Here is a 104446-nt window from a genome sequence, read left to right as displayed (position 1 = left end):
GCGGCCGGGTCCGCTCCCACGAGGAAGCGGATGGTATCTGTGGGAGCGGCCCTGGCCGCGACGCCGTTGGGGCCGTGAGCCACAGGGCCTGCTGCCTTTCGCGAGAAGTCCGGTCCCACGGGCGGCTCTCTACGGCGTCAACGCCGCGAGGGTCGCCTCGACTTCCACCCGGAAACGACCGAGCGCATCCGGCGCGATGCCGTGGCCGTCCTCGATGTGGGCCTGCAAGGCTTTCGCCTGCATGCCGAGCCGGGTGGCGCCGCAGAATCCGCAGGCGGAACGCAGCCGATGGAGCGCTTCGACGAGGTCGGCGGGCGTGCGCGCGCGTTGGTCGAGCGTCGCGAGCAGCTCGACCAGTTCGCCGCGCAGCAGGCCGCGCAGGGCGGCCATCGTCCCCGCGTCGCCCGTGGCCTTGAGGCTGGCGTCGTCGTCGAGCACTCGGAGGTCCCGATCGACGCCGAGGGTCGCCGCGAGCGTCTCCAGCAGCGAGGCGATGCGGCACGGCTTCTCCACCACGCCGGCGAAGCCCGCGTCGGCGAGCGCCACGCGCAGCGTCGCAGGCATCTCCGCGCTGGTGGCAAGGGCGACCGCGTCGCGCGACGCCGCCGAGGGGTCGCCACGCAGCGCGGCGAGCACCTCGACCGCGCCCCCTCGCGGCATGCGGCAGTCCAGCAGGAGCGCGTCGAAGCGCTCCGACCGCGCGAGCGCGCTTGCCTCGGCGCCGTCCTGCGCCACGGAGGCGACGTAACCCTGCGTCCGCAGCGCGGCGCTTAAGAATTGTCGTGTCGACGCATCGTCGTCGGCGACGAGGACGCGCGCCCGTACGACGGGATCGATGACGGAAAGGGCTTCCTCGGGCATGTAACGTTCCGTGTCGTTCATCTGGATTTGGCAGAATGGCCGAGCATGCTTTCCGTATCAACCCGCACGATCCCCCTGATCCTCGTCGCCCTGGCCGTTCTGGCGTGGAGCGGCGGCGCGTGGGCGGGGCTTTCGGTCGGGGCCGACGCGCTGACCGTGCCGGGCATGGAACTGCGCGGCATGCATGCGGACATCGACCCCGTGGCCGACGGCCAGGGCCTGACCCTGAAGCTGGCGGCGGATCGCGCCGACCTCCCCGCCCTGGGCTGGCGCAAGACGGGACTCGCGATGGACGGCACGCTGGACCGCGACGAGCTCGGCCGCTGGGTGTTCGACGGTTCGGTGCGTCTTCGCGGGGCGCCGGGCGGCGCCCTCGGCGACGCCCGGCTGCACATGGTGGCCGACGACGCGGCGAACACCCTCGCGATCTCCATCACGCAGGACAAGGCGCTGGCCGAGGTCGCCATGCCCATCGATCAGCCGTCGCATGCCCAGATCACGCTCAAGGGCCTGCCGGCCGGGTGGCTGCAGGGCCTGCTGTCCACCGTCTGGTCGGGCAAGACCACGACGGGCCGGGTCGACGCCGATCTCGCGCTCGACCTGCTGGATGGGGGCGTACAGGCCGCCGGGCAGTTCGCGCTCGACGGCGTCGGGTTCGACACGCCGGGCGGAAAGATGGCGGGACAGGCCATTTCCGGCTCGGGCCGCCTCGGATTCGACAGCCGCGCGGATGGGAGCTCGATCGACCTCGACGCGACCCTGCGCGGTGGCGACGTCCTGCTCGGTGCCCTGTACGCCGATCTCCCGGCGCATGCCGTCCAGCTCTCGCTGGCCGCGCGCTCGCAGAAAGGGGCGCTGGCGATCCGGCGCCTGCGCCTTACCGATCCCGATGCGCTGCAGCTCGAAGGCGAGATGGCCTTCGCCGCCAATGGCGACCTCTCCACCCTCAAGCTCGACCGCTTCAACGCCCGCTTCCCGGCGGCGTCCACGCGCTACGGGAAGGGGATCCTGCGGGACGCGGGGCTGGGCGACCTGCGCATGACCGGCGAGGTGGCGGGCCACCTCGCGATGGACGGTGGCGCGATCAAGGCATTCGCCATGCAGACGCAGGGCCTGGACCTCGCGCTCTCGGAGGGGCGCCTGGGCATCGACGGCGTCCACGGCGCGCTCGACTGGAGCGCCGTCGACGACCGGCCGCAGACGCGCCTGGGCTGGCGCGCGTTGCGGGTCTACCGCATCCCCAACGGCGCGGCCGAGGCGACATGGCGCAGCACGGGCGGCGTGCTTCGTCTGGAGAAGCCGCTGGCGATCCCGGTGCTCGACGGGCATCTTCGCGTGCTGGGTCTCTCGTTGCGGCCCGCCGCCGCGACCGGCGAACGCCTGCAGACCTCGCTGGCGCTGACGCAGATCGACATGGCCGCGTTTTGCCGTGCGCTGGGCTGGCCCGAATTCCAGGGCAAGCTCGGCGGTGCCGTGCCATCGCTGCGCTACGTGGACGACCGCGTGGAGCTGGACGGCGGTCTGTCGATCAACGCCTTCGACGGCTTCATCGACGTGACCGGCATGACGCTCTCGCGTCCCTTCGGCGACGCGCCGGTACTCACCGGCGACATCGCACTGCGTCAGCTCGACCTCAGCCTGCTCACGTCGGTGTTCGATTTCGGCAGCATCACGGGCAGGTTGCGCGGTAGCGTGGAGAACCTGCGCCTCGTCGGCTGGACGCCCGCGGCGTTCAGGGCGAATTTCGTGGCGGACGAAGGCGGACGCATCAGCCAGAAAGCCGTGAACAACCTCACCTCGGTGGGTGGCGGCGGCATCGCCGGCGGGCTGCAGGGCGCGGTAATGAAGCTCTTCAAGACCTTCGGCTACAAGCGCATCGGCCTGTCCTGCACACTCAAGGGAGACATCTGCAGCATGGGCGGGCTGGGTCCGGCGAAGGATGGCTACACTATCGTCGAAGGCAGCGGATTGCCGCGTCTGACGGTCGTCGGCCACCAGCGCGACGTGGATTGGCCGACGCTCGTCCGCCGGCTGCAGGCCGCGACCCAGGGTGACGGACCCGTCGTACGATAGGTCGACCCGATCTAGAAACGGAGCAAGGAATCATGCGTAAACCGTTCATTTTCATGCTGCTGACGGCGCTCGTCGCGCTCGTGGGCTGCGTCACGATCAACGTCTATTTCCCCGAGGCGGCGGCCCAGAAGGCGGCCGACCAGTTCATCGGCACGGTGCTCGACGAGAGCGGCGCGACGAAGCCCGCACCGAAGGATCCGGCGCCGGCGAAGCCGCCGGCCGGCAAGCAGCCCTCGGCGTCGATCCTCGACCTCGTCGTCCCGGCCGCCCATGCGGCCGATTCGCCGGACATCCAGATTCGCACGCCCACGACCGATGCCATCCGGGAACGCATGAAAGGGCGCTTCGCCGGTCAGCTCAAGGGCCTGTTCGACAGTGGTGCCGTCGGCTTCACCGCGAACGGCGACGTGGCCGTCCGCGACGCGGGTGCGCTGCCGCTCGACCAGCGTTCGCAGGCCAATGCCCTGGTCGCGCAGGAGAACGCGGACCGTGCCGCCCTCTACCGCGAGATCGCGAGCGCCAACGGCCACCCGGAGTGGGAGCCGCAGATCCGCAAGACCTTCGCGGACGGCTGGATCCAGAAGGCGCCACCGGGCTGGTATTATCGTGACGCCTCCGGCGCCTGGAAACGCAAATAGGCGCCTTCGCCAGGAACGCTCGCGCCACCGTGTGGCGCGTCCTCCCAGCCAGCCCGGGCCATCGGCGGTCCGGGCTTTCACGTTTTTGAGCGCATGACCGAATTCGAAGCCACCATCACCGACCTCAGCCATGACGGCCGGGGCGTCGCCCGTATCGACAACAAGGCCACGTTCGTTTCCGGCGCGCTGCCGGGCGAACGCGTGCTGCTGAAATACCGCAAGCGGCACCGCAACTACGACGACGCCGAAGTCGTCGAGATCGTCGAACCCTCGCCCGACCGTGTCGTGCCGCGTTGCCGTCACTTCGGCCAGTGCAGCGGCTGCTCGTTGCAGCACATGGCGCCCGCGGCGCAGATCGCGGCCAAGCAGCACGTGCTCGCCGAGAATTTCGAGCGCCTGGGCAAGGTCACGCCCGAGGCGTGGCTGCCACCGCTGGTCGACCAGCCGTGGGCCTACCGTCGCAAGGGTCGCTTCTCCGTGCGCTACGTCGCCAAGAAGGAGCGCGTGCTGGTGGGATTCCGTGAGGAATCCAATCCGCGTTTCGTGGCCGACATCGAGACCTGCGAGGTGATCCATCCCGCACTGGGACCCAAGGTCGGCCTGCTCGCCACGCTGATCGGTGGACTCGACGCGGCGCGCGACATCCCGCAGATCGAATTCGCCGCCGGTGACGACACCGTCGCCCTGGTGTTCCGTCACCTCGCGCCGCTTTCGGACCGCGACCGCGACGCGCTCGTCGCCTTCGGCAAGGCGCACGGCTTCGCGATCTTCCTGCAGCCGGGCAACCACAGCACCGTGCATCCGATCTGGCCCGACGCGCCTCGCCTCGCGTTCGCGGTGCCGGCCGACGACGTCGAGCTGGAATTCCAGCCGCTGGATTTCGTGCAGGTCAACGCGGGGATGAACCAGCGGATGCTGGCGCGCACGCTCGAGCTGCTCGACCTGCGTCCGGGCGATCGCGTGCTCGACCTCTTCTGCGGCCTCGGCAACTTCACGCTGCCCATCGCGCGCCACGTCGCCGAGGTCGTGGGCGTGGAGGGCGAGCATGGCCTGGTGGAGCGGGCGGCCGCCAACGCCGCGCGCAACGGACTGGCCAACGCGTCCTTTCGCGTCGCCAACCTGTTCGAGGATCAGCGTGACGAGCCCTGGGCGAAGCAGGCGTGGGACAAGATCCTCCTCGACCCGCCGCGCGCCGGTGCGGACAAGGTGCTGGAGTATCTCCCGCGCAAGGGCACCGACCGGATCGTTTACGTGTCGTGCCACCCGGGTTCGCTGGCCCGCGATGCGGGTATCCTCGTGCAGAAGCACGGCTTCAGGCTCGTGTCCGCGGGCGTGATGGACATGTTCCCTCACACCGCGCACGTGGAGTCGATCGCGCTGTTCGAGCGCGGCTGAAGAGACGGAGCACGCATGGGCGTCGAAATCGAGCGCAAGTTCCTCCTCGCCGGCGACGGCTGGCGCGTCCTCGTGGAGCGGAGCGAACGCATGGCGCAGGGTTACCTCGTCGGCGCGGCCGCCATCGCGGGCGGCATGGCGAAAGCGTCGGTGCGCGTGCGTCTCGCCGACGGGCGTGCCTGGCTCAACATCAAGTCGGCCACGCTGGGCATCGAGCGCCACGAATTCGAATACCCGGTGCCGCCGGACGACGCGGAGCAGCTGCTGCGCGAACTGTGCGACGGCGTCGTGGAGAAGGTCCGCCATCACGTCATGATCGAAGGCGCGCACTTCGAGATCGACGAGTTCCTGGGCGAGAACACGGGGCTCGTCGTGGCCGAGGTGGAACTGCCGTCGGTCGACGCGCGTTTTCCGCGGCCGGCGTGGCTGGGCGCGGAAGTGAGCGAACAGGCCCGCTACTACAACGTCAACCTGATCGATCGGCCGTACGCGGCATGGTCGGTCGCCGAACGGGAAGGGAAGGGAGACACCGCATGCTGATCATCGGTCTTGCCGGCACCGAACTCGCGCCGCACGAGCACGGCCAGCTGCTCGCGCCCGGCGTCGTCGGGGCGATCCTCTTCTCGCGCAATTTCGCGTCGCGCGAGCAGGTCACCGCGCTCATCGAGGCCATCCGCGACATCGCCGGCGAGGACTTCCTCGTCTGCGTCGATCAGGAAGGCGGCCGCGTCCAGCGGTTCCGCGAAGGATTCACCCGGCTTCCGCCGCTGGCCGCGATCGGCGCGCTGTACGACACCGATCCGGTCGAAGCGGTGAACCGCGCCGAGGAACATGCCTGGATCATGGCGAGCGAAATGCGGGCCATCGGCGTGGATTTCAGCTTCGCTCCCGTGGCCGACGTCGGGCACGGGAACCGCGCGATCGGCAATCGGGCGTTCCATGCCGATCCCGACGTCGCCGCCGAACTCGTGCAGGCCTACGTGCGCGGCATGCACCTCGGCGGCATGGCCGCCGTGCTCAAGCATTTCCCCGGCCACGGGTTCGTTCGCGAGGACACCCACGAGGCCGCCGCGATCGACACCCGCAGCAAGGCCGACATCCTCGGTGGCGACCTCAAGCCGTTCGTCGCGGGCATCGAGGCACGTGCCGAAGCCGTCATGGCGGCGCACGTCACGTACACCGCGGTCGACGACCAGCCGGCCGGTTACTCCCACGTGTGGATCGAGGAGATCCTGCGCGGCGAACTCGGCTTCCGCGGCTGCGTGTTCGGCGACGACATCAGCATGGCCGCCGCCGGCAGCGTCGGCGGTGTCGCGGCACGCGCTGCGGCGAACCTCGACGCCGGCTGCGACCTCGTGCTGGCCTGTTTCCCCGACGTGGTGCCCGAAGCGATCGAGGCGGTGAAGGACCGCCGACCGTCGCCGGTCGAGCGCATCGCGCCCCTGCGCGGCGCGATCGGCTCGACCTGGGAAGGCCTCGTCGACAATCCCCAACGCGACCGCTTCATCGCGCGCGTGACCGCCCTGGAGTCCTGATCCGCCCATGACCGCCGCTTCGCTCGATACCGCGCTTCAGAACGCCGACATCCTGTTCACCCGTGAGCAGCTCGACGTCGAAATCGCCCGCATGGGGCAGGAGATCGACGCCGCCCTCGCGGGCGAGCGCCCGGTGTTCCTCACCGTCATGCACGGTGCCCTGATCTTCGCCGGTCAGCTCGCGCTGCGGATCGGAACGGACCTCGAGTTCGACTACGTGCACGCCACGCGCTACCGCGGGCAGACCAGCGGCAGCGAACTGCACTGGTTGCGCCGTCCGGAGGTGCCGCTGAACGGACGTACCGTGCTGCTCGTCGACGACATCCTCGACGAAGGCCACACGCTGAAAGCCGTGCGCGACGCCTGCCTCGACATGGGCGCGGCGCGGGTGCTGCTCGCCGTGCTCTGCACCAAACTTCATGGCCGCCGCGCCGAAGGCATCGAGGCCGACTTCAGCGGCGTCGACCTGCCGGACCGCTACGTGTTCGGCTACGGCATGGATTACCACGAGCAGGCGCGCAACCTGCCCGCCATCTACGCGCTGAAGGACTGACCCCGATGAGCATCGATCTCGCCGTCATCGGCGGCAGTGGCCTCTACGCCTTCGACGGTCTGGAGAACCCCGAGCGGCACGCGGTGGACACGCCGTTCGGGCCGGCCTCCGGCGATGTCGTCACGGGAACCTTCCGTGGCAAGCGGCTCGCGTTCCTCGCGCGGCACGGCGAGAGCCACACCGTGCCCCCGCACCGCGTGAACTACCGGGCCAATCTCTGGGCCCTGCATGAGCTCGGGGCGCGCCGGGTCGTCGCGATCAACGCCGTCGGCGGCATTCGCGACGACATGGGGCCGCGCACCCTCGTGGTGCCCGACCAGATCATCGACTACACCCACGGCCGCTACACCAGCTTCAACGACGTCGACGGCGCCGAAGTCCGCCACATCGATTTCAGCGAGCCGTATACGGCGAGCCTGCGCGCGGCGATCGTCGCGGCCGCCCGCGCCGAGGGGCTCGCGGTGATCGACGGCGGCGTCCACGGCGTGACCCAGGGTCCGCGCCTGGAGACCCGTGCCGAGATCGCGCGGATGAAGCGCGACGGCTGCGACCTGGTCGGCATGACGGGCATGCCGGAGGCGGCGCTGGCGAGGGAACTGGATCTGGAATTCGCCTGCCTGGCGCTGGTGGCCAACTTCGCCGCGGGCGCCGGCGACGACGAGGAAATCAGCATCGAGGAGATCTTCGCGCACCTGGCGGCGGCCACCGCCAACGTGCCGCCGATCCTGGGACGCCTGCTGGCGCAGGGGTAACCGGAAAGAATCGCAGTTGCGCTTTGGTCTGAAACATGTTGATACTTCCGTCGCGCCGCGGGGGCAGGCCAAGGGGATCCATGGGGAACGCCTCGCCATCCGGGAGCGCTTCCAGTCCATGTCCAGAGGTTTCCGCAATGCGTTTCGGTACGGTCAAGTGGTTCAACGATGCCAAGGGTTTCGGTTTCATCGCGCCCGAGGACGGTGGGGAGGACGTGTTCGTCCACTTTTCTGCGATCAATTCGAAGGGGTTCCGTAGTCTCCAGGAAGGCCAGCGCGTGAAGTTCGAAGTGACCCAGGGCCCGAAGGGTGCCCAGGCGTCGGGCGTCGAAGTCGCCGCTTAATCGCCGGCGCATCGCCGAAAAAAGACCCCGCCGGTGACGGCGGGGTTTTTTTTCGGCTGGCTGTTGTGGGAGCCCGCTTGCGGGCGAAGGGTGCTCGCGACGACACGTCGGCATGGCAGGTTTCCACCTGTGCACAGGCACGCGGCCGGCTTCGCCGCCGCCCGCGGCCCCGCACGCTCGCACGCATGCATCGCACCGCCGGCTCGTCCCTCATCGAAGCCCTCGTCGCGCTCGCCGTCTTCGCGATCGGCGCGGCGGCCAACGCGACCTGGATGGCGCACGCGCTGGCGACACATGCGCGCGCATCCCGGCTCGTCGCCGCCGCGTCGATCGCATCCGGACTCGAGGCACGGATGCGCGTCAACGGCGGGGCGGCATGGGCCGGCGAGTATGCGCGTCTCGCGAAGCCAACCATCGACTGCCGCACCCGATGCGACGGCGCGCAGATCGCGGCCGGCGACATCGCCGCCTTCCGCGCCGCGCTGCGCGACCACCTCGGGCCCGCCGCGTCGGGTGATGTGTCGTGCGACCGTTCCGCATGCACGATTCGCATCGCGTGGCAGCGCGGCGAATTGCTCGCCTGGCCCGTCGTTCCATGACGCGCGCCGCACGGGGCAGCACGCTGATCGAACTGCTCGTCGGGCTTGCCGTCGCCACGCTCGTCGCGGCCATCGCCATGACATCCCTGTCGTTGGCCGGCGTCGCGGCGGCGCGCAGGCTCGCGACGGCACGCGCGGACGACGCGGCATGGCTGGCGCTCGCAGCGATCGCCCGGGACCTCCGGTCGTCGGACACGTGGCACGGTTGCGTGGGTTCGATCGCCTGTGCGGGGCACGAGGGCCACGAGGGGCCCGCGGCCCTCGTGCTGGCGGTGGACGGCAGGCAGGTCGCCTGGTTCACGGAGCGCGGACTGATGCGTTGCGAGCTTACCTGCGAGACCTACCTCGACGGCATCGCGCGCGTCGCCTTCCGGGCCGACGTGCCCGGCCCGAACGGATCGATCCGGCGCGTGCCGCTGGCGGAAGGACACGGCGACGACGCACTGGCGATCGGCGTCGCACTGTGGACGACCGATGGCCGTCGTTTCGAACGCACCGTATGGCGACCGCATGCGCGCTGAGCGCGGCGCCATCCTCGTCGTGGTGCTGGCGATGCTCGCCATGCTCTCGATCGTCGCGGCCGCGCTGGCCGAATCGGCGCGGGCACGCCTGCTCGCCGCGCACGCGTTCGTTCGCGCCGAGCGCTGCGCGGCTGGCCGTCCGGGCGACGGGCATGCGACCATCGGGAACGACGCGACAGGCGCGTCGTCGATTGAGGGTACCCATGGATCGCAGACGTTTCCTCCAGGGGGCGACGATCGCCTCCGGCATGGCGCTGACCGCGCAGGGCATCGGCAGGGGCGCGGCGCCGGTTGCGACGGCTAGCGGCGGCATGCTTCCGCGCGTGTGTTCGACGTGGGACTTCGGCGTCGCCGCCAACCAGGCGGCGTGGAAAGTGCTCTCGACGGGCGGACGTTCGCTCGACGCGGTGGAGCAGGGCGTGCGCGTGCCCGAGGCCGACCTGCGCAACCACAGCGTGGGCAAAGGCGGCTATCCCGACCGCGACGGCAAGGTCACCCTCGACGCCAGCATCATGGACGAGCACGGCAACTGCGGTGCCGTCGCGGCGATGGAGCACATCGCCCATCCGATCTCGGTGGCGCGCCGCGTGATGGAGCGCACGCCGCACGTGCTGCTGGCGGGCGACGGCGCCCTCCAGTTCGCGCTCGAGCAGGGATTCCCGCGCGAGGAACTGCTGACGCCGGATTCGGAGAAGGCCTGGCACGAGTGGCTGAAGACGGCGAAGTACAAGCCGGTCGCCAACAGCGAAGTGAAGACGTACAACGCGGGCCCCGGTGGCACGCCCGGCGATGCGAGCAACCACGACACCATCGGCATGATCGCCATCGACGCGAAGGGCAACCTGTCCGGCGCCTGCACGACGAGTGGCATGGCGTGGAAGCTCCACGGCCGCGTCGGCGACAGCCCGATCATCGGCGCCGGCCTCTACGTCGACAACGAGGTCGGCGGCGCGACGTCGACGGGCGTGGGCGAGGAAGTGATCCGCAACGTCGGCAGCTTCCTCGTCGTGGAACTGATGCGTCAGGGCCGTTCGCCGGAAGACGCCTGCCGCGAAGCGGTGGAGCGCATCCTGCGCCGCAAGCCGGAGGCGAAAGACCTTCAGGTCGGCTTCCTCGCGATGGACAAGAAGGGCAACGTCGGCGCGTGGGCGATCCAGAAGGGGTTCTCGTACGCGGTGTGCGACTCGACCCGCCAGGACACGCTCATCCCCGGCAAGAGCACGTACTGAGATGGTGCTGCTCGAAGTCGCGGCCAACTCGGTGGCTTCCGCGTTCGCCGCGCAGGAGGGTGGGGCGGGACGCGTGGAGCTTTGCGCGAGCCTGGACGAGGGCGGCGTGACGCCGTCGCACGGCACGATCGCGCTGGCTCGTGAAGGGCTGGACATTCCGTTGTACGTGCTCGTCCGGCCGCGTGCCGGCGACTTCGTCTACGAGAACGCCGAGGTCGAGGCGATGCTCGACGACATCGCGCACTGCCGCGCGCTCGGGTGCGATGGCGTGGTCATCGGCGCGCTCACCGCGGAAGGCGAGGTCGACGCGGATAGCTGCGCGTTGTTCGTGCGCGCCGCGGAAGGGATGGGCGTCACGTTCCATCGCGCGTTCGATCTGATCGCGGACAAGCGCGCCGCGCTCGAGACCATCGTCGGGCTGGGATTCGAACGCGTGCTCACGTCGGGCGGGATGGCGACCGCGGTCGCGGGCGCGTCGACGATCGCGCAGCTCGTGACGCAGGCGGGCGACCGCATCGTCGTGATGCCCGGTGCCGGCATCGAGCCCGCCAACGTCGCGGATCTTCGCGACGCGACGCGCGCGCGGGAATTCCACGCGTCGGCGAAGCGTCGCCTGCCCTCGGCGATGCGGCGCGTGGCGGGCGACGCGCTCGGCATGGGCGCAGGCGAAACCCGCACGGACGTCGCGACGGTGCGCGCACTGGTCGCGGCGCTCGCCGAAAGGCCCGCCCGATAGCTGTTGGAGCGCACCTGGTCGCGATCGGGTGCTTGCCGCAAGCATCCGATCGCGCCCAGGTGCGCTCCAACAACGGTCGCGTCAGGAGCGCTCGAGCGGCGTGGTCAGCTTCAGCCCCGTGTTGACCAGGAAGAGCGAACCGTCCGGTACCGCGTCGCTCGCGGCGGGGGATGCCTCGGCCCAGGGTGCTTGCTCCTTCGGGCCCGGCACGTAGGCTTGCCAGGTGCCGTATCGATCGGCATTCGCCGGGTCGCGGTTGATCCGGAAGATCACCGGCGCACGGACGATGTAGAAAGGATCGTTCGCATGCGGCCCCTTCGTCGGCGGCTGGAAGGTCCACGTCTTCGCGGCCTGGACGGCCGGATTGGCGAGCGCCTTGCGCCAGACGCGCAGTTCCGAATCCGATCCGACCACGCCCATGTTCACCTGCTCGGCGAAGGCATCGGTGACCTTGCCGTCGTGGTCGACGCGCAGCAGGAGGTATACCGTGCCCTCGACGCGTGCCGCGACGGCGGCCGAAGGGTACGACGGTGGATGCCGGTCGAGGTAGGTGATCTCCTCGCCGCCCTTGCCGTCGTCGCCGAAGCTGGCGCCCACGATGTGCGCGGTGAATTCCTTCTTCGTCGGATCGTCGCGACGCGCCACGATGCGCAGTGCCATGTGCGCCTTCGCGCTCACGGCCTGCCCGTCGCGCAGCACGGGCTCGAAGCGCCATGCCGTCGTGGCCGACCGGACGAGTTCCACGATCTCGGGCGGGATCTTGTCCTGCTTGTCGAGTTCGTAACCGGTGACGTTCCCGTCGGGTGCCACCACGATCGAGCCCGTGACAAGCATGCTCGCCTCGATCCTCTGCCTCACCGCGAGCGGGCCGGCGGCGAACGCCGCACTGGCCATCGCGGCCGCGAATAGCCCCACCAACAGACGCTTCATGCGATCCCTCCTTGTCGTGGGCGCGATTATGCCAGCCTCCGACGAAGGCTACAGGCGCATCGGGATGAGCCCTGCCGGCGTCGCGGCGACGATGCGGCGGCCGGGCTCGACGCGCACGTCGTGCAGTCCCGTCAGCGTGCCGAAGGCGGGCAACATGCCGACGTCGCGGTCGAAGACGAACGCGGGCAGGCGATGCTTGCGCCAGCCGTCGCGGACGGCCACGCCGGGATGGACGTGGCCGGCGAGCGTGTAGCCGCCCTCGTGCCGTTCGGGATGGTGCGCCAGGACGAACGGGGCGACGTGGAGGTGTCCCGGGCGCACGTCGATGCCCAGGGACGCCACGTCGAAGTGACGATCGTGGTTTCCGGCGATCAGCAGCATGTCGGTGGCATGGTGACGGCGGCGCCAGGCACGCACGTCGTCGACCCACGCGCTGCGTTCGGTGGCGTTGCCGTGGACAAGGTCGCCAAGCACCGCGAGCGTCGCGGGCGCGAAGGTGTCGATCAGGCCGTCGAGCCGCGCGAGATCGTCCTCGGTATCGCCGCTGGGCACCGCGATGCCCGCGCGGCGGAATACCGCGCCCTTGCCGAAATGGACGTCCGCCACCATCAGCATGCGACGGGCGGGCCAGTAGAGCGCCCGGTGCGCGTGCAGCGTCAGCCGCTCGCCGGCGACTTCGATGTCGTGCGTCATCATGCGTCCGCCCCCGCTTCCAGCGAGGCGAGCATCCGCTCGACGCGCGTCTTCCAGTCGTCCGCCGCGATGCCGCCGCGCAGGCGTTCCACCCACAGCGGGAACGCGAGGGGGCTCAGCCGCTTCGTCTCGTGCCAGACGAGCCGCGACCGGGCGACGCGAAGCAGGCAGGCGCGGAGGCGCGAGTAGTCGAGCTGCTGGTCGAGCACCTCGCGCTCGGCCTGCCAGAGCAACGGATGGGCGGGGTCGTGGCGGCGCAACACGTCGAACAGCAACCCGCTCGACGCCTGCAACTGGCGTAGCGTCTTGCCCTGCGCGGGATAGCCGTTGAACACGAGCCCGGCCACGCGGGCGATCTCGCGGAACTGGCGCCGGGCGAGCTCGGAAAGGTTGATGCTGGCGCGGATGTCGGTACGCAGGCCCCACGGATGCAGCAGCCGGCGCATCGTTTCCGCGTCGAGGGCCGGCATGCGCGCGGCGGTGATCGTCAGGCCGTAGTCGTTGACGGCGTAGCCGTAATCGCCCGGACGCATCTGCGCGAGGCGATAGGCGAGCACGGCCGCGAGTCCCTCGTGCGCCAGGCGTCCCGCGAACGGAAACACGAACAGGTAATCGCCTTCGCGGGTGCGCGTGGCTTCGCACAGGGTTTCGTCGATGGCCGGGATCGACGACTGGTTGTCCTGGACGGCGAGCAGCGGACGCAGCGCGCGCATCTCCGCCGTCCCGCCGCTGCCTCCGGCGAGGGTGAGGCGAAGCTCGTCGGAGAGTTCACCGGAGAGCGGCATGCGTCCCCCCATCCAGCGCGGCACGCCGCCGCGGCGATGCGTCGACGCTCGCACGTACGCCGTCATGTCGCGGACGCGGACCAGTTCCAGATGCCGTCCGGCGAACAGGAACTTGTCGCCCGGCCGCAGGCGGGACACGAAGCTCTCCTCCACGCTGCCTAGGCGCGCGCCCTTCATGTAGCGCACCTGCAGCGTGCCGTCCGAGGTGATGGTGCCGATCGACAGGCGATGCATGCGCGCGATGCGTCCGCTGTCGACGTGATAGCGGCCGTCGGTCTGCACCAGTTTCTGGTATTCCGGATAGCTGGCGAGTGCGGAGCCGCCCGTCTGCAGGTAGGCGAGCACGGCGTCGAACTGTTCGCGCGGCAGGTTGGCATACGCGAGCGACGACGTGATTTCGGCGTACGCGGCGTCGGCGTCGAATCCTCCGCCGAGCGCCATCGTCAGCAGGTGCTGGGCGAGGACGTCCAGGCAGCCACGCATCGGCCGCCGCGGTTCGAGGTGACCGGTCTCGAGCGCATGCCGCGCGGCAGCTATCTCGGCCAGTTCGAGCAGATGGGTGGGCACGCAGAGGATGCGCGACGGCATGCCGGGCTGATGCCCGCTGCGCCCCGCGCGCTGGAGAAGACGGGCGACGCTCTTCGGACTGCCGATCTGCACGACGCGTTCCACGCTCGCGAAGTCCACGCCGAGATCGAGGCTCGACGTGGCGACGACGCAGCGTAGTGCGCCGACGCGCAGCGCTTCCTCCGTCGCGAAGCGGAGCTTCGGATCGATGGAACCATGATGCAGGGCGAGCGTCTCCGGCGCCTCCGGCCAGACCGACGACAGCGCCTCGTGCCAGAGTTCCGCCTGCGAGCGCGTATTCGCGAACACCAGGCTCGTGCGCGCGCCGAGCACGGCATCGAGCACGCGCGGCAGTTGCGACAGGCCCAGGTGTCCCGCCCAGGGGAAGCGCTCGCCGGCCTCCGGCAGGGCGGTTTCGATGATCGTCTTCTTCTTCGTGGCGGCGCCGATGAGCACGCCGTCGCCCGCCAGCGCGTGCAGCGCCTCGTCGAGATTGCCGAGCGTGGCGGACAGGCCCCAGGTGCGCAGTTCGGGGAGCCACTGGCGAAGACGCGCGAGGCCGAGCTGGAGGAGCGTGCCGCGCTTGTTGCCGATGAGCTCGTGCCATTCGTCCACGACGATCCCGCGCAGGCGCGTGAAGCGCTCGCGGGCGTCCGGATAACTGAGCAGCAGCGCGAGGCTTTCCGGTGTGGTGACGAGCAGTTCGCACGCACCGCGGCGCAGCTTCGCGCGCTCCGCGCTGCCACTGTCGCCGGTACGCCGCAGCACGCGCCACGGCAACTCCATCGCCTCCACCGCGGCGGCGAGGTGTTGCGCGGTGTCCGTGGCGAGCGAGCGCAACGGCGTGATCCACAGCAGCTGCAGCCCCGTCTGCGGGCTGAGCACGGCGTCGATCAACGGCCCGCCCGCCGCCGCGAGTGTCTTTCCGGTGCCGGTCGGCGCATGGATGAGCCCATTCCGGCCGTCCCGCCACGCGCGCCACGCCGCGCGCTGGAACGGCGCGGGACGTCGCTCCTGCGTCGCGAACCACGCGACGAGGCGCGCCTCAGCCCGACGCCAGGCGGCGGAGGTCATCGAGCTTGTCGGCATCGCGGATCGCGAGGTCGGTGCGCCAGCGGAGGATGCGCGGGAATCGCACGGCCACGCCGGCCTTGTGGCGGCCGGAGGCCTGGATGGCTTCGAAAGCGAGTTCGAAGACGTGGGTCGCCTCGACCGAGCGCACGGGACCGAAGCGGTCGATCGTGTGGGCACGGATCCAGCGGTCGAGACGGCCGATCTCGGCATCGTCCAGGCCCGAATAGGCCTTTGCGACGGGAACCAGCGCATCGCCGTCCCACACGCCGAAGGTGTAATCGGTGAAGAGTCCCGAACGGCGGCCATGGCCGGGCTGCGCGTAGAGCAGCACCGCGTCGATCGTGTACGGGTCGACCTTCCACTTCCACCAGTCGCCGCGCTTGCGACCGACGCGGTAAGGGGAGTCGAGGCGCTTGAGCATCAGGCCCTCGGTGCGGCGCTCCCGCGATTCGACGCGAACGGTGGCCAGCGCCTCCCAGTCCGGCGCGTCGACCGCGGGGGAAAGCATCAGCGTCGGGCCGCGGTCCTCGATCAGCGTGGCGAGCAACGCCCGGCGCTCGGCGAGGGGGCGCTCGCGCAGATCGTCGCCGCCGAGCTCGAGCAGGTCGTAGGCCATGAGCCGCACGGGGGTGTCGGCCAGGAGTTTCGCGCCTGGCTTGAGCTTGCCGATGCGTTTCTGCAGGGCGGCGAAAGGCATTGGATGCGCCTCGTCGAGCGTCCAGGCGAGGATCTCGCCGTCGAGCACGCATCCCACGGGAAGATCGGCCGCCGCGAGTTCGATCTCCGGGAAACGGCCATCGAGTCGTTCTTCGCCGCGCGACCAGACGAGGGCATGGTCGTCCCGGCGCATCAGCTGCGCACGGATGCCATCCCACTTCCATTCCGCGAGCCAGTCGCCGACCTCGCCGAGCGACGCGACGTCCTGTTCCAGCGGCGACGCGAGGAAGAACGGATAGGGCCGCTCGCCCGCATGTTCGTCCGCGCGCTCGGGACCGGCCAGCGCGGCGAAGGCGTCCGCGCCCGGCTTCCACGTGCCGCTGAGCCGGTGGGCGATCAGATCCGTCGGCAGGTCGGCCCATTGCGCCAGCGCCTGCACGACGAGACGATGCGACACGCCCACGCGCAGCGAACCGGTGAGCAGCTTGTTGACGAGGAAGACCTGCTCGCGCGGCAGGCCGCGCCACCATTCGCGCAACAGCTCGATGCGTTCGGGCGATTCCAGGCGCCCGAGGGACGGCAGGCGCGCTTCCATCCACACATGGAGCGGCGTGTCTTCGTGCGCCTGCTCTTCGCGGGGAAGCATGAGCGCGATCGTCTCGGCGAGGTCGCCCACGTGCTGGTAGCAGTCGTCGATCAGCCAGTCGGCGTAGCCGGTCTCGCGGGCGAGGGCCGTGCGCAGTTCAGTGGACGACGCGGTGCGTTTCAGCTTGCCACCGCCCAGCACGTACACCGCCCACGCCGCGTCCTGCGCGGGCGCGTCGGCGAAATACGCCGCCATGGCGTCACGCTTGGCCGACGTCGACGACGTGCGGTCGAGGATCTCGAACAACGCGGCGAAGCGGCGCATCAGTCGCCTTCCTCGCTGCTGCGCAGATCGGGCATCGTGCCGCCGAGCGAACGCAGCGGAAACGCCTCATGGCCGGTATCGCGCAGATGGCGGATGAGCGCCTCGCCGTCGCCATGCGTGACGTAGATGCGCTTCGCGCCGCAATCGTCGACGCTGCGCAGCAGGCCCGGCCAGTCGGCGTGGTCGGAGACGACGAAGCCGCGGTCGTAGCCGCGCCGCCGCCGCGCGCCGCGCACCTGCATCCAGCCCGACGCGAAACCGGTGGAGGCCTTACCGAAGCGGCGCATCCACGTCGAACCCGCGGCCGACGGTGGCGCCATGATGAGTTCGCCCGCGAAATCCTTGCCGCGCGCCGATTCGCTCACGGGAACCGTCGGCAGCATGCGCACGCCGGCCTCGCGGTAGGCTTCGACGAGCCGCAGCATCGCCCCGTGCAGGTGGACCGTGCGGTCGGTGCGTGCAGCCATCTCGGCGAGCACGCGCTGCGCCTTGCCGAGCGCGTAGCAGAACAGCACCGCGGCCACGCCGCGCTCGCGGCACTCGTCGAGCCAGCCGAGGATGTCGCTGACGACGTCGTGCATGGGTGGCCAGCGATAAATGGGCAGGCCGAACGTCGATTCGGTGACGAAGATGTCGCACGGCACCGGCTCGAACGGCTCGCAGGTCGGATCCGGATCGCGCTTGTAGTCGCCGGAGACCACGGCCACCTTGCCGCGGCCTTCGATGCGCACCTGCGCCGCGCCGAGGATGTGTCCGGACGGATGCAGCGAGATCGTCGTGTCGCCCAGGGTGAAGCGTTCGGACCAGTCGTGTTCGTGGATGACCGAGCCGGCGCCGAGGCGTTCGCGCATCAGCGCGCCACCGGCGCGCGCGACGTGGTAGAGCGCGCTGCCGGATCGCGCGTGATCGCCGTGCGCATGCGTGACGACCGCACGCGCCACGGGTTGCATGGGATCGATGAAGAAGTCGCCCGCGGGGCAGTACAGCCCTTCGGGACGGGGTAGCAGCAGGTCGCTGTCCATGTCCGCGAAGGTAGGGGCGGGATCGTCAACGGGGCGAAAAGATGCTCCGCTTCAGGCCACGAACTGCAACCGCGCGAGCTCCGCGTACAGGCCGCCTTCGGCCAGGAGGCTTTCGTGCGTGCCTTGCGCCACGATCCGGCCGTGCTCCATGACCACGATGCGATCGGCGCGCTGGACGGTGGCCAGGCGGTGGGCGATGACGAGTGTCGTGCGCCCTTTCTCCAGCCGTTCCAGCGCGTGCTGGATCGCGGCTTCGGACTGGGCGTCCAGTGCCGAGGTGGCTTCGTCGAGCAGGAGCAGGGGAGCGTCGCGCAGGATGGCCCGCGCGATGGCGATGCGTTGCTTCTGGCCGCCCGACAACCGCACGCCACGCTCGCCGAGCGCGGCCTCGTAGCCTTCGGGCAGCGCGGCGATGAAGCCGTCGGCCTCCGCGAGCCGGGCGGCTTCGCGCACCTCGTCGTCCGTGGCGTCGGCGCGGCCGAAGCGGATGTTGTCGGCCGCCGTACCGCCGAAGATAACGGTTTCCTGGGGCACGAGCGCGATCGCGCCGCGCAGCTCGGGCAGGGCGAGCGCGCGGAGGTCCACGCCGTCGAAGCGGATCGTCCCGGAGCGCGGATCGTGGAAACGCAGCAGCAGGCTGAACACGGTGCTCTTGCCCGCGCCCGACGGACCGACCAGCGCGACGGTTTCCCCCGGCGCGATGTCGAGATCGAAGTCGACGAGCGCGGGAACGTCGGGACGCGACGGGTAGCGGAATTCCACATGATCGAAACGCAGCGCGCCGGTCACCGGACGCGGCAGCGGTTCCGGTGCTTCCGGCGTGCGGATCGCGGGCTGCTCGGCGAACAGTTCCCCGATGCGCTCCATCGCGCCGGCGGCGCGCAACACGTCGCCCCAGACCTCGGACAGGCCGGCCACCGAGCCCGCCGCGAAGATCGCGTAGAGCACGAACTGGCTCAGCACACCGGGCGCGAGATCGCCCGCGATGACGTCGCGCGCACCAGCCCAGAGCACGAGCGTGATGGCACCGAAGATCAGGACGATGACCGCGGCGGTCAGCAGCGAACGCATGCCGATGCGACGGCGCGCGGTGGCGAGCGCGAGGGCGATGGCGCCGGCGTAACGACGGCTTTCGATCGGCTCGCGCGCATACGCCTTGACCGCCTGCGCGGCGTTGAGCGTTTCGTTGGCGACGGCGGCCGCGTCGGCGATGCGGTCCTGGCTGTGCCGCGAGAGTTTCTGCACGCGGCGGCCGAAGACGAGGATCGGCAGCATCACGGCCGGGATCACGAGCGCCGTCAGGCCGGCGAGGCGCGGGCTCGTCCAGGCCATCGCCACGGCGGCACCGATGAGCATGACGGCGCTGCGCAGCGCGACGGAAATGCCGGAGCCGACGAGGGTCTGCACCACTTCCGTATCGGTGCCGAGTCGCGAGGTCAGCTCACCGACACGCGTGCTTTCGTAGAACCCCACGTCGAGGTCGATCACGTGCGAGTACAGCGCCGTACGCAGCGACGCGAGCGAACGTTCGCCAAGCAGGGCGATGCAGTAATAGCGGGCGGCGGTCGCGAGCGCGAGGACGACCGCGACGCCGAACAACCCGAGGAACGTGCCGTTGATCGTCGCCAGATCCGAGGCGAGGAAGCCATGGTCGATGATGTGCCGCACGGCCACCGGCAGCAGCAGCGAGGCACCCGAGGAGAGGCCGAGGAAGACGAGCCAGCCGATCGCCAGGCCCTTGTGCGGCTTGAGGAAGGGCCAGAGGTTGCGGAGCGCCCCGATCCTGCGTGAAGTCTCCCTGCGCTCTTGCGTCATGCCTGCCTTGCCCTTGTGCGGATTTCTGCACGGATGGGGTCCGCGAGGTCGTTATTCAACACGAGCCCCGAGTTCAGGCATCGAGGCGGCGGGGAACGACGCGACCCCGCGTCAGGTCGCGAACCCGGTCGGCGATCGCGTCGAGCCGATCGTGCGGGGCCCGCGCGATCAGCGTGACGCCGTCGGCGTGGAAGGTCTCCTCCTCGATCGTCGCCTCCATCTCCCGCAGGCGAGCGGCGATCAGCGCCAGTTCGCCGAAGTCGCAGCGCAGCGACAGGCGGCCCGTCGCGACGATCGGGACGCGGGGTGCGAGTCGCAGGCACTCGGCGGCGGAACCACCGTACGCGCGCGCGAGGCCGCCCGCGCCGAGTTTGATGCCGCCGTACCAGCGTGTGACCACCACCGCGACGCGGTCGCACCCCTGGCCGTCGATCGCCTGCAGGATCGGCCGGCCCGCGGTGCCGCCTGGCTCGCCGTCGTCGTTGAAGCGATAGGCGTCGCCGATGCGGTACGCCCAGCAGTTATGCGTCGCCGCCGGATCGCCCGCCGCCGCGAACCAGTCCAGCGCTTCGGCCGGCGTGGCGACGGGCGACGCCTGGGCGACGAAACGGCTCTTCCGGATGTCCTCCTCGTGACGCCATGCGGCCACGAGCGTTTCCAGTGGCCGACTCAAGGCGTGAGGTCGCGCAGGTCCTGGGGCAGCTCGTAGCGCGGGTAGCGCTCGCGCAGTTCGCGAAGCCGCCGCAGGGCCTCGTCGCGCTGTCCTCGCCCCAGCAGTCGACGAATCTCGCCGACGCGATCGTCCGGGCCGAGTGCCGGATTCGCCGCGAAGCCCTGTGCCGCGGCGGGGGCGGGCGCGCGTATCGCCTGCACACGAAGCCGGGGCGGTTCATCGGCGATGTCCGCGGGCGGCGCCGGTGGAGGCGGGGGAGCGGGTGGCGCAGGGGCGACCGGCGGTGCCGGAGGCGCCATCGGTGCGGCCGGCATGGGTGCGGCCATCGGCGGTGCCGGCACGTGCTTCATAGGCCGTCGCGCCATCGTGTCGGCAGCCTTGCTTCGTGCGACCGGGGACGATGTCGGCGTCACGGAGGATGCATCGGCGTTCGCTGGGCTGGCCGCTTCCGGCACGGCGATCGGCACCTGCTCGCGCAAGACGGCGGTCGGCGCCGACGAGGCCGCCGGCGGGTGGGCGTCGCGCAGCCGCCACGCGACGCCGGCCGCCAGCACGAGCACCGCCGCCGAGCCGAGGGCGACGGGCCAGCGCGAACGCAGGCGAGGCGCCGGGTAGCTCGTCGCGGCGTGGCGGACCCGCGCGTCGAGCGCGGCGTCCGGCTCCGCCTTCGGCAGGCGCGCGTACATCGCCGCGAGCTCGCGCTCGTCGGGCAGGTCGTCGTCGTTCGGCGGAGGCGTGTTCGGGTTCATGGCTGTGCCGTCATCTGTTCACGGACCCGGGCCATCGCATAGCGCAGGCGCGATTTCGCCGTTTCCTTACCCACGCCCGTGATGCTGGCGATGTCCTCGATGGACAGTTCGTTCTCCATGCGCAGGACGAAGGCCGTGCGCTGCTCGTCGGGCAGGCTTTCGATCGCCTGCTGCATGCGCCGTCGTAGCTCGAAGTCGGAAAGGGCGTGCTCGGGCTGCTCCCGCTCGGGCGCGGCTTGCGCGGCGAAGACCGCTTCGGTCTCCTCGGCGCCCGCCTGCGGGCGTCGCTTCCGGAAAGTGTCGATCGCGAGGTTGTGGGCGATCTGCAGGAGCCACGTGGTGAACTTCGCCTCGGGCCGATAACGCGCGCGCGCCGCCACCACGCGACTCCAGGTTTCCTGGAACAGCTCGTCCGCCGTGCCACGGTCCTTCACCGTGCGCAATAGGAAGCGGTAGAGCGGCCCCTTGTGACGCGCATAGAGCTCGTCGAAGGCGGCCGCGCTCCCGCTCGCCCAGGCGAGCATCAGTACGCCATCGTCGGCCGAGCGTGCATCCATGGCGCGGAAGGTTACGGCATCGCCCCCGCCATTTCGACCAGGTGCACGAACTGCGCGCGATAGCCGTGCTCGTCCGTGCCGCGTGCGCCGCGTGCCAGATCGGCGACCTTCTCGTAGCCGAAGCCGTCGCTGTACTTGCCACCGCGCAGGTGGTCCGCGAAGGCCGCCACCGCGGCGGCGAAGCGCAGGCGTTCGCTCGGCGCGGTCGCCGCGTCGGCGGACAGCGGCCGTTCGATCAGGCGGCTCGGGCCGCCGTCGGGCGACCTGTAGCGCAGTCGCAGGAAGCCCAGTTCGCCCGACGGCCGCGACGCGTCGACGGCGCGCGGCGCATCCGCGGCGTAGCGCAACGGATCGACGTGTGCTCCCTTGGACCCCCGCAGCGTGATTTCGTAGAGCGCCGTGACGTTGGCGCCCGCGCCGATGTCGCCGGCGTCCACGGCGTCGTTGTTGAAGTCCTCGCGCGCGAGCGCGCGCTTTTCGTAGCCGATGAGACGGTACTCGGTCACGACCGCCGGATTGAACTCCACCTGCACCTTCACGTCCTTCGCGATGGTCATCATTGTCGCGGACATCTCGTCGACGAGCACGCGGCGGCCTTCCTCGAGGCTGTCGATGTAGTGGTGACTGCCGTTGCCCGCGTCGGCGAGCGTGACCGCCATCGCGTCGTTGTAGTTGCCCTCGCCGAAGCCGAGCGTGGTCAGGGCGACCCCGCCGCGGCGTTTCTGCGTGATACGGTCCTTCAGCGCCTCGATGCCGGTCGTGCCGACGTTGAAGTCGCCGTCGGTGGCGAGGATGACACGGTTCACGCCGTGGGGGATGAATCCTTTCGCCGCCTGCGCGTAGGCGAGGTCGATGCCCGCCGCGCCGTTGGTCGAGCCGCCGGCGCCGAGCGCGTCGATCGCCGCGAGGATCGTCGCGTGACGATCGCCGGGCGTGGACGGCAGGGCGACGCAGGTCGCGCCGGCGTACGTGACCAGCGAGATCCGGTCCCGTGCGCGCAGCTTCGGCACGATCTGTTTCAGCGACGCCTTGAGCAACGGCAGCTTGTCGGGCGAATCCATCGAGCCGGAGACGTCGACGAGGAAGACGAGGTTGCTCGCCGGGATGTCCGCCGCGGGCACGTCGTAGCCCTGCACGCCGACCAGCAGCAACTGGCGTTCCGCGTTCCACGGGGCCGGGGCGAGTTCGGTCGTCACCGAGAATGGCTGCTCGCGCGACGCGGGCTTCGCGTACCCGTAGTCGAAGTAATTGATGAACTCCTCGCTACGCACCGCATCCGCGGGCGGCAGTCGCCCTTCGGAGAGCATGTGCCGCACGTTGGTGTACGAGCCCGTGTCGACGTCGAGGCCGAAGGTCGACACCGGATCGGTGGCCGCGAGGTGCACGGCGTTCTGGTCGCGATGCGTGTAGTTGTCGCGGTCGACCGGGGCGTAGGGCGCGGGCAGCGACATTTTCCCGCGCGGTGCCACGGGAGGCGAGGCCATGTCGCGAGACGCTGGCGCCGCCAGGGCCGCGACCATCGGAGCCTGCTCGACGATCGCCGCCGGCGGCGAGGGTGGCGGTGGCGGCGCGGCCAGTGCGCGTATCGGCAGCGGATGCGGATGCGGGTAACGGCCGTCGGGCATGCAATCGACCGACGCATCGGGTTCTCGCGGCGCGACGGCGCGTTGCGACGCGGCGGCGGGATCGGGCGCGGTCATGCCGGCGGCGGCGACCAGGCCGGCGAAGAGCAAGGGGAGGGTGACGCGGAGCGTGTTCATCGTGCATGACCTCGTGGGGGACATGACGGTGAAACGGCGCAGGGGACGAAACGGGGTTAACTCATGCGCCGGGTGTCGGCGCGGGCGGCGCCGAGCCGCGGGCCGTCGGGTGCGCCGACCCGGTTCCGACCCGACTGCTTGGCCCGGTACAGGGCCCGGTCCGCGGCATTGAGCAGGTCCAGGGGGCCGCCGTCGGAGCTTGGATGCGCCAGGCCGACCCCGATGCTGATCGTCAGGCGCTGGAATGGACTCGCCGGGTGCGCGATCTGCAACGACTCGACGTGCGCGCGCAGGGACTCGGCCAGCGCGAGCGCCTCCCCGGGACGCGTACCGGGCGCCACGACGGCGAACTCCTCGCCGCCGAAACGCGCGATGAAATCGCCGGCTCGCGTGCCATGCGCCAGCATGCCCGCGGCGAGGGCGCGCAGGCATTCGTCGCCGGCGAGGTGGCCGAAGCGGTCGTTGTATTCCTTGAAGAAGTCGACGTCGATCATGAGCAGCGAGATCGGCTCCTGCTGGCCCTGGCGGTGCCATTCGCGCAAGAGGCGCTCGTCGAGCGCCCGACGGTTGGCGAGCCCGGTGAGGCTGTCGACGAAGACGAGGCCCTGCAACTCGTCGCGACTCCGCGAAAGGCGGAATTCCTCCTCGACGAGGTCGACCTGGGCGAGCGTGCCGCGCAGGCCGATCCCGATCACCGCGGCGATCGCGCCGACGATGCCCAGCGTGGGATAGCCGGGGATCACCATCAGGCCGAAGCCGAGCACGCTCATCGCGAGGAACGTGGGGCTGGCGCTCTGCACGAAGCGCACGAGGTAGACGGGCGGGTGCCAGTGGCGTTGCGGCTGGCGCGTGACCGCGGCGATGAACAGCGCGAGGAAGGGCAGGTCGAGCAGGGCGTCGAAGGGCGATGTGCCGAACTCCGGGTGACCGGCGAGCGCGACGTGGTGGTTGTAGACGTAACCGCAGATCGCATACGTCACGAAGAACGCCGTGACGCCGCGGAAGAAGAAGTGATCGTCCTTGCGATCGGTGGCGACGTATCGCAGCAGCGCCGCCATGGCGAGGCACGCGTTCTCGAAATCGAGCATGTAGGCGACGTCGGTCGCCTGCTGGGTGCCCATGGCGCCCTGCACGGAGACGATGGAGAACGTGCGTACGTAGAACAGCACGCCCAGGAGCGTTGCCAGCACGAGGTCGATCGACATCGCCCAGCGCTTTCGCGCGGCCACCGGCGCGGACGAAACGGAAACCAGCACCGGCAGCACGTACAGGATGTAGAAGAACATGCTGTCGCCGGGCGCGGGATTCGAGTTGTCCAGCACGTAGTTCTGTCGCGCCGACAACGCCATGCCGGTCATCCACAGCGCGAGGCTGGCCAGCAGCAGCCACCAGCGCCTGTCCCGTGGGGTGCCGGAGCGCGTCCAGGCGTACACGACGCTGCCCATCGCGAGGGCGGCGACGCCGAAGAAGAAGACATACGAAATCGCCATGCCGGAGACCGGCACGGTGAGCAACGCCAACGCATGAGCCGCGACGAGAGCGACCGCGGCGACCCGGGCTTTCATGGCGAGCCTCCCGCCATCTGCAACCTGATAGTCATATCGGCCGGCTCGTCGGGATGTTTAGGCACGCGGGCTCATCCGCCTCCCCCCGGAGGACGCAGCGCCATGGTAAAGGCGCGGGGTGGCCATGTGTGAAGAAGTCCGGCAAGCATGCCGCGGAAACGGCGAAAACCGTACAAGATCGCGATTCATGCGAATCGGTAATCTCACCTGTTCCGGGCAGTCGGCTTGGATTCGCCGCCCACGGGTCGCAGGATGGGAAAACCGCTTGAGGAAAGAGGAACGCGCCATGTCCGAACGTCCCCGCAGGATCCCCGGTCCCGATCATCCCATCACCGTCGAACCGGCCGGTGGCCGTGTCGTCGTCCGCTACGGCGACGAGGTCATCGTCGAGACCCGCGCCGCCCTCGTGTTGCGGGAGGCGAGCTATCGCCCCGTCTTCTACCTGCCGCGCGACGACGCGCGAATGGAGGCGCTGCGCCGCAGCGACACCCACACCTATTGCCCGTACAAGGGCGAGGCATCGTATTTCAGCCTCCCGGGCGACGCGCCCGGCGCCACCGACGCCATCTGGACCTACGAGGCCCCCTACGACGCCGTGGCGCCGATCCGGGGCCACCTCGCCTTCTACGCGGACCGCGTCAGCATCGAGCACACGCCGGACTGATGCCCCGCCGCACCACGGAGTTCCCCATGCAAGTCATGCTCGATACCACCGCGCCGTCCGGCGCCGCCGCCGCGCGGCCGGGATTCGCCGCCGCCTCGCCGGCCGACCGCTTCGACGCGGTCAGGGCCCGCACGCTCGCCCTCGTCGCCTCGCTGGGGGCGGAAGACATGGTGGTGCAGTCGATGCCCGATGCCAGTCCGGCGAAGTGGCATCTCGCGCACACGACGTGGTTCTTCGAAACCTTCCTGCTCGGTCCGAACCTTCCGGGTTACGGCGTCTTCGATCCGGACTTCGGCTACCTCTTCAACTCGTACTACGACGCGGTGGGCCCCCGCCACCCGCGGCCCATGCGCGGGCTGCTCACGCGTCCGGCGACGCAGCACGTGCTGGCGTATCGCGAGCATGTCGACGCCCACATGCGCGTGCTTCTGGCACAGGGCTTGTCCGCGGACCTCGCGGCGCTTTTCGAGCTGGGTCTCGCACACGAGGAGCAGCATCAGGAGCTCCTGGTGATGGACGTGCAGCACCTGTTCGCGCAATCGCCGCTGAAACCGGCGTTCGATCCGGCGTGGCCGGGGCTTCCCTCGGCAGGTGCCGCGCGCTTCCGTCCGGTGGGCGGTGGACCGGTGCCGATCGGCGTGAAGACCGGGACCTTCGCCTTCGACAACGAGGGCCCCGCGCATACGGTCTGGCTCGAGCCGTTCGAGATCGCCGACCGCCTGGTGACGAACGGTCAGTGGCTGGCCTTCATGGCGCAGGGCGGCTACCGGCGTCCGGAACTGTGGCTGTCCGATGGTTGGGCGCAATGCCGGGAGGAAGGCTGGGACGCGCCGCTCTACTGGCAGCACGACGGCACTTCCTGGTCGCACATGACCCCCGGCGGCTGGCGTCCGGTGGATCCGGATGCCCCCGTCATGCACGTCAGCTACTACGAGGCCGACGCGTTCGCCCGCTGGGCCGCCGCACGGCTGCCGACCGAAGCCGAATGGGAGCACGCCGTCCGCACGCGCGACGATCTGCGCCAGATCGACGACGTGGCCTGGCAGTGGACCGCGAGCGCGTACGCGCCGTACCCCGGCTTCAGGGCGGCGGACGACGCCGTGGGCGAGTACAACGGCAAGTTCATGAGCGGCCAGATGGTGCTGCGCGGTGGTGCCTGCGTGACGCCGGCCGGCCACGCGCGTCCGACATACCGGAACTTCTACCGCCCGGCGCAGCGCTGGATGTTCTCCGGCGTGCGGCTCGCACGCGACGGCGGCACCTCGCCGGATGGCGATCGCCTGGCCTTCCTGCGCGACACGCTCGCCGGTCTTTCCTCGGCGCCGAAGACGTTCTCGCCGAAATACTTCTACGACGCGACGGGCTCCGAACTCTTCGAAGCGATCTGTCGGACCGCCGAGTACTACCCGACCCGCACAGAGACCTCGCTCCTGCGCGACATCGCACCGGCGCTCGCGGCGTCGATCCCCGAAGACGCCGTGTTGCTGGAACTGGGCAGCGGCGCGAGCGACAAGACGCGCATGCTGCTGGACGCCGCGCCCTGGATATCCGCTTACGTGCCGGTGGACATCAGCCCCGACGCGCTCGATGGCGCGGCGAAGCGCCTTCGCGCCGCGTATCCGTCGCTGACCGTGCATCCGCTGGTCGCCGATTTCACCCGCGACATCGAGGTCCCCAGGGCGTTCGCCGGCCGGCCCGTGGTCGCGTTCTTCCCGGGCTCGACGATCGGCAACTTCACGCACGACGAGGCGGCCGATCTGCTGCGCTCGGTGCGCGAGCGACTCGGTGCGGGAGCGCGGTTCATCGTGGGCGCGGACCAGGTCAAGGACATCGACGTGCTGCTGGCGGCGTACGACGATGCCGAAGGCGTCACCGCGGCGTTCAATCGCAACGTCCTCGTGCGGGTCAACCGCGAGCTTGGCGGCGACTTCGACGTCGACGCGTTCGAGCACCGCGCGCTATGGAGTGCGGAACGCGAACGCATCGAGATGCATCTCGTCAGCCGCGTCGACCAGCATGTGACGATCGCCGGGCGAACGTTCCCTCTCGCAGCGGGCGAATCCATCCACACCGAGAACTCGCACAAGTTCACGCCCGCCTCGTTCGCGCGGCTCGCGGCTCGCGGCGGGTGGCGTATCGGGCGCGAGTGGATCTCGGCGGATCCGGCGTTCGGGGTCTACCTGCTGGAAGCGATCGACTGACTCGATGCCTTGTGGGAGCGGACCCGGCCGCGACAGCTTTTCGCGAGGCGCGGAGGCCCTGCCGCTCTCCGCGAAAAGCTGTCGCGGCCAGGGCCGCTCCCACAGGGCACGCAGCCAGCCCGTCTGGATCAGCGCACGTCGTCGACCGAGAGGAAACCGGCTTCGGAAACGCTGATCACCGCGCGGCGGTGATGCAGGAGGCGGGTGGCGTCTTCCGTCGTCGCTCCGATGGCGGCGGCGGTTTCCACCACGCCGACCGGCTTGTTGCCGCGGCGCTTCTGCTTGCCCGAGAACCGCGCCCGGTTGTAGTTCGACCAGCCGGTGAACACGACGGCACAGACGATCGCCACGATGAGGATGACGTTGATGTCGCCCCCGTCGCTGATCGGTGAGAGCACGTGCAACTGCACGTAGGCGTTGCGCAGGCCGAAGGCCCAGGCGCCCAGCGTCACCAGCGGCAGCCAGAGGAACGCCCAGAAGAGCCACGCGAACACGGTGATGGCGGCGAAGGCGGCTTTCTGCGCCTTCGACTGGCGCTCGGGCCGCTGGATGAGGATGGCTTCGGCTTTCATCGCAGGCCCCGGTCCGGGCTCACCCATACCGCACGCGTTCCCTTGCGCTTCATCAGCGCCTTGGGCATCGCGACGATCGAGGTCGCCGTGTTGAGTACCCAGTAGACCAGCGGGTACCAGATCATCCAGTAGTAGTTGCGCCCGATGCGCGTTTCGTAGCGGCGATCGACGAGCAGGCTGATGAGGAACTGCAGCAGGCAGATCGCGCCGAGCACCACGCCGTGCCACTGGGGAAGCAGCGTGTCGATGTACAGCGACGGCGGCAGGGGCATGAGCCGGCCCAGCACCCAGAGCGTCACGATGGTCGCCATCGTGTACGACCACAGCAGGCTCATCACGTACTCGAACGCCACGGGCCACATGCGGCGCTGGCGCCATTTGAAGAGCTTCGTCGTGTAGCGCAACAGCACCTCCGAGCCACCCTGGGCCCACCGCAGGCGCTGTTTCCACAGGCCACGGAGCGTCTCGGGCATCAGGATCCAGCACAGCGCGTTGGGCTCGTAGCGGATCTCCCAGTGGCGCATCTGCAGCCGCCAGCTCACGTCGATGTCTTCCGTGACCATGTCGGTATTCCAGTAGCCGACATCGTGCAACGCGCTCTTGCGGAAGCAGGCGATGACGCCCGAGACGGTGAAGATGCGGCCGTAGACGCGCTGCGCGCGCTTGATCAGGCCGATGATCGACGAGAACTCGCCGACCTGGAGCTTGCCCAGGAGCGTCGACCGGTTGCGGATGCGTGGGTTGCCCGTGACCGCGGCGACGCGCGGGCTCTCGAGCATGTGCATCATCATCCAGTGCGTGGCGTAGTCGTCGAGCAACGCGTCGCCGTCCACGCACACCAGGAAGTCGGCACGCGAGGCCAGCGCGGCGGCGCGCAGCCCCATCGCCTTGCCCTGGTTGCTGGACATGTGGATCACGCGCAGTGCCGGGTACTGCTCCATCAGCTGGTCGAGCTGTGCGCCCGTGTCGTCGGTGGAGCCATCGTTGATGGCGATGATCTCGAAGTTCGGATACTGCTGCGAGGCGAGGTGCGCGATCGTCTCGCGCACCTGCTCGCCCTCGTTGTGGCAGGGCACGACGAGGCTGACCATCGGGTATTCGCCGAGCATCCGCGGACGCACGCGCGAGGGTTCCCGGCGCTCCCAGCGGATGAAGTAGATGACGCCGCCGCTCATCCAGATCAGCGACATCACCAGCGGGTAATAGAACGCGAATTCGAGCAACGCGTGGACAAGGCCGCCGTTCATCGCGCGGGCTCCGGATAGGGATAGTCGGACGCCGAAATGGTCGGCCGTATGGCTTCGAGGGCAGGGTGGTCGCGAATGAAGTCGTCGGGGTAGTAGCCGATGTGACGGGCGCCCTTCGCCTGCACGGCGCGCATGCGCTCGGCGAGCGCCGCGTCGGGGATCGGTTGCTTCGTGCGCCAGTCCTGCGTGGCGAACTCGAAGAGCGTGTGTTCCAGCGCGTCGGGCGTCGCGGCCACGGCGTCGACGAGCTTCCGATACCAGCCGAGCGTGTCGGCCTGCTTGTCCAGCTGCGGCATCGCCATCACCGCGGTCATGTCGTACGCCTTGTTGAACGCCGGGAGGCTCTGCGCGAACCAGGCCTCCGCCTTCGGCTGCACGATCGGACGGGTGAAGAGGTTGCGGGCGGTCAGCAACTGCGGACGCCACCGCTTCATCCGCGTGGCGAGTTCGAGCGTGAAGTCGATCAGCGCCTGCGTGTTCTGCGCGGCCGTGTTCTTCGCCCACGGGCCGAGGCGGTCCGTGTCGCGGATGTACGCGTCGTCGGAGAAGAGGACGCCGGCTTCGTCGGCATGCATGGCGAGGTCTTCGTAGACGTCGCCGATCATCGCGCGGACCTTCGGATCGTAAGGCGCGAGGCGGAAGTGGTCGCCGCCGGCTTTCGGCTCGCCGCCGAGCGACGGCAGGTCCCGACCTTGCGGAAAGCGGAAGGCGAGCACCGGCATCCAGGCGTACACGCGGACGCCCGCGCGGGTGCGCAGCTGCCAGGAGACGCGCGAGAAGAGATCGGCGCGCACCGGCAGGTGGCGGTTCGGGAAGTACACGGCATCGGCCACGCCGTCGCCGTCCGGATCCGAATACGCCTGCAGCCAGACCTGGCTGGGGTGGAGGCGCTTGATGCGGTCGAGCAGCTTCGACAGGTTGCGGTCCTGCTGTGCCGGGTCCGGGTCGTAGACGTAGTCGAGGTCGATCTGGACGGCACGCGTCGGATCGATACGCGACGAATGGCGCATCAGCCAGCCGAGGCGGTTCGCGGTGACGTTGTCGCTGACCAGGATGCGGGGGATCGTCTTGCCGGGAACGAGCGTGGGCAGTTTGTCGCCGAGGCTGAAGGTCACCGGCATGCCCACGTCGCGCGCGACATCGCGGCCGATCTGCGTGTACGCGCCGTACGGCCAGGCGACGGCGCGCGGCCGCACGCCCGTGTGCTTCTCGATCTCATCGGCACTGCGCGAAAGATCGGCGCGGATGCGCGCCTTGTACTCGTCGACCGTTTCGTAGCGCTGTTTCGTGGCGTCGTAGGCGAGCGCGGCGGCCGTCGGCAGCAGGTTGCCCTGCGGGTTCGCGTTCATGCCCTGGTGCATCTGCCACGAGTGCGAGGCGAACTCGACCAGCCCCGACTTCTGCATTTCCTCGACCTGTTCCCAGCTGAGGAAGCACGAGCGGTCGCAGTCGGCACCGTTGTACGGCATGCGCTGGCCGGCGGGCATGTCCATCCACGAGCCGACCAGCGCCTGCACGGCGGGATAGTGGTAGGCGCGCAGCAGGGGATAGACGCGGGTGTAGAAGCTGACGAGGCCGTCGTCGAAGGTGAGCAGCACCGCGTCGCGCGGCAGCGGCGCGCCGCCGTTGGTCGCATCGACGACCTGCTGGAGGCTGACGACGTTGTAACCGTTCGCCTTGAGCCAGTCGAAATGCGCGATGAGGTGGTCGGTGCTCAGGGCGTCCGGATCGCGATCGATGCCGGTACGCACGTCGTCGCGGATGTCGTGGTAACCGAGCACGATCAGGGCCGGGCGCGCCGGCGCCTCCGGCGACGACTGCGCGAACGCGGGAAGCGCGAGCCCCAGGAGGGCAAGCAGGATCAACAGCGGGCGCATCGTACTCATTCTCCCCAGTGCAGCGTCAGGTCGAGGACGACACGGTGTTCGCGCCTGCCATCGTAAGGTTGGTTGTGCCAGCCCAGGCCCCAGCCGAGGCGGAAGCCGGGCGCGGTCTGGATGGTCTGGCCGTAGCGCACGGTCGCCATCCAGTCGGTGGCGAAGCCTTTCTCGGCGTACTGGCCGACGGCGACGTCGACGCGCTGGGTCACGTTGCGCTCGTAGAACTGGCCGAGCAGGTTCTCGAGGCGGCCGGTCAGCGCGTAGCTGTAGTCGCGGCGCGGGTTGAAGTACGGGCGCTCGGTGCGCGTGTTCATCGAACCGCCCAGTTCCACGCCGCCGTCGATCGTGAGGTTGGGCGCGGTGTGCAGCCGCTGGATCACGTTGGCGAGCCAGCCGGTGCGCGTGTTGCCGTCGGTGAAGCGGTCACGCGACAGGCCGACGCGGGCCTGGGTCAGCTCGCTCGCGCGCCACGTCACAGCCGTGTCGAGCGTCTTCGCCGAGATGCCGTAGTACTGCGCGCGCAGCGGGGTGTCTTCGCCCGCCGTGCTGAAGTCGGCGGCCCAGGCCCAGTGATCGGTGATGGACCAGTCGAAGCCGGCTTCGAGCGCGGTCTTGCCGACGTAGCGGTCGGTGGCGGGCAGCGCCTGAACGTACGCTTCGAGTCCGCGCGCGTAGCCACGGACGCCGAGGCCCACGCGACTGCGGCGGACGTCGCCTTCGGGAAGGTCGGCGGTCGAGTAGCGACCGAGCGCGAGCACGCGCCAGTGATCGTCGATCAGCGGGCTGGCGATGGTGGCCTGCGTGGTGCCGTCGCGGTCGCCGAAATCCGGACTCGAGCCCTTGCCCTGCTCGGTGGCGAGGTCGAACTGCCAGCCGCGCTCGCGGTCCCACGCCTTCACGGCTCGGTCGACGCGGCCGTTGCGGTCGCCAAGGGTCTGCGCCATGGCGAGGTTCTCGTCGACGCCTTCGTAGTCGTTGAGCACACGCGCCGCATCGGCCTCGCCGATGTACGCGCCGAGGTCGCGGCGATCCAGCGTCGCCGCGATGTTGAAATCGTCCTGCGCGCGACGCGGCCAGCCGCGGGCGAGTTCCACCATGCCCAGCTCGCGGCGGATCTGCGCGTTCGCCGGCGCTTCGCGACGCATCGGCTCGAGGCGGGCATAGGCCTCCGCCGGCATGTCCACGTACTCGCGCAGCGTCGCCGCGTTGAGGTCGGCGTCGACCTTGCGCGGGTTCTGCAGGGGTAGCCGGATACCCGGGATACGCCTCCAGGTCGGTTCCCGGGCGGCCAGCTCGTCGATCGTCTGGATCGCCTTCCGTGTCTGGCCGGACTCGAGGTACGCGTACATGAGGCCGATGCGCGGTTCGCTTTCGGTTACGTCGTAGGGGCCCGGATCCTTCGCGATGCTGTCTTCGTACAGACGCGCGGCCTCGGCCGGGCGACGCCTGACCAGCAGCGCGTCGGCGACCGCGCGCTCGACGTACGGCGGAAGGGCGACGCCCTTCGCCTTCAGGGCGTCGTAACGGGCGACGGCCTCCTCGGCCCTGCCGGCGCGGTCGAGCGCCACGAGCAGGTCGAATTCGGCGCGCTGCCGCAGGTCGGCCGGTAGCAGCGGATCGTCGACCAGCTGGCGCGCGTCGGCGACGGCGCGGTCCGCTTCCGCGTAAGGGTGCTTCGGATCGGCGGGTTCTCCCTCTGCCCAGCGGATCTCCTGGGCGACATGGTCGGCATCCAGGTGGAAGCGTTCCGCGACGCCAGGTGCCGGCCGGAGCGCGGAGGCCAGTTCTCCGGCGCGCGTCGACGCGCCCAATTCCGTCAATAAAGTGACGTTGAGCGCCTGTGCCTCCGTATCGTCCGGCCAGCGGTCGAGCAGGGCCTGGCAATGGGCAAGGGCGTCGACGCGCCGCCCCGCATCGCGTTCCTGCCGGATCTGCGCCATCAGGGCGTCGCGGCCGACCGGGACATCGACGGCGTGGGCCAGCGGACCCTGCAGGGCCAGCAGCAGGGCAAGGCAGAGCCTCCCTCGGGGCGAGCGCGCGGCGCGCGGCGGTATCAACGACATTAGTCCCATCCTGCCAACTTCACCCTTGGCGGCCACCGGACGCGCACGACCGGCAGCGGCATTGAAAAGTCAGGCCGTCTTCATCGCGAAGTCTCGGCCAAGCCTGATATTGTCGCAGCAAACACCATGCCAAGGCGACATGACAGGCCATCGGCCATGGGGCCTAGGCCGGATGATATAGCGTCAACCGCCCACGGACGCCTGCAGGGCGGCGGCGAGGCCGGCGTCGCCGTTGAGAATGTCCTTCCAGGCCAACGCCACGCCGTTCCGTTTTCCTTTCGGCACCAGCTTCAACCCCTCCGGGTCGATGGATAGCGTGTACACCTCGCCGTCGACGACGAGTTCGCGCTTGAGGGGTTTGTCGAGTGGCGTCATGGCGGTGCTCCGGTCGTTGGCACGAGGAGCCTGCCGCCGTGGGGGTCGTTCCTGTGTCGATGGGCCAGATTGGCCTTTATGGGTATAATGGCCTCAAGTCACGCGGAGGCCGCCATGGCACTGACGCTCAAACTCGATGCGATCGAAGATCTGCCCCGTACGCCCGCTTCGGACGTCAAGAAGCTGGGATGGCGTGGCGTCATGCGCGCCATCGCACGGAAGGGCAAGGTGGTGGTCACCAACCACAGTGAACCCGAGGCCGTGATCCTTTCGGCCGACGAATACAGCCAGATTCTCCACGCCCTCGAGGATGCCGGTGTCCGTCAGGCGTCCGCGCTCGACACGCTGCGTCTGCGCTTCGACGAACGGCTGGCGTCGTTGCAGGCCGCCGACGCGAGCGATCGCCTGCGCGCCCTGATGGATGGCGTCACGACACTGGATGGCCAGGTGAAGGCGGGGGATAGCCATTGACCGGACGTCCGGCGCTTTACGTGTTGGCGGGGGTCAACGGCGCAGGCAAGAGTTCCATCGGCGGATACCGGCTGCGGCAGGCCGGCCTCGACTGGTTCAACCCCGACACGTTCGCGCGCGAACTGCTGTCGCTGGGCGGGTACGATCAGGTTCGCGCCAACGCCGAAGCGTGGCAGGAAGGCATGCGACGGCTCGATCACGCGGTGGCGACGGGAAGCGCCTACGCCTTCGAGACGACGTTGGGCGGCAATACGGTCCCGCGTCGCATCGCCGCAGCCGCGCGGACGCACGATATCCTCATGTGGTTTTGTGGCCTTTCTTCGCCGGAACAGCACATCGCACGCGTGCGGGCGCGCGTCGCGGCGGGCGGACACGACATTCCCGAGGCGAAGATCCGCGAGCGGTACCTCACCGCGATGGAGAACCTGATCGCCCTCATGCCGTCGATCGCCTCGTTGCAGATCTACGACAACAGCGTCGATGTTCCGCACGGCGCCGCGGTTCCCGATCCGCTCCTGCTGGCTCGGGTAAGGCACGGGAAACTTCAATGGCCCAAGGACGTGGCGACGCTCGGACGCACGCCGGTCTGGGCCCGTCCCCTGCTCGAAGCCGCTTTGTCCTGACCGATACCTGTCGGGGCAGGTGATTGACGGCGCGCGTGGGGCCGCCGCACACTCCGGTCGTCATTGTCGGGGGGCAATCATGGAAACGATCTATCCGGCCGGGCCGGCCGAGGTGCCGGCGGCCTTCACGCATCCTGGCGCGTCGTATCGACGCCACGCCTGGATCGCCGTGGGCAGCCTGGTGCTGTTCATCGCGGTGTATCTCGCGCTCACGGCGTGGTTCGTTCTGATCGGCGTCAACGAGCTGAGTCGCATCGGCGGCGGAAACGGACTGCTCCGTTTCGGCGTGGGAGCGTCGAGCCTCTTCCTCGCCTTCTTCATGATCAAGGGGCTCTTCTTCGTCAGGAAGGGCGGCTCGGGAAACAACGGTATCGAACTGACGCGCGCGGAGGAGCCGCGCCTGTTCGCCTTCCTCGACCGGATCGCGGACGACGCGGGTGCGCCACGTGCGCATCGCGTGTTCGCGTCGGGCAGGGTGAACGCGGCGGTCTTCTACGATCTGTCGCTGCTCAACCTCCTGTTTCCCTCGCGCAAGAATCTCGAGATCGGCCTGGCGCTCGTGAACATGCTCAACATGAGCGAGTTCAAGGCGGTGCTCGCGCACGAGTTCGGTCACTTCGCGCAGCGCTCCATGGCGGTCGGTCGCTGGGTGTACACGACGCAGCAGATCGCGGCGCACATCGTCGGCCGGCGAGACGCGCTCGATACGTTCCTGCGTCAGCTGTCCCGGTTCGACTTCCGCATCGCCTGGATCGGCTGGGTGCTCGGTACCGTGATCTGGGCGTTGCGCGCGGTCGTCGACATCGCCTTCCGGCTCGTCGTCGTGGCCCAGCGCGCGCTCTCCCGCGAGATGGAGATGCAGGCGGACCTCGTGGCCGTGTCGCTGACGGGAAGCGATGCGCTGATCAGCGCGTTGCATCGTCTGCAGGTGGCCGACGACGCCTGGGATCGCGCCGTGAACTTCGCGCGGGGCGAAGCCGCCGCGAAGTTGCCGCCCGCCGATCTCTTCGCCGTGCACCACGCCATCGCCGAGCGGCTGGGCCGGATCTACAACGATCCCGCCTACGGCACGCGTCCCGTCGTCCCGGTGGACGGCGCCGCCGCGTTCCGCGTGTTCGAAGGCGAACTGGCGCAGCCGCCGCGCATGTGGTCGACGCATCCGATGAACCACGAGCGCGAGCACAATGCGAAGCGCGTCTACCTGCACGCGCCGGTCGACGACCGTAGCGCGTGGACGGTGTTCGATGACGCGCCCGGCCTGCGCGAACGCATGACCCGCGAGCTGGTCGGCGAAGCGGAATCGGCGGTCGAGTCGCAGGTCACGGTCGATCGCCTCGATTCGCAATTCGAGCGCGAACATCTCAAGGCCCACTACCGGGGGATCTACCTCGGGTTCCCCGTCACGCGGCATGTGACCCGGGTGGACGAGCTGCACGCGGAAGTGCCCGTGTCGCGTCCCCTGCAACGCGACGAACTCTATCCCTCGGCGATCGGTGACGATCTGGAGCGCCTGCGCTCCGTCGACCGCGAGCACGCGCTGCTGTGTTCCCTGCGCGATCGCGTCTACGACGCGCCCGATGGCGTGATCCGTCATCGCGGCAGGATCCTTCGGCGCAACGAGCTTCCGGACGCGATCGCCGCGGTGGATGCGGAGCGCAAGGCACTCCGCGCCCGTCTGGAAGACGCGATGAAGTCGGTGCGCAGCCTGCATGTCTCGGCGGCGGGGCGAATCTCCGCGGCGTGGCGCGATTACCTGCTGGGCGTGCTCGGCATCCTGCTCTACGCGGAACACGCGGAAGCGAACCTGCGCGATGCGCAGGCGGGCCTCGCACAGGCCTGGCGACGGGCGACCGTGCGTGGCGCCATCGACGAGAAGGGCGCGCGCATCATCATGGCGGCGTCCAACGATGTCTGGCGCGCGCTTTATGGAGCGTACGACATCGCCGCGCAGGTGCGGCCGGGGGAGGCGATCCTTCGCGAGCTCGATGCCGAGAGCTGGTCGGCCGCGCTCGGCGAGCTGGGCCTCAACGCACCGAGCCGCGAGAACATCAACGACTGGTTGCGTCACGTCGACGGCTGGGTCGGCCATGTGGCCGGAACGATCGGCGCCCTGCGCCGCGCGGCGCTCGACGAACTGCTGCGCGCCGAAGCCGTCGTCGCCGATGCGACGCGCGGCGTCGCGCCACCGGCCGCGCCGGACGTCGTTCCTTCCGCGCCACCGGCGTACGACACGCTGCGCGTCGGCACCGAGCGCGGACAGCGCGTCGACAAGCCAGGCTTCTGGGACCGCTTTCTCGGCGCGAGCGGCTTCGTGCCGGCGCTCGCCCGCACCGTCGTCGCCGTGGCGATCGTCGGTTCCGTGCTCGTCTTCGGCTGGATGGTCGACCGCGCGAAAATCACCGTCTACAACGGTCTGGCCCGAACGGTCGTGACCACGATCGACGGACACCGCGCGGAGCTTCAGCCAGGTGCGCATGCGGTGGTGACGGTGCGCGGCGGTGGCGACGTGCAGGTCGAGACGCACGCGCTCGACGGACAGCCGATCGAATCGTTCACCGCGACGGTCGACCGCTCCGCCGAGCAGGTCGTCTACAACGTCGCCCAGGCGGGCATGCTGCGGGCGTGGACCGCCGTCTATGGCAATGTCGCCCCGGTGCCTCCGGCCCTTCCCACGCCGCAGCGCTGGATGCCGACGTCGGCGGAGGTGCTGTTCGAAGCCCCTCCGCAGCGCATCGAATCGAAGTCCGGCGGCGGCAGCCGCAGCGTGCTTGACGCCGCGAGCGATCTCACGCCCGAGACGTACGCCGACCAGGTCGTGAACAAGAGCGAGCTGGCGACGCTCGTCCTGGCGCACGTGCGCCACGACACGCCGGATTCGACGTACCTGCTCGACTGGCTTGCGCTGGGTGCTGAGCTGCCCGGTTTCGGCGATGCCTTCGCCGCGCGCCGGACGCGGTTTCCGATGGACATCGTGGCGATGCGCGCCGAGCAGAACCTCGCGAAGGGTGCCGCGCGCGATGCCGTGTGCGCGAAGCATCGTGCGCTCGCCGACGCGTCGCCGGACGTCGCCGACCTGTCCTACCTCGCCACGCGCTGCCTGCCCGATGGCGACGCGCGGGATATCGCGTTCGAAGCGGGCTTCACTCGTTGGCCGGCGTCGCCGTGGTACGCCAACGCGGCGGCTACCAGCTTCAGCCAGCACGGGAAGTACACCGAGTCCCTCGCGGCGTACCGGGTCGCCCTCGCCGGGAGCCCGGCCTTGCGCCAGGCCATCGCACCGGAGGCATTCCGCGTCGAACGCCTGGTGGAACCGGCGGCCGCCGCGCGGGACGGAGAGGCGTTCGCGCGCATGTCGCCGTGGATCGGCACCATGCTGCGACTCGAAGACACCGTCCATGTGCCCGATGGCGATTATCGTTCGCTGGTGCTTCTCGCCGGGGGCCGCCTCGACGACGCGGTAACGGCCGCCAGGGGGACGCCGATCGAGGCCCATGTGCTGCGAATGGCCGCCGCGTCCCGTGGCGCGCCGGCGGCGCTGCGCGAACGCGTCGCGAAGCTGGCGCCCGCCGATGGCCTCGACGAGCAGACGGTATGGCTGGCGCTGGCCGATGGGGTGAGCGCGGCCGACCCCGCGGTGGCCAAGGTCCTGGAGGGTGTCGAGAAAGGCTTCGATACGCCGGGCGCCGTCGGCAAGGTGCAGCGTTTCATCGCCGCGGTGCGCAAGGGAGGCGCGACCTCGGCGGAGGCGGAACTGGACGGCGTGCCGATGCAGTTGCGCGCGCGTGCGTACCTCGCCGGCCTCTCCGTGCTCGGCGAGCGGGCGCCACAGGCGTGGCGCACGTTCGCCAGCCGCGTTTTGTTCGCGGCGGAGCGTCCTTACCTGGGGTGATTCCGGCCCACTTTATCCGTGACACGGCTGTCCCAATGTCGACCGGTGGTGGCGGCCGTTCCGGCCGTTCCTCCCGAACCCATCCGAGAAGGATCAGCATGAACACATCGCAGAAGATCGCGCTCGTCACGGGCGCCACGCGCGGCATCGGCCGCGAGACGGTGAAGCAGCTCGCCGAAGCCGGGGTGCTGACGTTGCTTGCCGGACGCGATCCGGGACGCACGAAGGAAGCCGTCGCGGCGCTGGCCTCGACGGGCCTTCCCGTGGAGGCGCTGGTGCTCGACGTCGCGGATCCGAAGAGCATCGCAAAGGCCGTCGCGGACGTCGAGGCCCGGTTCGGACGGCTGGACATTCTCGTCAACAACGCGGGCATCTTCCTCGACGACATCGGCAAGGCGCCCTCGGAACAGTCGCTGGCCACGTGGCGGGAGACGTTCGACACGAACCTCTTCGCGGTGGTCGGCGTCACCCAGGCCTTCCTGCCGCTGCTGAAGAAGTCACCGTCGGCACGTATCGTGAACGTGTCGAGCGTGCTGGGCTCGCTGGCCATGCACGTCGACCCCGCGTCGCCGGTCTATGGCTTCAAGGTGCCGGCGTACGACGCCTCCAAGAGCGCCCTGAACGCGTGGACGATCCATCTCGCCTACGAACTGCGCGACACGCCGATCAAGGTCAACGCCATCCACCCGGGCTACGTGCAGACCGACATGAACGGCGGTCAGGGCGAGATCGACGTGCCGACCGGCGCGAAGAGCAGCGTCGGCATGGCGTTGCTGGCCGACGATGGCCCGACCGGCACGTTCACCCACCTGGGCAAGACGCTGCCCTGGTGAGCGGTTCGCGACTCACACGCGACCGGGCAGCCGGTCGGTGACTTCCTGCACGATCCACTCGTTGCCATCGGGGTCGTGGAAGGAAAGGAACGAGCCGTAGCTCTTGCGACCCTCGGCGGGACCGCTGACGCGGTTCTCGCCGGCGGGTCGGTGGAACACGCCATAGGCGTCGTGGAAGATGTCGCTCACGTCGACGCCGCGGCGAGTGAACTCGTCGTGCGCACGCACGATGTCCGGAACGACCAGATGCAGGCCCTGCACGGAGCCCGGTGTCGCGGTCGTCATCTTCTCACCGAACATCAGCGAGCAGCCCGAACCCGGCGGCGTGTACTGGATCACGCGAAAGCCGTGCTCGTCCTGGTAATCGATGTCGAATCGCCAGCCCAGCCGCGCGTAGAAGTCCTTCGCACGGTCGACGTCCGCGACCGGGATCACGACGATCTCGAAGGTGACGGGAAAGGGCAGGGGTCCGAACTTCTCCCCTTCCGCGCTTGCTGGCAGCAATGTGCTCATGGCTGGCTCCGTGTGATCAATCGACGCCCTGGACGAGGATGGAGCGGTACGTCGCGCCTTTGAAGCGGTGCTGCGCGACGGCCTGGTACGCCGGGCTGTGGTACCACGCGCGGGCCTCGTCCATCGTCGGGAACGACACGATCACCACGCCCTCGACCGGTGGGCCTTCGAGCACCTCGTAATCGCCATAGAGCGCGTGGAACGCGATCGGGTGGCCTTCGAAGCTCGGCTTCACCGTGGCGTTGTACGCGGCGAGTTCGTCCGGATCCTGGGTGCTCTCGCGAATGAAGACGACGTACGCGGTCATGGGGCGGCTCGGCAGTGGGGGTGGCGCGAGTCTCGCGCCGCGCCGCTGGGCGGTATTGGACGAACCGGGCGCCCGAGGGCGTTCCTTCGGCCCGAAAGCAAGAAAGCGCGCTACGCGACGACGCGGAGCACGCTTTCCTGGCGGGATGATTGGTGGAGCGGAGGAGGATCGAACTCCCGACCTTCGCATTGCGAACGCGACGCTCTCCCAGCTGAGCTACCGCCCCACGAAGCGCGAACTATATCAGCGGCGAACGCGTCTGCCAACGGGTCGGATGCATCAGTCCGGCAGCAGCGGCGACAGCCGGTCGAACAGCACCTCGCGGCGCCAGCCGTCGAGCGCCTCGGGCCATGTCTTCGTCATCACGAACTCTTCCATGGAGCGACGGGCGCAGAGCAGGCCGGGCGGGAGATCGAGCTGGGTGGCCAGGGTATCGACGGCGCTGCGCATCTCGTTGATGGCGCGTTTGGCGTCGCCCAGCGGGTGACCGACGATCGGCGCCGTGGCGGCGACTTCGTCCGGCTCGACCGGACGGTGCAGGAGATCGAACAGCTCCTGTCGCTGCGGCGAGCGCAGGGCGCGCGTGCCGCGCGTCCGTTCGTCGAGGCTGGCCGGCGTCTCGGGAAGGCGGCCCACGAGATCCACCGCCTGCGCGTCCTCGAGCAACCAGGAGCGCGGCTTGTCGAGCTCGCGCGCGGTGGTCTCGCGCCAGCGCAGCACCCGGCGCAGCAGCGCCTGGCGTTCCATCGGCCACTCGGCGGCCGGCTTCACGCCGCGCTGCGGCTGAGGATCGCCTTCGCGGTGGCTCGCCCGGCGCTTCATGCGCGCGCAATCCTCCGCATGCCAGCCGGTGCGCCCACGTTCGGCGAGGCGCTCGGCGAGGATGGCGTGCACGGGGTGCAGGTGGACGACGTCCAGCGTGGCGTACAGCTTCTGCGATTCGGTGAGCGGACGCTGAAGCCAGTCGCTGCGCGTCTCGCCCTTGTCGAGTTCCGCGCCGACGAGCTCCGCGACCAGCGCGCGATAGCTGATGCCCAGCCCCATGCCGACGAAGGCGGCGGCGATCTGGGTGTCGAACAGGGTATGCGGACCATCGGGAAGAAAAGGCGACATCGCCTCGAGATCCTCGCCCGCGCTGTGCATCACGGTGACCACCGGCTGCGCCGCGAACGTCGGCGCCAGCGCGTCGCCGAGCGGCACGGCCAGCGGGTCGATCAGCGCGTAGCGCCCGTCGTGCGCGAGCTGGAGCAGGGCGAGCTGTGGATAGAACGTGTTGCGACGCATGAACTCGGTGTCGAGACCGACGACGGTACCCGGACCGATCGGTGCCAGCCATGCGTCCAGCGCTTCGCGGCTGTCGATCCAGGGAGCGTGGGGAGCGAGGTCGCTCGATGTCATGCAGGGTCCTTGTGAGGCTCGGGCCGCGCCGATGGTGCGTGTTGCCCTGTCGCGCGCGATTCCCTAAGGTGGCACCGCACGATAGCAGGCCCGCACGGAACCGCCCACCATGCCGAATACCGAGACCGTCCGCCGACAGCGCGCCATTGGCGGCGCGCTGGGCGTCGCCGTGCTCGCGTTCGGGCTCTTCTATCACTTCTTCCCGCAGGCGCTGCACGTCCAGCCCACCCAGCGCACTGCGCGCACGCCCCTGCGCGGCCAACCGACGGTGATGGGCTTCGACCAGCGTCCGCAGGCCGCGCCGCCGTCGCAGGTTTCCGAAATCGACGCCGGGCCGCCGATCATGCTGGCGCCGGCCTCGGTGATCGCGGCACGGCGCAGGGAGAAGACGCAGGATGTCGAGCTGCCGGCGCAGAAGACCCCGGATTCGCCGGAGCTCACCGCCTTGCTCGACCGCGGCGACAAGGCGCTGGCGGGCGATCGGCTGGTGGGCGGCAAGGACAGCGCCGCCGCGCTTTTCGAACTCGCCCTGAAAGAGAAATCGGATAGCCAGCGGGCGCTCGCCGGCCTGAGCGAGGTTCGCGCGCGACTCGCGGCGGAAATCGAGCAGGACATCGCGCTGGGCGATGCCGACGCCGCGCGCGAATCCCTCGGCGCGCTCAAGGCGCTGCCGTCTTCGTCCACCGATGCGGCACCCCTGCAGCAGAAGCTCGCGGTGCTCGACAAGGTGCGGCCGATGCTCGGCAAGGCCGCGTCGCAACTGCAGGAAGGCAAGGCCACGCAGCCGCGCGGCGACAGCGCGCTCGACACGTATCGCGAGGTGCTCGAGATCGATCCGCAGAACGCGGTGGCGGAGCAGGGCATCACCAACGTCCAGCGCACCGTGCTCGACAGAGCGCTCGCCGCGGTCGCGCAGAACGACTTCGGCACGGCCGACGCGGCGCTGGCCGAGGCCGCCGCGATCGAGCCCGAATCGCAAGCCCTGCAGGACACGCGTGGCCGCATCGAGGGCATGCGCCGGCAGAACGCCGCGGGCATGCTCGCCCAGGCGCGCTCCGCGCTCGACGCAGGCAACATCGAACTGGCCCAGCAACTGGCGGCCAACGCGCAGAAGATCAGCCCGGATCTGGCGGGCATCGACGATTTCAACGAACGCGTGACCAACGCGCGCCTCTATGCCAGCTACAAGCCGGGCCAGGTCTTCGCCGACCGCTTCGTCGACTCCGCGGGACAGGCGCCCGCCATGGTCGTGATTCCCACCGGCAAGTTCCTCATGGGTTCGCCGGACGGCGAGGCCGGGCACGACGCGAACGAGGCGCCGGCGCACGAAGTCACGATCGACAAGGGTTTCGCGATGGCGCGAAGCGCGATCTCCATCGGTCAGTTCCGCGACTTCGTGCGCTCCACGGGCTACGTCCCCGAATCGCAGTCGAAGGGCGGCGGCAGCATCTACGACGAGCAGAGCGGTGGACTGCGGGACGATCCGACCGTGACCTGGCAGGACGACTACGCCGGCAAGCCCGGCCAGGATCGCCTCCCGGTCATCAACGTCTCCTGGAACGACGCGAAGGCGTACGCGGACTGGCTGTCCAAGCGCACCGGCAAGACCTACCGCCTGCCGAGCGAGGCGGAGTTCGAGTACGCGCTGCGCGCCGGCAGCACGTCGCGCTACTGGTGGGGTGATGGCGCACCGTCGTCCCGGCTGGAGAACCTGACCGGCGGGAACGATCGCTCCGGCTCCGGCCGCCGCTGGAGCAACGCGTTCGGCGGCTACAAGGACGGCTACTGGGGCCCGGCGCCGACGATGAGCTTCGCCGCCAATCCCTTCGGCTTGTACGACATGGGCGGCAACGTGTCCGAATGGGTCGCCGACTGCTGGCACGACAACTACATCCGCGCGCCGCGCAACGGCGAGGCATGGGTCAATCCGGGATGCGGGCGTCGCGTCATCCGTGGCGGCTCGTGGGGCAGCGCGCCGGACATGGTCCGCTCGGCGTACCGGCAGGGGGCGCCGGCGGACCTGCGCAACGCGCGCGTCGGTTTCCGGATCGTGCGCGAGCTGTAGCCTCGCGGCACCGCGTCGCCGGTGCTATGCTTTTGTGGACTTTTCGTTCCAGAAATGGTGATGCCATGGCGCGCCCCCGCGAGTTCGACAGGGACACCGCCTTGCAGCGAGCGATCGACACGTTCGCCATGCACGGCTTCGAGGGCACGTCGACGCCCATGCTGCTCGACGCGATGAAGATCGGCCGACAGAGCCTCTACGACACCTTCGGCGACAAGCGCAGCCTCTATCTCGAAGCGCTCCGCACCTATTCGAACGACAGCGTCGGCATGACGCTGTCGGCGATGTTCGCATCGACCTCCGTGCGGGAAGGCATCGAACAGGCGCTGCTCGGCTTCGCGAAGAACGCGACCTCCGTCACCACCGCCCGGGCGTGTCTCGGCATCCACGCCATCACGGAGTTCGGCACCTTCGCGAGCGACGTCAAGGCCGTGACGGACGAGATCGCGGGCCGGACGGTCCTCGCCTTCGAGAGCCGCATTCGCGAGGGCATCGCGCGGGGCGAGCTGGCGGCCGATCTCGACGCGGCGGCCACCGCGCAGTTTCTGCTCGCCACGCTGTCGGGTCTGAAGATCGCGGCCCGCGCGGGCGCCGATCTGTCCACGCTCGAGGGCATCGTCGGGATCGCCATGCGAGCTTTGGGATAACTTACTGGACTGACTAGTCAAGTAAATGGTATGCTCGGTTCATGGGGGCCTGAGGCGGGCCCCCCGTCCGTCGAGGACGGCGATGCAGAACAACCCCAGGGCGGTGACGCCCTTTTTTACATCCATTAATTGACTGAACATTCCATAAAAGGAGCCAGACCATGACCACTCGTTTTCTCGAAGGCAAGAACGCCCTGGTGACCGGCGGGTCCCGCGGCATCGGCGCGGGCATCGTTCGCTCGCTCGCCGAAGCGGGCGCGCACGTCACCTTTACCTATGCCAGCGCCTCGGCCGCGGCGGACGCCCTTGTCGCCGAACTGGCCGGCCGCGGACTCCGCGCTCGCGCCGTGCGCGTCGACAGTGCCGACGACAAGGCCCTCGTGGCGGCGATTGCCGAAACCGCCGGCCAGAGCGGCAGCCTCGATATCTTCGTCGGCAGCGCCGGCCTGCTCGTGCATGCCCCGCTGGCGGAGACCTCCGTCGACGACTACGACCGCCTCTTCGCGGTCAACGTGCGCGCCGTATTCGTGGGTGCGAAAGCCGCCGCATCTTTCATGGGTGAGGGTGGCAGCATCATCAGCATCGGCAGCATCAGCGCCGAGCGTGCCGGTGTCGAAGGCGCGGCGCTCTATTGCAGCTCGAAGGGGGCCGTGCAGTCGATGACCCGCGGTCTGGCGCGCGACCTCGGTCCGCGTGGCATCACGGTGAACAACGTGCAGCCGGGCCCGATCACTACCGACATGACCGAAGGCTACGCGGAGATGCTCGTGCCGATGATCCCGGTAGGCCGTCTCGGCAAGCCGGAAGAGGTCGGAGCGCTGGTCGCCTTCCTCGCCGGCCCGAACGCCCGCTACATCAACGGCGCGAGCATCGACATCGACGGCGGCTATATCGCCTGATCGAGCCCGGCACCGGCCCGCAGATCTGGCCGGTGCCGGGGGGCAGTGATTTCCCCCCTCCCCGGAGTCATGTCACGGCCTTCGACCGTTACGGGTTACGCAGGCATGACCGACGGAACCGCTTCAGTTCCCGCCTGCACGGCCGATGAGATGAGATCGACCATGGGGAGGAATGCCGTGAGGCACATCGCAGGACTGACAATGGCGGCGCTCGCGCTAGGCACGACCGCGTGTCATCGGGACGAATGGCACCTGATCAGCGTCGAAAAGGGCAATCCCGCCGACATACGCATACGCGGCGACAGCGGCGACGCGAGCTGGACGTGGGGGCCGGATGCCCACTCGGTCGATGTCGCCGTCGTCAGCAACGAGCTGATCGGCGATCCCCTCCCGGCCACCGGCGGCGCGTTGGTTCTGCAACTTGCCGACGGCACGAAGCTCGAATTCGCCGGACAGTACAACGCCCTCGTCTGTTCGCGCGGCTGCGACGCGAAGCACATGCCGATCGCGTGGCATGTGCAGCGCGATTAGGTGACGGCGAAGGACTTCGCAGGCGGCGTCTTGCGGCCTGCGACCACGCGTTAGTGGCGGTGCGCGGCGCCGACGCAAATAAAGTTCGCCAGGGCACCGCGCCGCCCTGAGTCAGTGGGTGATCCCGTCCGCTTCATGGCCCGGACGATCCTCGCAACCCAGGTTTTTGCGCGCCTCGGCGGCTCGCTTCGTGTAATTCCGGCGGATCGCATCGAGTGTCTTCTCGTCGAGCTGTTCCAGGTCGAGCAGGGCCGCGTTGGCTCCTTTCATCACATTGATCAGCTCGTCGAGCTTGATCTGCATCGCTTCGGTGTCGCGGTTCTGCGTGTTCTGGATAAGGAAAACCATCAGGAAGGTGACGATCGTGGTTCCGGTATTGATCACCAGTTGCCAGGTGTCCCCGAAGCCGAAGACCGGGCCGCTCGCGCCCCAGAGCACTACGATGCCCGCGGCTGCGGCGAACGTCGCCGGTTTTCCGGCGGCTTTGGAGACCGCCATGGCCATGCGCGTGAAAAGGCTTTGCTTACTCTTCTTCGTCATCGGTTCGTCCTCCTTCTGAAGATACCTTCTGACGCGTGGCGCAGGCGTGGCGTGAAGGGCGCGACGCCTTCGTGATGCCAGGCATCGCGCAACTGATTACGATGGGCGAACGCGGTTTCATCGACGCGATGCCACCCCGCTCGACCGAGGATGTCATGCCCGCCACGACGCTCGAAACACCCGCCCACCTGCGTCACGGAATATCGTTTCGCGAAGCGTCATGGGTTTGGGTTCGCGTCGCTGCCCTGAGCTTCGGCGGCCCGGCCGGGCAGATCGCGGTGATGCACCGTATCCTCGTGGAAGAAAAACGCTGGATCAGCGAAACGCGGTTCCTGCACGCGCTCAACTATTGCACGCTGCTTCCCGGACCCGAGGCGCACAAGCTGGCCATCTATATGGGGTGGCTCCTGCACAGGATGCGCGGCGGCCTCGTCGCCGGCCTGCTGTTCATCGTGCCGGGGCTGCTGTCCTTGGGTGTGCTGAGCTGGATTTATGCCAGCTACGGCGACGTCGGCCTCGTCCACGCCCTGTTCTTCGGACTGAGGGCCGCGGTGTTGGCGGTGGTCCTCGACGCGGTGCTTCGCTTGGGGCGGCGCGCACTCAAGAGCAGGGCATTGGTAGCAGTGGCGGTACTGTCGTTCGTTGCGATCTTCCTTCTACGTGTACCGTTCCCGATGATCATCGCCGCCGCGGCGGCCATCGGCTGGGCCGGCCACCGTCTGCGTGTCCCAGGGTTGCAAGGCGGTGCGGCCGGTAGCGCGATGGACACGCCGGACAGCGGCCCGCTACCGGCTCTCGACGCCGCGTTCGCGCTGGAGATTCCCACGCATGTCCTGCCGTGCCATCGCCGGATGCTCAAGGTCCTGGCGGTGTCGCTGGCCGTCTGGCTTGCTCCACTCGTCGTGCTCCTGGGATGGGCGGGAGCGGGTAATGTCTTCACCGATATCGCGTATTTCTTCACCAAGATGTCGGTGGTGACGTTCGGAGGCGCCTACGCGATCCTGGCGTACGTGGCGCAGCAGGCGGTGGCGCACTACCACTGGCTGGCTCCGGGCGAAATGCTCGCGGGATTGGGCATGGCGGAAACGACACCCGGTCCGCTCATCAGCGTCGTCCAGTTCGTGGGTTTCATGGCGGCCTATCGCCAACCCGGTGCGCTTTCACCGGTCGTCGCGGGTACGCTGGGCGGACTCCTGGCGAAATGGGTCACGTTCGCCCCGTCGTTCCTGATCGTTTTCGTCGGCGCGCCCTATATGGAAGCGCTGCGCAACAACCAGACGCTGGAGGCCGCGTTGAACGCCATCACCGCGGCCGTCGTCGGCGTGATCCTCAACCTCGCCGTTTGGTTCGGCCTGCATTCGCTGTTCTCGAGGGTCGAAGCGCATTCGCTCGGACATCTCGTGCTGCAGATACCGGACCTCGCCAGTCTCGATCGCGCGTCACTCCTGTTGTCCGTCACAGCAGCGGTCCTGCTGTTCCGTTTCAAGGCGGGCATGATCGCCACGCTCGCGCTCTGCTGCCTGGGAGGCGTCGCGCTGCATTTTCTCGGGCATCTCTAAAGCATGTTGCGCTAGAGCCTTAGCGGACAGGGTGGAAGGCGTGCTCTCGCCAGACAACATAAACCCGCCTCGCGGGCGGGTCTTTCGAAAACCGGGAAAAGCCTTGGGCTCGCCCGGTTTTTCGTTTCTGGTGCGAAAGTGGGACTTAAACGGCTTTGTCTCCCAATGCTTTGGCGCAACGATGTCGCCTCTTACTCCCAAAATTACTCACAACACGCGGTCGTGCCCTCGGTCTAGAATCCGCTCGGGGTGAGTCAACAGGGGAGGGATGAACCATGCGAAAGGTCGCGGTCGTTGCGTGGGTCGGTGTCGCAATGTGCGCGTTCGCCCTTGGCGGCTGTTCAACCGCCACCCGCATCAGTGATCAGCAGGGGCAGCCCGTGGTCATGATCGAGTGCGGCTCTGCCACCTCCTTCTCTATCTGCTACAAGCGGGCCGAGAAAGAGTGCCCGGCAGGCTACAGGATGGTTTCCGAAGAACCCGGATTCAACCGAAAGACTCTCAAGGTGGAGTGCAAGCAATGAACAGGGGAATGCTCAGTGTGGTGGCTGCGGCCGTGGTATTGAGTGGTTGTGCCGGCGTGCCGGTAACGGTCCGAGACAAGGTGCCGCAGGCATCCGATGTGGCGGTAGTGATGTTTAGGGATTGCGTGATTCAGGGACAAGAAGATTGCGACGGCTCGGGCCTCGCGGCTGGGTCGATCTTTGCACGGGTTATAGCGGGCACCCCAGGAAGGAAAGCTGTCCCTCTAGACCGCCCAGTGGCCCCCAAGGCCCCGTTCACTGATGCCGAGGCTGCAAGCTACGCCAAGGAGAAAGGCTACGCGTACGTGGTCAACGGCGAAGTGCAGGATTACTACAGGGTTGCACCATTCACCTTTCGAAGCGAACGGGCAGGGGTTTCGATTCGCGTGCTTCGGGCCTCTGACGCCTCCGTAGTGGCGTTCTTCAGTGACAGGGGGGAGGCGAACAACCTCAGCACACCAGACGCCATCCTTGAAGGCATGGCTAAGAAGGTCGCCAAGGCCATGTGACTCGAATCTGTGGCGGTGCTGCGTGCTCCCAGTCGCCTATTGTTACCCGTTGTTCTCAATCAGGTTGATCGTCTGATCATCAATCAGGCTGGCGTGTGGGATGCCTGTAGGACCGCCCAGAGATACCCAACCACAAAGGACGGGCGGTCGAGGGGTAGGAGAGTGCGGGGATAGCGTACGTGCCTTGTACGTGGTGGCACTTTGGCTGAAGGTGTGATGTGGGTTGCGCCCGCCAAGCGGTCATGCTCGGAAGGCGCAGCCCCCGCTTAGAACCGGAGTTCCACTGCTCCACCGTAAGTGTTGAACTTGAACGATTCTTTGATGCCGAATTCTTCGTAACGTGGCTCGTAGTGATCGTAAGTGAAGCTGAGGCTTACCCGCTCATTGAAGTCGTAGCCAAACCCGACGCCGGCGTAGTAGCTGGTGTCGTAGTAGCGATGCCGGTCATTGAATCCGTCCGTCGCCACGCCGTCGAGGATACCGTTTGCCCGCACACGAATGTCCTGGCGATAGCGAGCCATACCCGCATGAGCCGTGATGAAATACCTCCCGGGTAACTCCCATTTTCCATTGACGCCGAGAAGTAGCGCTTCGTTTCTCTGCTTGAGCCGGCTCTGGCTCGTCAGTGTGTGCTGACCCGCTGGGTCGACAAACGAAATGGTGCGGTCGTCTCTGAAATTCGTCCGGTTTAGACTGACATAGCCGCCTTCAAGACCAAGGTAGAACGGCTTGTTGATCTCCCATCGGTAACCACTGAGTACCCCGTAAACCGTGCTGTCCTTGGCGTTCGTATTCGCCCGGCCCAGGGTCGCCTGAATAAAGGCGCCTTCGTTATCTGCGCATGCGGCTGACGATACCGAGCATGCCGTAATACCGGCGGCTATGAGTAGCAAAACGCTCTTCATGGATCTCCCTATGTTTCATCGAGTGTCAGGCGAAGGACGCCGCGCGAATGATCTCGTATGCCGGAACAGGTGTCTGTAGGATTTGCCTTACAGCCTCCTTGGATGGCCTATGGCGGACCGTCAATGGCAATTCGGCTCAATTTGCGATGGCGGCAGGCGCACCGTTTGAATCATTGATATAAATCGAAGCGGCTGCGCTGGCCCTTTTTATAGCGTCAGAAAACTCGGCTTCCTAACCGAGTCTTTACATGGGAAATGATCATGCATGACGACCTTGAGCGGCTCGTGGAGGGTGTTCTCGGCCACTTCTTCATGAGCCACGGGTTCGTACCTTCTTCATCGCTCAATCGTCGCAACGGACTTATCAGTGAAGTTGTCTACGTGTCGAGCGAATGCAAGGTGAAGCTCTATGACTCGCAGGTCGACGGTGAGATCAACTGTTTCCTGGCGACGGTCAGCACCCCTGATGGTGCCGACTGGGCGGGGCTGGACCGCGCGTTCTACCTGAGAGACTTACTTGAGGTAGGGAAAGGACTGCCTCTCGAAGAGCTTATGCAAGTGGTTGCATCACCTGCGAGAGGCCGACAAGAGCAACTCATTCAAATCAGAAATTTGCTGCTACAGGGGTACAAGAATGCGCTGGCTAACCTTCGCGTCAGAACCCCGTCATAAGGAACGCGGCGCATCACTACTCATCACTACTTTAGTGATCGCCCCGCGCTGGACTCTATCCGTCTCTAGTTTAGATGCGCCATAGGACCGCATAGAAGGCACCACGTACAAGGGATGTAGGCATAAGGGCTATCTGCCTATAGGGTAGACCCTGCGTCCTCGATGGGTGGTAGCTGAGGTGACGAGTTTTTGTCGTTACCTGTCACCTGGGGCGGGAAGCCGTGAGCGGCAGCGTATTCGAGCCTAATTTAGGTATCGGAGGGCTTGGAGAGGGCGAGTTTAGGCGCTCGCCGCGTGGAATGGTCTTCGTTCGGAATCTTAGAAGGACACCGTCTTCTTAGTGCTGCGCTTTGGGCAGGCTCTTCCTCGACCTCGTCACTTTTTTGCGTTGCGATTTTGCCCTTCCCATCTGATGAAAGAACGGTACGGCAACTACCGGAAGGGACGCGCTCTTGAGCGTATCGAACACATACTGTCGCCAGAAAGGCCAGACATTATGAATGCAATTCCACTTGCAAAACTGAGCAAGCTGCTCTTCCGACGGTTCTCTGATAACGAGGTACTCGACGGCAAACGTAGCTTCGACTAGATGCAGCGTCGTGGGGGTACCTTCCGGCGACTCGAGGAAGACGATTCGAATACCAAGGTTCACTTTTGCGCGAAGCAGCTTAATAGGCTCGCCCGCCTCGGTGACTGCTTCTAAAAGCTCCGACTCAACACTCTCGCGACTCTGGATGCGCGTTTTCCCAGCATGCACCTCTGGCTGAAACTCCGTTTCCCGCTCGAAGCGACTATCCCACCTATAGAGGTCGTTGATCTGAAGGTAGCCGTGAGGGAACTCCGCCTCAACCATACGCTTCCTCCGGGATCTCAAGCTCTACATCATCGCCCCAGGGTGTCGAGGAATCATTCGCAGGCTGGATTGTCTTGGTCACCTTCCAAAGGTGGAGCGCCACAACGGTCTTGTCGTCTCGTTCTAAGACGACGTTAGATTCGACCGTTACCCCAGCCTCTTTCCGAAGGAAGTGGATCATGGCCGGGAAGTGGTCGAGTGACCGCATCAAGCGGTCGACGGCCTGAGTCTGGATCACCTCACCACGCTCATACTTGGAAAACGCATTCACGCCGCCCCCAATCAAAACCGCAGCCTCCTGCTGGGTCAGTGCGTGACGCTTACGCCAAGCGACGATCTCGCTCGACGTAAAGAAGCCGTCGTGGGCGCGCTTGGCGTCTGCAAATTTGACCTCGTTGGCCTTCGCCTGCTCAGGCAAAACCAGTTCTTCGCCACATACCGAGCACACCGATATTTCGACACCCGGCACCTGAAGCTCGGTGCCGTCATATCGGATGGTTTCAGTAACCACAGCCGACCGGAGCTCACCGCGCTCGCACAGCAGGCACTTAGCAGTCATTGTTCAATTCTTCCGTTGTAGGTGAAACGAAGCCACGACAACTTGCGGGACTGTCGTCCCGCTCCGTTCGGCTAGCTTCACGTAGAGTTCGTCTTTAGGACCATTGGGCCCACGGTAGCGCGGATAGTAGACGTCGTATTGGACGCCTTCGATGTCTACCGAGTGGTGAAAGTCACCAAGCGTGAGGTCAGCGATGCAGTGGTGAACGTCGGCCAGTCCATATCCAAGCTCCTGATAGTCGCGCTGAGCACCTCGCAAGAGCGCCACATGTCCCTTGGCGCCTGCGGCCCTAACCCTGTCGAGATCGTATATTGGGCGTCCGTGCACCAGAAATCAACCATGGTGGTTAGTTTTGGGGGCCACGCGCGATGATCGCGTGAGGATTTTGTCGGCAACAAGCCGTCTTAACTCTTTGTATCACCAATTTTTCTGAGTTCAAGATAGTGCATTTAAGCTATTGATCTGAAAGAAAATTCATTTGGTTATCAGGCCCGAGAGTCCCTCGACGGGTGGTCGAACGGTCCACTTGGCGTCACGTCTGGCCGTGTTTTGCTTGAAACCTCTGGCGGGAGGCAACCGATGTTCTTCCTCCCGCCCCCGCTTACGCCGTGGTGGCGGCATGGCTCAAGCGACAAAGTTAGGGTGTCTGCGTCGCCGCAGGCAGGCCGTACAGGTAATACCCCAGCAGCCCACCGTCGCCCTTGGTCGGCTGGCGCCCGAGCCACCGCTGGATGGCTTCCGCCGTGGCCTTCGCATCCGCCGCCGCCTGGCCGGTTTTGGCCACGACCCGGTTGTTTGCGGCCCCAATCGCGTCGCTGAGGCCCAGTCCGATGCTGGACCCCAAGAGGCCACCCTCGATGCCACCGACAGATGATCCTAGGAGCCCGCCCAGGCCACTCCCTACAGAGCGACCGAGCCAGCCCCCGCGGTTACCTAGGGTCCGGCCAAATATCGCTCCTGAGAGTAGTCCCTGGGCCTGCATGTCGGCTGCGGTGCCCGGACCCGCCGCTGCGATCTTCTGATCGGAGATCCCGCGACGGAGGAGGCTGTCCCTGACGTTCTCTAACTGTTGTCGAGCTGGGTCACTCAACCCGTAGTTGGCCCGATCGTCGGAACGGAGCGCCTGCTTTACACGAGCAACCGCAAGCTGTGGATCGCCACCAGTGTTAAGGCTACCCGGAGCGTTAGGGTCCAGAAGCCCTCGGACGGCCTGCATGTCGTTGATAGGCTGGGAGAGCTTGGCGTACGTCTCCAGGTTAGAACGATAGCCCGGTATCGCTCGGTCGAGAGTAGAGACAATCTTGGCGGTGACCGGTCCATACAACGCAGCCTCTTGGGAGCCGACGACGCCGTTGGTGGCGTTTGCCGAGAGCATATTTCCGATGTTCTGCCGCATGTCGTCAAGGGCCCGGGCAGGGACCATTCCGGTGCCGTCCTGATTCCTGGCGATGAGGTCGAGGTGCTGGCGGGCGGCTCCGGCCACCGTCGGATTGCCGGACTTGGTCAGCTCTTGGAGCTGCTTCGCGATCCGGCTCGGGTCCACCATGTTCTGGTTGATAGCCGTGATGGCCTGATCCAACACCTTCTGAGCCTTCTTCGTCTTCACCGAAATCTGGTTCAGCAGGTCAGCTCCCTGACCTTCGTCCAGCGTCCCCTTGGCGACCTTCGATGCGATGGCTTTGGCTTCCTGCAACGCGTCGTAGTCCGGCCGGAACGTTTCGCCTTTGATGTCTCCAAGGATGCCGACGGCGGTCTTGTATCGCTGCTCCGGGTTGCTCGGTGACAGGTATTCCTTGAAGTACGGAGCCGTAGCATCCCGGCGAGCCTGGACAGCGGCAGCAAGCTCATCATCCGAACCTGCCGCCTGTTGAAGCAGGCCCAAGCGTGTCGCGTTATTCGCATTGTCCTGAGCCACAAACGCAGGAGCCGAGGCGGGGTTGTTCCGCAGCATCCGTTCCGCCTGTACGGCTTCCGGAGTCTGCAACACCTGGGCAGCAGACGGTACTTCGCCGGGCACCAGTTCTGGGGCATTCGCCAATCGCTGCAAAGTGGCGTCGTCGGCACCGTAGAGACGAGCAATGTTGGCGTCGGCCACCGCCTGCGGATTCAGCACATGCTCGGCGATGTTCTTCACCCCGCGTCCGACGGACGAAGCGCCAGCACCGATACCGTAGAGCAGGGGGCCCGTTGCGGCACCCACGCCGACCTGTTTCGCTTTCTCGCCGGCATAGCCGTCACTGCCGCTAGTCACGGGTTGGGCCGCGCTCATGAGTGCGCCTTCGCCACCAAGCAGGCCAAGCTTGCCTGCGGTCTTCGCAGCGGTGGGAAGCAGGCCGAGGGCTCGCGCTTCACCGAGTCCCGTGGCCCAGGGCAACACCTCACCCAGAGCTGCACCCGCGTAGCTCCCCGCCGAGTTGGGCACGGCGTCCTGGTACGCCTGTTCGCGGTCACGCACCCAATTGTCGTATGCAGCCGTCTGGCGACCTACCCAATCACCTTCCTGTTCGCCACGAACGGCGTCATTCACACCCTTAACGGCGTGCATGTAGAGCTGGCCCACGCCCACCGGGATATTCGCAACGTGATGCGCAAACGCATCGCCGAGTTCGTTACCGAAGCTGTTTACGTCACGGTAACCCTGAGCGAGAGCGTCACCGATCGTGCTCGCGAGTGAACGGTCGGGAGTGGCCGGAGGGACTGGGGCCTGAACGTCCGAGAGGCGAAGCTTTCCCGTTTGCGGCGTCGAAACTTCTGAGAGCTTAGGCATTACCGCACCTCCGCAACGTCCGGGTCATTCGGGTTCGAAATCCCCGTCACCCGATAGCGCTTTCCGTTGGCCTCGATGATCTGGCCTATCGTGTATTTACCCGTAGCTCCGCCCGAAGGAGCGGGCTCGCCGCCACGGAACTTGTTGAACAAATTCTGCGACTCGGGGCTCACAAGCTGGATGCTCTTGGACCCGTAGCCGAGGCCCTGGTCAAGCTGCGCCTGTAGGCCAGCGAGGCGACCCTCGATCAGATTGGCCGCGGTACGCCCGAAGCCTTCTTGCTGCTGGGGCGAGAGGCTGGCGTCCAGGCGGGAGCGGATCTGCTCACGGTCAGCGAGGGCGCCGCCGCTGCCGGCGAAGACCTTTGCCAGCTCATCGGCCACGGCATCCGCGTTGAGGTTGTAGTTGTTCACGGCATCCTTGCCGACAGCTGAGCCCACGGAGTTGGCGAGCTTGTTCCACGTCGGGAAGCGGCTGTTGTTGAGTCGCTTGCCCTGTTCAAGCAGCTGGTCGAGGTGATGAGCTGCCGTGTTCAGGGCCGTGATGTTCTTCGCCGTCGTCCCTGAGGTGAAATCCTTGCGCGATGCCGCACGAGCCTGATAGCTGCCCGCTTCGAACGTCGGGTCGACCTGCTGAGCGTCCTGCACGATCGACTGCCACCACGGAGAGGTTGCAGCCTTACCCGTCGGAACCGGATAACGGCCCTCCACGACCGCACGGACTACCGCCTGTCGGTCAGACGGCAACGACTTGAGGAAGTCATCGCCGTTAGGGGTGCCTGCCCCGTGCGTAGGTGCTTCTGCGGCGCCTGGGGCGGGAATGCCCTGTGCCTGCAACGCCTGATCGCGGGTAAGCCCCTGAGACATCAGATATCGCACGTTGCGTTCCAGCGCGGTCTGGTTCGACGCCCCCGAAGTAGGGGCAAATCGGCCAGCCGTGGCGATGGTCTTGTAGCTGCCGTCCGCCTGCTGTTCCTGGGTCAGGATGTTGTTTCCCTGTTCGATGCGACGGAGGTCGGGGGTATTCAGCTCCCGCTGCGTCTTCTGCGTCTGTAGCTCCTGCATTCTGGCAGCAAGCGTGTTGCGATGTAGTTCAATCGCCGCCTGCGGGTCGACGCTCATCAAGGCTTGGGTGTAGCCACCTTCATCGAAGGCACTCGACCCGTCCGGGTTCTGTCGAACGAAGTTGAGCGCCAAATCCTGAATCTGACGACGACGCTGCATCTGCTGCTGCTGATCGTCCATCTGCGCTTGCTGGAACGCCTGCCGCTGCTGCTGGAACTTATCGTCCTGCAACTGGCGTGCGCCCTGCTGAGCGGACTGGATGCCGCCGAGAAGGCCGCCGGAGAGTGCCTGGATAGGCGTTACTCCGGGCTGGCTATTGGCTGCAAGGATCGAGAGACCTGCATTCAGCAGGCCACCGTTGATGAGCTACCGGCGTTCGTCTGCACTGACGCCGGGAGTCTGGCCGAGAAGGCCGTCAAGAAGTGCCATGGTATTGCCGCCTCAATGGATCATGGTGGAAGACTGTTCAGAGTCGACACGAGTCGATTCGTCTCGCTCGAAAACGGTGATGACCGCGCTCAGAGGAATCCACACCAGTCGGTCCAGATCCTCCTCACCGATCACGCCCGAGACGCGCATGAAATTTGGGACAGAGGCGTCCACGAACTTGCAGCGCACGGTGGGGCAGGGGAAGGGAGGTTCATCGCCCACAGGCGTGAGGTGCCAGGGCATGCAGCCCGGAGCGGCGATTGCACGGGTGGCGGCGTGGGTCGGGTCGAGTACAACAACGAAGTCCATGGATTTTTTCTCCTCAAAGGTAGTACGAGGCAAGGCCAGCGGCCGCACCGATTGCTGTACCCCAGCCTGGGGCGACTGAGCCAGCCGAACCGCCAGCGATGGCAGCACCGATTGCGCTACCGGCAGCTGCGCCACCAGCACCGGCAGCAATGGCACCTCCGGCTGTACGAGGTTTGTATGCGGGATTGAGGCCAGAGGTGGCCGAGCTCTGGAACTGGCCCGCTACGGAGTTGAGCGCATTGCCGTAGTTCGCAAGACGCTGCTGGTCGTAGCCGTATCGAGACTGGTACCAGTCGTTGTAAGCCTGGTCGATATTGCCCTGCGCGTAGTCCTGCTGAATCTGACCGAGGCCAGCGTACTGACCTAGATACTGACTCTGTAGGGCATTCAACCCCGTTAGGGACTGCGATGCTCCGAGCAGGTTTTGCGTGTTCTGCTGAGAAGCTGCAAGCTTGTTCTGGAACCCCTGCTGCCAAAGCTGCTGCTGGTTCTGTAGGTCGGTATACCTGAGGTTCGTCGAGTTCTGAGCAAGACGGTCGGCAAGAGTCTGCTAGCTCTACTGCTAAGCCTGAGCCATGGCAGAGCCGCCGAAAGCGCCGCCCTACGAGAACTGGGCTGCCAGCTAGGGCACAGCAGATTTGTTGTAAGCGTCGATCGTGTCCTAATTCGAACTCGCGATGACTTGGTTTAGGTACTGATTATCCGCGTAAGGATTAGCCGTGGCGGTGACGTTGTTTGATCCATTAAGTAGCTGCTACAACGCTGCCTACTGGTCAGGATTTGCACTCGCCGCTCGCTGACGAGCAATTTCAAGCGCGTAGGTCTGGTCAACGGTCGGAGCCGCATTAAGCTGGCCGCCGTAGGACTGATACGGCTTGCTGTTAACGTCGTTGGTCTGGTTGAAGAAGCCCTAATAGGCGTTAGCGAGCCACGGCGGAAGTTCGGTCTTCGTCGTGGTCGTCGTGTTCTTCGGCTGTCCGCCACCACCACCCATGTTTTATATCCTCAATTGGTTTCACTAAGCTCCGCCAAACTGGTAAGAGAGTTGCCGTGCATTTCCCGGCACGGCGTCGGGCGAGGTAGGGCCTTGTGGCGGCAAGAGCCCCTACATATATAGCTGTTTTCAGGGTGTCTTTCCGTCCCGTTCGGCCAGCAGCTGGCGCATCTTTGCCAAGACGTCAGCTCGATGGGTGGAAAGCCATCGTGTCGCAGCAGGCTGGGCCAACATGGCCTGGAGGGCACCGGATAAGGCCAGCCACTCCATGATTCGCGTCGACGGTTGCCGATAGTCTGCTAACGTGTTTGCTAGTCGGCATTGCTCTCGGAACGGATGGTGTAGCGGGAGGGCCTGGAAACGCGCGTCTTCGATGAGCGGTGCCAAGAGTTCCCGCAGCTCGTCGGCGGCATGTGTCGCCTCAGTTGCGAGGCGTTGGTCACGAGCGTGGATGGCCGCTTGCTGGGCGTCTAAGGTGGCCTGGCTCACCCACATGGCCGGTCCCTCCGAGTCATCTCCGCAAGGTCGAGAAGCACCCGTAGCGACGGATAGGTGTAGGCCGAGGCCGTGACTAGCATTTTGCCTATCGTCACCGTGCCAGCGAAGGCAACTTGGGGCATCACAATGAAGTCGAGCGGGAATGATCCATCGGGAGCCATACGGGCAAAGACCGTCATGTCGGCATTGCCGTTTACCTGCCGGATGTCCCACCACCTATGCCCGTAGCCGCGTCGCGATTGCAGAGTGTCGAATGCGACGGTCCATGCATCGTCCACCTTAAGTACCCAGCCGTGGCGCTCTACGTCGGACCCTCGGTCCTGTAGCTGCTCGGCAACGAACCCCACCAGCGACTCCCGCCAGGGACGTATCTTGTCCCTAATCACTGCGTGGCTGATGTCCCGTTTGGGCACGTATCCCAGCAGCTCGTATAGCTGGCGCAGGCTGCCGAAGCGCCTCATGTACGCTTGTCCGCTCAGAAGGCCGGGAGCACGGTCAAGGATGCCAATGGTTAGCCGTCCTTCTTGCTCAAGAACCCTTCGTGCATCCGCGAGCACTTCGTCGTCGCTTCGTCTGGCCCCTCGGTGCTTCCGGGCATTATTGGCCTTCTGAAAGAGCTCAACGGACACCAGCGGCTTGAACGCGCTGGGTGTCTCAACCCGCTGTGTCTCGGAACGATGCCGGTCGATGGCCTGGGTCGTTCGCCCGTATACGCAAGCGCCAGCATATTTAGGGTTCTGTACCATCGAGCGGATACGCTGCTCACGCCATGGCTTCCCTGAGGCTGTGTAGCGCCCGGCCTCGTTCAAGCGCCTAGCAATCTGGTAGGTGGAGACTCCCTGAGCCGCCAGCTCGAACACGTCGCGCACTAGGCGTACCTCGTGCATCGGGCCGGGGACGAGGATGACGCGGTCGGTAAGGAGAGCCTTGTATTCGCCAGTCCCCAATAGCCCCTTGCGTTTGCCAGAGGCGTCGACGAGCATCCGGCGGTAGCCATAACCGGCCGTCGCCCCCATGTGGTAACCAAGTCTAGCGAGGCGGGCTTGTCCGGCGTACACCTTGGCCGACAGTTCCCGGCTGTACTCGGCCGCGAGGTGTCGTTTCAGGCTCTTGAGGATGGCGGTCAGCGGCGACCGATCGTTCTCGAAGGGTTCGCCCACGTAGATAACTCGAACACCGTGCATCACGCACATGTACTCGTAGAACGCGGCTTGGTCTGCGTCCTGGAACCGCCCCCATCGACTCACATCGAGCACGAGAACGGCGGAGTAGGGTGGGGATTCGGTTACGTCCTGTAAGAGCCTTTGCAAGCCGCTACGGCCCTCTAGAGCCAGGCCGCTCCGACCCTCGTCGACGTAGTGCCGGACGATGACCATGCCGTGCGCTTCCGCGTACTGCTCAATGGCCGACCGCTGGTTGGCAATGGAGTGCTCCTGCATGTCTGTGGACATGCGTACGTACTCGGCCACGCGGGTGGCTCGGGTGGCCCTGCCAAGGGCGGGAGACTGCCTCATAACCGGCGATCGGTGGGACGGCCTTCACCACGCTACGCCGCTGCCCCTGGGTGATCAAGGCTGGCGCTACGAGCGATCCTCAGCACCCTTAGGCTTCCGTGGAGGTAAGCCGGTCTGAGCCGGGGTAGGCGACTTGCCGGGTGGACGAGGGTGGAGCTGACGGTATGCCGCCCATCGCTCGACCAGGCGCTTTGCATGGCGCTCCGAGCCCGCCCTAGCCTCTATCGCCTTGTCGCTGTCACCGCTCGGGTAGACGCTTACCCGCCACTGGCTTCCAGACGCCAGCGGCCGGATCATCACAAAGGGAACCCCGTTGTCTGCGACGCCGTACTGGTGAGGCATCGGAGCGCTCATTGGGTCGCCTGGTCTTGTCCAATGCACCTTGGTCATCGGCGCACCATATCCCCGAGCAGTCTCAAGAATGTGGACGGAGCGCCAGCACGGGGATAGGTTTCGACGGCAAACCGTTGGCCCCGCTAGACTTCGATCATGGACGCCAGAGAAGCCCAAATCCTGACCATCGCCGAGATCGTGCACGAGTCTGTCGCGATGAATGACGCGGCACTGGCTGTGGACTTTGACGAGGCGAGGTTCCGTGCGCAACTCGTCGTCGCCAAGGCAGATGCGGCAGGACTCGTTGATGTCGTGATCGCGGCCGCTAGAGTCCTTGATCGGCTTGGGCCGCTCGGGACCGAGCCTACCGGCGGCTACGGCGAGGCAATGCTGGCGCTTGCTCACCGTCTGGATGACCTCGGATTCGAGCCAGTCTGAGAACACGTCCCCACTGGTCGGAATGTAGGCGAAAGACTACACGCTTCGACGGTCATCCCCTACAGATGAGATCGCGCGTTAATAGGCACGATGCCACGCGCTCCTCCGGCGCGTACTCATCAAAGGGGAAAAATGAAACTGTCACAAATGGGTCTTGCAGCCCTCTTTATGCTTGCCTCGATACCGGCATCGGCAGGTACGGTCACGGCTGGCTATGTGACGCGACTCTATGTCCGTCAGAGCGATGGCCTCGTCTATTTCGAGACGTCAGGAACCATCAATAACAGGGCGGGTTGCGGCATATCGAACACGACGTGGGTGCTGCCGGGAGAAAACACCGAAACGTCTAAGAGACAGTACGCAGCACTATTGGTCGCCAAGGCGTCGCATCTCAGCATCGACGTGCACGGTTCGGGGACGTGTACCCGATGGGGCGATAGCGAAGACGTCAACATCATCGTTGTTAATGACCAGTAACGAGGTGGCACGATGAACATTTCTCGTTACCTCGTCGCTGCCTTCTTGGCCATCGCGGGCGCGGCCCATGCTCAGTCCACCCAAAAGTATTTCGGGTACTACGGCGCGGATTACCCCATCGACTTCAACATCTCGCCGGGCGGGTCGGCCCTGCCCGAGATGAAGGACCACATCAACCTCTACTCCATCCTCTACTGGTCCGGTGACGAAAGTCCGGCGGGTCGCGCGGCCACCGAAGCCTATGTGCTCGATCAGCTGGCCAAAGCAAAGGCGGTCGGCGCGCATGCGGTGGTTTCAGCCTTCCCGTTCCTTTACAAGCCGAGTGCTCCGGGTAGCGGTCGCCAAGTCTTCGACCCCTCGGGCGTCGCTGCGTGGCAAAGCTTGGCAAGCAAGATGGCCGCACGGGGCTACATCGTACCCGGGGATCCTGCGCGAAGCACGGTCGTGGCGGTGTACCTCATTGACGAACCCAACAATGACGACAAATACCTTTGGGATGTCAACGGCGCGGCCAATCCGAATCTCGTAAACGTGGCTGCAACCATCCGGCAAACGGCCGAAACGGCTGGGCTGCCGCTTGCGGCCGTGTTGACGTCGCACTTCAAGGGCTTTGAACGTGGCATGCAATTGCTCGACTGGGTGGGATTCGACCACTACGGGGACAGCGATTCGGAATGGCGGAATACCTTCAACGCGTTGAAGTCCCTGACCCCGGGCAAGAAATACATCGTAGTGCCTGGGGCAATGCAGGGGTGCAACGACGTTTCGGTGGAACCTCGGGGTCGCTATTTCTCAGCGATCGAGAACGATGCCAGCGTCACGTGGATCGCACCGTTTGCCTGGTTCTCGCGGCTGGCCAATCAGGACTCGTGCAAGGGCATCAGGGATATCCCCTCCTTGCGGGCAGAGTATACGGCCGAAGGCAAGAAGATCAGGGATCTACAGTGCGCATCTTCCCCGGCAGACAAGCAGTTCTGCGCGGCGACTACCGATATCTCGGCAGCGCTGCAGCTCCTTCTCGATTAGCGAATGCCTCGGATTCTCAGGTGATCACTCTGCAACCGGTCTATCCGGATGTCAGTGCCGCCACCGACCTTCTGCTCAACCACTGATCATTTCAAAGGACAATCCTATGAATCGCTACTCGCTCGCTATCGCTACCGTGCTCGCTTTGGCGTCGACCTCCGTGTTGGCCAACGAGGACGCTGGTCGCACCATTTCTGATCTTGGTGCTCAGGGCACCGGCTACGTGGCGGTAAGGGAAGGTTTCTCCGCCCCGTGCACGTTTGGCGTCGTGTATCTTCCGGACCTCAGCCAGTACAACTCACGGGCCATGATGGCGGTCTTGCTCTCCGCTCAAAGTCGTGGAGCCCAGGTCGCCATCACCTACGACCAAGCGGCGTCTGGTGTTTGTACTGCTTCGAAAGTCTCGGCCAAGTAAGACTACGCCCGGGGGTGAGGGACCGAATGTCCTCACCCCATCGCGGCCAGATATTGTCCCGCCGCCCTACGCAGCCATTCACGCATCAAGCGTTCGATGCGGCGCGTAAGCCTTCGGTATCCAGTGGCCCGCACGCCAAGTTGCCTTGCGCGATCGTCCATCGAAATCGCCGCCCTCCCACACAAGATTCGCTGCACCGCGTCTGTCACGGCCTCCGATGCGAACGGACTGCGAACGCATGCCAGGGCATACCGCTCGACAGCGGGCCAGTAACGAGGTACATCCCCTGTGGCGTAGAGCATGAGCATGGCCTCTAGAGGCCCGTCAAGCTTTGCGAATGCGAAGGCGGCTAGGGCGCCGAAATCTTGGCCTCGCCTTGGTAAAGCTACCTGCACGTGACGCGATGACCAAGTTCGGTGGGCGGGGATGAGAATCTTGCCGTTGTCCCTGACGGCCTTTTCCTCGGTTCGTCCACGTCGCAGGATCATCAGCCCCGCGCGATCTTGGGTGACGTTGTCGCTCCACGGGGATGCCCTATGCCAGTCCGGTTGCCAGTGGTTGCCTTGACCGAAGGCGGCAACGATTCGCCTCGCCACCGCCTCGATCACCAGTTCGTCGTTCTCGGACCGCCCGCCGTCAGCCATGACCGATCTCCTCAAGTGCACTTGCGCCGCCAAGAGCGCCGGTCGGGTAAGTGGAGGATGCATCCTCCCGGAAGTACGACGATGGTTACGCCAATTGAGTGCAGGTTATGGGGCGGCTGGCGATTTGGCTCTATCCATTGCATCCGGAATGACGACGACTCGGTCTCGTGCGTCGCCTGAGCTTGGTTACGGAAGATGACCTCTTGATATTTGAAAGTCATAGAAAGTCCTAGAAAGCTTAGAAAGACATAGAAGGACATAGAAGGACATAGAAGTGACAAGTTAGGCACAGCGTCGAAGTTCGGCACCCAGAGGCCCTAATAACTGGCTCATGTGGCTGGTTGTCTCCGCTGTGTAGACGAGGCCTTCGATGTTGTCGGGAGTCGGGGCATAGACCCTGGGGATGATTAGCGTTCGAACGGATGGATGGCCTCCCGACTCGGTGAGGCAGTAGAAGAGACCGGTTCCACGTGGGTTGTCGTCCTCAACGGCACTGCGCATCAGCAGGTTGTCTGCATCAATTCCCGTCTGGCACGCCAAGGCATGAAGGTCGCGAGCAAACCGGGTGTTGATCCCGAACGACTCATCCAACAGTCGTCGTGTGTTGGGATTGAAGTACCAGAGCGGGTAGCTTGTATCGCCCATCGAGGCAACAGCAAGGCGAGTAATCGCCCCAATCTCTACGAGAAAAGCCAGGGCGCGACTAAGCTTACGCATCGGATCGTCTGAACCTGGGTACATGGAACTGGCTACGTACGTAGAGCACTTCCAGTCATCGGATGGGGCCTTTACTAGCCAGATATCACCAGCAGAAGTTTCCACTTGGCAGCCAAGTTCAAAGATGTCAACGAAACCTTCGTGCTCCCATGGCTGCCACGGATATGCAGAGGTTGAGGCGCCGACTTCGTGCTTGTAGTCGATCACCGCGTACAACGTCAGTAGGGCGATCACTGCATCTAAGCGGACTTCTGACGAGGCCGTAGAACGGGGGTTGCACATCTGCCGGAGGAGAGTTCCGGCAGCATCCTTCTCGACTATCATGCTAGGCAGGTAGGCGACCTCTCCGGAGAGCACTGGCAGTCGGTAAACCGTCCCGTAGCCGGAACGCAGGTTTGTAACTTCACTCAACCTGAGGCCGTCGCCACGAAAGTCATGCACGGCTTGCATGGCTTGCACGCAACGAGGGCGGCTAATCCCGGTGACCCGAGTCATCAGCTTTGCTCCCGCCGACGTGTGCTCCTTGTAGTCTTTGCCGTTGTCGTCCCTCTCCTTGTCTCTATAGTCTCTGTAGCGGGCGTAGCAGAGCACGAGGTATGCAATCAGGGGTTCGGGGCGACGGTATGCAACCGCTAACGCATGTGCTGCGACCATCGGCACTTTGAAGTAGGTTTCGCCTGGCACGCTCTCGTTTGAGGTCATGCAGTTTCCCCCGCCTCGCCCGAGACAGCATCTCGGTTCGCTGCATTCCTCACTTTCGCGAGGGCCTCGATCCGTGAGCCTGTTCGTGCAGCCCTTTTCAGTTGCGAACGGACGGCACCCCACCTAGCCTCTACTTTCGGCCTTTCGCGAACCAAGATAGAGAGCTGCTCGCTAGATAGGCGGGTGCCTAGGCGGCTGATTCCGCCGACCTTCACCAGTTCGGACAGCAGTCCGCAGACAGGCTCACCTTTGAGGTGCTGGGCACGGGGCCATTGCGGGTCAAGCGGGCACACCGGAGCGTTGCACGAGTCGAAGCGGGGGCAGCGGAGGGCGTTCATCAGGCTGCACCTCGCGTGGCCTCAACTCGATCGGCGCACCAGTTCTGTACCTCGCTCTCGATCCAGGCAGAGGCCAGCACGCCGAGCTTGACGCGACGCGGAAACTGCCCCTTTGATTCGAGCTTGTAGACGTAAGATCGGCTCAGCCCGGTCTGTTTGAGAACATCCGGGAGGCGGATAAAGCGGATAGGGCTTGCTGAGGTCTGCATTCGACGGCTCCATAGGCTGGTGGCCTATTGGAGCCCCGAGTGGACATGTCGCGTCAGACGTAAAATGTCGGCCAGGCCGAGCGGTTGCTACGGTGGTAAAAATGCCGATTTCCTAGCCAATTACCACTCCATTTCGACGCTCCTTCTTCATCGCTGCCTTCATGAACTGCGCTACGTCGGCCTTATGGATTCCGTGCCACGGGAGGATGGCCGAGCAGACGCGGATAAAGCGGGATTGCTGAGACAAGCTCAACGTTCCTAGCCCGCAGATCTTCCAGAACCTAGCGATAATCGTCGCCGTTAGCTGGTCTTGTCCCGCCGCTACACGTCGCCCAAGCCTTTTCGGATGCTGATGAAGGTCTGCGTCCAGGGCTCGAAGGCCCTCAAGAAGTAGCGCAAGGTCGCTAGGGAATCTTGGCGCAAGAGTCCTTTTACTCGCTGTCTCCCCGTGCCTCGCGTCTTTCAGGTAGCGCAAGGCATCGCTTTCGTGCCATTTTTTAAGAACATCGTGCAGGTGGCCCGCTGCATGGCTAAGTTCAACCGTAAGGTCGAGGAGTTCTCCTGAAGTTGGATTCGGACGCGAGGTGATCTTCTCTGCGCTCTCTGGCAGCATTGCAAGTCCGAAAGCCCTGGCGGCTGTCGACCCTCCGAGCGCATGTCCGATTTGCCGAGCTCTCGGCTGTGATAGAGCATCGAGGAAAAACGTGACGGCATCGTCAGGCGATTCGAACGGCAGTCGTTCGCATATCTCACGGACGCCTTCGTCGCCCTTTACGGCCAGCCCGCACGCAAATATCGGAGAGAGACCGAGGCTTCCAAGCTCTACTTGATGATGTACAACCCATACCGTCGGATCTTCATGCTGATCGATAGGGCGCAAGTAAACGCCACCAGCGGGGTCTAGAATGCGGTTCGCTGAGAGTGCGGTGTCTTTGCGGTGGTCGGAACCGTAGGCTAGTAATTTGTCGGCAGTCGGGTCGTCAGCGAGAAGCAACTCTCGTCGTCTGATCAAGGCTCTGTCTGTGACGTCGCGCCAGGCCTCGTCGTTGTTCCAGCCATATAACGACGTAACGAATTTCTTGCTCATGAAATCGCGTACTCATCGTAGGTCGACGCGGCCCAGGCAACAGGGGCCGCGTCCACATGTCTGCGTGCACTAAAGCCCTTTGTCACCCTGCCTATCGATCACTCGACCCAATACGACGAAGTCATCGGCTCCGGCGGCCACAATCGCGTCTGGGTATGAGGTCTTGTCAGGACTATCGGCGTTAACGCTTAGTACCGCTCCCTCAAATGAGAGGCGTCGTACCCGCACGGCCCCCTCTGAAACAACGAGGTAGCAATGGCCGCTGTCAATATCCCGATTTCCAGTGTCAACGGTGATGATGTCGCCAGCGCAGATTGTTCCTCGCATGGCGTCGTCGAGCACACGGAGGCGCCGGATCTGAGACGAGGGGCTCAGAAGCTCGGTAAGCTGTTCATGGCTCGCGCGGCTAGCATGCAGTTCGTTACCCATGGTGGCTCTCCTCAGTTCGACTTGCTGACATTGCCCGCAGCGAGCGTACGCACCGCCGTCAGGACAGCCTGCTGATCACAACGCGAAAGCTGGCGAAAGAGGACGAGCAGGTCGTGCTCATCCGCCGTCTCGGCGTAGAGAACCTGAATTGCCGGGGAGGGCCTCGAAAGGGCCGTCAATCCATCCGAATGTGCCGTTACACTATTTGTAGCCATGATCGCGACTCCTACTGTCGTGGTGGTGGTTAGGCGGGCGGGGTGTGTCAGCACCTCGTCCCGCCGCTTCCGGCACGCGCCGGAATTCTTACGCCGCAGACCCCGCCTGCGACTTAAATGCAACGACCTTGCCACCGGCTTTAAGGCCGTCAAGGTAGTCCGCCCAGGCTTGCATCATCCGCGTGCGCTCGTCGAGGTACTGAGCGGCGTGAGTGTATGCCTCGCGGACCTTGTTGGATTCAGCGTGGGCTAGCTGGCGCTCAATGGCGTCCGGATTCCAGCCCATTTCATTGAGTCGTGTAGCGGCCAAGCTACGGAACCCATGGCCCGTCATTTCCGTGCCGGTGTAGCCGAGGCGGCGAAGTGCGCTGTTTACCGTGTTCTCGCTCATCGGACGGACACCACTGGCGATGGACGGGAAGACATAGCGGCCGTGCCCCGTGAAGCCTTGAAGCTCGCGAAGGATGGCGACGGCCTGCGTCGAAAGCGGGACGATGTGCGCCGCCTTCATCTTCATCTTCTCTCCGGGAATACGCCACACGGACCCGTCTAGGTCGAATTCGGACCACTCAGCACGACGCAGTTCGCCAGGGCGGACGAACACGAGGGGAGCGAGACGAAGGGCGCAGAGGGTGACGTACTGGCCCGAGAAACCATCAATGGCACGGAGAAGCTCGCCGATCTTGAGCGGGTCCACGATGGCCGCGTGATGATTGACCTTGGGTGCCTTTAGAGCGCCACGGAGGGAGCCTGTGGGGTCACGCTCGGCCAGCCCCTCAAGCATGGCGTAGCGGAATATCTGGCCCGCTTTGATCTTGGCTCGCTTGGCCGTTTCCAGCTTGCCTGCATCCTCGATCTTCCGAAGGGTCGTGAGCATTTCCCGGTCGGTGATCTCCTTGATCGGACGATGCCCAAGGTCTGGATACAGGAAGCTCTCAAGCAGCCACCTGTTCTTATTAGCCGTGACTTCGGCGACCTGTTGGCGGGCGAGCCAGAGCACGGCGACGGATTGGAAAGTGGGAGTAGGGGCTAAAGCGAGGGAGCGTGCGCGCTTCGCCTCCTGACGGCTGGCGCTCGGGTCGATCCCATTTGCCAGCGAGGCACGGGCGGCATCGCGACGGAGACGAGCCTGGGCGAGCGTCACGGAGGGGTACGTGCCAAGGCTTAGCATCTTCGCCTTGCCCTCGAAGCGGTAACGGAAGCGCCAGCGAAGGCCGCCGCTGACCGGAACCTCGATCACCAGCCCCGCTGCGTCCGTCACGCGGTAGAGCGTGGCCTTGGGCTTGAGGGCGCGCAGTTTGGCGTCGGTGAGCATTTGAGTAACCCGAGGGCTCGCGGTGAGTACGGGTATACCTTACGCACAAAGTTACTCACATGCAATAGGGGCTGCGGGTGGACGTGAGAGGCTGCCTCAGGAAAGACGGGCACAAAAAAACCCGCTGCTGAGGCGGGTTCTTCGAGGGCTTCGGAGAATCGTCGATGCCCTTAGATCAATCTTTGGTGCCGAAAGTGGGACTCGAACCCACACTGTATCTCTACAAACGGATTTTGAGTCCGCCGCGTCTACCGGTTCCGCCATTTCGGCTGGGGCCCGCGATTATGCGTCAATCAGTGGACCTGGTCGAGGCCCAGCTTGCGCTCGGTGCGGTGGTACCAGTCGTCGCCCTCGGGGTTGAACACGGCGCACTGGGTCATCCGGCCCGAGTAGATGTGCAGGCTGACGGCCACGGCGTCGTCGCTCGGGTTGCGGATGGTGTGGTACTCGTGGGGCGGAATCAGGCTGCCGGCGGAGCCGGGGCCCGCCTGGATCGAGCCGACCGGCCGGAAGTGGTAGCGCTCCGCGTCGTGGCCGAGCAGCTCGTACTGGACGATCTCAAGCGCGCCGTTCCAGACCCCTTCGACGCACCACATGCCCGAATGGTCGTGGATCAGGGTGCCCTGGCCGGGGCCCCAGGTCATGGCGACGACGCTGTAGCCGTGCTCGTCGCTGCGATAGAGCTCACGGCGGGCGTAGTGGTCGCCGGCGGTCTCCATGACGCAAGAGGGCAGGATGACCTCCTGGGAGCGGATCAGGCGGCATAGCGCGTTGCGCAGGGAATCCGTCAGGGCCGGGGTGCTCGGCTGAGCCACGGCGGTGTCGATGGCGTCGATGAGCTTGCGGCTGCCCGGGAAGTCGACGGTGATCATGGGTGGAACCTCGTGGGGAAGACGTGGGGGCCCGTTTCGCCCCCGATCATACCAAACCGTGGGTCAGATCGAGGCCAGGAACCCGCCAATGGCCCGGCTGTAGTTGTCGATGTCGACGAGGAAGGCGTCGTGGCCCTGCGGCGAATCCAGGGCCACGAAATCGACGTGCGCGCCGGCCGCTTCCAGTCCCTTGGCGATCGTTTCCTGCTGTTCCAGCGGGAACAGGATGTCCGTGCTCACGCCGATGACCAGCGCGCGCTCCACCTGGATACGGGCCAGGCCGCGCATGACGTCGCCGTCGCCGTACTCCGCCACGTCGAACCAGTCGCTCGCACGCGACAGGTACAGGTAGCTGTTCGGATCGAACTGGCGGTTGAAGCGCTTGGCGTGAGCTTCGAGGTACGACTCCACCTGAAATTCGAAACCGAACGGCGAGGTCTCGTCGCGATCGTCGGGATCGAGGCGAATGCGCGCGAATCGGCCCTTCCACTCCATCGCCGAGCGATAGGTGATGACGCCCAGTTTGCGAGCGATGCCCATGCCGTGTTCCGGCCATTCGTCGCCCGCGTACTGGCCTTTGTTCCAGTGCGGGTCGAGGCGGATCGCCTCGCGTTGCAGCGAGCGGATCGCGATCGCGAACGGTTGCGCCTGCGGTGCGGTGTCGACGCTGATGTGCGTGCGCGCGGCGCCCGGGTGCAGCAGCATGTACGCGAGCGCGCCCATGCCCCCCATCGAGCAGCCGACGAGGCAGGCGAGCTGCACGATTCCGAGGCCGGTGACCGCTTCCCACGCCGCGTTCGCGACATCCTCGAGCGAGAGCTCGGGAAACGTCAGGCGATACGGCGCGCCGGTCGCAGGATCGATGGAGGCGGGGCAGGTGGAACCCTTGTCGCTGCCGAGCGAGTTGACGCAGATCACGAAGAAGCGGTCGGTGTCGAACGCGCGACCCGGCCCGATCATCGCCTCCCACCAGCCCGGTGTCGGGTCCTCGGCGTTCGAGGCCGCGTGCGCGCTGGGCGACAGCCCGGTAAGGATCAGGATAGCGTTGTCGCGCGTCGGCGAAAGCGTGCCCCAGGTCTCGTATGCCACCCGCGCGCCGTGAAGCACCCCGCCGCGCTTCAAATGGAAGGGTGAACCCAACGTGTGATACCGCCTCGCGTCGCCCATGACTACCTCACTGCATGACTTCTTAGGCTACTTCTTTCGGTCCGCGGCGGCGAGAGAGCGGTGGGCGTTCGCGATGGTGCGATGAAAATCGTCGGCTCGGCGGCATCTTCGCTGGAGGGGCCGTTTACGCGTGACGTTGGTCATTGACCGGTGGATGGGCGATGAGCAGACTGGCATCACCATCAGCCAAGGAGGCAGGATATGAACGGTAAAGGAAGCGCTAAGGCACTTAGCTCGACGTATGCATGGATCGACCAGGCGCGCATAAGCGAGACCGAACCGCATTTCGGGATCATCGACACCGAATACCCCGATTTCGATTTCAGCATCGAACTTGGCGATGACCACGGGCTGAAGGTACGAGATACGCTCTACCTTTGGATCAGGCATGTGGGCGGCGCCCCCGTCGAGGTGTATCGGCGGACTCTCACTTTCGAAGACCTCGACGAGGTGAAGTTCCAGTTACCGGCGTCTTCGCTGGGGACACTTCATCCTACCGGCGTATTCGAAGCTCAGGTCTTGTACATCGAGACATCCGGTTCAAGCGAGCAAACCTGGTCGAGCGTGTCCGTTTTTCAATGCACTTATCTCTGACCGCACCTATCTTCCGGACAAAGGGAAGAGCTGTTTCCGATCTCGACACATCGAGGTCAGGCGCGAATCATTCGGGACGATTCGCCGGTGAGATCCTGCTTCGGGCAACGGCGATCTGCCGGGCGACGGCGTGCGCCACGTTGGAATCCGGGTCGAGCAACGGCTGCAGCTGGCGCCAGGTCGCGACGGCGTCCGCGTAGCGTTCCTTCTGGAACTGCGCGATGCCGAGCAGCCAGAGCGCGCGCTGGTTGTCCGGCGCGGCGTTGGCGGCGCGCTGCAGCAGCTCGAAGGCGCGCCCGTCGATCCGATGGTCGTCGCGCGCGAGGGAATCGGCTTCCGCCCAGCCGACCATGGCGGGCACGTTCCGCTCGTCGATGGAGATGACCTTGCCGTAGGCGTCACGGGCGGCGGCGGGCTGTTTGGCCATCCCGTAGGCCTGTCCGAGCAGCATCCAGCCCTGCGCGTCCTCGGGCCGCTCCTCGAGGCGCCGCACGAGTTCGCCGATGGCGTCGTCGAGCGTGACTTCCTTCGGCGGCTCGACACCCGCGAGCGTGACGGGGGTGCCGACGAGCATGTACAGGGCGGCGCTGGCGGTCGGCAGAAGGATCGCGATGGCGACCACGATTGCGAAAACACCGCGCGACCGACCGTCCCGGCGGCCCTGGCGGACCAGCGGAACGAGGAGGAGGGCCAGCGCGACGACCAGCATGGCCGCGGCGGTGAGATAGAACGCGAGGGTCACCAGTCGTCCCCGTTGTCGTTGGCCGGCGGAGCGGCGGGCGCCAGGCGCGCTCGGCGGCGAACCTGCACGGCGACGACGATGCCGCCGACGGCGAGCAGTAGCAGCGGGCCGAACCAGAGCAGCCACGTCGACGGTTCGACGGGCGGCTTGTACAGCACGAACTGCGAATAACGCTCGACCAGGAACGCCTTGATCTCGTCGTCGCTCCGGCCCGCCTGCATCATCTCGAACACCTGTCTGCGCAGGTCGTGCGCGATCGGCGCGTTGGAGTCGGCGAGCGTCTCGTTCTGGCACATCGGGCAGCGCAGTTCCGCGCTGAGCTTCTGGAAGCGGACTTCCTCGGCGCGATCGCGGAACGGCATCGGCTGGATCGCCTGCGCGGACACGGCGGCCGACAGCATGCACAGCGCGAGCACCAGAAGGACGCGGCGCATCACGGCGTTTCCTTTGCCAGCGCGGCGATGGCGGGCCGGATCTCGTTCTCGAGCACGTCGGGCGTGATCGGGCCGATGCGCTTGTAGCGGATGACGCCCTTCGCATCGATGAGGAACGTTTCGGGCGCCGCGTAGACGCCGAAGTCGATGCCGGCGCGTCCGTCGCGATCGGCCACGACGACGTCGAACGGATTGCCGTGTTCGGCGAGCCAGGCGGTCGCGGCCTGCGGCTCGTCCTTGTAATTGAAGCCGACGAGCGGGATGCCCAGCCGCTTCACGCCGGTCATCAGGATCGGGTGTTCGTGCACGCACTCGACGCACCAGCTGGCGAAGACGTTGAGCAGGTACGGCTTGCCGAGCAGCGAGGTCTTGTCCACCGTGCGCGACGGCTCGCCGAGCACGGGCAGGGCGAAGGCCGGTGCCGGCTTGTCGATCAGGGGTGAGGCGATGTCGTGCGGATCGTGACCGGTGTTCCACCAGATGCCGAAGCCGAAGAGTCCAGCGAGCAGCAGGAACGCGACGAGAGGCAGCAGGCGGCTCATGCCAGCGACTCCTTCGGCGCGGCGGCCGGCACGTCGGCCGCCGCCGTCTTCTTCGCGCGGAAACGCCGTTCGGCCGCGGCGAAGAAGCCGCCCGCCATCATGAACAGTCCGCCGAGCCAGATCCAGCGCACGAAGGGCTTGTGATACAGGCGCAGAGCCCAGGCGCCCTGGACGTCGTTCGGGTCCATCGGCTCGCCGAGCGCGACGTAGATGTCGCGGAACAGGCCCGCGTCGATCGCCGATTCGGTCTGCACCTGCCCACGCGAGTAGGTGCGCTTCTGCGGATGCATCGTGCCGACCGACTTGCCTTCGTGCAGGATCGTCACGATGCCTTCGTCGGCGCGCCAGTTCGGGCCTTCGGTTTCCTCGACACCGTCGAAGCGGAAATCGTAGCCGCCGATCGACGCGCTCGTACCCGGCGCCAGCCGGACGTCGCGTTCGACGCTGAGGGATTCGGAGAGCATCACGCCGATGAGGAAGATCGCCACGCCCGCGTGCGCGACCAGCATGCCGGCCATCTCCGCGGGATAGCGCCGCCCGCGCGGCATCTCGCGCCAGCGCTTGATCACGTAGGCGAGCGTGCCGGCGGCGACCCATACCGCGCCGCCGACGCCCGCGATGGCGCGCAGCTGGCCCTGGGCGAAGAACGCCGCGACGACGGCGCAGACCACCGCGGCCACGCCGGCGCGCAGGGCCATCGCCGTGAGCTGGTGGCCCTCCGCGCGGCCCCAGCGCAGGTAGGGCCCGAACGGCAGCAGGAGCACCGCCGGCGCCATGAGCAGCACGAACAGGAAGCCGAAGTACGGCGGGCCGACGGAAACGCGACCGAGGTTCAGCGCGTCGCCGATCAGGGGGAACAGCGTGCCGAGCAGCACCATGGCGGCGGCTGTCGTGAACAGCAGGTTGGCGACCATGATCCCGGTCTCGCGCGACAGGGGCGCGAATGGCTTACCGGTCGCGACCTTCGGCGCGCGGATCGCGTAGAGCAGCAGCGAGCCGCCGATCACCACGACGAGGAAGCCGAGGATGTAGAGCCCGCGGCGCGGATCCGACGCGAAGGCGTGCACCGAGGTCAGCACGCCCGAGCGGACGAGGAACGTGCCGAGCAGCGACAGCGAGAAGGCGAACAGGGACAGCAGCACCGTCCACGCCGGCAGCGAGCCGCGCTTTTCCGTCACGGCCTGCGCGTGGATCAGCGCGACGCCGACCAGCCATGGCATGAACGACGCGTTCTCGACGGGATCCCAGAACCACCAGCCGCCCCACCCGAGCTCCGCGTAGGCCCACCAGCTGCCCGCCACGATGCCCATGGTGAGGAACGCCCAGGCGACGTTGGTCCACGGGCGCGCCCAGCGCACCCAGGCCTGCTCCATCTCGCCACCGAGTAGCGCGGCGATCGAGAACGCGAAGGCGACCGAGAAGCCGACATAGCCCATGTAGAGCACGGGCGGGTGGAACGTCATGCCCGGGTCCTGCAGCACCGGGTTGAGGTCGCCGCCGTCCGCCGGCATCGGCAGTTCGCGCACGAACGGGTTCGACGTGAACAGGATGAACGCGAGGAAGCCGACGCCGATCAGGCCGAGGACGCCGAGCACGCGCGCGACGAACGGCTGCGGCAGGTGCCGGCTCAGCGCGGCGAGCGCCACCGACCACACGTTGAGGATGGTGACCCACAGCAGCATCGAGCCTTCGTGCGCGCCCCACACCGCGGTGACGCGGTAGTACCAGGGCAGCGCGAGGTTCGAGTTGTCGGCGACGTAGGCCACGGAAAAATCGAACGTCGCGAACGCATAGATCAGGATGGCCATCGCCGCGAACACGAAGACGCCCTGACCGGCGGCGGCGGGCCGCGCCACGGCCATGAGCGCCGCGCTCCCGCGCCACGCCCCCACGATGGGGAGGAGGCCCTGTGCGATGGCCAGGAGCAGCGCGAGAACGAGGGCGAACTGGCCGAGTTCGGGGATCATGGGGTGGCGTCCTGGGTGGCCTTGTCGTCGATCCGACGATTCTCGTGGGCCTTGGCCATGGCGTCCTTGAGTTCCTTCGGCATGTAGTTCTCGTCGTGCTTGGCCAGCACTTCGCTGGCGATGAAACGCCCGCTGTCCATGCGGCCCGTGGCGATCACCGACTGGTTGTCGCGGAACAGGTCGGGGAGGATGCCGGTGTATTCCACCGGCATCGCGCCGGCGTCGTCGACCACGATGAAGCTCACCTTCAGCGTGTCGGCCGCGCGCTGGATCGATCCGGCCTTGACCATGCCGCCCAGGCGGAAGGTCGGGTACTGCGTGGCCTGGCCTTCCTGCACCTGGCTCGGGGTGAACAGGTAGCTCATGTTCCGCTGCAGGGCGAACACGATGAGGCCCACCGCGATCGCGGCGGCGACGACGACGGAAATGACGATGGCGAGGCGGCGCTTACGCGTTGGATTCATTAGCTCTGCGAGGTTCCGGGCCGGCGGCGGTTTTCCTGGCGCGCGATCCGTGCGCGCAGGTCGCGCAGGTTCCGGCGGCGCCTGGCGAGTGGCGCCAGCGTGTCGATCAGGAGGACGATGAGGAAGACGGCGACGGCGCTCCACACATAGAAGCCGTAGGCGCCCATGGCGAGGTTCATGCGGCGCCTCCCTCGCGGACCAGCAGGTCGCGCACCCACGCCTTGCCGCCTTCGGAGGCGATGAGGTCGGCGCGGACGCGGGCGAACAGGCTGGCGATGTAATACAGCTTCGTGGCGACCATCATGGTCAGCAGCGGCCAAAGCATGCTCGCCTCGATGTGCGACGGACCGACGAGGCGAACGGTGGAGCCCTGATGGAGGGTGTTCCACCAGTTCACGGAGAAGTGCACGATCGGCACGTTCACGGCCCCGACCAGCACGAGGAAGCATGCCGCGCGCGCACCCTGGCGACGATCCTCGAACGAGTGATACAGGCCGACGATGCCGAGGTAGATGAAGAGCAGCACGAGTTCGGAGGTCAGGCGCGCGTCCCACGTCCACCAGGTGCCCCACATAGGCTTGCCCCAAAGCGAGCCGGTGACGAGCGTGATCAGGGTGAACGCGGCGCCGACGGGTGCGGATTCCATCGCCACGACCTCGGCGATCTTGATGCGCCACACCAGCCCGACGAAGGCCGCCACCGCCATCGCGCCGTAGATGAAGAGGCTCATCCAGGCGGATGGCACGTGGATGAAGATGATGCGGTACGCGTCCCCTTGCTGGTAATCCGCGGGCGCCACGAAGAGGCCCGCATAGAGGGCCACCGCGCCGAGGACGAGGGCGAGGCCGAGCGCCCACGGGCGCACGGCGCCGGCGAAACGGTAGAACACCGGCGGCGAGCCGAGGCGGTGAAGCCAGAGCGGAACCCAGTTAGCCATCGATCCTCGTGGGGTTGCGTGCGGTAAGCCGGGCGTCCCCCTACGGGCCGCACGGCTGCGTGCGTCAGGTGTCCATGGCGATGCGAAGCGCGGCGGCGCAGGCGAGCGGCGCGAGGACGACCGCCATGACCAGTCCGGCGCCCAGCCAGGCGATCGGCGCGATCCACGGCAGCCCTTCCTGCGCGGCGGCCACGGCCCCGGCGGCGAAGATCACGACCGGCACGCACAACGGCAGCAACATGAGCGCCAGAAGCATACCAGAGCGCCTCGATCCCGCCGTCAGCGCGACGAGCACGGCGCCTAGCAGGCTGAGCAGCGGCGTCGCGATGCCCAGGGCCATCACCAGCGCGGGCAGGGCGGCGGCGGGCAGTTTCAGCATCCCCGCGAGCAGCGGTGCGACGACGATCAGGGGCAGCGCCGAGGTGATCCAGTGCGCGAGGATCTTCATGCCGACGAGCAACGCCAGCGGTTGCGGCGCGAGCATCAGCTGCTCCATCGAGCCGTCGTCGATGTCCGCGCGGAAGAGCTGGTCGAGCGACAGCAGCACCGCCAGCAGCACGGTGACGAAGACGACGCCGCCGGCGATGCGGGCGAGCAGTTGCGGCTCGGGTCCGAGGGCGAACGGGAACAGCGTGGCGACGATCAGCGCGTACAGCACGGGCATAGCGATGTCGCCGCGGCGCCGCCAGGCCAGGGTGAGGTCGCGCCGGAGCAGGGCGGCGCAGGCGGCGGGAGTGCTGCCCGGCGTCATGCGTGCAACCGGATGCGCCGCGGTTCGCCGCCAGCGAAGCTCACCGCGCCATGGCTGGTGACGAGCGCCGCGCCGCCGCGGTTCGCGTGGTCGTCGAGCAGGCGGTTGACCAGCGCGATGCCGTCGCGGTCGAGGTTCGCGTAGGGCTCGTCGAGCAACCAGACGCGCGCCGGCAGGATCAGCAGGCGCGCGAGCGCGGCGCGCTTCTTCTGACCCGCGGAAAGGCGGCGTACCGGTTCGTCCTCGAACCCCGCGAGCCCCGTGTCCGCCAGCGCGGCGTCCGCGTCTGCGTCGGCGCGAAGGCCGTACAGGCCCGCGCTCACGCGAAGATTCTCCCGCGCGCTCAGGTCGAACTTGAGGCCCAGGTGATGGCCGAGAAAGACGACGGCACCGGCCATCGTGTCGAGCGAGAAACGCAGGCCGTCCAGAAGCACCTCGCCTTCGCCGGCGCGCAGCATCCCGGTCAGCACGCGCAACAGCGTGGTCTTGCCGCTGCCGTTGTCGCCCTCGACGAGCGCGATCTCCCCCGCGCGCAGCGCGAAGTCGACCGGCCCGAACACCGGCTCGTCCTGGCGCGAGAACGACAGCGCGCGGGCTTCGAGGAGGATCGGTGGTTCGGCGGAAGCAGGCATCCGGCGATTGTTGCGAGGTATGCCAAGGAAGTCCATGGCGCGAGGGTCGCCCCCCTGTGGGAGCGGACCTGGCCGCGACAGCTCTTCGCCGGACGCGACAGGTCCTGCGCCGCGGTACTAGGAGACCGTTAGAGCGGCAGCGGAGGCAGGGTGGCTTCGAGCGTACGCACCGCCGCGTCCAGATCCACCGAGCCGACGCTGTCATGACCCTTCAGCAACTGCTCCAGCAACGTGTCCTGCGCCCGACCCCGCTCCAGCGCGTACGCATACGGAAGGTGGGTGAAGGTGACCATGCGGTAGCGCGGGAGGTAGTGCGTCGGCGAGCGCTCCGCGAGCAGCGCGCCGAGTTCGCGCTTGCGCAGGTAGTGCGGATCCGCGACCGAATCGCGCATCTCCACGTAGTTCTCCAGCGCCATGGTCGCGATGGCGTCCGCGTTCGGCTTGCGCCGCGCCTCGAACGCGGCGAACACGGCCGCCGGATCGTCGGGCGTCGCGGCGAAGAGTTCCGCCAGTTCCGCCGCGTCCTCGAACCCGCAGTTCATGCCCTGGCCGTGGAACGGCACGATCGCATGCGCCGCGTCGCCGATGAGCAGGGCGCGCCCCCCGATGTGCCAGCGATCGAGGTAGAGCGTGCCGAGCGTGCCGACCGGATGCGCCGCCCAGTCGGCCGCGAAATCCGGCATCAGGGCGAGCGCGTCGGGAAAATCCGCGCGGAAGAACGCCTCGGCGGCGCCGACGCCCGCGATCGTGCGGAAGCTCGGATGCGGCCCGTCGTTCGGGAGGAACAGCGTCACGGTGAAGCTGCCTTCGCGATTGGGCAGGGCGATCGACATGTAATGACCGCGCGGCCAGATGTGCAGCGCGTTGCGCTCGATCGCGAAAGGCGCCGACGGATCGCGGCCGGGAGGAATCTCCAGTTCCTTGTAGCCGTGGCCCAGCTCTTCCACGCGCTCCCCAAGCGGCGAATGCGCGTGCATGGCGGCGCGCAGGGCCGAACCGGCGCCGTCCGCGCCGATCACGACCGGCGCGTCGACGGTCCGCCGTGTGCCGTCCGGCGCCCCGAGGGTGAGCGTTCCGGCGTCGAGATCGGCGGCGACGAGGCCCTGGTCGAAATGGATCGTGGCGCCGGCGGCTTCCGCGGCATCCAGCATCAAGGTGTTGAGCCCGCCACGCGACACCGACCAGATCACTTCGGAGTCGTCGACGCCGTAGCGCTGCAGGCCGCTGTGACCCGCGGGGTCGTGGACCATCCGGCCGCGCATCATCACGGCCTGATCCAGCACTTTTTCGGCCAGGCCCGTCGCGCGCAGGGCATGCAATCCGCGCTCGGCGAGGGCGAGGTTGATCGACCGGCCCCCTTCGAAACCCGCGAGGCGCGGATCGGAGCGGCGCTCGTAGACGGTGACGCGGAACCCGCGCTGGGTGAGGAGCGTGGCGACGAGGGCGCCGACGAGTCCGGCGCCGACTACGGCGATGTCGTTACGGGGCATGGAGGCCTGTGTCCGTGCGCGATATTGCGGGGCAGCGCATCGTGCGCCGCAGCGCCGCCGTGGGCAAGCCCAAGGCGGCCGGACGGGCTCAGCCCGCCTTCTTGCCCGGTCGCGTCGCCGGGCGGACGGGTTCCGCCGGCTTGGCCGTCGCGGCGTCGAGGAAGCCGCGCTGCATCGACTTCCACACGTCGAGGTTGCGCTCGGTCATCTCGTTGAGCATCGACCAGGGGGTCTGGCCCATCAGGCTGTTGAGCTGGTTGCGGAACTGCTGCTGCTGGTCGAGGAAGACCTGCAGGCTGCGCTCCAGGTACGGGCCCATGAATCCCTGCAGCGAATCGCCGTAGAAACGGATGATGTGGGAGAGGAGCTGGGGCGACAGCATCGGCTGGCCGTGCTCCTCGTGCTCCGCGATGATCTGGAGCAGCACGGAACGGGTCAGGTCCTCGCCGGACTTGGCGTCGCGGACCTCGAAAGTTTCCCCGTCGAGGACCAGCTGGCGGACTTCCTCCAGCGTGATGTAGCTCGAGATTTCCGTATCGTACAGACGACGGTTCGGATACTTCTTAATGATGCGTAGGGTTTGTGCCATGCGGCGAAAGCTACCACGAGGTATTGCGCCGCACCAGTTGCCGCGGACCCGCGTAATCGTTTACATCCGAGCCGATTTCATTTGGATCGATTTAGCTCGACTTGAATTAATGCGCCGCGGCACCGCCGGCGTTGCCGAAGGGTGGGCGGGCGAGCCAGAGGATGGGGATGAGCGCGAGGAACAGGATCGCGCATCCCCAGAACACGTCGTTGACCGCGAGTGTGGCCGCTTCGCGGGTCACGATCTGGTCCATGACGCCAAACGCCGGTTTGCCGGAAATCCCCAGGGTGTCGAGTCGTTGGGTGAACGCCGTCGTCGCCGGTGAGGCGTGCGTCACGTATTCGGTGAGCGAAGCGTGGTGGGAGTCCGTCCTGTGCTGCCAGAGGGTGACCGTGACGGCGGTCGACACGCTCGAGGCGAGGGTGCGGCAGAAATTCGCCAGCCCGGACGCGCCGGCGATCTGATCGGGATTCAGCCCGGACAGGAATATCTGGTTGAGCGGGATGAAGAAGCAGGCGATCGCGATGCCCATGATGAAGCGGGGCAGCACGAGGGCGCCGTACGAGGCGCCGCTGTTGAATCCGGCGAACCAGAACGAGGTGAAGGCGAACACCATGAAGGCGAACGTCACCACGGCCCGCAGTTCGAGGCGCTGGATGTTCTTGCCGATGAAAGGCGAGACGATGAACGCGAGGATGCCCACCGGCGCGGTGGCGAGCCCCGCCCACGTCGCCGTGTAGCCGAGCGTGGTCTGCAGCCACAGCGGGAACACCACGTTGATGCCGAAGAAGGCGAGCATGCCGAGCGAGAGCGCCGTGACGCCCACGGCGAAATTGCGCCGCCCGAACAGCGACAGATCGACGACCGGATGTTTCGCCGTGAGCTCCCAGATCACGAGGAACACGAGCGCCACGAGCGCGATGAGCCCGAGGGTGAGGATCATCGGCGAGGCGAACCAGTCGTGGTCGTTGCCGTTGTCGAGCATGAACTGCAGCGACCCCACGCCGATCACCAGCAGCGCGAGGCCGACGGAGTCGATGGGTGCGCGCACGATCTTCGTCTCGCGATGGCGCAGGATGCTCCAGGTCACCACGCCCGCGGCGGCGCCTACCGGCACGTTGATGTAGAAGATCCACGGCCAGGAGAAGTTGTCGGTCAGGTAGCCGCCGAGGATCGGACCGAAGATCGGCGCGACGACCACCGTCATCGCCCACATCGCCAGCGCGATGCCCTGTTTGGTCTTCGGGTAACTGGCCAGCAGCAGCGACAGCGACAACGCCACCATCGGGCCCGAGCCGGCGCCCTGCATGAGGCGGAAGATCACCAGCATGGGCATGTTGGTGGCGAGGCCGCAGAGCATCGAGAACGCCACGAACAGCGCGACCGACACGCAGAACGTGCGCACCTCGCCGAAGCGCTTCGCCAGCCAGCCCGTGAGCGGCTGCATGATCGCGCTGGCCAGCGCGTACGAACTGATGGCCCAGGTGCCCTCGCTGGCGCCGACGCCGAGGCTGCCGGCGATGTGCGGCACCGCGACGTTCACGATCGTCATGTCGAGGATCTCCATGAAGGTGGAGAACGCGACGGCGATCGTGAGCAGGACGAGCGGGCCGCCGTGCAGCGGCTTCGGTCCGCCGTCGGCGGGCGTGTCGGGGAGGGCGGCGTCGCTCAAGGCGTGGAGGCTCCGAGGTTGTCGCGGACGATGGCGTCCGCGGCGGCGTCGGCCTTCGCGGCGACCTCGTCATACACGCGGGTCTGCGCCACGGCGACCGTGGACGGCTGCTTCGGCAGCACGTCGCCCTTGTCGTCGGTGATGTCCACGGTGACGGCGGTGGACAGGCCGATACGCAGCGGGTGCGCGTCGAGATCCTTCGGCTCCAGCGCGATGCGTACCGGCACGCGCTGCACCACCTTGATCCAGTTGCCGGTGGCGTTCTGCGCGGGCAGCAGCGAGAAGGCGCTGCCGGTGCCGGCGCCAAGCCCGATGACCTTGCCGTGGTACTCGACGCCGCTTCCGTAGATGTCGGCCTCGATGGTCGCAGGCTGGCCGATGCGCACGTGGCGCAATTGGCTTTCCTTGAAGTTCGCGTCGACCCAGAGATCGTGCAGCGGAACGACGGTCATCAGCTGCTGGCCGGGCTGAACGCTGTTGCCGACCTGCACGCCGCGCTGGGCGACGTAGCCGTCGATGGGCGCGATGATCGCGTTGCGCTGGGCCGCGACCCAGGCCTGGCGGAAATTCGCCCGGGCCTGCTCCACCGCCGGATTGCCTTCGACATCGGCACCGTCGACGAGCGCGCGCGCCGCGTCGGCCTGCCGCTGCGCGGCGTCGAGCGCGGATTGCGCGCTGGTGACGGCGTCGCGGGCGTGCTGCACTTCCTCGGGCGCCACGGCCTTCTCGGCGAGAAGCGGGATGCGGCGCTTGAGGTCGTCCTGCGCGCGTTTCAGGTCCTGCCGGCGGGCGACCAGCGCGGCATCCGCGCCGGCCGCCGACTGCGTCTGCTGGCGCACCTGGCGTACCGCCTGCGCGAGTCCGCTGCTGGCCTTGCGCAGCGCGACGTCGGCGTCGGTGGGATCGAGGCGGACGAGCACCTGGCCGGCCGTCACGCGCTGCGTGTCGTCGGCGTAGACGCCAATCACGATACCGGGCACCTGTGCCGAGATGCCGACCTGATTGCCGCCTACGTAGGCGTCGTCGGTGGTCTCGCGGGTCGAGAACACGAACAGCCAGAGCAGGAACCAGGTGAGCGCGGCGAGGAGGAACACGACCAGGGCGATGAGCAGCGCGCGGCCACGCTTGCGCTTGTCCTTCGGCGCGTTGCCGCTCTCGTCCTGCGCGCGCGGCGTTTCGTTGGGGGTGGCGCTCATGGGCTCTGGGCTCCGTTCGTGCGAGGCGTGGATGAGGAGACGATAGGGCCGGCGCGGTAACCGCCGCCGAGGGCCTTGATCAATGCGACGTCGGTGGACAGCGCCTGGCCATGCAGCTCGGCGGCCATGTCCTGCTGCTGAATCAGCGCGGCTTCCGTCGCGAGGGATTCGCGATCGTCGCGGACGCCGCGCGCCGCGCGGGCGCGGGCGCTCGCGAGCAGCGTGGTCGCCGCGTCGAGCTGGGTGTCCTGCTGGGCGCGGCGATCGGCGAGCTGCCGCGCGCCGAGGGCCTGCGTGGCGACCTCGCGCGCGGCGCTGGCCACCGTGGCGTTGTACTGGGCCACGGCGGCGCCGAGCTGCGCGCGGCTCACGCCGTGGTTGGCCTCGAGCGCGCCGCCTTCGAAGATCGGCAGGTGGATCGCGGGCGTCAGTCCGAAAACGCGGCTGTCGGCCGAGAACACCTTGTCCATGTCGATGCTCGACAGCCCCGCCATCGCGGTCAGGCTGACGTCGGGAAAGAATTGCGCGCGCGCCGCGTCCGTCTGGCGCAGCGCCGCCTCGACCTGCCAGCGCGTGGCCGCGATGTCGGGTCGGCGCGCCATGAGGTCGGAACCGGCGTCGGCGGGCAGGCCGGGCGTGACGTCGGGTAGCGGTCGCGGCGCGAGGGCCGGCAGCGCCGCCGGCGCGACGCCGACGAGCGTGGCCAGCGACGCGCGGCGGATGGCCGCCGAGCCGCGCAGGGCGACCAGCTGCTGACGCGCGCCCGCAAGTTCGGCGCGAGCCTGCTGCGCGGTATCGGGGACATCGACACCCTGCCTGACGCGAAGCTCGGCGATGCGCAGGGCGCGCTCGCGTGCGGTGACGAGGCGCTCGGCGAGGGCGACGCGCGACTGGTCGGCGAGCCAGCCGAAATAGGTGTCGGCGACGGTCGCCTGGATCGTCAGCGACGCCGCCGAGCGTTCCGCCTCGGCGGCGCGCGCGCTGTCGATCGCGGACTCGATCGCGTACCGCTTCTTGCCCCACCAGTCGAAGTCGTAGCGCGCCTGGATGCCCAGGTCGGCCTGGTTGTACCAGGTGAAGCCCAGGAACTGCGCCGGAATGATCCCGTTCTCGCTCATGCGCTGGCGTGCGACCTGCGCGCTGGCGTCGATGCGCAGGCCGGCCTGCGCCGCGGCCACCTGGATGTTCTGCTGCGCGGATTCGACGCGCGTGCGCGCCTGCGCGAGATCGGGTGCGCCACGCAAAGCAAGGGCGATCAGCTCATCGAGCTGCGGGTCGCCATAGACGCGCCACCAGTCGGCGGCCGGCCATCCCGCGCGCTGGCCCGCGTCCACCCCGGCCAGCGGGGCTTCGTCGCGCAGCGCGGGCCGGTCGATCTTCGCCGGTACGTGGCAGGCGCCGAGGGCCAGCGCCATCGCGCCGGCGAGCAGGGCGGATCGGATCGGAATCGGTGTCATGGCGTGGCATCCGCGTCGACGGAAGGATCGAGGTGCAGGGCGAGCTTCTTCAGCAGGCGTTCGAAGGTCTTCCGCTCGGTCGCGCTGAAACAGGCGAACGACTCGACCAGCGGAGGGAACATGGGCGGCAGCAGCTTGTTGACGAAGCGGCGACCGGCGGCCGTGATGCGAAGCACCACCTGCCGGCGGTCGTGCGTGGCATGCGAGCGGGAAATGAAGTCGCGCTTGACCAGCGCGTTCGCGATGCGCGTCATGTTCGTCGGTTTCTGTTCCGCCAGCAGGCAGAGCTCGCCCGGCGTCGCGCCTTCTTCCGACGCGTAAAGCATCATCAGTGTGCGGAAGTCGCTGTCGTTCATGCCATGCGGCTTGAGCTTGCTCTCGAAGTCACGAAGCAGGGCGCCCGCGTTGAGCATGAGCAGGCGAACGAGGAATACCTCGCAGCGAGGCAGCTCCGGTATGCGCTCCGCGACGCGGTCGACGCCCTCGTAGAGCGCGTCGACGCAAGGTTTGAGACTCGACATTTCGCTGGCTAATAGTTCGCTGGTGAACTATTAGGCTAACCGGCGACGTTCCATGACGCAAGTTCGGAAAGAACGGGAAGTGCGGCCCGGACTGCGGGAAACATGCCGCTACCGCGCGTCGTTTTGCTGCTCGTCGCGGTCCGCGGTGATGGCAGGGGGGATATAGTCATACGGCCGGGCCGGCGGCCCGCTTGCGAAGGCCAGGCCATGGAACGGTATGCGGAAAATCGATCGGAGCGTCGTCTCGGTGAAATGGTGGAAGCCGATCCGGCGTTCCTGCAAGCGCTGGAGGCGGTTCGCGGCGCGACGGGAACGGTCGCGCGACTCGAGGCGACTGCCGGCGCGCAACATACGATTTCCGATCCGGGCAGCGGAGGAGGGTCGCTCTTGCTCATCGCGTTCGACGCGGATGGCGAGCGGGTGGCGGGGGCGATACTCCATTATGTGATCGAGGACGACGGGGGGACCGGGGCCTCTTTCATCGTCGCGGGTAGCGACACGCCTGTCCCCGACTCCTACGCGATCAGCGGCGCCGACGGCGTCGCGCTTCCGGGTGACCAATGGCGGCCGGGTAGCCGGCCGGGGCGCGCCAGGGTGCGCGTCACCGTCCTCGAGAACGACGTGCCGGTGTTCTTCGAATTCACGCGGGAGTACTCGGACCGCATACCGACCTATCTGACGATCCTGGACGGGGGCGATCAGGTCGTCACGTACCGACCGGGCGAGCGCGTCGACCGGTCGTTACACATGCGCCTGAGGGATGAGCGAGGTCAGCCTGTGAGCTGGGGGCGGCTGGAGACGGAGATCTACGACCCCAATGGCACCGGCACGGGACGGCTGGTGGTCATGAACACCCTCGACACGGACGGCGAGGTCACCAATCGTCTCGACATCGTCGTCGGAACCGACATGCCCGGGAAAAGTTTTTACCTGCGGGCCTATCGTCGCAACTATCCCCGGACGACCGTCGATATCGAATGCAGGATATCCGGCGAGTCCGCGTCATGAGCATCACGGGCCGCCCTCAGGGCAGGGCGAACAGCCGGATCGCGTTGGCGGTGGTTCTCGCGGCGATGTCTTCGGCGCGCTCCTCGCGAAGCGCGGAGATGCTTTCCAGAACGTCCAGCATGAACGCCGGTTCGTTCCGCTGTCCGCGACGGTGCGCGCACGGCTGGTCGGGCGCATCGGTCTCGAGAAGCAGCCGTTCGATCGGCATGGAGGCGACGACGCGGCGGATGCGGTGGGCCCGTTCGTAGGTGACGGGGCCACCGATACCGATGTGGAAACCCATGTCGAAAAGCTGGCGCGCCTGCTCTTCGCTGCCTGCGAAGCTGTGCACCACGCCTCGCAGGCCACCGACGCGGCGCAACGTGTGGATCGTTTCCTCGAACGCGCGGCGCGCATGCACGATCACGGGGAGATCGAGCTCCTTCGCGATGTCGAGCTGCCGGGCGAACAGGTCGCGCTGACGGGCCGGATCGAGGCCGTCGACGTAGAAGTCCAGACCGATCTCGCCGACGGCCACGGCGCCATGGTCTGCGAGCCAGCGGGGAAGTTCGTCGAGATGCGCGTCGCGATGGGCGTCCAGGAACAGCGGGTGCAGGCCGTAGGCCGCGGATATGCCCGCCCGAGTTGCCGCGAGGCGCTCGACTTTCTCCCAGTTGCCGCGATCGATCGCGGGAACGATCCAGCGCCGCACGCCGGCATCGACCGAGCGCTGGAACATCGCCGCGCCGTCGGCGTCGAACGCGCCATCGTCGAGGTGGGCGTGGGTATCGATCAGGTCGAGCATGTCGGTGTGATGCCGTGATGAATGTCGGCGCCAGTCTAAGGCCTCGTTCAGTTTAACGACTGTCAAATGTCGTCGAGGCGGCTTCCGGGTGATGGGGCTCAGCGCCATCGGGCCGCCGATATCTGTCTGGAGATTAGGGTATGAGCAGGTTGAAACTTTCCGTCCTGAACGTGGCTTTGGGTGCGGCGCTGGTGCTGGGTCTTTCCGCCTGCAACCGTGACGCGAACGCCGACGTGGCCAATGCCACGGGTCCGGGCGCCGCGCCGCAGGAACCGGCCGGCCCGAAGTACGGTCGCGTGGTGAGCGTGGACCCGGTGCGGCAGGCCGCGACGGCGCCGCAGCGCGAATGCCACGACGAGGTCGTGACGCGCCGTGCCCCGGTGAAGGACCAGCACCAGATCGCCGGTACGGCCATCGGCGCGGTCGCGGGCGGCCTGCTGGGCAACCAGATCGGCGGCGGCAAGGGCCGCACGCTGGCCACCGTGGCGGGTGCCGTGGGCGGCGGTTACGCCGGCCACGAGATCCAGGAGCGTCGCCAGGAGACCAACACGGTCACCAGCACCGTGCGCAAGTGCAGCACGGTCCAGGGGGCGAGCAGCGACAAGATCGTCGCCTACGACGTGCGCTATGAATACAACGGCGTCACCCGCACGGTTCGCATGGACCACGACCCGGGCGACCGCGTGGAAGTGCAGGAAGGCGTGACGGTCGTTTCCGACTCGCGCTGATCCCATCCGAACCGAACAGAGGCAGCCCGTCATGCTAACGATCGTCAGAAACTCCGGCCTGGTCGCCATCGCCCTCGCGTCGCTCTCGCTCGCGGCGTGCTACGACCAGCCGCGCCGCGGTGGCTATTACGACCGCGGAGACCGTGTGGTGTATTCGGGCTCGTCGCGCACGTGCGAGCAATGCGGCGTGGTGGAGGATGTCGAGCAGGTGTACGTCGACAAGCAGTCGTCGCCGCTCGGTGCGGTGATCGGCGCGGTCGCGGGCGGTCTGCTCGGCAACACCATCGGCAAGGGTGACGGCCGTTCGGCGGCCACGGTCGGCGGTGCGGTCGTCGGTGGTCTGGTCGGCAATCAGGTGGGCAAGCGCAACGGCGCCGAGGATGTCGCCTTCCGCGTGAAGATCCGCCTGGACGACGGACGTTGGGCGACGGTGACGCAGCGGGAAGATCCCGAACTTCGTCGCGGTGATTACGTGGAAGTCCGCGGCGATCGCGTCTATCGACGCTGATCGTTCGGACGTCTGGACGTCCAAATGAAGAACCCCGCCGATGGCGGGGTTTTTTCTGGCCCAAAAAAAGACCCTCATCCGAGGGCCCCTTTTCCCGGAGATCCCAAGCTGCCCGCCTGGATCCCTTTTCCCCGCACGTTCCTGCGCGATCAGTTCACCGCATAGAACGCGTGGTCGCCGATCTTGCGAACGACGCGGCTGGCGGACCAGCTTGGCGATACCGCGACGGTGGCGAAATGATCGGCCTGCGGTACGTATACGAGGCGTTCGCTCTTCGGCAGGCTCCAGTTGTTGATGGAGTCGCCAGCGATCTTCCATGCCTTCGTCCATGCCACGAGATCGGTGATCTCGAAATCCTTCGGCATGAGGGTGATGGCGAACTGACGCGGCGCCTTGACGACTTCGCAGACGTTGTTGCCGCCCATGCCGCGATCGCGGCGCCTGAGTGCGACTTCCGCCACGGCGTACTGGCCGATGGTGGGTTCGCTACGAGCTTCCAGGTACACCGTCGTGGCCAGACACGTCTGGTCGGCGAGGTGGCTCGGGAGGACGGACGCCATCCAGAGCAAAGCGGAAAGTTTCATGTGTATCTGCCTCCAACGAGCTTTTCCGTCACTTGCGGCGATAGCCATGGGAGACGTATGAGCGGTAGACGGGCGGGCAGGCCGTTACTACCTGGACCAACCGATGGCATCCGTCGGATCAGTGGAATACGGATGACTCGGGCGTCACACACTGTGACTTTACTGGGCGGCTGTCCGGAGCCGTCCGGTATGGGGTTGCGCCGCAAGGGAGCGGCATCGCGATGCGGCGGCTCCGTCGGCTGATAACGCGTCACGAAGGATCGCGTTGCTTGATCTCCGGCTTCACGCCGGGTCGCGCCAGAACCGTCATCGTCGACGGATCGTCGCGGGTGTCACCGTGTCGTTACACCACGGCCACTTCAAATCGATCGGCGGAGCCTAGTGGCGCGATTCCATTTGCGCAAGTGCGCGGGCTGTCTGGTTCAGCTTCGACTCATGAGAGCGAGAGAACAGATTTTTTACGATGCATGTCGCATTCAATCCGTGAATGTCGAAACGATGTGGAGGCGATTGCCCTCGATATCAAGATTCTGCGCCGCGGCCGTCGCATCGTCGAGTACGACGAGAGTCGTAGGCCGCGAGGCGGACGCGTCGCTCGTCAATGCGATGCCGGCGTCGCGTCCGTTAATGCGCAACGTCGTGCCTTCGATCAATGCGCGATCGCTTTGCACGATGTGAAGATGCCGTTTGTGTCCGCCAAGAAAATGCAGGCGTGCCGCGATTTCCTGTCCTGGGAAACATCCCTTGTCGAATGCGACGGCGCCGATACGTTCCATCGACAGCGCGGGCGGCAACAACGTGTCGAGTGCGCCGTCGGGTAGCCATGCGTAACCCTTCGCGATGTGGCGCGCGCGCCACGCGTCGTCGCCTTCGTTCGCGGCGATGCGCAGCGACGCGTCGCCTTCGCCAAGCAGCAGTGCGCCATCGGCGTCCTCACTGGCTTCGCCTTCGCCGCGCGCGACATCGTCGCCGACATGGAGCGTGTCCGACACATCGATCGTCACTTTCGAGCGGAACACGAAGCGTTTCAGATCGGCCGCCAGCGCGATGGCGTCGCCGCCACGCGGGACGAGCACGAATCGCTCGTCGCCGACGCGCGCCACGTGAAGCAGGGCGCGGACCCGTCCCTTCGGGTCTAGCCAGCCGCTGAAGTGCCAGCGGCCCACGGGGAGTCCGAGCACGTTGCTGCTCAGCTGGCTGTTCGCGAAGGCGGCGGCATCGCGGCCGGCGAGGGTGATCGTACGAGTGGTAGTACTCGGCATGGGGGCGGCGCGGGGAGGGTGGGAGGGGTAAGATATACGGTCGGACCGGGGTCAGGCCAAGGTCCGCGCGTTCGTCAAGGTTGTGCTGCCGTGGCACAGGTATTACGCTTTTAGGGCTTTATAACCATGTCCGACAATCCCTCCGAACCCCAGGACACGAACGATTCCGCTCCGGCGAAGCCGCTCGTACCGCCGGTCGTCCCCACGAACGGCGAGCCAGGGGTCGAGAAAGCGCCATTGGACCCCACGCGTTACGGCGACTGGGAAAAGAACGGACGCTGCATCGACTTCTGAGTATCGGGAAGGCGAGGGGGAGACTGTCGGGCACCAGCGATTCCAATCCAGGATAGCCGCCATGGCACAAACGGGACGACCGCTCTCTCCCCATCTACAGGTCTACAAGTGGCAAGTGCAGATGGTCTCGTCCATCCTGCATCGCGCCACCGGCATCATCAATGCCGTCGGTAGCCTCGTCATCGTCTGGGGCCTCGCCTCCATCGCCGCGGGTCCGGAGGCCTTCGCCACGTTCACCGGTATCGCGGGTTCGGCCTTCGGCACGATCCTCCTGATCGCGTGGACCCTGAACTTCTTCTATCACCTGTGCAACGGCATCCGTCATCTGGCGCAGGACGCCGGCGCGGGTTACGCGGTGCAGTCGTTCATCCGTTCGAGCTGGATGTCGATCGTCGGCGCCGTCGTGCTCACGGCGCTGGTATGGGCCTATGTGCTGACCGGGAGCCACGCATGAACAAGGACCTGCGCAATCCGCTCGCCCGGGCCCGCGGCCTGGGTTCCGCGAAAGAGGGCGTGAGCCACTGGATGCTCCAGCGCGTCACCGCGCTCGGCCTGATCTTCCTCACGCTGTGGTTCATCGGCACGATCCTCAGCCTCCTGCACGCCGATTACGCCACGGCACGCGCCACGCTTGGCAAGCCGTGGAACGCGGTGCTGCTGATCGCCCTCATCGTCACCATGTTCCGGCACGCCACGCTCGGCCTGCAGGTCGTGATCGAAGACTACGTCCACACCCGCTGGCTCGAAGTGGCCTCGCTGGTGATCATCAAGTTCATCGCCGTACTCGCCGCGCTCACGGGCGTACTGGCCGTGCTGCGCGTCGCGCTCGGAAGCTGATCGATGGAAGCCTACAAGGTTCAACAACACAAGTACGACGTGATCGTGGTCGGCGCCGGCGGCGCTGGTCTTCGCGCCACGTTCGGCCTGGCCGAGAAGGGTCTCAAGGCCGCCTGCATCACCAAGGTGTTCCCGACCCGCTCGCATACCGTGGCGGCGCAGGGTGGCATCTCGGCCGCGCTCGGCAACATGGGCGAGGACGATTGGCGTTTCCACTTCTACGACACGATCAAGGGCTCCGACTGGCTCGGCGACCAGGACGCGATCGAATACATGTGCCGTGAGGCCATCCCGGCCATCATCGAGCTCGAACACTACGGCGTGCCGTTCTCGCGTACCGAGGAAGGCAAGATCTATCAGCGCCCGTTCGGCGGCATGACCACGCACTACGGCCAGGGCACCGCGCAGCGCACCTGCGCCGCGGCTGACCGCACCGGCCACGCGATCCTGCACACGCTCTACCAGCAGGCGCTGGCGCACGACGCCACGTTCTTCATCGAGTACTTCGCCATCGACCTCGTTTTCGAGGACGGCAAGTGCGTGGGCGTACTCGCCCTCGACATGAACGAAGGCACGCTGCACCTCTTCCGCGGTCACGCGGTGGTGATGGCGACCGGCGGTTATGGTCGCGCCTACTTCAGCGCCACGTCGGCGCACACCTGCACGGGCGATGGCGGCGGCATGGTGCTGCGCGCCGGCCTGCCGCTGCAGGACATGGAGTTCGTGCAGTTCCACCCGACCGGCATCTACGGCGCGGGCTGCCTGATCACCGAGGGCGTGCGCGGCGAAGGCGGTTACCTGACCAACTCGGAAGGCGAGCGCTTCATGGAGCGTTACGCGCCGAACGCTAAGGACCTCGCGTCCCGCGACGTGGTCAGCCGCGCGATGACGATCGAGATCCGCGAAGGCCGTGGCGTGGGCCCGAACAAGGACCACATCCACCTCAACCTGATGCACCTCGGTCCCGAGGTCATCCACGAGCGCCTGCCGGGCATCGCCGAGTCCGCGCGCATCTTCGCGGGCGTCGACGTGACGAAGGAGCCGATCCCGGTCCTTCCGACCGTGCACTACAACATGGGCGGCATCCCGACCAACTACCACGGCGAAGTCGTCACCAAGCGCGACGACGATCCGGATTCGATCGTGCCGGGCCTGTTCGCCATCGGCGAGGCGGCCTGCGTGTCGGTGCACGGCGCCAACCGCCTCGGCTCCAACTCGCTGCTCGATCTCGTCGTCTTCGGCCGTTCGGTGGCCAACCGCTGCGCCGAGCTCATCAAGCCGGGCACGGCGCACAAGGATCTCCCGGCCAACGCGCTGGACAAGATTCTCGGCCGCTTCGACGCGCTGCGCTACGCGGACGGCACGAAGCCGACCGCGCAGATCCGCGCCGAGATGCAGAAGACGATGCAGTCCGACGCCGCCGTGTTCCGCACGGGCGAAACGCTGAAGGAAGGCTCGCAGAAGATTTCCGAGGTCTACTCGACGTTCAAGGACGTCAAGGTGACCGACCGCTCGCTGGTCTGGAACTCCGACCTCATCGAAACGCTGGAGCTGTCGAACCTGCTCGCGCAGGCCGTCGCGACCATGCACTCGGCCGAGCAGCGTCCCGAGAGCCGCGGCGCGCATGCCCGTGAGGATTTCCCGGACCGCGACGATCACGACTGGCAGAAGCACACGCTGGTGTGGATCGACGAGGCCGGCAAGTCGAGCTTCGACTTCCGCCCGGTGCACATGTACACCCTGACGGACGATGTCGAAGTCGTGCCGCCGAAGAAGCGCGTTTACTGATACCGGACCGGAGAGGCCAACGTGGCAGAGTTCACGCTACCCAAGAATTCCCAGATCCAGGCCGGCAAGCATTTTCCGGCGAAGGGCGCGAAGAACGTGCGCACCTTCAAGGTCTACCGCTGGACGCCGGACGACGGTCAGAACCCGCGCACCGACACGTACGAGGTCGACCTCGATACGTGCGGTCCGATGGTTCTCGACGCCCTGCTGAAGATCAAGAACGAGATCGATTCGACGCTCTCGCTGCGCCGCTCGTGCCGTGAAGGCATCTGCGGTTCCTGCGCCATGAACATCGCCGGCACCAACACGCTGGCATGCACGAAGGCGATCGAGGACTGCGGCAGCGGCACCGTCAACATCTATCCGCTGCCGCACATGCCGGTGGTGAAGGACCTGGTGCCGGACCTGACGCATTTCTACGCGCAGTTCGCCTCGATCAAGCCCTGGATGCGCACGCAGAGCCCGGCGCCCGCGGACAAGGAGCGCCTGCAGTCGCCGGAAGACCGCAAGAAGCTCGACGGTCTCTACGAATGCATCCTGTGCGCCTGCTGCTCGACCTCGTGCCCGAGCTACTGGTGGAACGGCGACCGCTACCTCGGTCCGGCGATCCTCCTGCAGGCCTACCGCTGGATCGTCGACAGCCGCGACGAGGACACCGGTGCGCGCCTGGACGATCTCGAGGATCCGTTCAAGCTCTACCGCTGCCACACGATCATGAACTGCGCGCGCACCTGCCCAAAGGGTCTCAACCCGGCGAAGGCGATCGCGGAGATCAAGAAGCTGATCGTGCAGCGCCGCTCGGCCTGACCTCCAGACGGCTGGCTACGAGCGGGCCATGTGGGAGCGCGCTTGCCCGCGCTCCCACATGGCGCTTCCGCTTTCCCCTATAGCCGAGACTTTCCATGGACGAAGCCCGCCTCAAGCGACTGCGCTGGCGTACCCGCCGTGGTACGCGCGAGCTCGACCGCCTGTTCGGCGGCTGGCTCGACGAGCGCTTCGCCGACGCGGACGAGCCCACGCGGCTGGCATTCGATGAATTGCTCGACGTGCAGGATCCCGATCTCTGGGACTGGGTGATGGGTCATGCCCGCGCGCCCCGCGACGACTGGCAGGGCATCATCGATGACATCCGTTCGAGGCATCGCCTTTGACTACCGGCCATCCGCCGCGCTGACGCGACTCGGCGTCGGCATCGTCTTCCTCGCTTCCGTATCGCCGCTCTTCACGGGGTTGCCAGGGGTTCTCCGATGTTTCGTGTCCGTCGGCATCGCCTTCGTCGGCTGGCGGCAGCTGGCCGCCTGGCGCCGGCCGCCGGTGACGGCGCTGGCGTGGGCCGCCGACGGTGTCTGGAGCGTCACCCTCGCCGCGGGTTCCGAGCGGGAGGCCGAGCTCCGGCACACGCGGGTTTTCGGGCGTGCCGTTTTCCTGGATCTGCGCTGGGACGGCGGGGCCGCGCAGGTGGCCCTGCTGCCGGATAATGCGCCCGCCGAGGAGCTGCGGCTGCTGCGGGCCCGGCTGGCGTGAAGGCGCGTCGGAACCGGGATTGCGGCCTCGCTGTCATACGACGGGCGGTTTCCCGGTCGGCTTGCCCCGGCTGGCCGCATCGGGCACTCTGCCGCGCGGTACCTGCCTTTCGCGCGGTGCCCTCATCACAGGCGTTAAGTCGACAGGTATGTTCAGACCCCTAGAGCTCTTCATCGGACTGCGCTACACGCGCGCGAAGCGCCGCAACCAGTTCATCTCGTTCATTTCGACGGTATCGATCGTCTGCATCGCGATCAGCGTCACGGCGCTCATCACCGTGATGTCGGTGATGAACGGCTTCGACAGCGAGCTGCGCAACCGCATCCTCGGGGCGGTCTCGCACATCACCGTGTCCGGCATCGGCGAGACCGTGCAGAACTGGCAGCACGCGGTGACGACGGCGGAACATACCGACCACGTGCTCGGCGCGGCCCCGTACGTCGAGATCCAGGCCTTCCTCCAGGCCCGGCGTCCGAGCGGCGCGTTGATTCGCGGCGTGCTGCCGGCCATGGAGCCGAACGTGTCGGACATCGACCGGCACATGGTCGAAGGGAAGATGTCCGACCTCACCGACCGCAGCTGGAAGATCGTGCTGGGCCGCGAGCTGGCGCTTGCGCTGGGGGCGTCCGTCGGCGACAAGGTCACGGTCGTCGTGCCGCAGTTCACGGCCACGCCGATGGGCGCGGTGCCGAAGCTGCGCAGCTTCACGGTCAGCGGCATCTTCGAACTGGGCATGCAGGAGTACGACGCCAATCTCGCGCTCGTGTCGATGCAGGATGCCGAGCGCCTCAACGGTCTCGACGGCCCGACGGGCGTACGCCTGAAGCTCGACGACATGCGCGACGCCTATCCCGTGGCGCGCACGCTCGCCAACGAGCTCGGGCAGACCTACAGTTTCCAGACGTGGATGGATACCCACGCCAATTTCTTCCGCGCGATCGAGATGGAGAAGAAGGTGATGTTCATCATCCTCTCGCTCATCATCCTCGTCGCCGTGATCAACCTCATCTCGATGCTGATGATGCTCGTCACCGACAAGCAGGCCGACATCGCGATCCTGCGCACCCTGGGTTCCACGCCGCGCAGCATCATGGGAATGTTCATGGTGCAGGGCGTGCTCGTGGGCGTCGTCGGCATCGGCTTCGGTGTCCTGCTGGGCGCCGTGCTGTCGCTGAACCTTCCGGCGATCGTGAAGTGGATCGAGCACGTGACGGGCCAGAACTTCCTCTCGCCGGACGTCTACTACATCAGCGAACTGCCGAGCCAGCTGCTCTGGTCCGACGTGGGCTGGGTGGTGCTGACGACCTTCGCGTTCTCCCTGCTTGCGACGCTCTATCCCGCGTGGCGCGCCTCGCGCACGCAGCCTGCCCAGGCGCTCCGTTATGAATAAGCCGAACGACGACATCGTGCTGCGCGCCACCGGTGTCGCCAAGGTCTACGAGGAAGGCGACCTGCGCACGGGCGTCCTCTCGAACGTGAACTTCGCGCTGCGCCGCGGCGAAACCATGTCCATCGTCGGCGCCTCCGGCACCGGCAAATCGACGCTGCTGCACATCATCGGCGGGCTCGACACGCTCAGCGCCGGCAAGGTCGAAGTGAACGGCCGGGTGCTTTCGGAGCTGTCCGACGCGGAACGCGGTCGCGAGCGCAACCGTTCGCTCGGCTTCATCTACCAGTTCCATCACCTGCTTCCCGAGTTCACGGCGCTCGAGAACGTCTGCATGCCGCTGCTGATCCGCGGCGTGTCGATCGCTCAGGCACAGAAGGAGGCCACGGCGTTGCTGGAGCGCGTCGGGCTCGGTTCGCGCCTGCGCCATCGTCCGGCCGAAATGTCGGGCGGCGAGCGCCAGCGTTGCGCCGTGGCGCGCGCGCTCGTCACGCGGCCCGCGTGCGTGCTCGGCGACGAGCCCACCGGCAACCTCGACGAGGCCAACGCGGCGCACGTCTACGAGCTGATGATCGAGCTCAATCGCGAGATCGGCACCAGCTTCGTGCTGGTGACGCACGACTCGCGCCTCGCCGGCCGGATGGATCGCACCCTCGAACTGCACGCGGGCGAGCTGCACGAGCGCTAGGCTCAGATCGAGCGTTGCACCACGCGCTCCGCCGCGCCGCGGCCGCCGTCGTTCGCCGAGGCGACGACGGCGTAGTTGTGCCCGCCGTTCGACCAGTAGTTCGCGAGCAGGCCGTTTTCCTCCCGGGATCCGCGCGGGAGCATGCGGCGGGCCGGGCCCGGCGGCCGCACGTAGAAGCTCACCGTGTGGCCGTTGCCATCGTCGTAGAGGACCATGCCCGCGGGACCCTGCTCGGTCGCGAACAGCCGGCCGCCGATGGGCCGGAAGCCGGCATCGGCCAGATCGGGCAGGCGCACGTCGGAGCCGACGCGTCCCGCCAGCCAGGCACGGAGGTCGGTCTCGTTGCCCGTCGTGATGTCCATGCCGACACCGTGGTCGAGCGCGAGCAGCCGATAGGCCTGCATGGCATCGGCCATCGGCGCGTCGCCCGTGCCGATCCCGCGGACAGTCCAGCCCGCCATGCTTCCGACGGCCAGGCACAGGAACAGCGACGCGGCCAGGGCCAGGCGGCCGCTGTGCCGCCGGCGCGCGGTTTCGCGCACCGTGATCGGATCCAGGCCGGGGGCGGGCGTCAGGTCGCCTGCGAGGAGCGTGCGCAGTTGCTGCGCGTCGTTCCGCCAGCCCTGCACCTCGTCCGCCTGCTCGGGGTGGCGGGCCAGGTAGCGTTCCACCTCGCTGCGGTGCGCGCTGTCGAGGTGCCCGTCCACGTAGGCATGGATGTCGTGTTCGCTCGGGGGCGTCGTGGTCGTCATTTCAGCAGTCGCAGGGACGGGGATTCGGAATCGCCTTCGCCAAGCTGGCGCAGGGCGCGTCGGGCACGGGAGAGACGCGACATGACGGTGCCGACCGGCACCTTCAGGATGTCCGCGACCTCGCGGTAACTCATGCCTTCCACCGTGATCCAGAGCAGCAGGCTGCGCTGCTCGACGGGCAGGGCGGCGAACGCGGCAAGCGTGGAATGCGCCAGGGCGACGCGCTCGGCGGACGGCCAGGTGGGTTCCTCGCTGGGCAGCGAGCCCAGGAGCAGCGCCTGCCGGGCGGAGCGACGCTTCCCGTCGAGGAACAACCTGTACAAGATCGAGAACAGCCAACCGCGCAGGCTCTCCTCATCGCGCCGGGTATGCCAGCGGGAAAGCGCGCGCTCGACGGTCGACTGGACGAGGTCGTCGGCGGCATGCACGTCGCGGGCGAGCCACAGCGCGAAGCGCCGCAGGCGCGGCAGCATCGTCCGAAGGGCTTCGTCGATTCGCGGGTCGGACATGCCGGGCCTCTCGCCGGGGCTTTCATGGACGTTAGACGTCCGGTCGGGAGAAATATTCCCCGGTCCGGGAATAAAAGTCCCTGACGTACGTCCCACCCTGAACACGCCAACGCAACCAGGAACGCACACGATGACAGAGAAACGGCAGGACCCGCGCCCTCCGGCGCACGCGGCAGGACGATGGGCGCTGATAGGGCTGGCGGTGGTGGGCGCCGCTGCCGTTTTCGGGTACGTCGGTGGGTGGCTCGCGCCCGAGCGGCTGACCCCTAAGCGGATCATCAACGCGCTACAGGCCAACGGAGGCGACTATCCCGGGTTCCGGCGCAACCATGCCAAGGGCATCTGCGTGACGGGGCGCTTCGAGTCCAATGGCGAGCTGGCGAAGTACTCGACGGCGGCCGTGTTCGCGCCCGGCAGCACGCCGGTGGTGGGACGCCTCGCGATCCCCGGCGGAAACCCCTATGCCGGGGACAGCTCCGCGCCCATCCGCAGCTTCGCGCTGCGCTTCGACATGGCCGATGGCGAACAATGGCGGACGGGCATGAACGCCATGACGGTGTTCCCGGTGTCCGACCCGAAGGCGTTCTACGAGCTCACGGTCGCGACGCATCCGGATCCCTCCACCGGAAAGCCGGACCCCGCCAAGGCGGGCGCCTTCTTCAAGTCTCATCCGGAATCGGCGGCCTTCCTGGACTGGATCAAGACGGCGAAGCCGTCGGCGAGCTACGTGCCGGAGACCTACCGCAGCATCAACGCGTTCTACCTGCGCGATGCGCAGGGCGAGCGGCATGCCGTGCGCTGGATGCTCGTGCCGGATAAGGGCCCGGAAGGCGACGGCGGTGCCGCCGCCGGGGACACCGACTATCTGGCCGCCGACCTGATGAAGCGTCTGGGGCAGGGTCCCGCGCGCTGGCATCTGCAGATGGTCTTCGCCAATCCCGGCGATCCGGTCGACGACGCGACGAAGATCTGGCCCGACGATCGCCGCACCGTGGACGCCGGCACGCTCGTCATCGACGCCGCCGAGGCGCAGGCCGATGGCCCGTGCCGCGACGTGAACTACGATCCGACCATCCTGCCGCGCGGCATCGAAGTGTCCGGCGATCCGTTGCTCGCCGCCCGTTCGTCGGCCTATGCCGATTCCTATCTGCGCCGCACCAGCGAGGAAGCGCACGTCCCGGGCACGGCCCGTCCGAAGGAGGCCCACCCATGAGCCGCGCCGATACGTTCCATTGGTTCGCCCGACTGCTGCACTGGCTGATGGCCGCGATGATCCTGTCGATGCTCTTCATCGGTGCCGGCATGGTCACGTCCGTCGAATCCAAGTACCTGTGGCTGGTGTCGATCCACAAGCCGCTCGGCATCGCGGTCTTCGTGCTCGCGCTGATCCGCCTCGGGTTCCGCCTTACGCATCCCGCGCCGCCGCTGCCGGCCGACATGCCTCTCTGGCAGAAGCTGGCCGCGCACGCGTCGCACTGGCTGCTTTACGCGTTGATGATCGGACTGCCGCTGATCGGCTGGGCCATGCTGTCGGCCGGTAACTATCCGGTGACGCTGGGCGGCGGTCTGCGCCTGCCGCCGATCGTGCCAGCGGATGCGTTGCTGTTCGCGTGGCTGCGCGAAGCCCATCGCTACCTGGCGTGGCTGTTCTTCCTGACGTTCCTCGCGCACATGGGCGCCGCCTTGATGCACGGCCTGATCCGCCGCGACGGCGTCCTGCAGTCGATGACGGGCGGGCGACGTCCGGAGCGATCCGACATCGCCTGAGGCAGGCCCGCCGATCGCCTCACCGTCGCACCGGCGCACGCCGGTGCCCACGGCGAGGCGATCGGTCGTCGCGACACCGCACACACACGAGCGCCCGGAGCGCGACGCCCCCTCGTGGACCGAGGACGTGGACCCCGGCGTGCGCCGGGGTTCATGCATGCGCTCATACCCCCTCACGTCGCACCGGCGCACGCCGGTGCCCACGGCGAGGCGATCGGTCGTCGCGACACCGCACACACACGAGCGCCCGGAGCGCGACGCCCCCTCGTGGACCGAGGACGTGGACCCCGGCGTGCGCCGGGGTGACGGGTTCATGCACGGCGTCGCTGCCCCCTGACGTCGCACCGCGGTGACGGTGACCGGATTCACGCATGCGCTCACACCCCCTCACCGTCGCACCGGCGCACGCCGGTGCCCACGGCGAGGCGATCGGTCGTCGCGACCGCGCTCGACCAGGTCCGCGACGAAGCGCGCGACACACCATCCCACGACGCCCGCCGGCCCGTGCAGAATAGGCCGGATGCGCCTCGCACTCGCCACCCTGATCGTCCTGCTCGCCGGCTGCCGCTCGCTGGGCTACTACGCGCACGTCGCGCACGGCCAGGCGGCGCTGCTGACCGAGCGCCGCTCGATCGCGAAGGTCGTCGCCGACCCGAAAACGCCCGCGAAGACGCGGGAGCGGCTCGAACTCGCGAGCGAAGCGCGCCGCTTCGCCTCCACGCGACTGGCCCTGCCCGACAACCGCAGCTACACCTGGTACGTGGCGCTCGACCGGCCCTGGGTCGCGTGGAACGTGTTCGCGACGCCGGAGCTGTCCGTCGCGCCCATCACCCATTGCTTTCCGATCGCCGGCTGCGTGGCCTATCGCGGCTACTTCCGCCACGACCTCGCCGAGCGCGAAGCCGCGCGGGAGTCGGCGCTGGGGCACGATGTGTCCATCGGTGAGGTGCCCGCCTATTCGACGCTCGGCTGGTTCGCCGACCCGATCCTCAGCAGCATGATGCGCTGGGACGACGACGAGCTCGCCGGCACGATCTTCCACGAGCTCGCGCATCAGGAGCTCTACGTGAAGGACGATTCGTCGTTCAACGAATCCTTCGCCACGTTCGTCGAGCGGGAAGGCCTGCGTCAGTGGCGGCGTTCGCGGAACCTTCCCCCGCCGGACGAGCGCGGCGACATGCTCGATCGGTCCTTCACGCGGCAGATCCTCGCGCTGCGCGGGCGGCTTGGGACGCTTTACGCCGAGGATCGTCCCGACGAGGCGAAGCGCGTCGCCAAGGCCGAGACCTTCGAGGCGTTCCGCGGGCAGTATCTGGTCTGGCGCGAGACCGAGGCCGGAGGCGACCGCCGCTACGACCGCTGGATGGCGAAGCCGTTGAACAACGCGCGACTGCTGCCGTTCGGTCTTTACGACACGTGGGTGCCGTCGTTCGCCGCGATGTTCGCCGGCACCGGCGGGCGTTGGCCCGCCTTCTACGCGCGGGTCCGCGAACTGGCGAAGCGGCCACCGGACGAGCGGACGAGGGAACTCCAGCGGCTGGCGGCGCGGAGCGACGCCCTGTAGGCAAGGCGGGATGCAAGGCCCCAGCGTTCGTCCCGGCGAACGCAGCGTCCGATTTCGGGCGTCCGGACGTCCATACGCAGGTGTAGTGTCGGGGTTCGTTATATGGGTAGCCCTGTCATGTCGCTTCTCACCTCCTGGTTCCGCATCCGTTTCTGGAAGCGCGTGGCCGCCGGTTTCGCGCTCGGCGCGCTCGCCGGTTGGGCCCTGGGGCCCGACGCGGCGGCGTGGTTCGGACCGCTCGGGCAGCTCTACGTAACGCTGATCAAGATGATCGCGGTGCCGCTGGTCTTCTTCGCGGTGCTGCACAGCGTGTCCAGCCTCCACGGGGTCAGGGACGTCGCCGCCCTGGGTTCGCGTACGTTCGGCTGGTTCGCGGCCACCGCGACGCTGGCCGTGCTCGTCGGCCTGCTCGTGGCGCACGTCGCGCAGCCCGGTCTGGGGGTGGAAGGTCTCTCGGCACCGCTCGACTGGAAACCGAAGGCGGTACCGGAGCCCGTCAAGGTGCTGCTCGACATCGTGCCTGCCAATCCGTTCCGCGCGCTGACCGAAGGCAAGATCCTGCAGGTGATCTTCTTCGCCGGGTTGCTCGGCCTCGCGCTGGTGAAGATCGGCGAGAAGTCGGCGAAGCTGCGCGCACTGGCCGGCGAGGCGAACGACGCCATGATCCAGGTGACGCGCTTCGTGCTCGAAGTCACCCCGCTGGGCACTTTCGGCCTGATCGCCGCGCTCGTCGGCAGCTACGGCTTCGAGAAGCTGCTGCCCCTGGCCAGCTTCGTCGGGGCGCTTTACGTCGCGTGCGCATTGCAGATCGTCGTCGTGTATGGCGGCCTGTTGCTGGGGCACGGCCTCAACCCGTGGAAGTTCTTCCGCGCCGCGTTCCCGGCGATGCAGGTGGCTTTCACGTCGTCGTCGAGCTTCGCCGCCATGCCGATCGCGTTGCGCACCGTCGTGCGCAACCTCGGCGTGAAGGAGGAGTACGCCGCGTTCGCCGTGCCGCTGGGCGCCAGCATCAAGATGGACGGCTGCGGCGCGATCTATCCGGCGATCTCCGCCGTGTTCATCGCGCAGTATTTCCATCTCGACCTGCAGCCGGCGCAGTACCTCGTGATCCTGCTCGCCTCGGTCCTCGGCTCGTTCGGCACCGCCGGCGTCCCCGGCACCGCCACCGTGATGGTCACGCTGGTGCTGAGCTCGGCGGGCCTGCCGCTCGAAGGCATCGGTTACCTCGTGGCGATCGACCGCATCCTCGACATGATGCGCACGATGACCAACGTCACCGGCCAGATGGTCGTGCCCGTGCTGGTCGCGCGCGAACGGGGCATCCTCGATCTGGAGGTCTACCACCGGGCGTCGGGCGACGCGGTGGTCGAGGGCGAAACGCTGGCCTGAACCAGCCAGGCTTCAGTGCGGGGCCTTCCGCGTCGACATGTGCCTCAGGTACGCGACGAGGTCGTCGAGATCGGCGTCGGACAACACGGCGCGATCGAAGCCCGGCATCTTCGCCTGCGGCCAGCGGCGGAGGTCCTGCGGGTTACGGATCAGCGTGCGCAGCATGTCGGCCCGAAGGTATTCGGTCGGGCTGTGCGGAAGGTTGAGGTCCGGCCCCAGCTTCGCGTCGCCCTGGCCGTTGAGCGTGTGGCACGTGATGCAGTTGCGCTGGAACACCGTGAAGCCATGCCGCTCGGGGGCGTCCTTCGCGAGACCGTCGGCGGGCCGCATCGCCGGGAAGCGCGACGCGGGGTCGGCGAGCACCCGGATGGTCGCCACCTGGTACGGCCACTGCTCGGGCCCGATGTGCCCCGCGGCCGGGTTCGTCCAGACCAGGTAGAACGGACCCGCGCCGGCCTTGCCTGCGCCCAGCGCGGGCCAGGGCTTGCCGGGCGGCTCCACGGCCAGCCAGGCCTCGGCGCCGTGGCCGTCGACGACCGCTGCCGCCGGGATCTCGGCGGCGAAGCCGTCGAGCGCCACGAACTGGAGGTGGGCGTCGGCCGCCACACCGGGCAGCAGGGCCTTGAGCGGCACGGCGAGGTACTTCGTCTCGCGGTGGTACGAGACATCGTCCGGAACCCGCACCTCGCGCACGTCGGCCCGGGACAGCAGCTGCTCCGTCGTGAGGGCGCGTGGACCCGCGCCGGTGTCGATCGTGAGCGTGGCGGCGCGCGGGGCGCCAGCGATGACGAGTAGCAGGGTAACCAGGAGAAGGCGCACGATCGTTCCTTGGGAATCGCGGGGGACGGCCCTCGGATTATCCCCGCAACGCCCCCATGTGGAGCGGACACGACGCACGGATTTCCCCATGGCAGACACTTCCGTCCCCGACTTCTTCCAGCGCTTCCCCATGGAGCGCGTGACCACCGGCGAACTCGACGCCGAACTCGCGCGAGACGACGATCGCATCGTGATCCTGTTCCTGTGGGGTCGCGACTGCCCGAACTGCGACATCGCGAAGCGGCAGATCCTGCTGACACCGGAGCGGTTCGCCTGGCCGGAAGTGCGCTGGCTGCACGACAACGTCTACGACGATCCGAAGATGGCGACGCGCTTCGGCCTGCACGGCATCCCCGCCTGGTTCGTGTTCCACCGCGGGAAGAAGCTCGGACGCATCACGTCGTGGCCCGGAGCCGATGCCTTCGTCGACGCCGTGAACCGGCAGATCGCCGCGACGGGCGCGACGGCATGATCGTCACGTCGTTGCTGGATACCGACCTCTACAAGTTCACCATGATGCAGGTGGTGCTGCATCAGTATCCGGCGGCGGAAGTGGAGTACCGGTTCCGTTGCCGCACTCCCGGTATCGACCTCGTGCCGTTGATCGGTCGCATCCGCGAGGAAGTCGACGCGTTGTGCTCGTTGCGCTTCGACGACGACGAACTCGATTACCTGCGCGGCCTGCGCTTCATCGACAGCGATTTCGTCGACTTCCTCGGCCTGTTCCAGCTCAACGCGAAGTACGTCCGCATCGAGCCGGGCGCGAAGGACAACGGCGAGATCGAGATCGTGATCGCAGGGCCCTGGCTGCACACGATCCTCTTCGAGGTACCGTTGCTCGCGATCGTCAACGAGCTGTACTTCCGCGCGACGTATCCGGGCCTCGATCTGGACGAAGGGCGCCGTCGGCTGCAGGCCAAGATCGCGCTCCTGCGCGACACGCCCGGTTACGAACGGGTGCGCATCGCCGATTACGGCACGCGCCGCCGCTTCTCCCGCGATTGGCATGACGAAATGCTCGCGACGCTCAGGGCGGAGCTCGGACCGCAGCTTGCCGGCACCAGCAACGTCTGGCTGGCGAAGCGGCAGGGGCTGGTGCCCATCGGCAGCATGGCGCACGAGTACCTGCAGGCGTTCCAGTCGCTGGGACCGCGCCTGCGCGACTCGCAGACGGCGGCGCTCGAGGCCTGGGCACGCGAGTACCGCGGCGACCTCGGCATCGCGCTGTCCGACGTGTACGGGCTCGACGCGTTCCTGCGCGATTTCGACATGTACTTCTGCAAGCTCTTCGACGGAGCGCGGCACGATTCCGGCGACCCCTTCACCTGGGGCGACCGCGTGCTGGCGCACTACGAGAAGAACCGCGTGGATCCGCGCACGAAGACGCTGGTGTTCAGCGACGGCCTCGACATCCCCCGCGTGATGGAGCTCTACCGCCACTTCGCCGGCCGCTGCCAGCTGTCGTTCGGCGTGGGCACGAATCTCACCAACGACGTCGGTCCGTCGCCGCTGAACATCGTGATCAAGATGACCCGCTGCAACGGCCAGCCGGTGGCGAAGCTGTCGGATTCACCGGGGAAGGCGATGGGCTTCGAGGATCCCGATTACGTGGCGTACCTGCGGAAGGTGTTCGGGCTGCCGTCGTCGACCTGAGGATCGCTCCCCGGTCATGGTCGGGCGTAGGAGCGGACCTGTAGTGTCCGGGTATTTCTGGACCACCGAGTAGGAGCAAAATCTCCTGCGAGGTGATCCATGGGATACAAGAAGATTTCGTCGGCTCTGAAGGCCGAAGCGGTCCGACTGGTGGTCGAGGCGGGGCATTCCCCGCCTGAAGCGGCCCGGATGATGGGTATTGGCCCGACGGCGCTGCGTCGTTGGGTCGAGCAATATCGGGAACGACAGGCCGCCATGCCGTCCACGACGGCAGAGCAGCAGCTCCTTATCGAGCAGTTGCGAGGCCAGCTGGAGGCATCGGAGAAGGCGCGCGCGGCATTGGCTGAGGAGCGCGACGTTCT

109 protein-coding genes and 2 tRNA genes are annotated in these 104446 nt (G+C 66.9%); 51 read left to right on the top strand and 60 right to left on the bottom strand.

Features of this window, described 5'->3' with window-relative positions; genetic code table 11:
• Positions 1-129: 129 nt before the first annotated feature.
• Positions 130-882 (bottom strand): response regulator, encoded by a 753-nt coding sequence (locus BMY69_RS08770; RefSeq protein WP_090177240.1) that lies wholly within the window; start codon positions 880-882, stop codon positions 130-132.
• Between the two features lie 24 nt (positions 883-906).
• Between BMY69_RS08770 and BMY69_RS08765 the strand changes: the two genes are divergently transcribed.
• The 13 genes from BMY69_RS08765 to BMY69_RS08710 all read left to right on the top strand — a co-directional run bounded on the left by BMY69_RS08765 (position 907) and on the right by BMY69_RS08710 (position 11236).
• On the top strand, positions 907-2934 hold the full coding sequence (locus tag BMY69_RS08765) for a translocation/assembly module TamB domain-containing protein (protein ID WP_090177237.1): 2028 nt from the start codon (positions 907-909) through the stop codon (positions 2932-2934).
• A gap of 32 nt (positions 2935-2966) precedes the next feature.
• Positions 2967-3572: a YdbL family probable chaperone protein gene (locus tag BMY69_RS08760; RefSeq protein ID WP_090177235.1), complete on the top strand. Its 606-nt coding sequence runs from the start codon at positions 2967-2969 to the stop codon at positions 3570-3572.
• 93 nt (positions 3573-3665) lie between these two features.
• Positions 3666-4967: a 23S rRNA (uracil(1939)-C(5))-methyltransferase RlmD gene (gene rlmD, locus BMY69_RS08755; protein ID WP_090053871.1), complete on the top strand. Its 1302-nt coding sequence runs from the start codon at positions 3666-3668 to the stop codon at positions 4965-4967.
• A 15-nt stretch (positions 4968-4982) separates the two neighbouring features.
• The gene (locus tag BMY69_RS08750) at positions 4983-5507 is read left to right on the top strand and encodes a CYTH domain-containing protein (protein WP_090177232.1); all 525 of its coding nucleotides are present in this window, start codon (positions 4983-4985) and stop codon (positions 5505-5507) included.
• Positions 5501-6502, top strand: a complete 1002-nt coding sequence (nagZ, locus tag BMY69_RS08745; RefSeq protein ID WP_090177229.1) for a beta-N-acetylhexosaminidase — start codon at positions 5501-5503, stop codon at positions 6500-6502. Before BMY69_RS08750 ends, nagZ begins: the two co-directional genes overlap by 7 nt.
• Positions 6503-6509: 7 nt before the next feature.
• Positions 6510-7055, top strand: coding sequence for a hypoxanthine-guanine phosphoribosyltransferase (locus tag BMY69_RS08740; RefSeq protein WP_090177227.1), 546 nt, complete (start codon positions 6510-6512; stop codon positions 7053-7055).
• A gap of 5 nt (positions 7056-7060) precedes the next feature.
• Positions 7061-7807 carry an S-methyl-5'-thioinosine phosphorylase gene (locus BMY69_RS08735; RefSeq protein WP_090177224.1) on the top strand — a complete coding sequence of 249 codons (747 nt, stop codon included), beginning with the start codon at positions 7061-7063 and terminating at the stop codon, positions 7805-7807.
• Positions 7808-7944: 137 nt separating this feature from the next.
• Positions 7945-8151 (top strand): cold-shock protein, encoded by a 207-nt coding sequence (locus tag BMY69_RS08730; protein ID WP_090053863.1) that lies wholly within the window; start codon positions 7945-7947, stop codon positions 8149-8151.
• Positions 8152-8336: 185 nt separating this feature from the next.
• Positions 8337-8750, top strand: coding sequence for a prepilin-type N-terminal cleavage/methylation domain-containing protein (locus BMY69_RS08725; protein WP_090177221.1), 414 nt, complete (start codon positions 8337-8339; stop codon positions 8748-8750).
• Complete coding sequence (locus BMY69_RS08720; RefSeq protein ID WP_090177219.1) at positions 8747-9271, top strand: pilus assembly FimT family protein; 525 nt, start codon at positions 8747-8749, stop codon at positions 9269-9271. Before BMY69_RS08725 ends, BMY69_RS08720 begins: the two co-directional genes overlap by 4 nt.
• Positions 9261-9575, top strand: a complete 315-nt coding sequence (locus BMY69_RS19620; protein ID WP_177191120.1) for a hypothetical protein — start codon at positions 9261-9263, stop codon at positions 9573-9575. The genes BMY69_RS08720 and BMY69_RS19620 overlap by 11 nt, the downstream gene beginning before the upstream one ends.
• Positions 9475-10500, top strand: coding sequence for a N(4)-(beta-N-acetylglucosaminyl)-L-asparaginase (locus tag BMY69_RS08715; RefSeq protein ID WP_090177217.1), 1026 nt, complete (start codon positions 9475-9477; stop codon positions 10498-10500). Before BMY69_RS19620 ends, BMY69_RS08715 begins: the two co-directional genes overlap by 101 nt.
• A 1-nt stretch (position 10501) precedes the next feature.
• A complete protein-coding gene (locus tag BMY69_RS08710; protein ID WP_343124096.1) occupies positions 10502-11236 on the top strand; it encodes a copper homeostasis protein CutC in 735 nt (244 codons plus the stop codon).
• Between the two features lie 81 nt (positions 11237-11317).
• Here BMY69_RS08710 and BMY69_RS08705 read toward each other — a convergent pair whose 3' ends face one another.
• The 11 genes from BMY69_RS08705 to BMY69_RS08650 all read right to left on the bottom strand — a co-directional run bounded on the left by BMY69_RS08705 (position 11318) and on the right by BMY69_RS08650 (position 24993).
• A complete protein-coding gene (locus BMY69_RS08705; protein WP_090177214.1) occupies positions 11318-12166 on the bottom strand; it encodes an energy transducer TonB in 849 nt (282 codons plus the stop codon).
• 48 nt (positions 12167-12214) lie between these two features.
• Complete coding sequence (pdeM, locus tag BMY69_RS08700) at positions 12215-12862, bottom strand: ligase-associated DNA damage response endonuclease PdeM (RefSeq protein ID WP_090177212.1); 648 nt, start codon at positions 12860-12862, stop codon at positions 12215-12217.
• A complete protein-coding gene (locus BMY69_RS08695) occupies positions 12859-15285 on the bottom strand; it encodes a ligase-associated DNA damage response DEXH box helicase (protein WP_255364509.1) in 2427 nt (808 codons plus the stop codon). Before BMY69_RS08695 ends, pdeM begins: the two co-directional genes overlap by 4 nt.
• Positions 15257-16852 carry an ATP-dependent DNA ligase gene (locus tag BMY69_RS08690; RefSeq protein WP_090177210.1) on the bottom strand — a complete coding sequence of 532 codons (1596 nt, stop codon included), beginning with the start codon at positions 16850-16852 and terminating at the stop codon, positions 15257-15259. The genes BMY69_RS08695 and BMY69_RS08690 overlap by 29 nt, the downstream gene beginning before the upstream one ends.
• Positions 16852-17874: a ligase-associated DNA damage response exonuclease gene (locus BMY69_RS08685; RefSeq protein WP_090177207.1), complete on the bottom strand. Its 1023-nt coding sequence runs from the start codon at positions 17872-17874 to the stop codon at positions 16852-16854. Before BMY69_RS08685 ends, BMY69_RS08690 begins: the two co-directional genes overlap by 1 nt.
• A 51-nt stretch (positions 17875-17925) precedes the next feature.
• Positions 17926-19689 carry an ABC transporter transmembrane domain-containing protein gene (locus BMY69_RS08680; protein WP_090177203.1) on the bottom strand — a complete coding sequence of 588 codons (1764 nt, stop codon included), beginning with the start codon at positions 19687-19689 and terminating at the stop codon, positions 17926-17928.
• A 73-nt stretch (positions 19690-19762) separates the two neighbouring features.
• The gene (locus tag BMY69_RS08675; RefSeq protein ID WP_255364508.1) at positions 19763-20338 is read right to left on the bottom strand and encodes an IMPACT family protein; all 576 of its coding nucleotides are present in this window, start codon (positions 20336-20338) and stop codon (positions 19763-19765) included.
• Between the two features lie 20 nt (positions 20339-20358).
• Positions 20359-21111, bottom strand: a complete 753-nt coding sequence (locus BMY69_RS19615; RefSeq protein ID WP_177191119.1) for a hypothetical protein — start codon at positions 21109-21111, stop codon at positions 20359-20361.
• On the bottom strand, positions 21108-21668 hold the full coding sequence (locus BMY69_RS08660; protein WP_090177193.1) for an RNA polymerase sigma factor: 561 nt from the start codon (positions 21666-21668) through the stop codon (positions 21108-21110). The genes BMY69_RS19615 and BMY69_RS08660 overlap by 4 nt, the downstream gene beginning before the upstream one ends.
• A gap of 11 nt (positions 21669-21679) precedes the next feature.
• On the bottom strand, positions 21680-23428 hold the full coding sequence (locus BMY69_RS08655) for a vWA domain-containing protein (RefSeq protein WP_177191118.1): 1749 nt from the start codon (positions 23426-23428) through the stop codon (positions 21680-21682).
• Between the two features lie 56 nt (positions 23429-23484).
• Positions 23485-24993, bottom strand: coding sequence for a GGDEF domain-containing protein (locus BMY69_RS08650; protein WP_090177191.1), 1509 nt, complete (start codon positions 24991-24993; stop codon positions 23485-23487).
• 286 nt (positions 24994-25279) lie between these two features.
• Here BMY69_RS08650 and BMY69_RS08645 point away from each other — a divergent pair, with 286 nt between their 5' ends.
• Both BMY69_RS08645 and egtB read left to right on the top strand, forming a co-directional pair.
• Positions 25280-25657: a DUF427 domain-containing protein gene (locus tag BMY69_RS08645; RefSeq protein WP_090177188.1), complete on the top strand. Its 378-nt coding sequence runs from the start codon at positions 25280-25282 to the stop codon at positions 25655-25657.
• Between the two features lie 26 nt (positions 25658-25683).
• Positions 25684-27858 (top strand): ergothioneine biosynthesis protein EgtB, encoded by a 2175-nt coding sequence (gene egtB, locus BMY69_RS19980; RefSeq protein WP_218143150.1) that lies wholly within the window; start codon positions 25684-25686, stop codon positions 27856-27858.
• A 128-nt stretch (positions 27859-27986) separates the two neighbouring features.
• On the opposite strand, the gene pgaD is transcribed toward egtB, so the two are convergent.
• The 5 genes from pgaD to BMY69_RS08615 form a co-directional block, all read right to left on the bottom strand.
• A complete protein-coding gene (pgaD, locus tag BMY69_RS08635; RefSeq protein ID WP_177191117.1) occupies positions 27987-28430 on the bottom strand; it encodes a poly-beta-1,6-N-acetyl-D-glucosamine biosynthesis protein PgaD in 444 nt (147 codons plus the stop codon).
• Complete coding sequence (pgaC, locus tag BMY69_RS08630) at positions 28427-29677, bottom strand: poly-beta-1,6-N-acetyl-D-glucosamine synthase (protein ID WP_090177182.1); 1251 nt, start codon at positions 29675-29677, stop codon at positions 28427-28429. The genes pgaD and pgaC overlap by 4 nt, the downstream gene beginning before the upstream one ends.
• A complete protein-coding gene (gene pgaB / locus BMY69_RS08625; RefSeq protein WP_177191116.1) occupies positions 29674-31554 on the bottom strand; it encodes a poly-beta-1,6-N-acetyl-D-glucosamine N-deacetylase PgaB in 1881 nt (626 codons plus the stop codon). The genes pgaC and pgaB overlap by 4 nt, the downstream gene beginning before the upstream one ends.
• 5 nt (positions 31555-31559) lie before the next feature.
• Positions 31560-33620 carry a poly-beta-1,6 N-acetyl-D-glucosamine export porin PgaA gene (gene pgaA / locus BMY69_RS08620; RefSeq protein WP_177191115.1) on the bottom strand — a complete coding sequence of 687 codons (2061 nt, stop codon included), beginning with the start codon at positions 33618-33620 and terminating at the stop codon, positions 31560-31562.
• A 183-nt stretch (positions 33621-33803) separates the two neighbouring features.
• Positions 33804-33995, bottom strand: coding sequence for a hypothetical protein (locus tag BMY69_RS08615; RefSeq protein ID WP_090177173.1), 192 nt, complete (start codon positions 33993-33995; stop codon positions 33804-33806).
• A gap of 114 nt (positions 33996-34109) precedes the next feature.
• Here BMY69_RS08615 and BMY69_RS08610 point away from each other — a divergent pair, with 114 nt between their 5' ends.
• From BMY69_RS08610 to BMY69_RS08595, 4 genes are all read left to right on the top strand, one after another.
• The gene (locus BMY69_RS08610; protein WP_090053821.1) at positions 34110-34466 is read left to right on the top strand and encodes a type II toxin-antitoxin system prevent-host-death family antitoxin; all 357 of its coding nucleotides are present in this window, start codon (positions 34110-34112) and stop codon (positions 34464-34466) included.
• Positions 34463-35089 (top strand): hypothetical protein, encoded by a 627-nt coding sequence (locus BMY69_RS08605; protein ID WP_090177167.1) that lies wholly within the window; start codon positions 34463-34465, stop codon positions 35087-35089. Before BMY69_RS08610 ends, BMY69_RS08605 begins: the two co-directional genes overlap by 4 nt.
• A gap of 79 nt (positions 35090-35168) precedes the next feature.
• A complete protein-coding gene (locus BMY69_RS08600; protein ID WP_090177164.1) occupies positions 35169-38978 on the top strand; it encodes a M48 family metallopeptidase in 3810 nt (1269 codons plus the stop codon).
• Between the two features lie 98 nt (positions 38979-39076).
• Positions 39077-39811, top strand: coding sequence for an SDR family oxidoreductase (locus BMY69_RS08595; RefSeq protein WP_090177163.1), 735 nt, complete (start codon positions 39077-39079; stop codon positions 39809-39811).
• A 12-nt stretch (positions 39812-39823) separates the two neighbouring features.
• Here the strand turns inward: BMY69_RS08595 and BMY69_RS08590 are convergent, their stop codons facing one another.
• From BMY69_RS08590 to BMY69_RS08575, 4 genes are all read right to left on the bottom strand, one after another.
• Positions 39824-40324 carry a VOC family protein gene (locus BMY69_RS08590; protein WP_090177160.1) on the bottom strand — a complete coding sequence of 167 codons (501 nt, stop codon included), beginning with the start codon at positions 40322-40324 and terminating at the stop codon, positions 39824-39826.
• Positions 40325-40340: 16 nt separating this feature from the next.
• The gene (locus tag BMY69_RS08585; RefSeq protein ID WP_090177159.1) at positions 40341-40631 is read right to left on the bottom strand and encodes a DUF1330 domain-containing protein; all 291 of its coding nucleotides are present in this window, start codon (positions 40629-40631) and stop codon (positions 40341-40343) included.
• Positions 40632-40781: 150 nt separating this feature from the next.
• A tRNA-Ala gene (locus BMY69_RS08580) sits at positions 40782-40857 on the bottom strand.
• A gap of 53 nt (positions 40858-40910) precedes the next feature.
• Positions 40911-42029: a ribonuclease D gene (locus tag BMY69_RS08575; protein ID WP_090177156.1), complete on the bottom strand. Its 1119-nt coding sequence runs from the start codon at positions 42027-42029 to the stop codon at positions 40911-40913.
• 109 nt (positions 42030-42138) lie between these two features.
• Here BMY69_RS08575 and BMY69_RS08570 point away from each other — a divergent pair, with 109 nt between their 5' ends.
• From BMY69_RS08570 to BMY69_RS08555, 4 genes are all read left to right on the top strand, one after another.
• Positions 42139-44094 carry a formylglycine-generating enzyme family protein gene (locus BMY69_RS08570; RefSeq protein WP_090177154.1) on the top strand — a complete coding sequence of 652 codons (1956 nt, stop codon included), beginning with the start codon at positions 42139-42141 and terminating at the stop codon, positions 44092-44094.
• Positions 44095-44159: 65 nt separating this feature from the next.
• Positions 44160-44741, top strand: a complete 582-nt coding sequence (locus BMY69_RS08565) for a TetR/AcrR family transcriptional regulator (protein ID WP_090177151.1) — start codon at positions 44160-44162, stop codon at positions 44739-44741.
• 161 nt (positions 44742-44902) lie between these two features.
• Positions 44903-45640 (top strand): SDR family oxidoreductase, encoded by a 738-nt coding sequence (locus BMY69_RS08560; protein WP_090177149.1) that lies wholly within the window; start codon positions 44903-44905, stop codon positions 45638-45640.
• A 201-nt stretch (positions 45641-45841) separates the two neighbouring features.
• A complete protein-coding gene (locus BMY69_RS08555; RefSeq protein ID WP_090177146.1) occupies positions 45842-46171 on the top strand; it encodes a hypothetical protein in 330 nt (109 codons plus the stop codon).
• A 111-nt stretch (positions 46172-46282) separates the two neighbouring features.
• On the opposite strand, the gene BMY69_RS08550 is transcribed toward BMY69_RS08555, so the two are convergent.
• The gene (locus tag BMY69_RS08550; protein WP_090053795.1) at positions 46283-46711 is read right to left on the bottom strand and encodes a low affinity iron permease family protein; all 429 of its coding nucleotides are present in this window, start codon (positions 46709-46711) and stop codon (positions 46283-46285) included.
• A gap of 35 nt (positions 46712-46746) precedes the next feature.
• On the opposite strand from BMY69_RS08550, the gene chrA reads away from it, so the two are divergent.
• From chrA to BMY69_RS19315, 3 genes are all read left to right on the top strand, one after another.
• Positions 46747-48270 carry a chromate efflux transporter gene (gene chrA / locus BMY69_RS08545; protein ID WP_218143149.1) on the top strand — a complete coding sequence of 508 codons (1524 nt, stop codon included), beginning with the start codon at positions 46747-46749 and terminating at the stop codon, positions 48268-48270.
• Between the two features lie 275 nt (positions 48271-48545).
• Complete coding sequence (locus BMY69_RS08540; protein ID WP_218143148.1) at positions 48546-48794, top strand: hypothetical protein; 249 nt, start codon at positions 48546-48548, stop codon at positions 48792-48794.
• Positions 48791-49303, top strand: coding sequence for a hypothetical protein (locus BMY69_RS19315; RefSeq protein WP_143070436.1), 513 nt, complete (start codon positions 48791-48793; stop codon positions 49301-49303). The genes BMY69_RS08540 and BMY69_RS19315 overlap by 4 nt, the downstream gene beginning before the upstream one ends.
• A 266-nt stretch (positions 49304-49569) precedes the next feature.
• Here the strand turns inward: BMY69_RS19315 and BMY69_RS08530 are convergent, their stop codons facing one another.
• Positions 49570-50208 (bottom strand): outer membrane beta-barrel protein, encoded by a 639-nt coding sequence (locus BMY69_RS08530; RefSeq protein WP_090177141.1) that lies wholly within the window; start codon positions 50206-50208, stop codon positions 49570-49572.
• A gap of 261 nt (positions 50209-50469) precedes the next feature.
• On the opposite strand from BMY69_RS08530, the gene BMY69_RS08525 reads away from it, so the two are divergent.
• Positions 50470-50880: a hypothetical protein gene (locus BMY69_RS08525; protein WP_143070435.1), complete on the top strand. Its 411-nt coding sequence runs from the start codon at positions 50470-50472 to the stop codon at positions 50878-50880.
• A gap of 337 nt (positions 50881-51217) precedes the next feature.
• Here the strand turns inward: BMY69_RS08525 and BMY69_RS08520 are convergent, their stop codons facing one another.
• From BMY69_RS08520 to BMY69_RS08480, 6 genes are all read right to left on the bottom strand, one after another.
• Positions 51218-51733, bottom strand: a complete 516-nt coding sequence (locus tag BMY69_RS08520) for a protein-export chaperone SecB (RefSeq protein WP_090177137.1) — start codon at positions 51731-51733, stop codon at positions 51218-51220.
• The gene (locus BMY69_RS08515; RefSeq protein ID WP_090177134.1) at positions 51726-52292 is read right to left on the bottom strand and encodes a type II toxin-antitoxin system MqsA family antitoxin; all 567 of its coding nucleotides are present in this window, start codon (positions 52290-52292) and stop codon (positions 51726-51728) included. Before BMY69_RS08515 ends, BMY69_RS08520 begins: the two co-directional genes overlap by 8 nt.
• A gap of 637 nt (positions 52293-52929) precedes the next feature.
• Entirely contained in the window at positions 52930-55059 is a 2130-nt protein-coding gene (locus BMY69_RS08505; protein WP_143070434.1) for a hypothetical protein, read from the bottom strand.
• A complete protein-coding gene (locus BMY69_RS08495; RefSeq protein ID WP_090177123.1) occupies positions 55059-56354 on the bottom strand; it encodes a hypothetical protein in 1296 nt (431 codons plus the stop codon). The genes BMY69_RS08505 and BMY69_RS08495 overlap by 1 nt, the downstream gene beginning before the upstream one ends.
• 210 nt (positions 56355-56564) lie before the next feature.
• On the bottom strand, positions 56565-57011 hold the full coding sequence (locus tag BMY69_RS08490; RefSeq protein ID WP_090177121.1) for a hypothetical protein: 447 nt from the start codon (positions 57009-57011) through the stop codon (positions 56565-56567).
• Between the two features lie 1329 nt (positions 57012-58340).
• The gene (locus BMY69_RS08480; protein ID WP_090177116.1) at positions 58341-59867 is read right to left on the bottom strand and encodes a recombinase family protein; all 1527 of its coding nucleotides are present in this window, start codon (positions 59865-59867) and stop codon (positions 58341-58343) included.
• Positions 59868-60356: 489 nt separating this feature from the next.
• On the opposite strand from BMY69_RS08480, the gene BMY69_RS08475 reads away from it, so the two are divergent.
• The 4 genes from BMY69_RS08475 to BMY69_RS08465 all read left to right on the top strand — a co-directional run bounded on the left by BMY69_RS08475 (position 60357) and on the right by BMY69_RS08465 (position 62556).
• Positions 60357-60638, top strand: a complete 282-nt coding sequence (locus tag BMY69_RS08475; RefSeq protein WP_090177114.1) for a hypothetical protein — start codon at positions 60357-60359, stop codon at positions 60636-60638.
• A gap of 132 nt (positions 60639-60770) precedes the next feature.
• A complete protein-coding gene (locus BMY69_RS19310; protein WP_143070433.1) occupies positions 60771-61115 on the top strand; it encodes a hypothetical protein in 345 nt (114 codons plus the stop codon).
• 12 nt (positions 61116-61127) lie between these two features.
• Entirely contained in the window at positions 61128-62141 is a 1014-nt protein-coding gene (locus tag BMY69_RS08470) for a hypothetical protein (protein WP_090177112.1), read from the top strand.
• Between the two features lie 106 nt (positions 62142-62247).
• On the top strand, positions 62248-62556 hold the full coding sequence (locus BMY69_RS08465) for a hypothetical protein (protein ID WP_090177110.1): 309 nt from the start codon (positions 62248-62250) through the stop codon (positions 62554-62556).
• 32 nt (positions 62557-62588) lie between these two features.
• Here the strand turns inward: BMY69_RS08465 and BMY69_RS08460 are convergent, their stop codons facing one another.
• From BMY69_RS08460 to BMY69_RS08430, 10 genes are all read right to left on the bottom strand, one after another.
• The gene (locus BMY69_RS08460) at positions 62589-63200 is read right to left on the bottom strand and encodes a hypothetical protein (RefSeq protein ID WP_090177108.1); all 612 of its coding nucleotides are present in this window, start codon (positions 63198-63200) and stop codon (positions 62589-62591) included.
• 282 nt (positions 63201-63482) lie between these two features.
• Positions 63483-64619: a hypothetical protein gene (locus BMY69_RS08455; protein WP_090177105.1), complete on the bottom strand. Its 1137-nt coding sequence runs from the start codon at positions 64617-64619 to the stop codon at positions 63483-63485.
• Between the two features lie 337 nt (positions 64620-64956).
• Entirely contained in the window at positions 64957-65166 is a 210-nt protein-coding gene (locus tag BMY69_RS08450; protein WP_218143147.1) for a helix-turn-helix transcriptional regulator, read from the bottom strand.
• 112 nt (positions 65167-65278) lie between these two features.
• Positions 65279-66253 (bottom strand): P-loop NTPase family protein, encoded by a 975-nt coding sequence (locus BMY69_RS19305; protein WP_143070432.1) that lies wholly within the window; start codon positions 66251-66253, stop codon positions 65279-65281.
• Between the two features lie 69 nt (positions 66254-66322).
• Positions 66323-66682 carry a S24 family peptidase gene (locus BMY69_RS19300; protein ID WP_143070431.1) on the bottom strand — a complete coding sequence of 120 codons (360 nt, stop codon included), beginning with the start codon at positions 66680-66682 and terminating at the stop codon, positions 66323-66325.
• Between the two features lie 11 nt (positions 66683-66693).
• Positions 66694-66897, bottom strand: coding sequence for a hypothetical protein (locus BMY69_RS19295; protein ID WP_143070430.1), 204 nt, complete (start codon positions 66895-66897; stop codon positions 66694-66696).
• An 88-nt stretch (positions 66898-66985) separates the two neighbouring features.
• Positions 66986-68212, bottom strand: coding sequence for a tyrosine-type recombinase/integrase (locus BMY69_RS08445; RefSeq protein WP_090177101.1), 1227 nt, complete (start codon positions 68210-68212; stop codon positions 66986-66988).
• A 183-nt stretch (positions 68213-68395) separates the two neighbouring features.
• Positions 68396-68482 (bottom strand) — tRNA-Leu (locus tag BMY69_RS08440).
• Positions 68483-68505: 23 nt separating this feature from the next.
• Positions 68506-69084, bottom strand: a complete 579-nt coding sequence (locus tag BMY69_RS08435) for a cysteine dioxygenase family protein (RefSeq protein WP_090053791.1) — start codon at positions 69082-69084, stop codon at positions 68506-68508.
• Positions 69085-69147: 63 nt separating this feature from the next.
• The gene (locus BMY69_RS08430; protein ID WP_090177098.1) at positions 69148-70251 is read right to left on the bottom strand and encodes a homoserine O-acetyltransferase MetX; all 1104 of its coding nucleotides are present in this window, start codon (positions 70249-70251) and stop codon (positions 69148-69150) included.
• A 201-nt stretch (positions 70252-70452) separates the two neighbouring features.
• On the opposite strand from BMY69_RS08430, the gene BMY69_RS08425 reads away from it, so the two are divergent.
• Positions 70453-70845 carry a hypothetical protein gene (locus BMY69_RS08425; protein ID WP_090177096.1) on the top strand — a complete coding sequence of 131 codons (393 nt, stop codon included), beginning with the start codon at positions 70453-70455 and terminating at the stop codon, positions 70843-70845.
• Positions 70846-70912: 67 nt separating this feature from the next.
• On the opposite strand, the gene BMY69_RS08420 is transcribed toward BMY69_RS08425, so the two are convergent.
• From BMY69_RS08420 to BMY69_RS08350, 15 genes are all read right to left on the bottom strand, one after another.
• On the bottom strand, positions 70913-71587 hold the full coding sequence (locus BMY69_RS08420) for a tetratricopeptide repeat protein (RefSeq protein WP_090177093.1): 675 nt from the start codon (positions 71585-71587) through the stop codon (positions 70913-70915).
• On the bottom strand, positions 71584-72021 hold the full coding sequence (locus BMY69_RS08415) for a cytochrome c-type biogenesis protein (protein ID WP_090053786.1): 438 nt from the start codon (positions 72019-72021) through the stop codon (positions 71584-71586). Before BMY69_RS08415 ends, BMY69_RS08420 begins: the two co-directional genes overlap by 4 nt.
• Positions 72021-72563, bottom strand: coding sequence for a DsbE family thiol:disulfide interchange protein (locus BMY69_RS08410; protein ID WP_090177090.1), 543 nt, complete (start codon positions 72561-72563; stop codon positions 72021-72023). The genes BMY69_RS08415 and BMY69_RS08410 overlap by 1 nt, the downstream gene beginning before the upstream one ends.
• Entirely contained in the window at positions 72560-74530 is a 1971-nt protein-coding gene (locus tag BMY69_RS08405) for a heme lyase CcmF/NrfE family subunit (RefSeq protein ID WP_090177087.1), read from the bottom strand. The genes BMY69_RS08410 and BMY69_RS08405 overlap by 4 nt, the downstream gene beginning before the upstream one ends.
• The gene (gene ccmE, locus BMY69_RS08400; RefSeq protein ID WP_090177084.1) at positions 74527-74994 is read right to left on the bottom strand and encodes a cytochrome c maturation protein CcmE; all 468 of its coding nucleotides are present in this window, start codon (positions 74992-74994) and stop codon (positions 74527-74529) included. Before ccmE ends, BMY69_RS08405 begins: the two co-directional genes overlap by 4 nt.
• Positions 74994-75173 (bottom strand): heme exporter protein CcmD, encoded by a 180-nt coding sequence (ccmD, locus tag BMY69_RS08395; protein ID WP_090177082.1) that lies wholly within the window; start codon positions 75171-75173, stop codon positions 74994-74996. Before ccmD ends, ccmE begins: the two co-directional genes overlap by 1 nt.
• Positions 75170-75931 (bottom strand): heme ABC transporter permease, encoded by a 762-nt coding sequence (locus BMY69_RS08390; RefSeq protein ID WP_090177079.1) that lies wholly within the window; start codon positions 75929-75931, stop codon positions 75170-75172. Before BMY69_RS08390 ends, ccmD begins: the two co-directional genes overlap by 4 nt.
• Positions 75932-75995: 64 nt before the next feature.
• A complete protein-coding gene (gene ccmB / locus BMY69_RS08385; protein WP_090053774.1) occupies positions 75996-76682 on the bottom strand; it encodes a heme exporter protein CcmB in 687 nt (228 codons plus the stop codon).
• Complete coding sequence (ccmA, locus tag BMY69_RS08380) at positions 76679-77314, bottom strand: cytochrome c biogenesis heme-transporting ATPase CcmA (RefSeq protein ID WP_090177077.1); 636 nt, start codon at positions 77312-77314, stop codon at positions 76679-76681. Before ccmA ends, ccmB begins: the two co-directional genes overlap by 4 nt.
• 128 nt (positions 77315-77442) lie before the next feature.
• Positions 77443-78804 carry an FAD-dependent oxidoreductase gene (locus BMY69_RS08375; RefSeq protein ID WP_090177074.1) on the bottom strand — a complete coding sequence of 454 codons (1362 nt, stop codon included), beginning with the start codon at positions 78802-78804 and terminating at the stop codon, positions 77443-77445.
• Positions 78805-78892: 88 nt separating this feature from the next.
• On the bottom strand, positions 78893-79393 hold the full coding sequence (gene phaR / locus BMY69_RS08370; RefSeq protein WP_090053768.1) for a polyhydroxyalkanoate synthesis repressor PhaR: 501 nt from the start codon (positions 79391-79393) through the stop codon (positions 78893-78895).
• A 106-nt stretch (positions 79394-79499) separates the two neighbouring features.
• Entirely contained in the window at positions 79500-81065 is a 1566-nt protein-coding gene (locus BMY69_RS08365; RefSeq protein WP_090177072.1) for a DHA2 family efflux MFS transporter permease subunit, read from the bottom strand.
• Complete coding sequence (locus tag BMY69_RS08360; RefSeq protein WP_090177067.1) at positions 81062-82261, bottom strand: HlyD/EmrA/EmrK family protein; 1200 nt, start codon at positions 82259-82261, stop codon at positions 81062-81064. The genes BMY69_RS08365 and BMY69_RS08360 overlap by 4 nt, the downstream gene beginning before the upstream one ends.
• A complete protein-coding gene (locus tag BMY69_RS08355) occupies positions 82258-83718 on the bottom strand; it encodes an efflux transporter outer membrane subunit (RefSeq protein ID WP_090177064.1) in 1461 nt (486 codons plus the stop codon). The genes BMY69_RS08360 and BMY69_RS08355 overlap by 4 nt, the downstream gene beginning before the upstream one ends.
• The gene (locus BMY69_RS08350; protein ID WP_090177061.1) at positions 83715-84239 is read right to left on the bottom strand and encodes a MarR family winged helix-turn-helix transcriptional regulator; all 525 of its coding nucleotides are present in this window, start codon (positions 84237-84239) and stop codon (positions 83715-83717) included. Before BMY69_RS08350 ends, BMY69_RS08355 begins: the two co-directional genes overlap by 4 nt.
• Before the next feature lie 207 nt (positions 84240-84446).
• On the opposite strand from BMY69_RS08350, the gene BMY69_RS08340 reads away from it, so the two are divergent.
• A complete protein-coding gene (locus tag BMY69_RS08340; protein ID WP_143070429.1) occupies positions 84447-85247 on the top strand; it encodes a hypothetical protein in 801 nt (266 codons plus the stop codon).
• Positions 85248-85263: 16 nt separating this feature from the next.
• On the opposite strand, the gene BMY69_RS08335 is transcribed toward BMY69_RS08340, so the two are convergent.
• Complete coding sequence (locus BMY69_RS08335; RefSeq protein WP_090177055.1) at positions 85264-86031, bottom strand: TatD family hydrolase; 768 nt, start codon at positions 86029-86031, stop codon at positions 85264-85266.
• Between the two features lie 140 nt (positions 86032-86171).
• On the opposite strand from BMY69_RS08335, the gene BMY69_RS08330 reads away from it, so the two are divergent.
• Both BMY69_RS08330 and BMY69_RS08325 read left to right on the top strand, forming a co-directional pair.
• A complete protein-coding gene (locus BMY69_RS08330; RefSeq protein ID WP_090177053.1) occupies positions 86172-86759 on the top strand; it encodes a glycine zipper 2TM domain-containing protein in 588 nt (195 codons plus the stop codon).
• A gap of 31 nt (positions 86760-86790) precedes the next feature.
• Positions 86791-87267 carry an outer membrane lipoprotein gene (locus BMY69_RS08325; RefSeq protein WP_090053755.1) on the top strand — a complete coding sequence of 159 codons (477 nt, stop codon included), beginning with the start codon at positions 86791-86793 and terminating at the stop codon, positions 87265-87267.
• 149 nt (positions 87268-87416) lie between these two features.
• On the opposite strand, the gene BMY69_RS08320 is transcribed toward BMY69_RS08325, so the two are convergent.
• Both BMY69_RS08320 and BMY69_RS08315 read right to left on the bottom strand, forming a co-directional pair.
• Positions 87417-87851 (bottom strand): cell wall hydrolase, encoded by a 435-nt coding sequence (locus BMY69_RS08320; RefSeq protein ID WP_090053753.1) that lies wholly within the window; start codon positions 87849-87851, stop codon positions 87417-87419.
• A gap of 476 nt (positions 87852-88327) precedes the next feature.
• Positions 88328-89113: a CAF17-like 4Fe-4S cluster assembly/insertion protein YgfZ gene (locus BMY69_RS08315; protein WP_090177050.1), complete on the bottom strand. Its 786-nt coding sequence runs from the start codon at positions 89111-89113 to the stop codon at positions 88328-88330.
• 126 nt (positions 89114-89239) lie between these two features.
• On the opposite strand from BMY69_RS08315, the gene BMY69_RS08310 reads away from it, so the two are divergent.
• From BMY69_RS08310 to lolD, 9 genes are all read left to right on the top strand, one after another.
• On the top strand, positions 89240-89407 hold the full coding sequence (locus BMY69_RS08310) for a DUF1674 domain-containing protein (protein WP_090053750.1): 168 nt from the start codon (positions 89240-89242) through the stop codon (positions 89405-89407).
• 61 nt (positions 89408-89468) lie between these two features.
• Positions 89469-89861: a succinate dehydrogenase, cytochrome b556 subunit gene (gene sdhC, locus BMY69_RS08305; RefSeq protein ID WP_090177047.1), complete on the top strand. Its 393-nt coding sequence runs from the start codon at positions 89469-89471 to the stop codon at positions 89859-89861.
• Positions 89858-90244 carry a succinate dehydrogenase, hydrophobic membrane anchor protein gene (sdhD, locus tag BMY69_RS08300; RefSeq protein WP_090053747.1) on the top strand — a complete coding sequence of 129 codons (387 nt, stop codon included), beginning with the start codon at positions 89858-89860 and terminating at the stop codon, positions 90242-90244. Before sdhC ends, sdhD begins: the two co-directional genes overlap by 4 nt.
• A gap of 3 nt (positions 90245-90247) precedes the next feature.
• Complete coding sequence (gene sdhA / locus BMY69_RS08295; RefSeq protein WP_090053745.1) at positions 90248-92032, top strand: succinate dehydrogenase flavoprotein subunit; 1785 nt, start codon at positions 90248-90250, stop codon at positions 92030-92032.
• Between the two features lie 21 nt (positions 92033-92053).
• Complete coding sequence (locus BMY69_RS08290; RefSeq protein ID WP_090053744.1) at positions 92054-92839, top strand: succinate dehydrogenase iron-sulfur subunit; 786 nt, start codon at positions 92054-92056, stop codon at positions 92837-92839.
• Between the two features lie 95 nt (positions 92840-92934).
• Entirely contained in the window at positions 92935-93183 is a 249-nt protein-coding gene (locus tag BMY69_RS08285) for an FAD assembly factor SdhE (protein WP_090053742.1), read from the top strand.
• Positions 93155-93556, top strand: coding sequence for a hypothetical protein (locus BMY69_RS19610; RefSeq protein WP_177191112.1), 402 nt, complete (start codon positions 93155-93157; stop codon positions 93554-93556). Before BMY69_RS08285 ends, BMY69_RS19610 begins: the two co-directional genes overlap by 29 nt.
• 148 nt (positions 93557-93704) lie before the next feature.
• The gene (locus BMY69_RS08275; protein ID WP_090177045.1) at positions 93705-94946 is read left to right on the top strand and encodes a lipoprotein-releasing ABC transporter permease subunit; all 1242 of its coding nucleotides are present in this window, start codon (positions 93705-93707) and stop codon (positions 94944-94946) included.
• The gene (gene lolD / locus BMY69_RS08270) at positions 94939-95631 is read left to right on the top strand and encodes a lipoprotein-releasing ABC transporter ATP-binding protein LolD (protein ID WP_090053737.1); all 693 of its coding nucleotides are present in this window, start codon (positions 94939-94941) and stop codon (positions 95629-95631) included. Before BMY69_RS08275 ends, lolD begins: the two co-directional genes overlap by 8 nt.
• Before the next feature lie 2 nt (positions 95632-95633).
• Here the strand turns inward: lolD and BMY69_RS08265 are convergent, their stop codons facing one another.
• Positions 95634-96383 (bottom strand): anti-sigma factor family protein, encoded by a 750-nt coding sequence (locus BMY69_RS08265; protein WP_090177042.1) that lies wholly within the window; start codon positions 96381-96383, stop codon positions 95634-95636.
• On the bottom strand, positions 96380-96892 hold the full coding sequence (locus tag BMY69_RS08260; RefSeq protein ID WP_090177040.1) for an RNA polymerase sigma factor: 513 nt from the start codon (positions 96890-96892) through the stop codon (positions 96380-96382). The genes BMY69_RS08265 and BMY69_RS08260 overlap by 4 nt, the downstream gene beginning before the upstream one ends.
• Before the next feature lie 130 nt (positions 96893-97022).
• Between BMY69_RS08260 and BMY69_RS08255 the strand changes: the two genes are divergently transcribed.
• From BMY69_RS08255 to BMY69_RS08240, 4 genes are all read left to right on the top strand, one after another.
• Positions 97023-98105, top strand: a complete 1083-nt coding sequence (locus BMY69_RS08255; RefSeq protein WP_090177037.1) for a catalase family peroxidase — start codon at positions 97023-97025, stop codon at positions 98103-98105.
• Positions 98102-98659 (top strand): cytochrome b, encoded by a 558-nt coding sequence (locus BMY69_RS08250; protein ID WP_090177034.1) that lies wholly within the window; start codon positions 98102-98104, stop codon positions 98657-98659. The genes BMY69_RS08255 and BMY69_RS08250 overlap by 4 nt, the downstream gene beginning before the upstream one ends.
• 520 nt (positions 98660-99179) lie before the next feature.
• Positions 99180-100223, top strand: a complete 1044-nt coding sequence (locus BMY69_RS08245; protein WP_090177031.1) for an aminopeptidase — start codon at positions 99180-99182, stop codon at positions 100221-100223.
• 117 nt (positions 100224-100340) lie between these two features.
• On the top strand, positions 100341-101612 hold the full coding sequence (locus BMY69_RS08240; protein ID WP_090177028.1) for a dicarboxylate/amino acid:cation symporter: 1272 nt from the start codon (positions 100341-100343) through the stop codon (positions 101610-101612).
• Positions 101613-101624: 12 nt separating this feature from the next.
• On the opposite strand, the gene BMY69_RS08235 is transcribed toward BMY69_RS08240, so the two are convergent.
• Positions 101625-102431: a cytochrome c gene (locus BMY69_RS08235; protein WP_255364507.1), complete on the bottom strand. Its 807-nt coding sequence runs from the start codon at positions 102429-102431 to the stop codon at positions 101625-101627.
• Between the two features lie 88 nt (positions 102432-102519).
• Here BMY69_RS08235 and BMY69_RS08230 point away from each other — a divergent pair, with 88 nt between their 5' ends.
• From BMY69_RS08230 to BMY69_RS08220, 3 genes are all read left to right on the top strand, one after another.
• On the top strand, positions 102520-102903 hold the full coding sequence (locus BMY69_RS08230) for a YbbN family protein (RefSeq protein ID WP_090177023.1): 384 nt from the start codon (positions 102520-102522) through the stop codon (positions 102901-102903).
• Complete coding sequence (gene pncB / locus BMY69_RS08225) at positions 102900-104084, top strand: nicotinate phosphoribosyltransferase (protein ID WP_090177021.1); 1185 nt, start codon at positions 102900-102902, stop codon at positions 104082-104084. The genes BMY69_RS08230 and pncB overlap by 4 nt, the downstream gene beginning before the upstream one ends.
• A gap of 99 nt (positions 104085-104183) precedes the next feature.
• A partial coding sequence (locus tag BMY69_RS08220; protein WP_143070428.1) for a transposase occupies positions 104184-104446 on the top strand: 263 nt, incomplete at its 3' end.

It is taken from the genome of Luteibacter sp. UNC138MFCol5.1 (genome assembly GCF_900110505.1).
Taxonomy (GTDB): domain Bacteria; phylum Pseudomonadota; class Gammaproteobacteria; order Xanthomonadales; family Rhodanobacteraceae; genus Luteibacter.
This window is presented reverse-complemented; position numbering and strand designations above follow the sequence as displayed.

Coding starts and splice junctions, on each gene's coding strand:
- sdhC (WP_090177047.1), top strand. CDS start 89,469: ATGGCACAAACGGGACGACCGCTCTCTCCCCATCTACAGGTCTACAAG.
- BMY69_RS08570 (WP_090177154.1), top strand. CDS start 42,139: ATGCCGAATACCGAGACCGTCCGCCGACAGCGCGCCATTGGCGGCGCG.
- BMY69_RS08760 (WP_090177235.1), top strand. CDS start 2,967: ATGCGTAAACCGTTCATTTTCATGCTGCTGACGGCGCTCGTCGCGCTC.
- pgaD (WP_177191117.1), bottom strand. CDS start 28,430: ATGAAAGCCGAAGCCATCCTCATCCAGCGGCCCGAGCGCCAGTCGAAG.
- nagZ (WP_090177229.1), top strand. CDS start 5,501: ATGCTGATCATCGGTCTTGCCGGCACCGAACTCGCGCCGCACGAGCAC.
- BMY69_RS08590 (WP_090177160.1), bottom strand. CDS start 40,324: ATGAGCACATTGCTGCCAGCAAGCGCGGAAGGGGAGAAGTTCGGACCC.
- BMY69_RS08245 (WP_090177031.1), top strand. CDS start 99,180: ATGCGCCTCGCACTCGCCACCCTGATCGTCCTGCTCGCCGGCTGCCGC.
- BMY69_RS08615 (WP_090177173.1), bottom strand. CDS start 33,995: ATGACGCCACTCGACAAACCCCTCAAGCGCGAACTCGTCGTCGACGGC.
- BMY69_RS08285 (WP_090053742.1), top strand. CDS start 92,935: ATGGACGAAGCCCGCCTCAAGCGACTGCGCTGGCGTACCCGCCGTGGT.
- BMY69_RS08750 (WP_090177232.1), top strand. CDS start 4,983: ATGGGCGTCGAAATCGAGCGCAAGTTCCTCCTCGCCGGCGACGGCTGG.
- pgaA (WP_177191115.1), bottom strand. CDS start 33,620: ATGTCGTTGATACCGCCGCGCGCCGCGCGCTCGCCCCGAGGGAGGCTC.
- pncB (WP_090177021.1), top strand. CDS start 102,900: ATGATCGTCACGTCGTTGCTGGATACCGACCTCTACAAGTTCACCATG.
- BMY69_RS08460 (WP_090177108.1), bottom strand. CDS start 63,200: ATGGCTGACGGCGGGCGGTCCGAGAACGACGAACTGGTGATCGAGGCG.
- BMY69_RS08730 (WP_090053863.1), top strand. CDS start 7,945: ATGCGTTTCGGTACGGTCAAGTGGTTCAACGATGCCAAGGGTTTCGGT.
- BMY69_RS08275 (WP_090177045.1), top strand. CDS start 93,705: ATGTTCAGACCCCTAGAGCTCTTCATCGGACTGCGCTACACGCGCGCG.
- ccmD (WP_090177082.1), bottom strand. CDS start 75,173: ATGAACCTCGCCATGGGCGCCTACGGCTTCTATGTGTGGAGCGCCGTC.
- BMY69_RS08410 (WP_090177090.1), bottom strand. CDS start 72,563: ATGAGCCGCCTGCTGCCTCTCGTCGCGTTCCTGCTGCTCGCTGGACTC.
- BMY69_RS08255 (WP_090177037.1), top strand. CDS start 97,023: ATGACAGAGAAACGGCAGGACCCGCGCCCTCCGGCGCACGCGGCAGGA.
- BMY69_RS08530 (WP_090177141.1), bottom strand. CDS start 50,208: ATGAAGAGCGTTTTGCTACTCATAGCCGCCGGTATTACGGCATGCTCG.
- BMY69_RS08770 (WP_090177240.1), bottom strand. CDS start 882: ATGAACGACACGGAACGTTACATGCCCGAGGAAGCCCTTTCCGTCATC.
- BMY69_RS08525 (WP_143070435.1), top strand. CDS start 50,470: ATGCATGACGACCTTGAGCGGCTCGTGGAGGGTGTTCTCGGCCACTTC.
- pgaC (WP_090177182.1), bottom strand. CDS start 29,677: ATGAACGGCGGCCTTGTCCACGCGTTGCTCGAATTCGCGTTCTATTAC.
- BMY69_RS08250 (WP_090177034.1), top strand. CDS start 98,102: ATGAGCCGCGCCGATACGTTCCATTGGTTCGCCCGACTGCTGCACTGG.
- BMY69_RS08575 (WP_090177156.1), bottom strand. CDS start 42,029: ATGACATCGAGCGACCTCGCTCCCCACGCTCCCTGGATCGACAGCCGC.
- BMY69_RS08550 (WP_090053795.1), bottom strand. CDS start 46,711: ATGACGAAGAAGAGTAAGCAAAGCCTTTTCACGCGCATGGCCATGGCG.
- BMY69_RS19610 (WP_177191112.1), top strand. CDS start 93,155: ATGACATCCGTTCGAGGCATCGCCTTTGACTACCGGCCATCCGCCGCG.
- BMY69_RS19315 (WP_143070436.1), top strand. CDS start 48,791: ATGAACAGGGGAATGCTCAGTGTGGTGGCTGCGGCCGTGGTATTGAGT.
- BMY69_RS08715 (WP_090177217.1), top strand. CDS start 9,475: ATGGATCGCAGACGTTTCCTCCAGGGGGCGACGATCGCCTCCGGCATG.
- BMY69_RS08470 (WP_090177112.1), top strand. CDS start 61,128: ATGAACATTTCTCGTTACCTCGTCGCTGCCTTCTTGGCCATCGCGGGC.
- BMY69_RS08650 (WP_090177191.1), bottom strand. CDS start 24,993: ATGAAAGCCCGGGTCGCCGCGGTCGCTCTCGTCGCGGCTCATGCGTTG.
- BMY69_RS08335 (WP_090177055.1), bottom strand. CDS start 86,031: ATGCTCGACCTGATCGATACCCACGCCCACCTCGACGATGGCGCGTTC.
- BMY69_RS08540 (WP_218143148.1), top strand. CDS start 48,546: ATGCGAAAGGTCGCGGTCGTTGCGTGGGTCGGTGTCGCAATGTGCGCG.
- egtB (WP_218143150.1), top strand. CDS start 25,684: ATGCAAGTCATGCTCGATACCACCGCGCCGTCCGGCGCCGCCGCCGCG.
- BMY69_RS08695 (WP_255364509.1), bottom strand. CDS start 15,285: ATGACCTCCGCCGCCTGGCGTCGGGCTGAGGCGCGCCTCGTCGCGTGG.
- BMY69_RS08240 (WP_090177028.1), top strand. CDS start 100,341: ATGTCGCTTCTCACCTCCTGGTTCCGCATCCGTTTCTGGAAGCGCGTG.
- BMY69_RS08320 (WP_090053753.1), bottom strand. CDS start 87,851: ATGAAACTTTCCGCTTTGCTCTGGATGGCGTCCGTCCTCCCGAGCCAC.
- BMY69_RS08315 (WP_090177050.1), bottom strand. CDS start 89,113: ATGCCGAGTACTACCACTCGTACGATCACCCTCGCCGGCCGCGATGCC.
- BMY69_RS19615 (WP_177191119.1), bottom strand. CDS start 21,111: ATGAACCCGAACACGCCTCCGCCGAACGACGACGACCTGCCCGACGAG.
- BMY69_RS08565 (WP_090177151.1), top strand. CDS start 44,160: ATGGCGCGCCCCCGCGAGTTCGACAGGGACACCGCCTTGCAGCGAGCG.
- BMY69_RS08390 (WP_090177079.1), bottom strand. CDS start 75,931: ATGGCTAACTGGGTTCCGCTCTGGCTTCACCGCCTCGGCTCGCCGCCG.
- BMY69_RS08585 (WP_090177159.1), bottom strand. CDS start 40,631: ATGACCGCGTACGTCGTCTTCATTCGCGAGAGCACCCAGGATCCGGAC.
- BMY69_RS08515 (WP_090177134.1), bottom strand. CDS start 52,292: ATGACTGCTAAGTGCCTGCTGTGCGAGCGCGGTGAGCTCCGGTCGGCT.
- lolD (WP_090053737.1), top strand. CDS start 94,939: ATGAATAAGCCGAACGACGACATCGTGCTGCGCGCCACCGGTGTCGCC.
- BMY69_RS08680 (WP_090177203.1), bottom strand. CDS start 19,689: ATGACGCAAGAGCGCAGGGAGACTTCACGCAGGATCGGGGCGCTCCGC.
- BMY69_RS08480 (WP_090177116.1), bottom strand. CDS start 59,867: ATGAGGCAGTCTCCCGCCCTTGGCAGGGCCACCCGAGCCACCCGCGTG.
- BMY69_RS08720 (WP_090177219.1), top strand. CDS start 8,747: ATGACGCGCGCCGCACGGGGCAGCACGCTGATCGAACTGCTCGTCGGG.
- BMY69_RS08330 (WP_090177053.1), top strand. CDS start 86,172: ATGAGCAGGTTGAAACTTTCCGTCCTGAACGTGGCTTTGGGTGCGGCG.
- BMY69_RS08705 (WP_090177214.1), bottom strand. CDS start 12,166: ATGAAGCGTCTGTTGGTGGGGCTATTCGCGGCCGCGATGGCCAGTGCG.
- BMY69_RS08610 (WP_090053821.1), top strand. CDS start 34,110: ATGGCACTGACGCTCAAACTCGATGCGATCGAAGATCTGCCCCGTACG.
- BMY69_RS08360 (WP_090177067.1), bottom strand. CDS start 82,261: ATGAGCGCCACCCCCAACGAAACGCCGCGCGCGCAGGACGAGAGCGGC.
- BMY69_RS08310 (WP_090053750.1), top strand. CDS start 89,240: ATGTCCGACAATCCCTCCGAACCCCAGGACACGAACGATTCCGCTCCG.
- BMY69_RS08725 (WP_090177221.1), top strand. CDS start 8,337: ATGCATCGCACCGCCGGCTCGTCCCTCATCGAAGCCCTCGTCGCGCTC.
- rlmD (WP_090053871.1), top strand. CDS start 3,666: ATGACCGAATTCGAAGCCACCATCACCGACCTCAGCCATGACGGCCGG.
- BMY69_RS08690 (WP_090177210.1), bottom strand. CDS start 16,852: ATGCGCCGCTTCGCCGCGTTGTTCGAGATCCTCGACCGCACGTCGTCG.
- ccmE (WP_090177084.1), bottom strand. CDS start 74,994: ATGAATCCAACGCGTAAGCGCCGCCTCGCCATCGTCATTTCCGTCGTC.
- BMY69_RS08560 (WP_090177149.1), top strand. CDS start 44,903: ATGACCACTCGTTTTCTCGAAGGCAAGAACGCCCTGGTGACCGGCGGG.
- pdeM (WP_090177212.1), bottom strand. CDS start 12,862: ATGATGACGCACGACATCGAAGTCGCCGGCGAGCGGCTGACGCTGCAC.
- BMY69_RS08655 (WP_177191118.1), bottom strand. CDS start 23,428: ATGAACACGCTCCGCGTCACCCTCCCCTTGCTCTTCGCCGGCCTGGTC.
- BMY69_RS19295 (WP_143070430.1), bottom strand. CDS start 66,897: ATGGCTACAAATAGTGTAACGGCACATTCGGATGGATTGACGGCCCTT.
- BMY69_RS08710 (WP_343124096.1), top strand. CDS start 10,502: ATGGTGCTGCTCGAAGTCGCGGCCAACTCGGTGGCTTCCGCGTTCGCC.
- BMY69_RS08505 (WP_143070434.1), bottom strand. CDS start 55,059: ATGCCTAAGCTCTCAGAAGTTTCGACGCCGCAAACGGGAAAGCTTCGC.
- BMY69_RS08430 (WP_090177098.1), bottom strand. CDS start 70,251: ATGGGCGACGCGAGGCGGTATCACACGTTGGGTTCACCCTTCCATTTG.
- BMY69_RS19310 (WP_143070433.1), top strand. CDS start 60,771: ATGAAACTGTCACAAATGGGTCTTGCAGCCCTCTTTATGCTTGCCTCG.
- BMY69_RS08765 (WP_090177237.1), top strand. CDS start 907: ATGCTTTCCGTATCAACCCGCACGATCCCCCTGATCCTCGTCGCCCTG.
- BMY69_RS08325 (WP_090053755.1), top strand. CDS start 86,791: ATGCTAACGATCGTCAGAAACTCCGGCCTGGTCGCCATCGCCCTCGCG.
- BMY69_RS08520 (WP_090177137.1), bottom strand. CDS start 51,733: ATGGTTGAGGCGGAGTTCCCTCACGGCTACCTTCAGATCAACGACCTC.
- BMY69_RS08555 (WP_090177146.1), top strand. CDS start 45,842: ATGGCGGCGCTCGCGCTAGGCACGACCGCGTGTCATCGGGACGAATGG.
- BMY69_RS08450 (WP_218143147.1), bottom strand. CDS start 65,166: ATGCAGACCTCAGCAAGCCCTATCCGCTTTATCCGCCTCCCGGATGTT.
- ccmB (WP_090053774.1), bottom strand. CDS start 76,682: ATGACGCCGGGCAGCACTCCCGCCGCCTGCGCCGCCCTGCTCCGGCGC.
- BMY69_RS08350 (WP_090177061.1), bottom strand. CDS start 84,239: ATGTCGAGTCTCAAACCTTGCGTCGACGCGCTCTACGAGGGCGTCGAC.
- BMY69_RS19620 (WP_177191120.1), top strand. CDS start 9,261: ATGCGCGCTGAGCGCGGCGCCATCCTCGTCGTGGTGCTGGCGATGCTC.
- ccmA (WP_090177077.1), bottom strand. CDS start 77,314: ATGCCTGCTTCCGCCGAACCACCGATCCTCCTCGAAGCCCGCGCGCTG.
- BMY69_RS08265 (WP_090177042.1), bottom strand. CDS start 96,383: ATGACGACCACGACGCCCCCGAGCGAACACGACATCCATGCCTACGTG.
- BMY69_RS08415 (WP_090053786.1), bottom strand. CDS start 72,021: ATGCGCCGCGTCCTTCTGGTGCTCGCGCTGTGCATGCTGTCGGCCGCC.
- BMY69_RS08685 (WP_090177207.1), bottom strand. CDS start 17,874: ATGGACAGCGACCTGCTGCTACCCCGTCCCGAAGGGCTGTACTGCCCC.
- BMY69_RS08340 (WP_143070429.1), top strand. CDS start 84,447: ATGGAACGGTATGCGGAAAATCGATCGGAGCGTCGTCTCGGTGAAATG.
- BMY69_RS08425 (WP_090177096.1), top strand. CDS start 70,453: ATGAACGGTAAAGGAAGCGCTAAGGCACTTAGCTCGACGTATGCATGG.
- BMY69_RS19300 (WP_143070431.1), bottom strand. CDS start 66,682: ATGGGTAACGAACTGCATGCTAGCCGCGCGAGCCATGAACAGCTTACC.
- pgaB (WP_177191116.1), bottom strand. CDS start 31,554: ATGCGCCCGCTGTTGATCCTGCTTGCCCTCCTGGGGCTCGCGCTTCCC.
- BMY69_RS08405 (WP_090177087.1), bottom strand. CDS start 74,530: ATGATCCCCGAACTCGGCCAGTTCGCCCTCGTTCTCGCGCTGCTCCTG.
- BMY69_RS08475 (WP_090177114.1), top strand. CDS start 60,357: ATGGACGCCAGAGAAGCCCAAATCCTGACCATCGCCGAGATCGTGCAC.
- BMY69_RS08660 (WP_090177193.1), bottom strand. CDS start 21,668: ATGGATGCACGCTCGGCCGACGATGGCGTACTGATGCTCGCCTGGGCG.
- BMY69_RS08740 (WP_090177227.1), top strand. CDS start 6,510: ATGACCGCCGCTTCGCTCGATACCGCGCTTCAGAACGCCGACATCCTG.
- BMY69_RS08355 (WP_090177064.1), bottom strand. CDS start 83,718: ATGACACCGATTCCGATCCGATCCGCCCTGCTCGCCGGCGCGATGGCG.
- BMY69_RS08375 (WP_090177074.1), bottom strand. CDS start 78,804: ATGCCCCGTAACGACATCGCCGTAGTCGGCGCCGGACTCGTCGGCGCC.
- BMY69_RS08455 (WP_090177105.1), bottom strand. CDS start 64,619: ATGACCTCAAACGAGAGCGTGCCAGGCGAAACCTACTTCAAAGTGCCG.
- sdhD (WP_090053747.1), top strand. CDS start 89,858: ATGAACAAGGACCTGCGCAATCCGCTCGCCCGGGCCCGCGGCCTGGGT.
- sdhA (WP_090053745.1), top strand. CDS start 90,248: ATGGAAGCCTACAAGGTTCAACAACACAAGTACGACGTGATCGTGGTC.
- BMY69_RS08600 (WP_090177164.1), top strand. CDS start 35,169: ATGGAAACGATCTATCCGGCCGGGCCGGCCGAGGTGCCGGCGGCCTTC.
- BMY69_RS08435 (WP_090053791.1), bottom strand. CDS start 69,084: ATGATCACCGTCGACTTCCCGGGCAGCCGCAAGCTCATCGACGCCATC.
- BMY69_RS08445 (WP_090177101.1), bottom strand. CDS start 68,212: ATGCTCACCGACGCCAAACTGCGCGCCCTCAAGCCCAAGGCCACGCTC.
- BMY69_RS08735 (WP_090177224.1), top strand. CDS start 7,061: ATGAGCATCGATCTCGCCGTCATCGGCGGCAGTGGCCTCTACGCCTTC.
- BMY69_RS08230 (WP_090177023.1), top strand. CDS start 102,520: ATGGCAGACACTTCCGTCCCCGACTTCTTCCAGCGCTTCCCCATGGAG.
- phaR (WP_090053768.1), bottom strand. CDS start 79,393: ATGGCACAAACCCTACGCATCATTAAGAAGTATCCGAACCGTCGTCTG.
- BMY69_RS08645 (WP_090177188.1), top strand. CDS start 25,280: ATGTCCGAACGTCCCCGCAGGATCCCCGGTCCCGATCATCCCATCACC.
- BMY69_RS08595 (WP_090177163.1), top strand. CDS start 39,077: ATGAACACATCGCAGAAGATCGCGCTCGTCACGGGCGCCACGCGCGGC.
- BMY69_RS08465 (WP_090177110.1), top strand. CDS start 62,248: ATGAATCGCTACTCGCTCGCTATCGCTACCGTGCTCGCTTTGGCGTCG.
- BMY69_RS08260 (WP_090177040.1), bottom strand. CDS start 96,892: ATGTCCGACCCGCGAATCGACGAAGCCCTTCGGACGATGCTGCCGCGC.
- BMY69_RS19305 (WP_143070432.1), bottom strand. CDS start 66,253: ATGAGCAAGAAATTCGTTACGTCGTTATATGGCTGGAACAACGACGAG.